This window comes from Buchnera aphidicola (Cinara curtihirsuta) (assembly GCF_900698895.1).
GTDB lineage: Bacteria > Pseudomonadota > Gammaproteobacteria > Enterobacterales > Enterobacteriaceae > Buchnera_F > Buchnera_F aphidicola_AX.
Genome location: NZ_LR217700.1, coordinates 288,357 through 403,699, shown reverse-complemented (window position 1 = coordinate 403,699; position 115,343 = coordinate 288,357). Strand labels below are relative to the sequence as shown.

General features: G+C 21.4%; 115 protein-coding genes, 9 tRNA genes, 2 rRNA genes, 1 other RNA gene and 1 pseudogene (2 of these 128 cut by a window edge). 72 read left to right on the top strand and 56 right to left on the bottom strand.

All coding sequences use genetic code 11. The features are described 5' to 3' along the window. Nucleotides 1-391, bottom strand: partial view of an A/G-specific adenine glycosylase gene (gene mutY, locus BUCICURT3053_RS01870; protein WP_154061314.1) — the beginning only. The gene continues 899 nt to the left of window position 1, outside the view; only the first 391 of its 1,290 coding nucleotides appear in the window; the start codon lies at nucleotides 389-391; its stop codon lies off the left edge, out of view. 128 nt (nucleotides 392-519) lie between these two features. Between mutY and trmB the strand changes: the two genes are divergently transcribed. Beyond that, a complete protein-coding gene (gene trmB / locus BUCICURT3053_RS01865; protein ID WP_154061313.1) occupies nucleotides 520-1,239 on the top strand; it encodes a tRNA (guanosine(46)-N7)-methyltransferase TrmB in 720 nt (239 codons plus the stop codon). A gap of 21 nt (nucleotides 1,240-1,260) precedes the next feature. Here trmB and hemW read toward each other — a convergent pair whose 3' ends face one another. From hemW to dusA, 4 genes are all read right to left on the bottom strand, one after another. Further along, nucleotides 1,261-2,397, bottom strand: coding sequence for a radical SAM family heme chaperone HemW (gene hemW, locus BUCICURT3053_RS01860; protein ID WP_172598444.1), 1,137 nt, complete (start codon nucleotides 2,395-2,397; stop codon nucleotides 1,261-1,263). Nucleotides 2,398-2,510: 113 nt separating this feature from the next. Further along, on the bottom strand, nucleotides 2,511-2,915 hold the full coding sequence (gene ruvX / locus BUCICURT3053_RS01855) for a Holliday junction resolvase RuvX (protein ID WP_154061311.1): 405 nt from the start codon (nucleotides 2,913-2,915) through the stop codon (nucleotides 2,511-2,513). Nucleotides 2,916-3,179: 264 nt separating this feature from the next. Further along, entirely contained in the window at nucleotides 3,180-4,553 is a 1,374-nt protein-coding gene (gene dnaB, locus BUCICURT3053_RS01850) for a replicative DNA helicase (protein WP_154061310.1), read from the bottom strand. A 78-nt stretch (nucleotides 4,554-4,631) separates the two neighbouring features. Further along, nucleotides 4,632-5,633 carry a tRNA dihydrouridine(20/20a) synthase DusA gene (gene dusA, locus BUCICURT3053_RS01845; RefSeq protein WP_154061309.1) on the bottom strand — a complete coding sequence of 334 codons (1,002 nt, stop codon included), beginning with the start codon at nucleotides 5,631-5,633 and terminating at the stop codon, nucleotides 4,632-4,634. Nucleotides 5,634-5,905: 272 nt separating this feature from the next. Between dusA and ssb the strand changes: the two genes are divergently transcribed. Beyond that, nucleotides 5,906-6,436 carry a single-stranded DNA-binding protein gene (gene ssb / locus BUCICURT3053_RS01840; RefSeq protein ID WP_154061308.1) on the top strand — a complete coding sequence of 177 codons (531 nt, stop codon included), beginning with the start codon at nucleotides 5,906-5,908 and terminating at the stop codon, nucleotides 6,434-6,436. 56 nt (nucleotides 6,437-6,492) lie between these two features. Here ssb and BUCICURT3053_RS01835 read toward each other — a convergent pair whose 3' ends face one another. Then, on the bottom strand, nucleotides 6,493-7,272 hold the full coding sequence (locus tag BUCICURT3053_RS01835; RefSeq protein WP_154061307.1) for an alpha/beta fold hydrolase: 780 nt from the start codon (nucleotides 7,270-7,272) through the stop codon (nucleotides 6,493-6,495). 141 nt (nucleotides 7,273-7,413) lie between these two features. On the opposite strand from BUCICURT3053_RS01835, the gene BUCICURT3053_RS01830 reads away from it, so the two are divergent. Continuing rightward, the gene (locus BUCICURT3053_RS01830) at nucleotides 7,414-7,995 is read left to right on the top strand and encodes an NfuA family Fe-S biogenesis protein (protein ID WP_154061306.1); all 582 of its coding nucleotides are present in this window, start codon (nucleotides 7,414-7,416) and stop codon (nucleotides 7,993-7,995) included. 71 nt (nucleotides 7,996-8,066) lie between these two features. On the opposite strand, the gene BUCICURT3053_RS01825 is transcribed toward BUCICURT3053_RS01830, so the two are convergent. After that, nucleotides 8,067-8,153, bottom strand: a tRNA-Ser gene (locus BUCICURT3053_RS01825). 195 nt (nucleotides 8,154-8,348) lie between these two features. Between BUCICURT3053_RS01825 and aroK the strand changes: the two genes are divergently transcribed. The 39 genes and pseudogenes from aroK (at nucleotide 8,349) to rplQ (ending at nucleotide 31,628) form a co-directional block, all read left to right on the top strand. Further along, nucleotides 8,349-8,891 (top strand): shikimate kinase AroK, encoded by a 543-nt coding sequence (aroK, locus tag BUCICURT3053_RS01820; RefSeq protein ID WP_154061305.1) that lies wholly within the window; start codon nucleotides 8,349-8,351, stop codon nucleotides 8,889-8,891. A gap of 43 nt (nucleotides 8,892-8,934) precedes the next feature. Continuing rightward, nucleotides 8,935-10,038 carry a 3-dehydroquinate synthase gene (aroB, locus tag BUCICURT3053_RS01815; RefSeq protein ID WP_154061304.1) on the top strand — a complete coding sequence of 368 codons (1,104 nt, stop codon included), beginning with the start codon at nucleotides 8,935-8,937 and terminating at the stop codon, nucleotides 10,036-10,038. 107 nt (nucleotides 10,039-10,145) lie between these two features. Then, nucleotides 10,146-10,808 (top strand): ribulose-phosphate 3-epimerase, encoded by a 663-nt coding sequence (gene rpe, locus BUCICURT3053_RS01810; protein ID WP_154061303.1) that lies wholly within the window; start codon nucleotides 10,146-10,148, stop codon nucleotides 10,806-10,808. A gap of 68 nt (nucleotides 10,809-10,876) precedes the next feature. After that, entirely contained in the window at nucleotides 10,877-11,893 is a 1,017-nt protein-coding gene (trpS, locus tag BUCICURT3053_RS01805) for a tryptophan--tRNA ligase (RefSeq protein ID WP_154061302.1), read from the top strand. Between the two features lie 200 nt (nucleotides 11,894-12,093). After that, entirely contained in the window at nucleotides 12,094-12,480 is a 387-nt protein-coding gene (gene tusD / locus BUCICURT3053_RS01800; protein WP_154061301.1) for a sulfurtransferase complex subunit TusD, read from the top strand. A gap of 22 nt (nucleotides 12,481-12,502) precedes the next feature. After that, nucleotides 12,503-12,861: pseudogene (gene tusC / locus BUCICURT3053_RS01795) on the top strand (sulfurtransferase complex subunit TusC). A gap of 13 nt (nucleotides 12,862-12,874) precedes the next feature. After that, nucleotides 12,875-13,165: a sulfurtransferase complex subunit TusB gene (tusB, locus tag BUCICURT3053_RS01790; protein WP_154061300.1), complete on the top strand. Its 291-nt coding sequence runs from the start codon at nucleotides 12,875-12,877 to the stop codon at nucleotides 13,163-13,165. 118 nt (nucleotides 13,166-13,283) lie between these two features. Then, on the top strand, nucleotides 13,284-13,658 hold the full coding sequence (gene rpsL / locus BUCICURT3053_RS01785; RefSeq protein WP_154029388.1) for a 30S ribosomal protein S12: 375 nt from the start codon (nucleotides 13,284-13,286) through the stop codon (nucleotides 13,656-13,658). A gap of 21 nt (nucleotides 13,659-13,679) precedes the next feature. Then, on the top strand, nucleotides 13,680-14,150 hold the full coding sequence (rpsG, locus tag BUCICURT3053_RS01780; RefSeq protein WP_154061299.1) for a 30S ribosomal protein S7: 471 nt from the start codon (nucleotides 13,680-13,682) through the stop codon (nucleotides 14,148-14,150). Nucleotides 14,151-14,231: 81 nt separating this feature from the next. Further along, a complete protein-coding gene (gene fusA, locus BUCICURT3053_RS01775) occupies nucleotides 14,232-16,343 on the top strand; it encodes an elongation factor G (RefSeq protein WP_154061298.1) in 2,112 nt (703 codons plus the stop codon). Between the two features lie 61 nt (nucleotides 16,344-16,404). After that, a complete protein-coding gene (gene tuf / locus BUCICURT3053_RS01770; RefSeq protein ID WP_154061297.1) occupies nucleotides 16,405-17,589 on the top strand; it encodes an elongation factor Tu in 1,185 nt (394 codons plus the stop codon). 254 nt (nucleotides 17,590-17,843) lie between these two features. Beyond that, nucleotides 17,844-18,155, top strand: coding sequence for a 30S ribosomal protein S10 (gene rpsJ / locus BUCICURT3053_RS01765; protein WP_154061296.1), 312 nt, complete (start codon nucleotides 17,844-17,846; stop codon nucleotides 18,153-18,155). 50 nt (nucleotides 18,156-18,205) lie between these two features. Further along, nucleotides 18,206-18,838 carry a 50S ribosomal protein L3 gene (gene rplC / locus BUCICURT3053_RS01760; RefSeq protein ID WP_154061295.1) on the top strand — a complete coding sequence of 211 codons (633 nt, stop codon included), beginning with the start codon at nucleotides 18,206-18,208 and terminating at the stop codon, nucleotides 18,836-18,838. Nucleotides 18,839-18,859: 21 nt separating this feature from the next. After that, nucleotides 18,860-19,465 carry a 50S ribosomal protein L4 gene (rplD, locus tag BUCICURT3053_RS01755; protein ID WP_154061294.1) on the top strand — a complete coding sequence of 202 codons (606 nt, stop codon included), beginning with the start codon at nucleotides 18,860-18,862 and terminating at the stop codon, nucleotides 19,463-19,465. Beyond that, on the top strand, nucleotides 19,462-19,764 hold the full coding sequence (rplW, locus tag BUCICURT3053_RS01750) for a 50S ribosomal protein L23 (protein WP_154061293.1): 303 nt from the start codon (nucleotides 19,462-19,464) through the stop codon (nucleotides 19,762-19,764). The genes rplD and rplW overlap by 4 nt, the downstream gene beginning before the upstream one ends. 21 nt (nucleotides 19,765-19,785) lie before the next feature. Then, the gene (gene rplB / locus BUCICURT3053_RS01745; RefSeq protein ID WP_154061292.1) at nucleotides 19,786-20,607 is read left to right on the top strand and encodes a 50S ribosomal protein L2; all 822 of its coding nucleotides are present in this window, start codon (nucleotides 19,786-19,788) and stop codon (nucleotides 20,605-20,607) included. A gap of 19 nt (nucleotides 20,608-20,626) precedes the next feature. Beyond that, entirely contained in the window at nucleotides 20,627-20,908 is a 282-nt protein-coding gene (gene rpsS / locus BUCICURT3053_RS01740; RefSeq protein ID WP_154061291.1) for a 30S ribosomal protein S19, read from the top strand. 22 nt (nucleotides 20,909-20,930) lie between these two features. Continuing rightward, nucleotides 20,931-21,281 (top strand): 50S ribosomal protein L22, encoded by a 351-nt coding sequence (gene rplV, locus BUCICURT3053_RS01735; RefSeq protein ID WP_154061290.1) that lies wholly within the window; start codon nucleotides 20,931-20,933, stop codon nucleotides 21,279-21,281. Continuing rightward, nucleotides 21,281-21,985: a 30S ribosomal protein S3 gene (gene rpsC / locus BUCICURT3053_RS01730; RefSeq protein WP_154061289.1), complete on the top strand. Its 705-nt coding sequence runs from the start codon at nucleotides 21,281-21,283 to the stop codon at nucleotides 21,983-21,985. Before rplV ends, rpsC begins: the two co-directional genes overlap by 1 nt. Before the next feature lie 19 nt (nucleotides 21,986-22,004). After that, nucleotides 22,005-22,415: a 50S ribosomal protein L16 gene (gene rplP, locus BUCICURT3053_RS01725; protein ID WP_154061288.1), complete on the top strand. Its 411-nt coding sequence runs from the start codon at nucleotides 22,005-22,007 to the stop codon at nucleotides 22,413-22,415. Between the two features lie 8 nt (nucleotides 22,416-22,423). Next, complete coding sequence (gene rpmC, locus BUCICURT3053_RS01720; RefSeq protein ID WP_420021835.1) at nucleotides 22,424-22,615, top strand: 50S ribosomal protein L29; 192 nt, start codon at nucleotides 22,424-22,426, stop codon at nucleotides 22,613-22,615. Next, a complete protein-coding gene (gene rpsQ, locus BUCICURT3053_RS01715) occupies nucleotides 22,612-22,866 on the top strand; it encodes a 30S ribosomal protein S17 (protein WP_154061286.1) in 255 nt (84 codons plus the stop codon). The genes rpmC and rpsQ overlap by 4 nt, the downstream gene beginning before the upstream one ends. Nucleotides 22,867-23,012: 146 nt before the next feature. Then, nucleotides 23,013-23,384: a 50S ribosomal protein L14 gene (gene rplN / locus BUCICURT3053_RS01710; protein ID WP_154061285.1), complete on the top strand. Its 372-nt coding sequence runs from the start codon at nucleotides 23,013-23,015 to the stop codon at nucleotides 23,382-23,384. A 13-nt stretch (nucleotides 23,385-23,397) separates the two neighbouring features. Then, nucleotides 23,398-23,712, top strand: coding sequence for a 50S ribosomal protein L24 (gene rplX, locus BUCICURT3053_RS01705; RefSeq protein WP_154061284.1), 315 nt, complete (start codon nucleotides 23,398-23,400; stop codon nucleotides 23,710-23,712). Between the two features lie 24 nt (nucleotides 23,713-23,736). Further along, nucleotides 23,737-24,276 carry a 50S ribosomal protein L5 gene (gene rplE, locus BUCICURT3053_RS01700; protein WP_154061283.1) on the top strand — a complete coding sequence of 180 codons (540 nt, stop codon included), beginning with the start codon at nucleotides 23,737-23,739 and terminating at the stop codon, nucleotides 24,274-24,276. A 20-nt stretch (nucleotides 24,277-24,296) separates the two neighbouring features. Beyond that, on the top strand, nucleotides 24,297-24,602 hold the full coding sequence (rpsN, locus tag BUCICURT3053_RS01695; protein WP_154061282.1) for a 30S ribosomal protein S14: 306 nt from the start codon (nucleotides 24,297-24,299) through the stop codon (nucleotides 24,600-24,602). 45 nt (nucleotides 24,603-24,647) lie between these two features. After that, complete coding sequence (gene rpsH / locus BUCICURT3053_RS01690) at nucleotides 24,648-25,040, top strand: 30S ribosomal protein S8 (protein WP_154061281.1); 393 nt, start codon at nucleotides 24,648-24,650, stop codon at nucleotides 25,038-25,040. Between the two features lie 35 nt (nucleotides 25,041-25,075). Beyond that, complete coding sequence (rplF, locus tag BUCICURT3053_RS01685) at nucleotides 25,076-25,615, top strand: 50S ribosomal protein L6 (protein WP_154061280.1); 540 nt, start codon at nucleotides 25,076-25,078, stop codon at nucleotides 25,613-25,615. Nucleotide 25,616: 1 nt separating this feature from the next. Next, nucleotides 25,617-25,985: a 50S ribosomal protein L18 gene (rplR, locus tag BUCICURT3053_RS01680; RefSeq protein ID WP_154061279.1), complete on the top strand. Its 369-nt coding sequence runs from the start codon at nucleotides 25,617-25,619 to the stop codon at nucleotides 25,983-25,985. 18 nt (nucleotides 25,986-26,003) lie between these two features. Then, entirely contained in the window at nucleotides 26,004-26,498 is a 495-nt protein-coding gene (gene rpsE, locus BUCICURT3053_RS01675) for a 30S ribosomal protein S5 (protein ID WP_154061278.1), read from the top strand. Nucleotides 26,499-26,520: 22 nt separating this feature from the next. Next, complete coding sequence (rpmD, locus tag BUCICURT3053_RS01670; RefSeq protein WP_154061277.1) at nucleotides 26,521-26,715, top strand: 50S ribosomal protein L30; 195 nt, start codon at nucleotides 26,521-26,523, stop codon at nucleotides 26,713-26,715. Beyond that, nucleotides 26,706-27,143, top strand: coding sequence for a 50S ribosomal protein L15 (gene rplO / locus BUCICURT3053_RS01665; protein WP_154061276.1), 438 nt, complete (start codon nucleotides 26,706-26,708; stop codon nucleotides 27,141-27,143). The genes rpmD and rplO overlap by 10 nt, the downstream gene beginning before the upstream one ends. A gap of 49 nt (nucleotides 27,144-27,192) precedes the next feature. Continuing rightward, on the top strand, nucleotides 27,193-28,488 hold the full coding sequence (secY, locus tag BUCICURT3053_RS01660) for a preprotein translocase subunit SecY (protein ID WP_154061275.1): 1,296 nt from the start codon (nucleotides 27,193-27,195) through the stop codon (nucleotides 28,486-28,488). Nucleotides 28,489-28,523: 35 nt separating this feature from the next. Beyond that, nucleotides 28,524-28,640 carry a 50S ribosomal protein L36 gene (gene rpmJ, locus BUCICURT3053_RS01655; RefSeq protein ID WP_154029362.1) on the top strand — a complete coding sequence of 39 codons (117 nt, stop codon included), beginning with the start codon at nucleotides 28,524-28,526 and terminating at the stop codon, nucleotides 28,638-28,640. Between the two features lie 111 nt (nucleotides 28,641-28,751). Beyond that, nucleotides 28,752-29,111: a 30S ribosomal protein S13 gene (gene rpsM / locus BUCICURT3053_RS01650; RefSeq protein ID WP_154061274.1), complete on the top strand. Its 360-nt coding sequence runs from the start codon at nucleotides 28,752-28,754 to the stop codon at nucleotides 29,109-29,111. A gap of 29 nt (nucleotides 29,112-29,140) precedes the next feature. Continuing rightward, the gene (gene rpsK, locus BUCICURT3053_RS01645) at nucleotides 29,141-29,521 is read left to right on the top strand and encodes a 30S ribosomal protein S11 (RefSeq protein ID WP_420021834.1); all 381 of its coding nucleotides are present in this window, start codon (nucleotides 29,141-29,143) and stop codon (nucleotides 29,519-29,521) included. Nucleotides 29,522-29,553: 32 nt separating this feature from the next. Next, complete coding sequence (gene rpsD / locus BUCICURT3053_RS01640; protein ID WP_154061272.1) at nucleotides 29,554-30,174, top strand: 30S ribosomal protein S4; 621 nt, start codon at nucleotides 29,554-29,556, stop codon at nucleotides 30,172-30,174. A 31-nt stretch (nucleotides 30,175-30,205) separates the two neighbouring features. Further along, the gene (locus BUCICURT3053_RS01635) at nucleotides 30,206-31,195 is read left to right on the top strand and encodes a DNA-directed RNA polymerase subunit alpha (protein WP_154061271.1); all 990 of its coding nucleotides are present in this window, start codon (nucleotides 30,206-30,208) and stop codon (nucleotides 31,193-31,195) included. Between the two features lie 70 nt (nucleotides 31,196-31,265). Next, a complete protein-coding gene (rplQ, locus tag BUCICURT3053_RS01630; protein WP_154061270.1) occupies nucleotides 31,266-31,628 on the top strand; it encodes a 50S ribosomal protein L17 in 363 nt (120 codons plus the stop codon). 106 nt (nucleotides 31,629-31,734) lie between these two features. On the opposite strand, the gene fmt is transcribed toward rplQ, so the two are convergent. Both fmt and def read right to left on the bottom strand, forming a co-directional pair. Continuing rightward, entirely contained in the window at nucleotides 31,735-32,691 is a 957-nt protein-coding gene (fmt, locus tag BUCICURT3053_RS01625) for a methionyl-tRNA formyltransferase (protein WP_154061269.1), read from the bottom strand. 39 nt (nucleotides 32,692-32,730) lie between these two features. Next, entirely contained in the window at nucleotides 32,731-33,180 is a 450-nt protein-coding gene (gene def, locus BUCICURT3053_RS01620) for a peptide deformylase (protein ID WP_154061268.1), read from the bottom strand. Nucleotides 33,181-33,334: 154 nt separating this feature from the next. On the opposite strand from def, the gene aroE reads away from it, so the two are divergent. The 5 genes from aroE to cspE all read left to right on the top strand — a co-directional run bounded on the left by aroE (nucleotide 33,335) and on the right by cspE (nucleotide 38,081). Further along, nucleotides 33,335-34,180, top strand: coding sequence for a shikimate dehydrogenase (gene aroE, locus BUCICURT3053_RS01615; RefSeq protein WP_172598440.1), 846 nt, complete (start codon nucleotides 33,335-33,337; stop codon nucleotides 34,178-34,180). Nucleotides 34,181-34,356: 176 nt separating this feature from the next. Then, nucleotides 34,357-34,428 (top strand) — tRNA-Glu (locus BUCICURT3053_RS01610). 133 nt (nucleotides 34,429-34,561) lie between these two features. Then, a 23S ribosomal RNA gene (locus tag BUCICURT3053_RS01605) occupies nucleotides 34,562-37,491 on the top strand. A 35-nt stretch (nucleotides 37,492-37,526) separates the two neighbouring features. Next, nucleotides 37,527-37,642: ribosomal RNA gene (gene rrf, locus BUCICURT3053_RS01600) — 5S ribosomal RNA — on the top strand. Nucleotides 37,643-37,871: 229 nt separating this feature from the next. Continuing rightward, nucleotides 37,872-38,081: a transcription antiterminator/RNA stability regulator CspE gene (gene cspE / locus BUCICURT3053_RS01595; protein ID WP_025369112.1), complete on the top strand. Its 210-nt coding sequence runs from the start codon at nucleotides 37,872-37,874 to the stop codon at nucleotides 38,079-38,081. A gap of 89 nt (nucleotides 38,082-38,170) precedes the next feature. On the opposite strand, the gene ybeD is transcribed toward cspE, so the two are convergent. Then, entirely contained in the window at nucleotides 38,171-38,434 is a 264-nt protein-coding gene (gene ybeD / locus BUCICURT3053_RS01590; protein WP_154061266.1) for a DUF493 family protein YbeD, read from the bottom strand. 255 nt (nucleotides 38,435-38,689) lie between these two features. Between ybeD and cysS the strand changes: the two genes are divergently transcribed. Then, the gene (gene cysS / locus BUCICURT3053_RS01585; RefSeq protein WP_154061265.1) at nucleotides 38,690-40,099 is read left to right on the top strand and encodes a cysteine--tRNA ligase; all 1,410 of its coding nucleotides are present in this window, start codon (nucleotides 38,690-38,692) and stop codon (nucleotides 40,097-40,099) included. A gap of 314 nt (nucleotides 40,100-40,413) precedes the next feature. Further along, a tRNA-Arg gene (locus BUCICURT3053_RS01580) sits at nucleotides 40,414-40,488 on the top strand. 10 nt (nucleotides 40,489-40,498) lie between these two features. On the opposite strand, the gene BUCICURT3053_RS01575 is transcribed toward BUCICURT3053_RS01580, so the two are convergent. The 4 genes from BUCICURT3053_RS01575 to dnaX all read right to left on the bottom strand — a co-directional run bounded on the left by BUCICURT3053_RS01575 (nucleotide 40,499) and on the right by dnaX (nucleotide 44,741). Continuing rightward, nucleotides 40,499-41,155: an adenylate kinase family protein gene (locus BUCICURT3053_RS01575; protein ID WP_232037254.1), complete on the bottom strand. Its 657-nt coding sequence runs from the start codon at nucleotides 41,153-41,155 to the stop codon at nucleotides 40,499-40,501. Between the two features lie 76 nt (nucleotides 41,156-41,231). Further along, on the bottom strand, nucleotides 41,232-43,106 hold the full coding sequence (gene htpG, locus BUCICURT3053_RS01570; RefSeq protein WP_154061264.1) for a molecular chaperone HtpG: 1,875 nt from the start codon (nucleotides 43,104-43,106) through the stop codon (nucleotides 41,232-41,234). A gap of 91 nt (nucleotides 43,107-43,197) precedes the next feature. Further along, nucleotides 43,198-43,503 (bottom strand): YbaB/EbfC family nucleoid-associated protein, encoded by a 306-nt coding sequence (locus tag BUCICURT3053_RS01565; RefSeq protein ID WP_154061263.1) that lies wholly within the window; start codon nucleotides 43,501-43,503, stop codon nucleotides 43,198-43,200. Between the two features lie 110 nt (nucleotides 43,504-43,613). Next, nucleotides 43,614-44,741 carry a DNA polymerase III subunit gamma/tau gene (gene dnaX / locus BUCICURT3053_RS01560; RefSeq protein ID WP_154061262.1) on the bottom strand — a complete coding sequence of 376 codons (1,128 nt, stop codon included), beginning with the start codon at nucleotides 44,739-44,741 and terminating at the stop codon, nucleotides 43,614-43,616. Nucleotides 44,742-44,896: 155 nt separating this feature from the next. On the opposite strand from dnaX, the gene ffs reads away from it, so the two are divergent. Beyond that, an RNA gene (ffs, locus tag BUCICURT3053_RS01555) (signal recognition particle sRNA small type) lies at nucleotides 44,897-44,982 on the top strand. A 47-nt stretch (nucleotides 44,983-45,029) separates the two neighbouring features. Here ffs and BUCICURT3053_RS01550 read toward each other — a convergent pair. The 6 genes from BUCICURT3053_RS01550 to clpP all read right to left on the bottom strand — a co-directional run bounded on the left by BUCICURT3053_RS01550 (nucleotide 45,030) and on the right by clpP (nucleotide 55,057). Beyond that, nucleotides 45,030-46,781, bottom strand: a complete 1,752-nt coding sequence (locus BUCICURT3053_RS01550) for an ABC transporter transmembrane domain-containing protein (RefSeq protein ID WP_154061261.1) — start codon at nucleotides 46,779-46,781, stop codon at nucleotides 45,030-45,032. Nucleotides 46,782-46,822: 41 nt separating this feature from the next. Next, the gene (locus BUCICURT3053_RS01545) at nucleotides 46,823-48,562 is read right to left on the bottom strand and encodes an ABC transporter transmembrane domain-containing protein (RefSeq protein ID WP_154061260.1); all 1,740 of its coding nucleotides are present in this window, start codon (nucleotides 48,560-48,562) and stop codon (nucleotides 46,823-46,825) included. A gap of 133 nt (nucleotides 48,563-48,695) precedes the next feature. Further along, nucleotides 48,696-50,522 carry a SurA N-terminal domain-containing protein gene (locus BUCICURT3053_RS01540; protein WP_154061259.1) on the bottom strand — a complete coding sequence of 609 codons (1,827 nt, stop codon included), beginning with the start codon at nucleotides 50,520-50,522 and terminating at the stop codon, nucleotides 48,696-48,698. A 141-nt stretch (nucleotides 50,523-50,663) separates the two neighbouring features. Continuing rightward, entirely contained in the window at nucleotides 50,664-53,012 is a 2,349-nt protein-coding gene (gene lon, locus BUCICURT3053_RS01535) for an endopeptidase La (protein ID WP_154061258.1), read from the bottom strand. A gap of 126 nt (nucleotides 53,013-53,138) precedes the next feature. Beyond that, complete coding sequence (gene clpX / locus BUCICURT3053_RS01530; protein WP_154061257.1) at nucleotides 53,139-54,389, bottom strand: ATP-dependent Clp protease ATP-binding subunit ClpX; 1,251 nt, start codon at nucleotides 54,387-54,389, stop codon at nucleotides 53,139-53,141. Between the two features lie 47 nt (nucleotides 54,390-54,436). Beyond that, nucleotides 54,437-55,057 carry an ATP-dependent Clp endopeptidase proteolytic subunit ClpP gene (gene clpP, locus BUCICURT3053_RS01525; protein WP_154061256.1) on the bottom strand — a complete coding sequence of 207 codons (621 nt, stop codon included), beginning with the start codon at nucleotides 55,055-55,057 and terminating at the stop codon, nucleotides 54,437-54,439. An 853-nt stretch (nucleotides 55,058-55,910) separates the two neighbouring features. On the opposite strand from clpP, the gene cyoA reads away from it, so the two are divergent. The 4 genes from cyoA to BUCICURT3053_RS01505 all read left to right on the top strand — a co-directional run bounded on the left by cyoA (nucleotide 55,911) and on the right by BUCICURT3053_RS01505 (nucleotide 60,761). Next, nucleotides 55,911-56,789, top strand: a complete 879-nt coding sequence (gene cyoA, locus BUCICURT3053_RS01520; protein ID WP_154061255.1) for a ubiquinol oxidase subunit II — start codon at nucleotides 55,911-55,913, stop codon at nucleotides 56,787-56,789. A gap of 67 nt (nucleotides 56,790-56,856) precedes the next feature. Next, nucleotides 56,857-58,854, top strand: coding sequence for a cytochrome o ubiquinol oxidase subunit I (cyoB, locus tag BUCICURT3053_RS01515; RefSeq protein ID WP_154061254.1), 1,998 nt, complete (start codon nucleotides 56,857-56,859; stop codon nucleotides 58,852-58,854). 26 nt (nucleotides 58,855-58,880) lie between these two features. Continuing rightward, a complete protein-coding gene (locus BUCICURT3053_RS01510; protein ID WP_154061253.1) occupies nucleotides 58,881-59,465 on the top strand; it encodes a cytochrome c oxidase subunit 3 in 585 nt (194 codons plus the stop codon). A gap of 333 nt (nucleotides 59,466-59,798) precedes the next feature. Then, nucleotides 59,799-60,761 (top strand): protoheme IX farnesyltransferase, encoded by a 963-nt coding sequence (locus tag BUCICURT3053_RS01505; RefSeq protein WP_154061252.1) that lies wholly within the window; start codon nucleotides 59,799-59,801, stop codon nucleotides 60,759-60,761. On the opposite strand, the gene BUCICURT3053_RS01500 is transcribed toward BUCICURT3053_RS01505, so the two are convergent. Continuing rightward, nucleotides 60,735-61,001 carry a TusE/DsrC/DsvC family sulfur relay protein gene (locus BUCICURT3053_RS01500; protein ID WP_154061251.1) on the bottom strand — a complete coding sequence of 89 codons (267 nt, stop codon included), beginning with the start codon at nucleotides 60,999-61,001 and terminating at the stop codon, nucleotides 60,735-60,737. The genes BUCICURT3053_RS01505 and BUCICURT3053_RS01500 overlap by 27 nt on opposite strands. 102 nt (nucleotides 61,002-61,103) lie before the next feature. Then, entirely contained in the window at nucleotides 61,104-61,529 is a 426-nt protein-coding gene (gene nusB / locus BUCICURT3053_RS01495; protein ID WP_154061250.1) for a transcription antitermination factor NusB, read from the bottom strand. Nucleotides 61,530-61,744: 215 nt separating this feature from the next. Between nusB and BUCICURT3053_RS01490 the strand changes: the two genes are divergently transcribed. Beyond that, nucleotides 61,745-61,821 (top strand) — tRNA-Met (locus tag BUCICURT3053_RS01490). A 17-nt stretch (nucleotides 61,822-61,838) separates the two neighbouring features. Here the strand turns inward: BUCICURT3053_RS01490 and recD are convergent. From recD to BUCICURT3053_RS01460, 6 genes are all read right to left on the bottom strand, one after another. After that, complete coding sequence (recD, locus tag BUCICURT3053_RS01485; RefSeq protein WP_154061249.1) at nucleotides 61,839-63,641, bottom strand: exodeoxyribonuclease V subunit alpha; 1,803 nt, start codon at nucleotides 63,639-63,641, stop codon at nucleotides 61,839-61,841. Continuing rightward, entirely contained in the window at nucleotides 63,631-67,191 is a 3,561-nt protein-coding gene (gene recB, locus BUCICURT3053_RS01480; RefSeq protein WP_172598439.1) for an exodeoxyribonuclease V subunit beta, read from the bottom strand. Before recB ends, recD begins: the two co-directional genes overlap by 11 nt. 43 nt (nucleotides 67,192-67,234) lie before the next feature. Next, entirely contained in the window at nucleotides 67,235-70,360 is a 3,126-nt protein-coding gene (locus tag BUCICURT3053_RS01475; protein ID WP_154061247.1) for an exodeoxyribonuclease V subunit gamma, read from the bottom strand. Nucleotides 70,361-70,457: 97 nt separating this feature from the next. Beyond that, a complete protein-coding gene (mscS, locus tag BUCICURT3053_RS01470) occupies nucleotides 70,458-71,333 on the bottom strand; it encodes a small-conductance mechanosensitive channel MscS (protein ID WP_172598442.1) in 876 nt (291 codons plus the stop codon). A 251-nt stretch (nucleotides 71,334-71,584) separates the two neighbouring features. After that, nucleotides 71,585-72,661 (bottom strand): class II fructose-bisphosphate aldolase, encoded by a 1,077-nt coding sequence (gene fbaA, locus BUCICURT3053_RS01465; protein ID WP_154061245.1) that lies wholly within the window; start codon nucleotides 72,659-72,661, stop codon nucleotides 71,585-71,587. Between the two features lie 59 nt (nucleotides 72,662-72,720). After that, on the bottom strand, nucleotides 72,721-73,881 hold the full coding sequence (locus tag BUCICURT3053_RS01460) for a phosphoglycerate kinase (protein ID WP_154061244.1): 1,161 nt from the start codon (nucleotides 73,879-73,881) through the stop codon (nucleotides 72,721-72,723). A 524-nt stretch (nucleotides 73,882-74,405) separates the two neighbouring features. Between BUCICURT3053_RS01460 and asd the strand changes: the two genes are divergently transcribed. Next, complete coding sequence (gene asd, locus BUCICURT3053_RS01455) at nucleotides 74,406-75,521, top strand: aspartate-semialdehyde dehydrogenase (protein WP_154061243.1); 1,116 nt, start codon at nucleotides 74,406-74,408, stop codon at nucleotides 75,519-75,521. 26 nt (nucleotides 75,522-75,547) lie between these two features. On the opposite strand, the gene BUCICURT3053_RS01450 is transcribed toward asd, so the two are convergent. The 8 genes from BUCICURT3053_RS01450 to prfB form a co-directional block, all read right to left on the bottom strand. Beyond that, nucleotides 75,548-75,781: a sulfurtransferase TusA family protein gene (locus tag BUCICURT3053_RS01450; protein ID WP_154061242.1), complete on the bottom strand. Its 234-nt coding sequence runs from the start codon at nucleotides 75,779-75,781 to the stop codon at nucleotides 75,548-75,550. A 43-nt stretch (nucleotides 75,782-75,824) separates the two neighbouring features. Next, a complete protein-coding gene (locus tag BUCICURT3053_RS01445) occupies nucleotides 75,825-76,808 on the bottom strand; it encodes a hypothetical protein (protein WP_154061241.1) in 984 nt (327 codons plus the stop codon). A gap of 30 nt (nucleotides 76,809-76,838) precedes the next feature. Next, nucleotides 76,839-79,409 (bottom strand): leucine--tRNA ligase, encoded by a 2,571-nt coding sequence (gene leuS / locus BUCICURT3053_RS01440; protein WP_154061240.1) that lies wholly within the window; start codon nucleotides 79,407-79,409, stop codon nucleotides 76,839-76,841. Nucleotides 79,410-79,508: 99 nt separating this feature from the next. Next, the gene (ybeY, locus tag BUCICURT3053_RS01435) at nucleotides 79,509-79,934 is read right to left on the bottom strand and encodes an rRNA maturation RNase YbeY (RefSeq protein ID WP_154061239.1); all 426 of its coding nucleotides are present in this window, start codon (nucleotides 79,932-79,934) and stop codon (nucleotides 79,509-79,511) included. 105 nt (nucleotides 79,935-80,039) lie between these two features. Next, nucleotides 80,040-81,386, bottom strand: a complete 1,347-nt coding sequence (gene miaB, locus BUCICURT3053_RS01430; protein ID WP_154061238.1) for a tRNA (N6-isopentenyl adenosine(37)-C2)-methylthiotransferase MiaB — start codon at nucleotides 81,384-81,386, stop codon at nucleotides 80,040-80,042. A 141-nt stretch (nucleotides 81,387-81,527) separates the two neighbouring features. Continuing rightward, entirely contained in the window at nucleotides 81,528-82,793 is a 1,266-nt protein-coding gene (gene lysA, locus BUCICURT3053_RS01425; RefSeq protein ID WP_154061237.1) for a diaminopimelate decarboxylase, read from the bottom strand. Nucleotides 82,794-82,946: 153 nt separating this feature from the next. Next, nucleotides 82,947-84,458 (bottom strand): lysine--tRNA ligase, encoded by a 1,512-nt coding sequence (lysS, locus tag BUCICURT3053_RS01420; protein WP_154061236.1) that lies wholly within the window; start codon nucleotides 84,456-84,458, stop codon nucleotides 82,947-82,949. A 9-nt stretch (nucleotides 84,459-84,467) separates the two neighbouring features. Continuing rightward, a protein-coding gene (prfB, locus tag BUCICURT3053_RS01415) for a peptide chain release factor 2 (RefSeq protein WP_154061235.1) occupies nucleotides 84,468-85,566 on the bottom strand; the annotation gives its coding sequence in 2 pieces (ribosomal slippage) (nucleotides 84,468-85,490 and nucleotides 85,492-85,566; 1,098 coding nt in all). Nucleotides 85,567-85,763: 197 nt separating this feature from the next. Here prfB and ygfZ point away from each other — a divergent pair. Continuing rightward, the gene (gene ygfZ / locus BUCICURT3053_RS01410; protein ID WP_154061234.1) at nucleotides 85,764-86,741 is read left to right on the top strand and encodes a tRNA-modifying protein YgfZ; all 978 of its coding nucleotides are present in this window, start codon (nucleotides 85,764-85,766) and stop codon (nucleotides 86,739-86,741) included. Nucleotides 86,742-86,920: 179 nt separating this feature from the next. Here ygfZ and typA read toward each other — a convergent pair whose 3' ends face one another. Continuing rightward, a complete protein-coding gene (gene typA, locus BUCICURT3053_RS01405) occupies nucleotides 86,921-88,732 on the bottom strand; it encodes a translational GTPase TypA (RefSeq protein ID WP_154061233.1) in 1,812 nt (603 codons plus the stop codon). A gap of 342 nt (nucleotides 88,733-89,074) precedes the next feature. On the opposite strand from typA, the gene yihA reads away from it, so the two are divergent. Beyond that, complete coding sequence (gene yihA / locus BUCICURT3053_RS01400) at nucleotides 89,075-89,686, top strand: ribosome biogenesis GTP-binding protein YihA/YsxC (protein WP_269471955.1); 612 nt, start codon at nucleotides 89,075-89,077, stop codon at nucleotides 89,684-89,686. 5 nt (nucleotides 89,687-89,691) lie between these two features. On the opposite strand, the gene polA is transcribed toward yihA, so the two are convergent. The 3 genes from polA to BUCICURT3053_RS01385 all read right to left on the bottom strand — a co-directional run bounded on the left by polA (nucleotide 89,692) and on the right by BUCICURT3053_RS01385 (nucleotide 95,783). Further along, a complete protein-coding gene (gene polA, locus BUCICURT3053_RS01395) occupies nucleotides 89,692-92,373 on the bottom strand; it encodes a DNA polymerase I (RefSeq protein WP_154061231.1) in 2,682 nt (893 codons plus the stop codon). A gap of 205 nt (nucleotides 92,374-92,578) precedes the next feature. Then, entirely contained in the window at nucleotides 92,579-93,886 is a 1,308-nt protein-coding gene (gene eno, locus BUCICURT3053_RS01390; protein WP_154061230.1) for a phosphopyruvate hydratase, read from the bottom strand. Nucleotides 93,887-94,154: 268 nt separating this feature from the next. Continuing rightward, complete coding sequence (locus BUCICURT3053_RS01385) at nucleotides 94,155-95,783, bottom strand: glutamine--tRNA ligase/YqeY domain fusion protein (protein WP_154061229.1); 1,629 nt, start codon at nucleotides 95,781-95,783, stop codon at nucleotides 94,155-94,157. Nucleotides 95,784-96,038: 255 nt separating this feature from the next. Between BUCICURT3053_RS01385 and BUCICURT3053_RS01380 the strand changes: the two genes are divergently transcribed. The 5 genes from BUCICURT3053_RS01380 (at nucleotide 96,039) to zapA (ending at nucleotide 97,492) form a co-directional block, all read left to right on the top strand. Then, nucleotides 96,039-96,112 (top strand) — tRNA-Met (locus BUCICURT3053_RS01380). A 30-nt stretch (nucleotides 96,113-96,142) separates the two neighbouring features. After that, nucleotides 96,143-96,224, top strand: a tRNA-Leu gene (locus BUCICURT3053_RS01375). 48 nt (nucleotides 96,225-96,272) lie between these two features. Then, nucleotides 96,273-96,344 (top strand) — tRNA-Gln (locus BUCICURT3053_RS01370). A 114-nt stretch (nucleotides 96,345-96,458) separates the two neighbouring features. Then, entirely contained in the window at nucleotides 96,459-97,112 is a 654-nt protein-coding gene (gene rpiA / locus BUCICURT3053_RS01365; RefSeq protein WP_154061228.1) for a ribose-5-phosphate isomerase RpiA, read from the top strand. 86 nt (nucleotides 97,113-97,198) lie between these two features. Beyond that, complete coding sequence (zapA, locus tag BUCICURT3053_RS01360; RefSeq protein WP_154061227.1) at nucleotides 97,199-97,492, top strand: cell division protein ZapA; 294 nt, start codon at nucleotides 97,199-97,201, stop codon at nucleotides 97,490-97,492. A gap of 51 nt (nucleotides 97,493-97,543) precedes the next feature. Here the strand turns inward: zapA and BUCICURT3053_RS01355 are convergent, their stop codons facing one another. The 5 genes from BUCICURT3053_RS01355 to alaS all read right to left on the bottom strand — a co-directional run bounded on the left by BUCICURT3053_RS01355 (nucleotide 97,544) and on the right by alaS (nucleotide 101,726). Then, a complete protein-coding gene (locus BUCICURT3053_RS01355; RefSeq protein ID WP_232037251.1) occupies nucleotides 97,544-98,272 on the bottom strand; it encodes a 16S rRNA (uracil(1498)-N(3))-methyltransferase in 729 nt (242 codons plus the stop codon). Nucleotides 98,273-98,364: 92 nt separating this feature from the next. After that, a tRNA-Arg gene (locus tag BUCICURT3053_RS01350) sits at nucleotides 98,365-98,438 on the bottom strand. Between the two features lie 19 nt (nucleotides 98,439-98,457). Continuing rightward, nucleotides 98,458-98,544 (bottom strand) — tRNA-Ser (locus BUCICURT3053_RS01345). 219 nt (nucleotides 98,545-98,763) lie between these two features. Continuing rightward, nucleotides 98,764-98,949 carry a carbon storage regulator CsrA gene (gene csrA / locus BUCICURT3053_RS01340; RefSeq protein ID WP_154061225.1) on the bottom strand — a complete coding sequence of 62 codons (186 nt, stop codon included), beginning with the start codon at nucleotides 98,947-98,949 and terminating at the stop codon, nucleotides 98,764-98,766. A gap of 128 nt (nucleotides 98,950-99,077) precedes the next feature. Next, nucleotides 99,078-101,726, bottom strand: a complete 2,649-nt coding sequence (alaS, locus tag BUCICURT3053_RS01335) for an alanine--tRNA ligase (protein ID WP_154061224.1) — start codon at nucleotides 101,724-101,726, stop codon at nucleotides 99,078-99,080. A gap of 279 nt (nucleotides 101,727-102,005) precedes the next feature. Here alaS and BUCICURT3053_RS02100 point away from each other — a divergent pair, with 279 nt between their 5' ends. The 3 genes from BUCICURT3053_RS02100 to BUCICURT3053_RS01325 all read left to right on the top strand — a co-directional run bounded on the left by BUCICURT3053_RS02100 (nucleotide 102,006) and on the right by BUCICURT3053_RS01325 (nucleotide 103,444). Then, nucleotides 102,006-102,215 (top strand): S4 domain-containing protein, encoded by a 210-nt coding sequence (locus BUCICURT3053_RS02100; protein WP_232037249.1) that lies wholly within the window; start codon nucleotides 102,006-102,008, stop codon nucleotides 102,213-102,215. Continuing rightward, nucleotides 102,182-102,970, top strand: a complete 789-nt coding sequence (locus BUCICURT3053_RS01330; protein ID WP_331865594.1) for an RluA family pseudouridine synthase — start codon at nucleotides 102,182-102,184, stop codon at nucleotides 102,968-102,970. The genes BUCICURT3053_RS02100 and BUCICURT3053_RS01330 overlap by 34 nt, the downstream gene beginning before the upstream one ends. A gap of 162 nt (nucleotides 102,971-103,132) precedes the next feature. Beyond that, nucleotides 103,133-103,444 (top strand): helix-turn-helix domain-containing protein, encoded by a 312-nt coding sequence (locus BUCICURT3053_RS01325; RefSeq protein WP_154061223.1) that lies wholly within the window; start codon nucleotides 103,133-103,135, stop codon nucleotides 103,442-103,444. 4 nt (nucleotides 103,445-103,448) lie between these two features. Here BUCICURT3053_RS01325 and aroQ read toward each other — a convergent pair whose 3' ends face one another. Then, a complete protein-coding gene (gene aroQ, locus BUCICURT3053_RS01320) occupies nucleotides 103,449-103,901 on the bottom strand; it encodes a type II 3-dehydroquinate dehydratase (RefSeq protein ID WP_154061222.1) in 453 nt (150 codons plus the stop codon). 250 nt (nucleotides 103,902-104,151) lie between these two features. Here aroQ and tldD point away from each other — a divergent pair, with 250 nt between their 5' ends. Next, a complete protein-coding gene (gene tldD, locus BUCICURT3053_RS01315) occupies nucleotides 104,152-105,588 on the top strand; it encodes a metalloprotease TldD (protein WP_154061221.1) in 1,437 nt (478 codons plus the stop codon). Nucleotides 105,589-105,719: 131 nt separating this feature from the next. On the opposite strand, the gene rplS is transcribed toward tldD, so the two are convergent. From rplS to BUCICURT3053_RS01285, 6 genes are all read right to left on the bottom strand, one after another. Then, complete coding sequence (gene rplS / locus BUCICURT3053_RS01310) at nucleotides 105,720-106,067, bottom strand: 50S ribosomal protein L19 (RefSeq protein WP_154061220.1); 348 nt, start codon at nucleotides 106,065-106,067, stop codon at nucleotides 105,720-105,722. A gap of 85 nt (nucleotides 106,068-106,152) precedes the next feature. Further along, nucleotides 106,153-106,839 carry a tRNA (guanosine(37)-N1)-methyltransferase TrmD gene (trmD, locus tag BUCICURT3053_RS01305; RefSeq protein WP_154061219.1) on the bottom strand — a complete coding sequence of 229 codons (687 nt, stop codon included), beginning with the start codon at nucleotides 106,837-106,839 and terminating at the stop codon, nucleotides 106,153-106,155. Nucleotides 106,840-106,869: 30 nt separating this feature from the next. Further along, nucleotides 106,870-107,373, bottom strand: a complete 504-nt coding sequence (gene rimM / locus BUCICURT3053_RS01300; RefSeq protein ID WP_154061218.1) for a ribosome maturation factor RimM — start codon at nucleotides 107,371-107,373, stop codon at nucleotides 106,870-106,872. A gap of 30 nt (nucleotides 107,374-107,403) precedes the next feature. Further along, nucleotides 107,404-107,661: a 30S ribosomal protein S16 gene (gene rpsP / locus BUCICURT3053_RS01295; protein ID WP_154061217.1), complete on the bottom strand. Its 258-nt coding sequence runs from the start codon at nucleotides 107,659-107,661 to the stop codon at nucleotides 107,404-107,406. Between the two features lie 63 nt (nucleotides 107,662-107,724). After that, nucleotides 107,725-109,071: a signal recognition particle protein gene (gene ffh / locus BUCICURT3053_RS01290; protein ID WP_154061216.1), complete on the bottom strand. Its 1,347-nt coding sequence runs from the start codon at nucleotides 109,069-109,071 to the stop codon at nucleotides 107,725-107,727. Between the two features lie 90 nt (nucleotides 109,072-109,161). Next, nucleotides 109,162-110,304 (bottom strand): prephenate dehydratase domain-containing protein, encoded by a 1,143-nt coding sequence (locus tag BUCICURT3053_RS01285; RefSeq protein WP_154061215.1) that lies wholly within the window; start codon nucleotides 110,302-110,304, stop codon nucleotides 109,162-109,164. A 145-nt stretch (nucleotides 110,305-110,449) separates the two neighbouring features. Between BUCICURT3053_RS01285 and rplM the strand changes: the two genes are divergently transcribed. Together rplM and rpsI are read left to right on the top strand one after the other, a co-directional pair. Continuing rightward, nucleotides 110,450-110,878, top strand: coding sequence for a 50S ribosomal protein L13 (gene rplM / locus BUCICURT3053_RS01280; RefSeq protein WP_154061214.1), 429 nt, complete (start codon nucleotides 110,450-110,452; stop codon nucleotides 110,876-110,878). A 30-nt stretch (nucleotides 110,879-110,908) separates the two neighbouring features. After that, nucleotides 110,909-111,301 (top strand): 30S ribosomal protein S9, encoded by a 393-nt coding sequence (gene rpsI, locus BUCICURT3053_RS01275; RefSeq protein WP_154061213.1) that lies wholly within the window; start codon nucleotides 110,909-110,911, stop codon nucleotides 111,299-111,301. 210 nt (nucleotides 111,302-111,511) lie between these two features. Here rpsI and cgtA read toward each other — a convergent pair whose 3' ends face one another. The 4 genes from cgtA to BUCICURT3053_RS01255 all read right to left on the bottom strand — a co-directional run bounded on the left by cgtA (nucleotide 111,512) and on the right by BUCICURT3053_RS01255 (nucleotide 113,671). After that, nucleotides 111,512-112,513, bottom strand: coding sequence for an Obg family GTPase CgtA (cgtA, locus tag BUCICURT3053_RS01270; RefSeq protein ID WP_154061212.1), 1,002 nt, complete (start codon nucleotides 112,511-112,513; stop codon nucleotides 111,512-111,514). Between the two features lie 72 nt (nucleotides 112,514-112,585). Next, entirely contained in the window at nucleotides 112,586-112,846 is a 261-nt protein-coding gene (rpmA, locus tag BUCICURT3053_RS01265) for a 50S ribosomal protein L27 (RefSeq protein ID WP_154061211.1), read from the bottom strand. A gap of 20 nt (nucleotides 112,847-112,866) precedes the next feature. After that, nucleotides 112,867-113,181 carry a 50S ribosomal protein L21 gene (gene rplU / locus BUCICURT3053_RS01260; protein ID WP_154061210.1) on the bottom strand — a complete coding sequence of 105 codons (315 nt, stop codon included), beginning with the start codon at nucleotides 113,179-113,181 and terminating at the stop codon, nucleotides 112,867-112,869. A gap of 241 nt (nucleotides 113,182-113,422) precedes the next feature. Next, on the bottom strand, nucleotides 113,423-113,671 hold the full coding sequence (locus tag BUCICURT3053_RS01255) for a BolA/IbaG family iron-sulfur metabolism protein (RefSeq protein ID WP_154061209.1): 249 nt from the start codon (nucleotides 113,669-113,671) through the stop codon (nucleotides 113,423-113,425). A 332-nt stretch (nucleotides 113,672-114,003) separates the two neighbouring features. Between BUCICURT3053_RS01255 and greA the strand changes: the two genes are divergently transcribed. The 3 genes from greA to ftsH all read left to right on the top strand — a co-directional run. Next, on the top strand, nucleotides 114,004-114,483 hold the full coding sequence (gene greA / locus BUCICURT3053_RS01250; RefSeq protein WP_154061208.1) for a transcription elongation factor GreA: 480 nt from the start codon (nucleotides 114,004-114,006) through the stop codon (nucleotides 114,481-114,483). A 173-nt stretch (nucleotides 114,484-114,656) separates the two neighbouring features. Continuing rightward, nucleotides 114,657-115,286, top strand: coding sequence for an RlmE family RNA methyltransferase (locus BUCICURT3053_RS01245; RefSeq protein WP_154061207.1), 630 nt, complete (start codon nucleotides 114,657-114,659; stop codon nucleotides 115,284-115,286). Between the two features lie 43 nt (nucleotides 115,287-115,329). Then, nucleotides 115,330-115,343, top strand: partial view of an ATP-dependent zinc metalloprotease FtsH gene (gene ftsH, locus BUCICURT3053_RS01240; RefSeq protein ID WP_154061206.1) — the 5' portion only. The gene runs 1,822 nt beyond the window's last position; 14 of the gene's 1,836 nt are visible here — the first part of the coding sequence; the start codon lies at nucleotides 115,330-115,332; its stop codon lies off the right edge, out of view.

Genomic DNA, 115,343 nt, shown 5'->3' with positions numbered 1-115,343 from the left:
CATATCCAAAATTATATGCAAAAGATAGAATTGCTCCGGCTGTTGATTGTCCAATACCTGGTAATTTTTTTATTTCATTGATATTTTTTGGAAAAAGTCCATTATATTTTTTTTTTATAATTATAGCCGTTTTATATATATTGTGTGCTCTTTGATAATATCCTAAACCACTCCATAAATATAGTATTTCATTTATTTTTGCTTTTATTAGTGATTTCATAGTAGGAAATTTTTTTTTAAATTTATTAAAATATGGAATGACTGTATTAACTTGTGTTTGTTGTAACATAATTTCAGATATCCAAATAAGATAAATATTTTTTTTTTGCCATGGTAGATTTTTTCTTCCGTGATAATGAAACCAATTAAGTATTTTTTGTGCAAATAACATATTTATCCTAATATTATTAATGAATTTAAATGTATAATTTATTTTATTTGTTAAAAATTAATATTTTTTATTATTAATAAAAAATTTTTTTAAACTTAAATAAATATTTTTTATATTGGTGAATACTAATGTTTTCTATTAATTATTGTATTTATAAAAAAAATAATAAGTCTTTATATCCAGTTAAAAGTTATGTGATTAGAAAAAGACATATGAATGAAAAAAAAAAACAATTTATAATATCAAATTGGAAAAATTACGGAATTGATTTTTGTTATACTCAGTTAAATTTTTCATTATTATTTTTTTTAAATCAAAAAATTATTGTGGAAATTGGTTTCGGTGATGGATATTTATTTGTACAAAAAGTTTTAAATAATCCCCATATAAATTTTATTGGAATTGAAGTATATCCGTTAAGTATTTATTCAGTTATTAAGTACGCTTGTTTATATAAAGTAAATAATTTAAAAATAATATTTCATGATGCTGTTGAAGTTTTAATGTATATGATTCCAAATTATTCGGTATTTATTTTTCAAATTTTTTTTCCTGATCCTTGGTTTAAATTAAAACATCATAAAAGACGATTAATAAATAATAATTTTATTCACTTAATAAAAAAAAAAATAGTTTATAAAGGTTATATACATATCGTAACTGATTGTCGTTTATACTCAAATAGTATATCTTTTTTAATATCACAACATTCTATTTTTAAACGTATTTTTTTGAAAAGATTTTTCTTTCCATTACATAATATATTTATGAAAACTAAATTTGAAAAAAAAGCTATATTATTAAATCGTGATATTTTTGATTATAAATATCAATTATATTTTAAGTAATTTATAAATATTTTTTTAATTTTATTTTAAAAATATTGATAAGAGAGAATTTAAATGTTTTTTTCCGCGTTTCGTTATAATCCAATGATAATTTTTATCTATTAAATATCCTTTTTTTTTAGCTATAAAAATTTTCTTTTGAATTATTTTTATATTCAAATTAGTACCTTTTTCGAAGCTTGAATAAGAAATAGGTTTTAATAACCTGAATTTATTTAAAAAAAATTCAAATGGAATATCTTTTTTAGATACAATATATTTTTTTTCTGTATACTTTTTTTTTATATATATTTCATCACTTTTAGTTTTTACAGTACGAATAATTTTTTTATTTAATTGTGTAATTTTACCATGTGCACCACATCCTATTCCTATATAATCACCAAAATTCCAATAATTAAGATTATGTACGCATTGATATTTTTTTTTTTTTGCAAAGGCAGATATTTCATATTGTTTATATCCTGATTTTATCAGTATTTTTTTTCCTTCTGAACTGATTTTTTTTATATTTAATAGAGAAGGTAACACAATATCTTGTGTATAAAATTTAGTATTTGGTTCAATATCTAGTTGATACCATGAAATATGTTCTGGTTTTAATTTTATTGTTTGTGTTAAGTCATTAAGAGCTTCTTTAACAGATTGATGAGGTAGTCCATAGATAATATCTATATTTAAATTTCTATTTACTATATTTTTAGTGGATTTAATAAGATTAATTACTGATTTTTTTTTATATGTTCTTTCAATTTTTTTAAGTAAGTTATTTTTAAATGTTTGCACTCCAATAGAGAATCTATTAATTCCAGCTTTATAATATTCTATTATTTTTTTTTTTTGATATTTATCTGGGTTAATTTCTATAGAAATTTCTATTTTTTTAGAAATAGACATAGTTTTTTTTATTTTTTGAATTAACAATTTAATTGTTTTGCTTTTTAATAAACTTGGCGTCCCTCCTCCAATAAAAATTGACTTAATTGATCTATTTGAAATTATTTTTTTGTCTTTTTTTAGATCTTTTATTATGTGGTTTATATATTTTTCTTCTGAAATTTTTTTAGAATTTTTATATGAATGGAAATCACAATATGGGCATTTTTTTATACACCAAGGTATATGAATATATAAACTAATTGGTGGTAAAATATATATTTTTTTTTTATACATAATTTTTTAATTATAAATTAAATTATTTAATAAAAACAGTAATATTTTTTTGTATAAAAAATTATATTTTTATAAATAAAAATATAATTTTATTATTTTCAATAAGTTAGTTTATTAGTTTCTAGCCAACTATCAAGAATTATTTTTGCTGAAATAGAATGTATGCAATATAATTTTTTTTTTTTAAAATTTTTTTTTAATAATAATTTAGCTTCTGTTGTTGAATAATTTTCATCATGTAAATAAATATTTTTTTTAAATCGTATTTTTATTTGTTTACTAAAATTTTTTATTTTTTTATTAATATTTTTTTTAATTCTGTATGGATAACCTATAATAATGTATTTAGGATTCCAATATTTTATTATATTATTAATTTTTTCCCAAAGAATATTTTTTTTATTATTTATAATAGACTTTATAGGAACAGAATAATTTAATTTAGTTTCAGATACAGCTACACCAATAATTTTTATACCATAATCAAAAGATAATATAATCATATTAATAATTAGATATTTTGTAAGTATTTATTATATTTTTATTTATTCAAATATATAAAATTATTTTTTTATATAATATATATATCATAAATATAAAAAATTTTCTATATTTATAAAAATATAATCTAATTTAATCTGATAATATAATTATTTTTATAAAATAAATTATTTATTTATATCAGATAAATAATTTTTTATATAAATTTTTTTTTAATATATTTTTATATATGAAATTTAAATATATTTTTTTGTTTTATTTAAGATTTAGAATCTATGTTCTTGATTATAATAGTTATCAAATCTTGACCATTGTCCATTAAATGTTAATCGGATTGTTCCTGTGGGACCATTTCTTTGTTTGCCTATGATAATTTCTGCTATTCCTTTTAATTCACTGTTTTCATGATATAATTCGTCTCTATAAATAAATAAAATTAAGTCAGCATCTTGTTCTAAAGAACCAGATTCTCTTAAATCTGAATTTACCGGTCTTTTATCAGATCTTTGTTCTAGTGATCGATTTAATTGTGATAAAGCTATAATAGGAATATTGAGTTCTTTTGCTAGTGATTTTAATGTTCTTGAAATTTCAGCTATTTCTAATGTTCTATTTCCCGATAATGATGGTATTTTTATTAATTGTAAATAATCAATCATAATTAAGCTTAATCCGTTATTTTCTCTATATATTTTTCTTGAGCGTGAGCGTACTTCATTAGGTGTTAGACCTGATGAATCATCAATATATATATTTTTTTTTTTTAATAAAATATTAATAGTACTAGATATTCTACTCCATTCTTCATCATTTAATTTTCCAGTTCTAATATTTGATTGATTTACTCTTGATAATGAAGCTAACATACGAATCATAATTTGTTCTCCAGGCATTTCTAAGCTAAAAATTAAAATTGGTTTTTCATATAACATTGCTGTGTTTTCACATAAATTCATAGCAAATGTTGTTTTACCCATTGATGGTCGAGCGGCAATAATAATTAAGTCTGATTGTTGTAAACCAAATGTTTTTTTATTTAAATCATGATATCCGGTATTTAATCCAGTAATACCATTATTAGGTTGTTTTAAAAGTTTTTCAATTGATTGTATTGTTTTATCTAAAATTTTTTCTATATTTTTTGGACCTGTGTTATTTTTTTTACGCGTTTCAGATATTTTAAATATACTAGATTCAGCGTAATCTAATAATTCTGTGCTTTTTCTTCCTTTTGGGTGATATCCAGAATATGCAATATTGTGTGCTGTTAAAATAATTTCACGTATAATTGCTCTTTCTCTGATTATTTCAGCATATGCAATAATGTTAGTAATACTAGGTGTATTTTTAGAGATTTCTGCTAAGTAAGAAAATCTTCCTACATTATTTAGTTCTCCTTTTTGTTCTAAGGATTCTGATAATGTAATTAAATCTATTGGAGAACCTTTTTCAATTAGACTTTTCATTTCATAGAAAATTAATTGATGTTGTCTATTATAAAAATCTTCAGCAACAATATTTTCTGAAATTATATCCCATTGTTGATTATCTAGCATTAAACCACCTAGAACTGATTGTTCTGCTTCTAATGAATGAGGTGGAATTTTTAGTTTATTTATTTTTTTTTTTAAATCTATCATAAACAACCGTTTCTCTTATATAAATGTTTAAATATAAATTTTACATTATTGTATAAATAATATTTTTAATATTTAATATTAGTATTTATGAAAAAAATTTTTATTTTTTTTATCAAAAATTTTATTTATTTTTTTAAATAAATTAAATATATTTTTTTTATTATGTATACAATATAAAATATATAATTTCCATTTTTTTGCTTGTGGATGATTATAAAAAATATTTAACATATGTTTCATTATATGAATAATTTTATTTCCATTTTTTTCTTCCTGATTAATATAAATTAACATTTTTTTAAAACATTTTTTTAAATTAATATTTTTTTTATAAGAAAAAATTTCTGTTTCAATTTTATAAAGTAATAATGGATTTTTATATATTTCTCTTCCCATCATAACTCCATCTACATTTTGTAAATGTTGTTTTATTTCTAAAATAGATTTTATTCCTCCATTAATAATAATTATCAAATGTGGCAGATCTTTTTTAATTTTATATACATAATTATAATTTAATAAAGGTATTCTGCGATTTTTTTTAGGGCTTTGTATTTTTAAATCAGCAATCCTAGCATGAATAATAAATTTAATACAATATTTATTTTTTGATACCTTTTTAATAAAATTTTTAAGAGATTGATAATCATTTTTTTTATTAGTTCCTATTCTAATTTTAACACTTATTGGAATAGGTACTGTAAAATATATGGATTTAATTAATTCATATACTAAAATAGGTTTATGCATTAAACATACACCAAAATTACCTAGTTGAGCATGTTTAGAAGGACATCCAATATTTAAATTTATTTCATTAAAACCCATTTTGTATGCTATTTTTGCACATTTTGCAATATGTTTTGGGTTATTTCCGGCTAGTTGTATTGCTATAGGGTAATTATTTTTTATTTGTTTTTTTTTAAATAAATTTTTTGAATGTAACATTTTTTGTGTAGTAATCATTTCAGTGTATAAAAGAGTATTTTTTGTTAATTGTCGATAAAAAAATAGACAATGTGGATCTGTATATTTTAACATAGGAGCAACAGAAAATTTATTTGAGTAATTATTTTTCATATTTTATATTGATTTTTTTATATAGTAATATTAAATAATATATTTTTTTAATATAAAAGTTGTATTTTTTTTCTTTTATTTTAAAATATAATAGTGAGTTAAATAATTTTTATATATATCTATTTTTATAATATATTTTTATATAAATAGATAATTAAATCTATATATATTTGATTTAATTAAAATAGTTAGAAGTATAAAATATTTTTATATTTTATGATATAATTTTTTATATTTATATATTTATATTCATTACATTCAGGTTAAATTTTATGGCTAGTAGAGGTGTGAATAAAGTTATTTTAATTGGTTATTTAGGACAGGACCCGGATGTACGTTATATGCCTAATGGTGGAGCAGTAGTCAATATTACTATTGCTACTTCTGATATATGGAAAGATAAGAATACAGGCGAAACAAAAGAAAAAACTGAATGGCATAGAGTAGTTTTATTTGGAAAAATTGCTGAAATTTCAGGTCAATATTTAAAAAAAGGATCTCAAGTTTATATTGAAGGATCTTTGCAAACACGTAAATGGAAAGATCAAAATGGATTAGATCGATATACAACAGAAGTTATTGTTAGTGTTACAGGATCCATGCAAATGTTAGGTTCACGTAATACAAATAATGTATCGAATACATCTATTGATAAAATTCAGAATATATCAAATAATAAAAATAAATCTATTAGAACAAATAAATTATCGAATGATGATATTTCTTCAGAATATAAAAACAAATCTCATTTAGTAGATACAACATCTAAGATTGATTTTGATGATGAAGATATTCCTTTTTAATTATTTATTAATTTTTTTTTATTAATATTACTGTTGTTATTAAATATATTTTAATTTTAATTATCAATTTTTTTATTTTTAATAAATTTTTTTAAAATATTACAAAAAATATTAGGATGTGATAAAAAAGGAGCATGTTTAGCTCCTTTAATGATAACAGAATTGCTATTTTTATGTATATAATTTATTTTATAACATATTTCTCGAGGTACAATTTTATCCAATTCACCATATATTTTAAGTATTGGAATGCTATTTGAGAGCACTTCATTTCTTTGATCAATTTCTGTTAACCACTGATATCCTATTTCAATAGCTTTTTTTTTTGGATTAGGATATTTTTTCAAAAACAAATTATTTATTGATAAATTTTTAATTTTTTTATCAAAAACATGTAATATAATGAATTGTTTTAAAAATTTATTGTAATTAGTAAATATATTTTTTTTTATTGTTTTTAATGTATTTTTTGATACACCTAACCATTCTTTTTGTTTTATAAAATAAGGTGATGAAGTTACATGAACCATAGCAATAGTATAATTGGGATAATTTAAACTCATATAATGAGCAATCAGTCCCCCCATAGACCATCCTAACCATATTACTTTATTTTTTATTTTTTTTAATAAATAATTAGATATTTCTTTAAAATTCATAACTGAACAATTAACGCTTTTTCCAAATCCCGGTAAATCAATTACATGTAATGTAAAAGATAGTTTTAATATTGGAATAATTTTACTCCAAGCAATAGAGTGTATACCCCATCCATGAAAAAAAACTATATTTATTTCCCCTTTTCCTATAATAGACCAATGTATTTTTTTTTTCATTTGATTTATAAATTTTTTATTATTAATTAATTTTTTAACAATAATTTAATTAATAAAAATTTTGTATATTATTATGATTGTATTAATATAAATATGTTTATTTATATTATTATACAATAACATATTATAAAGGATAATTCTGTGATTACAATTTCTGATTTAGCTGAAAAATATATTGTTAAATTATTATCTAAAAAAAAAAGTAATACAAATATTAGAATTTTTGTTAACTCTCCAGGTACTATGTACGCCGAATGTGGCATGTCTTATTGCGATCATCAAGATATTGATGATATAAATGATGAAGTAATATCTTTTAGTAAATTTAATATTTATATTTCTAAATTTATGCTTCCATTTTTAAAAAATACTATCATAGATATAATAGAAAATGATTTAGGTACACAAATTACTTTAAAAGCTCCTTATGCAAAAATATTAAAAAAATCAAAAAAATTTTCTCAGTTAGAATTTAATGTAAAAAGATTTTTATCTACTAAAATTAATCCAAAGCTTTTATTACATGGTGGTTCAGTTATTTTAATTGGAATTAGTAATACTGGTATAGCAATTATAAAATTTTCTGGAGGATGTAATGGATGTTCTATGATAGATCAAACTTTAAAAATAGGAATAGAAAAAAGATTAATTAAACATTTTCCTGAAATATCTGGTGTAAGTGATATTACTAATCATGTTTCTGGTAAACATTCATATTATTAATTATTAATAAAAATAAATAAATTTAATGAATGAAATAATAATTACATTGATATTATTATATTGATTTTTTTTGGTGAGAAAGGGATTCGAACCCTTGATACTTTTTAAAATATACACGCTTTCCAGGCATGCTCCTTAAACCTCTCAGACATCTCACCTGTATAATATAATATTAATTATTTATCATATTAAAAAGTGTTTTTAAAATCAAGTTTTTTATTATATTATATAATTTTATATTGATAATTTTTATATTTTATTTTTTTAAATTTTTATTTTAGTTATTAAAATTTTACTTTTTTAGTAAAAATATAATTATATTTAATAGTTATTAATAATTTTAGAAGGTATGTATGAATAAAGATAAAAAAAAAAATATTTTTTTAGTTGGTCCAATGGGAGCTGGAAAAAGTACTATCGGTCGTGGTTTATCTAAATTGTTAAATATGCAATTTTATGATTCTGATATTGAAATCGAAAAAAGAACTGGTGCAGATATAGATTGGGTTTTTGAGGTAGAAGGTGAATCAGAATTTCGTATACGTGAAGAAAAAATTATTAATGAATTAACTAATAAAAAAGGTATAATATTAGCTACAGGAGGGGGGTCAATATTATCATCTAAATCAAGGGATTTTTTATTTTCTAGAGGTACTGTTGTATATTTACGAGCAACTGTTAATGAACAATTCAATAGAACTAAAATTGATAAAAAAAGACCTTTGTTGTCTAACAATAATAATAAAAATAAAAAAATATTACATGATTTGTTTCAAATACGTGATCCTTTATACAAAAATATTTCTCATATTATTATTGATACTTATAATAAAAAAGTAAAATCAATTATATCTGATATTATATATTATATACGCACGAGTAATTTGTTAAATTAATTTAATGATTTTAATTTTTTTAAATTAAATAAGAGTTTATATTATGATAGATAAAGTACATGTAAATTTAAATTTTAATAGTTATGATATATATATTGGTAGTCAATTGTTAAAAGATGAATCTATATCATCTTTTTTTTTAAGTAATAAAAATAGTGTCATAATTATAAATGAAAATGTATATAATATTATTTTAAAAAATAAATTAAAAACTAATTTTTATAATTATATTAAAGATATAAAATTTTTTTTAATTAAAGATGGGGAGAATTTTAAAAATTTTAAAACTGTTGAAAAAATAATATCCTTTTTATTAAAAAAATCATATGGTCGTAATTTATCATTAATAGCTTTAGGTGGTGGAGTTGTTGGTGATATTACAGGTTTTGTTGCATCAATATATCAAAGAGGAGTTAATTTTTTTCAGATTCCCACTACTTTATTAGCTCAAGTTGATGCTTCTATAGGAGGAAAAACTGGTATTAATCATTCTTTAGGAAAGAATATGATTGGTTCATTTTGGCAACCTAAAGGTGTATTAATTGATATTGATTTTCTTTTAACTTTACCTAAAAAACATATTATTTCAGGTATAGCTGAAATTATTAAATATGCAATTATTTTTGATTATAATTTTTTTATATGGTTAGAAAAAAATTTATTAAAAATATTAAATTTATATGAAAATGAACTTTTATTTTGTATAAAAAAATGTTGTGAATTAAAAGTACGAATTGTTGAAAATGATGAAAAAGAAAATAGTTCACGAGCTTTTTTGAATTTAGGACATAGTTTTGCTCACGCTATTGAAACTTATACAGGTTATGGAAAATGGTTACATGGTGATGCTGTTTCAGTTGGTATTATAATGGCATCATACTTATCTTTTCAGTTAAATATTTTAAAAGAAGATGATTTATTTAGAATAATAAAAATTTTTCATAACATTGGTTTACCAATAATAGGACCTAAAAATATGAAACCAAATGACTATCTTTTTTTAATGTTGCGAGATAAAAAAGTATTAAATGGAATTATTCGTTTAATTTTACCTGTTACTATAGGTAAAGTAAAAATTTTTTCTTCTATAGATCAAAACTTTCTTTTAAAGTCTATTAAAAAATTTCAAAAAAAATATATTTTTTAAAAATTTAATTAAGTTATTTATTGTATATTTATAATTATTTATAATTTTATTTTTATAAATATTTTTCATTAAAAATTATATATTAACTGTTATAATATAGGAAATGTATGAAAAATTTTTTAATTGTTCCGTCAATTTTATCTGCAAATTTTTGTAATTTAGAAAATGATATACGAAAAGTTTTACATGCTGGTTGTAATCTTATTCATTTTGATGTTATGGATAATCATTATGTTCCTAATCTTACTATGGGTCCTATAATATTACAGTCTATAAAAAATAATAAAATTCCAGTTCAAATTGACGTGCATTTAATGGCTTCTCCGGTAGATTCTTTAATTTCCTTATTCTATAATTTAAATGTAAAATTTATTACTATTCACCCTGAAACTACTAATCATTTAGATAAAACTATACGAATCATTAAAAATATTGGTTGTGGAGTTGGAATTGCTTTAAATCCTGCGACTTCTTTAAATTTTTTAGATTATGTAATTGATGAATTAGATTTAATATTAGTAATGGCGGTTAATCCTGGTTTTGGAGGACAGTGTTTTTTAAAACATATTTTAAAAAAAATTAAATATATACGTTATTTAATTAATAAAAAAAAAAGAAATATTTTATTATCGGTAGATGGAGGGATTAATTTATCAAATTTTTCAAGCGTTATACATTCAGGTGCTGATATTTTAGTAATTGGATCAGCTATTTTTCATTCTAATGATTGTGTACAAGCTATAGAAGATTTTAAAAATATTTTAATTTGATTTTATAGTTTATATAAATATGTATGCTATACATTTTTAAAAAATATTTTTTAAGGATTTTTTTATATATGTTAGATTTTAAAAAAAAAGACATTATGTTTACAGGTATTCAACCAACTGGTTTACCTACTTTAGGTAATTATTGCGGAACTATGTATAGATGGAAAAATATTCAGAAAGATTATCAATGCTTTTTTTGTATTGCTGATTTACATTCATTAACTACTCTTAAACAAGATAATACAAAAGATTTTTTTTCTAGTAATATTTTGGATATGGTAGCTTTATATTTATCATGTGGTGTAGATCCTAATAATAGTGTAATTTTTTTACAATCTCATGTATATACACATAGTCAATTATATTGGATTTTGAGTAATTTTGTTTATTTTGGTGAATTATCTCGTATGACACAATTTAAGAAAAGATTATTATATAATAATACACAAATTAATTTGTCTTTATTTTCTTATCCTGTTTTAATGGCTGCTGATATTTTATTATATAATACTAATTTTGTTTCTGTTGGTTTGGATCAAAAACAACATATAGAACTAGTAAGAAAAATTGCTCTTCGTTTTAATTCTATATATGATAATATTTTTATTATACCAGATATTTTAATAGAATCAATAGGATCTAAAATTATGGCTTTACAAAATCCTAAAAAAAAAATGTCTAAATCAGATATAAATGTAAATAATACAATTTTTTTATTAGATAAAATAGATGTTATATATTTAAAAATAAAACAATCATTAACGGATTCTGATAACCCATCTCAAATTATATTTGATCCTGAAAAAAAACCAGGTATTTCTAATTTGTTATCAATTTTTTCATCTTTAACAGATACTAATATTTCTATTCTAGAAAAGAGATTTAAATTTTATCAATATTCTAGCTTTAAAAAAATATTATCAGATGTTATTTGTGATACAATTTTTAAGATACAGAAATCATATTTTTATTTTAGAAAAAATGAAGATTATTTAATTGATATTTTAAAGTTTGGAAAAAAGACTGCATTGAATTATAGTAAAAATAATTTAAAGAAAATTTTTAGTGTATTAAATTTAATATAATTAATAAAATAATACTTTAAAAAAAATAGTAATTTTTTTTAAATAAAAAAAATTTATATTTTTTAAATATAATTTCATTGTTTTTATAAATGTATATTTATATCATTAATTTTAATTAATTATTAAAAATTAAATGTTTATAGTTATATGTATAATATGTTTTATTTTTTTATATAAATCCGATTAATAATGGTATTAATATGAACTTTATTCTTTTTGTAACTGGCCCACCTTATGGAACTCAGAACTCTATAACTGCTTTTTTATTTGTTAAATCTATTCTTTTTTTAAATCACCATATAAAAAAAATTTTTTTTTATTCTTCAGGTGTGTATAACGCTAACATTATGATTTCTCCTCCTATAAATGAGTTTAATATATTAAAAGGATGGATAAATCTAAAAGAAAAATATAATTTAAAATTATGTATTTGTCCTAGTTCTGCATATAGACGAGGAATATTATTAAACAAGTCTATTATTAAGTCTAAATATATTCAAGAAATTTATTCATCTTCATTTAACTTAACTAGTTTAAGTGAATTATCTTATTCTATAAATAATTGTGATCGTATTATACAATTTTAATTTTAAATAAAAGTTTAATCTAATGAAATCTATTGCTTTTGTTTTTTCTAAAGCCCCGCATGGAAATAGTATTAGTAGAGAAGGATTAGATTTTATTTTATCCTTTTCCTTATTTAGTAACAAAATTTCTTTATTTTTTATTGATGATGGTGTATTTCAATTAATGTTACATCAAAAACCAAGTTTAATTAAATTACATAATTATTCTCTTTCTTTTAAAATTTTATCATTATATGATATAAAAGATTTTTTTTTTGTAAAAATTCTGCTTATCAGAGAGGTTTAAAAGATAATGATAAATTTTTATTACCAGTAAAATTTTTAAATAGTTTTTATATTCAAAAAAAAATTAATAAATTTGATTTTATTTTTAAGTGGTGATAATAAAAAATTTATGTTACATATTTTATTAAATTCTCCGTATGATATATCTATGTCATCTTTGTTTTCATTTAGTTCTGCGTGTGATGATTTAATTTGTCTTCAGGATGGCGTAATATTAGGAGTTATAGATAATATTTTTTTAGAAAAATTTTATAAAAATTTTAATTTAATTTATTTTTTAGAAAATGATTTATCCGCTAGAGGTTTTTTAAAATTAGCTAAAAAAAATCAATTAATTATGATTAACTATTGTAGTTTTGTATTATTAACATTAAGTCATAATAGAAACATGACTTGGTAATTATTTTAAAAGGTAAAATTAATACAATATATATTGAATGATTTTTATTATACTACTTTATTCGGTATAATATTTTTAATAATTTTAATATATAAAAATAGAGTATTAAGGAGAATATATGTCTACTATTAATCAACTAGTACGTACTCCAAGAGTACGAAAATTAGTAAAAAGTAATGTTCCTGCTTTATCTGGTTGTCCTCAAAAAAGAGGAGTATGTACCAGAGTATATACTACAACACCTAAAAAACCAAATTCTGCATTGAGAAAAGTTTGTCGTGTTCGATTAACTAATGGTTATGAAGTAACAGCTTATATTGGAGGAGAAGGTCATAATTTACAGGAACATTCAGTTATTTTAATACGTGGAGGACGAGTAAAAGATTTACCTGGTGTACGATATCATGTAGTTAGAGGTTCGTTAGATTGTTCGGGTGTTAAGGATCGAAAAAAAGGTAGATCTAAATATGGTGTTAAAAAATTAAAAACATAGATATTTTAAAGGAGTGTATATATGCCACGTCGTCACATAATAGGACAGCGTAAAATTTTACCAGATCCTAAATTTTCTTCAGATTTATTAGCTAAATTTATTAATATATTAATGGTTAATGGTAAAAAGTCTATTGCTGAAGAAATTGTTTATTCAGCACTATCAACTTTATCTAAAAAAATGAATAAAAAAGAATTAGATATTTTTATATCAGCATTAGATAATGTAAAGCCACTTGTAGAAGTAAAATCACGTCGTGTTGGAGGGTCTACTTATCAGGTTCCAGTAGAAGTTCGTCCAGTAAGAAGGAATGCTTTAGCAATGAGATGGATTGTAGAAGCTGCTCGTAAACGTACAGATAAGTCTATGTCAATACGATTAACTAATGAATTAGCAGATGCTATAGAAAATAAAGGTTCAGCTGTACGTAAACGTGAAGAGGTTCATAAAATGGCTGATGCAAATAAAGCATTTGCACATTATCGTTGGTAATTTTATTTATAAAAATATTTTTATATATATAAATATGTAAAATTATTTTATTATAGATCTTATATTAATAAGAGGATTTTTATGGTACGTATAACACCTGTTACTCAATATCGAAATATTGGTATTAGTGCACATATTGATGCAGGTAAAACAACTACGACTGAACGTATATTGTTTTATACTGGCATTAATCATAAAATTGGAGAAGTTCATGATGGCGCAGCTACTATGGACTGGATGGTTCAAGAGCAAGAAAGAGGGATTACAATAACTTCCGCAGCAACGACTACTTTTTGGTCAGGAATGGCTAATCAATTTTTACCACATCGAATTAATATTATTGATACCCCAGGTCATGTTGATTTTACAATTGAAGTAGAAAGATCAATGAGAATATTAGATGGAGTAGTAATGATTTACTGCGCTGTTGGAGGGGTTCAACCCCAATCAGAGACGGTATGGAGACAGGCAAATAAATATAAAGTACCAAGAATTGCTTTTATAAATAAAATGGATAGAATGGGAGCGGATTTTTTTAAAGTTGTTAATCAAATTCATACACGTTTACATACTATAGCTGTCCCAATCCAGTTATCTATTGGTTCTGAAGAAAATTTTTTAGGTATTGTTGATTTAGTAAAAATGAAAGCAATAAAATGGTCTCAAAAAGATCAGGGTATAACATTTAAATATTATGAGATTCCAAAAGAGTTATTACCTATTTCTAAAAAATGGCATATAAATTTAGTAGAAATTGCAGCTGAAGCAGATGATGATTTAATGGAAAAATATTTGCAAGATGAAGATTTAAAAGAACAAGATATTAAAATAGGATTGAGAAAAAGAGCATTAAACAATGAAATTACTTTGATAACTTGTGGATCTGCATTTAAAAATAAGGGTGTACAAGCTTTATTAGATGCTATCATTGAATATTTACCTTCTCCTAAAGATATTGATGAAACTAAAAATTTTATAAAAGATAAAAAAAATACTACTTTATTTAGAAGTTCTGATGATAAACAACCTTTTTCTGCTCTTGCATTTAAAATTGCATCTGATGCTTTTGTTGGAAACTTAACTTTTTTTCGTGTTTATTCAGGTGTTGTTCGGTCGGGGGATGTAGTACTAAATTCTGTAAAATCACATACTGAAAGATTTGGTAGAATTGTGCAAATGCATGCGAATAAACGTGAAGAAATAAAAGAAGTTAGAGCTGGAGATATTGCTGCTGCAATTGGTTTAAAAAATGTTACTACTGGTGATACATTATGTGATGTAAATCACCCAATTGTTCTAGAAAAAATGGATTTTCCCGAACCAGTTATTTCTATTGCTGTTGAACCTAAAACCAAAGCTGATCAGGAAAAAATGGGTTTAGCTTTAAATAGATTAGCTAAAGAAGATCCTTCATTTAAAGTATGGACGGATAATGAATCTAATCAAACAATTATAGCTGGTATGGGAGAGTTACATTTGGAAATTATTGTTGACCGAATGAAGCGTGAATTTAATGTTGATGCTAATATAGGTAAACCACAAGTTGCTTATCGTGAGACGATTTTAAATAAGGTAATAGATATTGAAGGTAAACATATTAAACAATCTGGAGGTAGAGGACAATATGGGCATGTTGTAATTGATATTTTTCCTTTGAAACCAGATGAATCAGGTTATTCTTTTATTAATGACATTAAAGGTGGAGTTATACCAGGGGAATATATTTCTTCTATTGATAAAGGTATTCAGGAGCAATTAAAATCAGGTCCTTTAGCTGGATATCCTGTTGTTGATATTGGAATACGACTACATGATGGGTCATATCATGATGTTGATTCTTCAGAACTTGCTTTTAAATTAGCTGCTTCATATGCATTTAAATCGGCATTTAAACAAGCAAATCCAATTTTATTAGAACCTATTATGCAAGTTGAAGTAGAGACACCTGAAGAATATATGGGTGATGTAATTGGTGATATTAATCGTCGCCGAGGAATTATTGAAGGTATGGTTGATGATTTAATAGGCGGAAAAAATATTAAAGCATATGTTCCTTTATCAGAAATGTTTGGGTACGCTACTGATTTAAGGTCTCAAACTCAAGGAAGAGCCTCTTATTCTATGGAATTTATCAAGTATACAGAAGCTCCTAGTTCAATTTGTGATACTATTATCTCTAAGAGAAAATGTTAATAATATTTTTTTATATATTTTTATTTTTTAAAGAATAAGTTTATTAATAAAGGAAAAAATAATGTCTAAAGAAAAATTTAATCGTTCCAAACCTCATATTAATGTTGGAACTATTGGTCACGTAGATCATGGAAAAACTACTTTAACAGCAGCTATAACTACTGTTTTATCAAAAAGATTTGGTGGTAAGGCCTGCGCTTTTGAACAAATTGATAATGCTCCAGAAGAAAAAGCTAGAGGTATTACAATTAATACTTCACATGTTGAATACGATACAGAAGTTCGTCACTATGCTCATGTTGATTGTCCTGGACATGCTGATTATATAAAAAATATGATTACTGGTGCAGCTCAAATGGATGGAGCAATTTTAGTAGTAGCAGCTACTGATGGTCCTATGCCTCAAACTAGAGAACATATTTTATTAGGAAGACAAGTAGGAGTTCCGCATATTGTTGTTTTTTTAAATAAATGTGACATGGTTAATGATGAAGAATTATTAGAATTAGTTGAAATGGAGGTTCGTGATTTATTAACGCAATATGATTTTCCAGGAGATGATATTCCTATCATACGCGGTTCAGCTTTAAAAGCATTAGAAGGAGATAAAGTTTGGGAAGATAAAATTATTGAGTTAGCAAATTACTTAGATCAATATATTCCTATACCAGTTAGAGCTATTGATGAACCGTTTTTATTACCAATCGAAGATGTTTTTTCTATTTCTGGTCGTGGTACTGTTGTAACAGGTCGTATTGAACGTGGAATTATTAAAGTTGGTGAAGAAATTGAAATTGTTGGAATTAAACCTACCACTAAAACGATATGTACTGGTGTAGAAATGTTTCGTAAATTGCTAGATGAAGGTCGCGCAGGAGAAAATGTTGGTATTTTATTACGGGGAACAAAAAGGGATGATATTGAACGCGGTCAGGTTTTATCTAAACCAGGAACTATTCATCCTCATTTAAAATTTGAATCTGAAGTTTATGTTTTATCGAAAGATGAAGGTGGAAGACACACTCCTTTCTTTAAAGGTTATCGCCCTCAGTTCTATTTTAGAACAACCGATGTTACTGGTTCTATTGAACTTCCTGATAATGTTGAAATGGTCATGCCTGGAGATAATATAAAAATGGTAGTAACATTAATACATCCTATTGCTATGGCTGAAGGATTACGTTTTGCGATTCGAGAAGGTGGTAGAACAGTTGGAGCTGGTGTAGTTGCAAAAGTAATTGCATAATATTAATATAAATTTTATTATATATCAATATTTTGACATTTTTGTCAAGAATAGAGTATTTCTCTTTTCTTGACACTTAATATAAATATTACACAGTATTTTTTTAAATAAGCAATAATAATTATTTATAAAATTATTATATAAAAATATTTAATTTATTATTTTTTTTGAAAAATAAATTATTATTTATATAATTTTGTTAATTAAATTAAATTGATAAAATAGAATTTACTTAAATAAGGAGTTCTGTATTTATGCCCGGTCAGAGAATTCGTATTCGTTTAAAAGCTTTTGATTATCGTTTAATTGATCAATCTACAGCAGAAATTGTAGATACAGCAAAACGTACTGGAGCTAAAGTATTAGGACCTATTCCGTTACCTACTCGAAAAGAGAGATTTACTATTTTAGTTTCACCTCATGTAAATAAAGACGCTCGTGATCAATATGAAATTAGAACTCATAAAAGATTAATTGATATTATACAACTTACAGAAAAAACTGTTGATGCATTGATGCGTTTAGATCTTGCTGCGGGAGTTGATGTACAAATTAGCTTGGATTAACATAAAAATATTATATAAAATTGATTTTCAATTAATAAAGGCAAACAGCAATGATAGGTCTAGTTGGTAAAAAATTAGGAATAACACGAATTTTTATGAATGATAGTTCGTCTATTCCTGTAACATTAATTGAGGTACTTGATAATACTATTGTACAAATTAAATCATTGAATAATGATAAATATGAATCTATTCAATTAACTACAGGTATTAAAAAAAAAAATAGTGTTTTAAAACCTGAATTAGGTCATTATATGAAATATAAAATACCTATTGGTAGAGGATTATGGGAATTTAGGTGTAATAATTTATCAAAATTTAAATGTGGTCAAAAAATAACTATAAATTTATTTAATAATATCAAAAAAGTAGATGTAACAGGTATTTCTAAAGGTAAAGGTTTTTCTGGTACAGTAAAACGCTGGAATTTTAGTATGCAAGATGCTACTCACGGGAATTCTTTATCTCATCGTGTTCCTGGTTCTATTGGTCAAAATCAAACACCTGGTCATGTATTTAAAGGTAAAAAAATGCCGGGTCATTTGGGTAACAAACGTATTACAATACAAAATTTATGTATTATAAAAATAGATGATCTTAAAAAAATAATATTTATTAAAGGATCTGTTCCTGGTTGTATTGGAAGTAATATATTAATTAAACCGGCAATTAAGAATAAATAAAGGAAGAGGGGGTAAAAAAAGATGGATTTAATATGTCAAGGTACAGATGAATCATATTGTTTATCTGAACGTATTTTTAATGCTTCTTTTAACGAGTCTCTCGTTCATCAAATTGTAGTTGCATATTTAGCTCGTAAAAGACAAGGAAGTAAAGCTCAGAAAAGTAGATCAGAAGTATCGGGTTCAGGTAAAAAACCTTGGAGACAAAAAGGTACAGGTAGAGCTCGTTCAGGATCTTTAAGAAGTCCTATCTGGAGATCAGGAGGAGTTACCTTTGCAGCAAAACCTAAAAAATATTTTTTAAAAATAAATAAAAAAATGTATAAAGGCGCTATAAAAAGTATTTTTTCAGAATTAATTCGACAAAATCGTTTATTTTTATTTAAAAATTTTTCAATTGAATCTCCTAAAACAAAAATATTATTGAAAAAATTAAAGTTAATGAATTTTATTCGTGCTTTAATTATTACTGATGATATAAATAAAAACTTATTATTTGCATCTAGAAATTTATATTCTATATGTGTTTTGGATGTAAAATCAATTAATCCTGTTAGTTTAATATCATATGAAAATGTATTAATTACTGTTTCAGCAATTAAAAAAATTGAGGTTATGTTTCAATGATTTATACAGAAAAATTATTAAAAGTACTTTTATCACCTCATGTTTCTGAAAAAACATCGGATAATATGAAAAAAAATAATACAGTAGTATTAAAAGTATTAAAAAATTCTACTAAATTTGAGATTAAATCAGCTATTGAAAAATTTTTTCAAGTTCGAGTATATAAAATTAATACTTTGATAGTAAAAGGAAAAAGAAAACGTAAGAAAAGTAAACTATGTAAATCTAATGATTGGAAAAAAGCATATGTGATTTTACAACCTGGTCAAAATTTAGAATTTTTAGGTCATTCAGCATAATAATGATTAAAAGGGGGTTATATGGCAATTATAAAATGTAAACCAACATCTCCTGGTAGACGGCATGTAATAAAGGTAGTGCATTCTAATTTACATAAAGGTCGACCATACGAACCTTTATTACAGAAAAAGATCAAAACCGGCGGAAGAAATAATTATGGTCGTATTACAACACGTCATATTGGTGGTGGGCATAAACAATTATATCGTTGTATTGATTTTAAAAGATATAAAGACAATATTAAAGGTGTAGTTAAAAGAATTGAATATGATCCTAATAGATCCTCAAACATTATTTTAGTATTATATAAAGATGGTAGTAGAAGTTATATTTTAGAACCTAAGGGTATTCAAGTTGGTGATATTATTGAATCTGGAAATTTAGCACCGATCAAAATAGGAAATACTTTACCGTTAAAAAATGTTCCTGTTGGTACTATTATACATAATATTGAAATGAAATCTGGTAAAGGAGGTCAAATTGCTCGATCTGCTGGAAATTATGCTCAATTAATTTCTAAAGAAAATAAATATGTGGTTATACGATTACGTTCTGGAGAATTAAGAAAGATTCACATAGAATGTCGCGCAACTATAGGAGAAGTAGGTAATGCAGAGCATATGTTACGTGTTTTAGGAAAAGCAGGTGCTTCTCGTCGATATGGAATTAGACCTACTGTACGTGGTACTGCAATGAACCCAGTAGATCACCCTCATGGAGGTGGTGAAGGTAGAAATTTCGGTAAACATCCTGTTAGTCCTTGGGGAATGAAAACAAAAGGTAAAAAAACTAGAAAAAATAAAAGAACGGAAAAGTTCATTGTACGTCACAGAAATAAATAATTATATAGGAGAAAAGTATATGCCTCGATCTCTTAAAAAGGGTCCTTTCATTGATGTACATTTGTTAAAAAAGATTCAGAATTCATTAAAAGAAGAAAAGAAAAAAGCAGTTCGTACATGGTCTAGACGTTCTACAATTTTTCCTAATATGATTGGTTTGACAATATTAGTACATAATGGTCGTAAACATATTCCAGTATTTATTACTGAAGAAATGGTTGGTCATAAATTAGGAGAATTTTCTATTACAAGAACTTATAAAGGACATACTGCAGATAAAAAAATTAAAAATACTATTTAAATAACACTATAAAGAAAATAATATGAATATATTAGCTAAATATAATCAAATTCGTTCTTCGGCTCAAAAAATACGTTTAATTGCAAATATTATTCGCGGTAAAAATGCATTATTATCATTACATGTTTTATCAAATTTAAATAAAAAATCAGCTATTTTAGTTAAAAAATTATTAAAGTCAGCTTTATCTAATGCTGAACATAATTATGGTTGTGATGCAAAAATATTAATTATTTCAAAAATTTTTGTTAATAGCGGTAGTAGTATGAAACGTATGATGCCTAGAGCAAAAGGTAGGGCTGATAGAATTTTAAAGAGAACAAGTCATCTTACGATCATTTTATCTGATTCTATTTATTCAAGGGGAAACTAATGGGTCAAAAAGTACATCCTAATGGAATGCGATTAGGTGTTATTAAATCATGGAATTCTTTTTGGTTTGCTGGTAAAAAAGAATTTTCAAATTATATAGATAGTGATTTTAAAGTTCGTAGTTTTATAATGAAAAAACTAACAAAAGCTTCAATATCTAAAGTTGTTATTGAGCGTCTTTCTAAAAGTATTAAATTAACTATATATACAGCAAGACCGGGTATTGTAATTGGAAAAAAAGGAGAAGATGTTGAAAAATTACGTATAGAAATTTCTAAATTAACTAATGTTCCAGCACAAATAAATATTTCTGAAATTCGTAAACCAGAATTGGATGCTAAATTAGTAGCAGATAATATTGCATCTCAGTTAGAAAGAAGAATTATGTTTAGACGAGCTATGAAACGCTCAGTTCAAAATGCTATTCGTCAAGGAGCAAAGGGTATTAAAGTAGAAGTAAGTGGACGTTTAGGGGGGGTAGAAATTGCTCGTAGAGAATGGTATAGAGAAGGAAGGGTTCCTTTACATACATTAAGAGCAGATATTGAATATAATACTTCAGAAGCTCATACTACGTATGGAATAATTGGAGTAAAAGTATGGATTTTTAAAGGTGAAATATTAGATGGAATGGTTTTTGCTCAAAAAAAAGATAAAAAGAAATTTGGTTTAGTGAAAAAAAATTCTCGAAGAAATCGAAAATAAGTTATGGAGGTTTATATATATGTTGCAACCAAAACGTACAAAATTTCGAAAAATGCATAAAGGAAAAAATAGAGGTTTATCTATTGATAATAAAATAAGTTTTGGAATTTATGGTTTAAAAGCTCTTACTAGAGGAAGGTTAACTTCTAGACAAATTGAATCTGCTCGTAGAACTATTACACGTTCTGTAAAACGTCAAGGAAAAATGTGGATTCGTATTTTTCCAGATAAACCTATTACACAAAAACCTTTAGAAGTTCGTATGGGAAAAGGTAAGGGTAATGTAGAATATTGGGTTGCTTTAGTACAACCGGGTAAAATATTATATGAAGTTAATGGTATTTCAGAAAAAGAATCTCGTTTTGCATTTAAACTTGCTTCATCAAAATTACCTATTAAAACTGTTTTTGTATCTAAAACGGTAATGTAACTATGAATATGATAATACAAAAAAATATCTTACAAAAAGATTTAGAAGAAAAATTATTTGAGTTATTAAAAGAACAATTTAATATGCGATTACAATTATCTTCAGGAAAGTTAAAAAAGACACATTTGATACGAAAAGTTAGAAAAGATATTGCGCGTATTAAAACTTTATTAACAGATCGGATAAATAATACATTATGAGCCAGAAAAAAAATGTTTTACAAGGTCGTGTAATTAGTAATAAAATGCAAAAATCTATTATTGTTGTTGTTATTCGTAGAATTAAACATTCTATTTATAGAAAATTTATAAAAAAAAGAACAAAATTATGTGTACATGATGAGAAAAATATTTGTAATATTGGTGATTTGGTTGAGATTTGTGAATATCGACCAATATCTAAAACAAAATCTTGGATTTTATTAAAAATATTAGAAAAATCTATAATTTAAAAATTTTTTATTTTTATAACCGGAAGGCATGATAATTGCATTTATGGTTAAGTTTCATGTCTTCTATTAATTTATTGATAATTAATATTATTATATTTTTTTTTAATATATTATTAAATAAATTTAAAATTTAAGGATTATATAATATGATACAAGTACAAACAATTTTACATGTTGCGGATAATTCTGGCGCTCGTTTAGTTATGTGTATAAAAGTTTTAGGTGGTTCACGACGACGTTATGCTCGTATTGGTGACATAATAAAAGTGGCTGTTAAAGAAGCAATCCCTCGTAGTAAAGTAAAGAAAGGTGATGTTATGAAGGCAGTAATTGTACGTACTAAAAAGGGAATTCGTCGAGTAGACGGGTCTATGATTTGTTTTGATAGCAATGCATGTGTTATTTTAAATGATACTACAGGACAACCTATTGGTACACGTATATTTGGTCCAGTAACACGAGAATTAAGAACAGAATCATTTATGAAAATTATTTCTTTAGCACCAGAGGTTTTATAAAAGGAAATTAATAATGTCTTCTAAAATTCGCTCTAATGATTTAGTTATAGTTTTAACCGGTAAAGATAAAGGGAAAACAGGTTTAGTTAAAAAAATTTATCGTAATAATAATATGGTTATTGTTAGTGGAATTAATATAGTTAAAAAGCATCAAAAATCTGTACCAGAAAAAAAACAGACTGGTGGAATTATTTTGCAAGAAGCGCCTATTCACATTTCTAATTTATCTATTTTTAATAAAAAACTTAATAAAGCAGATAAAGTAGAATTTTTTTGGACTTCAGGAAAAAAAATACGTCGATATAAATCCAATCACGAGTTATTTTAACTTGATATAAAAGGTATATGTATTATGTGTAGATTACGAAGTTTTTATATTACTGATGTTATTCCAAAATTAATGAATAAATTTAATTATTCTACAATAATGGCAGTTCCTAAAATTAAAAAGATTACTTTAAACATGGGTGTAGGAAAGTCTATTACAAATAAAAAAATATTAGATTATGCAATAAATGATTTAACTCAAATTTCTGGTCAAAAACCAGTAATTACAGTTGCTAAAAAATCTATTGCAACCTTTAAAATTCGTAAAGGATACCCGGTAGGATGTAAAGTTACTTTACGAGGAAAGAGGCAATGGGATTTTTTTGATAAATTAATTACTATTGCAATACCACGAATACGTGATTTTAGAGGAATGTCTCGTAAATCATTTGATGGTAGAGGTAATTATAGTTTAGGTATTCGAGAACAAATTATTTTTCCTGAAATTAATTATGAAAAAATTGATTCTATTAGAGGTATGAATATTACTATTACCACTAATGCTCAATCTAATCTAGAAGGTGAATTTTTACTTTCTGCTTTTAACTTTCCTTTTCAAAAATAATATTATAAAGGTAGAATTATATGGCTAAACAATCTATGAAAGCAAGAGAAATTAAAAGAATTAAATTAGCATTAAAATATTATACTATACGATCTCAACTAAAGAATATTATTAAATCTAAATATTCTTCAGATAAAGAACGTTGGGATGCTATGTTAAAATTACAAACATTACCTAGGGATTCTAGTCCTTCCCGACAACGTAATCGTTGTCGACAAACTGGACGTCCTCATGCTTTTTTGCGAAAATTTGGATTAAGTCGTATGAAATTACGTGAATCTGCTATGAGAGGGGAAATACCGGGTTTAACTAAAGCTAGTTGGTAAAAAATTATATTAATTATTTTTTATCTTTAAATAAGGAGCATTATAATGAGCATGCAAGATCCAATATCTGATATGTTAACTTGTATTCGTAATGGCCAAAATTCAAACAAAATTTTTGTTACTGTGCCTTTTTCTAAAATAAAAGAAAATATTATAAGAGTATTAAAATATGAGGGATATATTTATAATTATAAAATAAAGAAAGTTAATAATTTAGAATTAAAGATTTTTTTAAAATATTATAATGGAAAATCTGTTATTGAGCATATTTCTAGAATAAGTCGTCCAAGTTTACGTAAATATTGTAATAAACATAATTTACCTGTAGTAATGAATAATTTAGGCATTGCAATTCTTTCTACTTCGAGAGGAGTTATGACTAATCGTATTGCAAGAGAAAAAGGTTTAGGTGGAGAAATTATATGTTACGTAAATTAATATCATTAATTTATATAAATAGAGGAATTTAAATAATGTCTCGTGTAGCAAAATCACCTATAGTTATTCCAAAAAATGTAACTATTAAATTAGACAATTTAGAAGTTATAATTAGCGGTCCGTTAGGTTTATTAAAACGTGTAATTCACATTTGTGTAAAAATTACAAAAAAAGATAACTATTTATTTTTTTCACATAATCACTTTTCTGAATCATATGGTTGGATGCAGGCGGGCACTTGTCGTTCTTTAATATATATGATGATTATTGGTGTTACCATTGGTTTTAAAAAACAATTAAATTTATTTGGTATTGGTTATCGTGTTATAATAAAAGAAAATAATATTTTAAAATTATATCTAGGCTTTTCACATCCTGTTTTTTATAAACTTCCAAATTCAATAAAAGCAGTTTTATTACCTCAAAACGAAATTATTTTATCTGGAATAGATAAACAACTTGTAGGACAAGTAGCAGCTAATATACGATCTTATCGTATCCCTGAGCCTTATAAAGGAAAAGGTATTCGTTATTTTAATGAAGTAATTCGTATTAAAGAGGCAAAAAAGAAGTAAAATGAAAGGCAAAATAAATAAAAAATATTCTCGTATAAGACGATATACTAAAATAAGAAAAAAAATACAAATTAATTGTTCTTTTCGTTTAGTAGTACATCGCACTTCAAGACATATTTATGCACAAATTATTTCATATAATACATCTGTTATTTCTGTATGTGCATCTACATTAGAATTTAAAAAATTAAAAATACAAAATATATATACAGGTAATAAAGTATCCGCTAAATTAATAGGACAGTTGATTGCTAAAAGAGCTTTGAAGAAAGGTATAAAAATAGTTTCATTTGATCGTTCTGGTTTTAAATATCATGGTAGAGTAAAAGAATTAGCTGAATCTGCACGTATATCCGGTTTAGTTTTTTAATAAAAAAGGATAGTATATATGAATTTTGATAAAAAATTATCTATAGATTTAAAAGAAAAATTAATTTCTGTAAATAGAGTTTCAAAGACAGTAAAAGGAGGTAGAATTTTTTCTTTTACTGCTTTAACTGTAGTAGGTAATGGTAATGGAAAAGTCGGCTTTGGATATGGGAAAGCAAAGGAAGTGCCGGCAGCTATTCAAAAAGCTATGGAAAAAGCACGAAAAAATATGATTATTATTCCACTATTTCAGAAAACTATACAACACTCTGTATATGGTTCACATACAGGTTCTAAGATATTTATGAAACCAGCATCGGAAGGTACTGGTATTATTGCTGGAGGTGCAATGAGATCGATATTAGAAGTAGTTGGTATTCATAATATTTTAGCTAAAATATATGGGTCTACTAATCCGATTAATGTAGTTCGAGCAACTATAGATGGTTTGAAAAAAATTAGATCACCGAAAATGATTGCTAAAAAATTAGGTAAATCTATTACTAACTTTTAAATATATGGTGTATTAATATTTTATGAAAAAAATTTTTATAACACAAATAAAAAGCCAAATTGGTCGTTTACCTAAACATATAGCAACTATGAAAGGATTAGGTTTACGTTATATTGGTGATACTGTAGAAAGAGAAGACACCGCCTCTATTAGAGGTATGATAAAACAGGTTTTTTATATGATAGATATAAAAAAAGGAGATAAATTATGTATTTAAATACAATATCAAATTCTGTATATAAGAATAAAAAAAGAAAACGTATATGTAGAGGAATAGGTTCAGGTTTTGGAAAAACTGGAGGAAGAGGACATAAAGGTCAAAAATCTAGATCTGGAAGAAAAATTCGCAAGGGATTTGAAGGAGGTCAAACACCTTTATATAGAAGACTTCCAAAATTTGGTTTTGTTTCTAAAAAAAAAGTATTTGTTGATGAAATTAGATTATTTGAATTAAATAACTTATCTAGTATATCTACTATAAATTTATCTATTTTAAAAAAAATAAATTTAATTAAAAAAAATATTAAATATGTTAAAATTATTAAAGTAGGAAATATTAAAAGACCGATAATTGTTTCTGGTTTATCTGTTACTAAAGGAGCTCGTTTATGTATTGAATTAGCAGGAGGAACAATTAATAATTAAATATAATAATGATATTATTAAACTATTTTTTATTAATATAAAATCAATTATGTCTACATTATACAATTTAAAAAAAAGAATTCTACTTGTTTTTATAGCAATTATAATATTTCGTATTGGTTCTTTTATTCCTATTCCTGGTATAGATATAAAGATTTTAGAACAATTTTTTTTTCATAAAAATAGTTCTTTATTAACAATATTTAATATGTTTTCTGGGGGATCTTTAAATAGAGCGTCGATATTTGCATTAGGCGTTATGCCTTATATTTCTTCTTCTATAATAATTCAGTTATTAACTTTTATTATTCCTTATCTAATTAATTTAAAAAAAGAAGGAGAAATAGGGAAAAAAAAAATTAATCAATATACTAAATATTTAACTTTATTATTATCAATTATTCAATCTATTAGTGTAGTATCTGGATTACCTTTTCTCCCAGGTATGAATAATCTTGTAATTTGTACAGATCGTTATTTTTATTTTATTTCTATTGTAAGTTTAGTTACAGGAACAATGTTTTTAATGTGGCTTGGAGAGTTTATTACTGAAAAAGGTTTAGGTAACGGTGTTTCTTTAATTATTTTTTCAGGAATAGTTTCTAGTTTACCTGTTTCTGCTATACAGACATTAAAAGTTATGAAAATTAATCATTTTAATTTTTTATATATATTATTAATTGCCGTTATAATTATTTCTGTAATTTTTACAGTAGTATTTATTGAGAAAAGTCAACGTAAAATTACTGTATGCTATGCTCGTCGTCAACAAGGTCAGCGTATGTATTCTGCACATAATAGTTATTTACCTATAAAATTAAATATGGCTGGTGTAGTACCTGTAATTTTTTCTTCTAGTCTAATTGTATTTCCATCTATTATTATTACTTATTTTCGTTATATGTTTCATGATTATTTTTATTTAATACAATTTTTTAATTATTTTAAATTTAATCATAGTATTTATTTATTAATAAATACTGTATTAATAGTTTTTTTTTGTTTTTTTTATACTAGTATAATCTTTGATGTTCGAGATACAGCAATGAATTTAAAAAAATCAGGTGCTTTTATTCCTGGGATTCGTCCGGGTATACGTACATCACAATTTATTAAAAAAATTGTTTTTAAATTAACAACAATAGGTTCTATTTATACAATATTTATATGTTTAATTCCAGATATTATGCAAATATATTTGAAAGTTCCTTTTTATTTTGGTGGTACTTCATTATTAATTGTAGTTGTTGTATTAATGGAATTTATTATACAAATACAAACATTAATGATGTCTACTAAATATAAAAGAATACTTAAGAAAGCAAATTTATATTTAAAAAATTAAAATATTATCAATTAATATTTATTTTTGGAGAAATAATGAAAGTACGTGCATCTGTTAAAAAAATTTGTCGAAGTTGTAAAATTATACGTAGAAAAAATATAATTCGTGTTATTTGTAGTAATGATCCTAAACATAAACAAAGACAAGGTTAATTAAAATAATTCTACATATTTTTAAAAAATAAATTATTGATTTATTTAGTTGGTATATTTAATAGTAAAAAATATTTTATTATTAATTTATATTTATAAGGAAAAATATTTATGGCAAGAATTGCAGGAATAAATATTCCGGATTACAAACATATATTAATAGCATTAACTGGAATTTATGGAATCGGTATATCATTATCTAAAAAAATTTGTTGTGAATCTGGTATTCCGTATAATATAAAAGTTAGCGAATTAAAAGAAAATCAAATTGAAATATTACGTTCAATAATATCTAAATTTCTTATTGAAGGTGATTTACGAAGAGAAAAAACTATTAATATAAAAAGATTAATGGATATTGGTTGTTATAGAGGATTTCGTCATCGTAAACATCTTCCTGTTAGAGGGCAAAGAACAAAAACAAATGCTCGTACATGTAAAGGTCCTAGAAAATTAATAAAAAGTAGATAATAGGAAAATAATTTATTATGTCAAAAAAAATGGTAAGTAATTCTAAAAAAAATATAAAAAAACAAATTTTAGATGGTATTGCATATATTCATGCTTCTTTTAATAATACAATTATTACTATTACTGACCGTAAAGGTAATACATTAGGTTGGGCAACTTCTGGAGGTTCTGGATTTAGAGGTTCAAGAAAATCAACTCCATTTGCAGCACAAATAGCAGCAGAAAAATGTGCAGATCGTGTAAAAGATTATGGAATAAAAAATTTAGAAATAATGGTTAAAGGTCCAGGACCTGGTCGAGAGTCAACAATTCGAGCTTTAAATGCTTCAGGTTTTCGTATTACTAACATTAAGGATGTTACTCCTATTCCTCATAATGGATGTCGACCACCTAAAAAACGTAGAGTGTAGTTTTATTTAAAATAAAAAAGAGAAATATAAATATGGCAAGATATTTAGGTCCTAAATTAAAATTAAGTCGACGAGAAAGTTCAGATTTATTTTTAAAATCTGGTGTTCGATCTATTGAATCTAAATGTAATATCGATCAATTTCCCGGTCAACATGGATCTCGAAAATTACGATTATCTGAATATGCAAAACAATTAAGAGAAAAACAAAAATTACGTCGTTTATATGGAATATTAGAACGACAATTTCATAATTATTATAAAAAAGCTTCTAAATTAAAAGGAAATACTGGACAGAATTTATTGTTTTTATTAGAAAAACGTCTTGATAATATTGTATATCGTATGGGTTTTGGTGCTACTCGCGCTGAATCACGTCAATTAATTAGTCATAAATCTATTTGCGTTAATGATAAAATTGTAAATATTCCTTCTTTTCAAGTTTCTATAAATGATAGAATATCTATTTTTAAAAAATCTCAAAATCAATTAAGAATTAAAGCTTCTTTAGAAATTATGAATCAGCGTGAAAAATCTTCTTGGTTAGATATAAATTATAAAAAAATGGAAGGAATTTTATTACGCGCTATAGAACGTGATGATTTATCCTCTGATATTAATGAACATTTAATTGTAGAATTATATTCTAAGTAATATAAATAACTTATATTTAGAGAGCAGAATAATGCAGGATTTTGTAGAAGACTTTTTAAAACCACGATTAGTAGATATTAAACAGATAAGCACTACACGATCAAAAATTACTTTAGAACCATTAGAGCGTGGTTTTGGACATACATTAGGAAATGCTTTAAGGAGAATTTTATTATCTTCTATGTCTGGATGTGCTGTTACAGAAGTTGAAATAAATGGTATATTACATGAGTATATGCATAAAGAAGGAGTACAAGAAGATATATTAGATATATTATTAAATCTAAAAGGTTTATCAATAAAATTATTTGGAAAAGATGAAGTTATATTACATTTAAAAAAAAGTGGTGTGGGTCCAGTTATTGCTTCAGACATTGACTATGATTCTTCTATAGAAATTGTAAATTTAAAACATATTATTTGTAATCTAACTTGTCCTAATGTTTCTATTGATATTAGAATGAAAGTAGCGCGTGGAAGGGGGTATATGACAGCTAAATCTAGTAAAGATTTAAATAAAAATAATCGAATTATTGGTAAATTATTTCTAGATGTATCATATAGTCCTATAGAACGCATTATTTATAATGTTGAATCTGCTCGAATAAAACAGAGAACTGATTTGGATAAATTAATTATAGATATGGAAACTAATGGAACTATTGATCCGGAAGAAGCTATTAAAAAAGCAGCTACTATTTTAGCTGATCAATTAGAATCTTTTATAGATTTAAGAGGTATTCGTGAGCCAGAAATTAAAGAAGAAAAACCTGAATTTGAACCTATTTTATTACGTCCTGTAGATGATTTAGAGCTAACTGTACGATCTGCTAATTGTTTAAAAGCTGAAAGTATTCATTATATTGGTGATTTAGTACAAAGAACTGAAGTAGAATTATTAAAAACTCCTAATTTAGGAAAGAAATCATTAACTGAAATTAAAGATATATTAGCATCTCGAGGTTTGTCATTAGGAATGAAATTAGATAATTGGCCACCTAAAATTCTAATAGAAGATTAAGTTTTTTTTAAATAAAATATTTTTAAAAATATATTAAAAATTTTTCAATTTTTGATGGGATAGTAATATTATGAGACATAGAAAAACAGGACGATTATTAAATAGAAAGCGTAGTCATTTAAAATCTATGTTAAAAAATATGACATGTTCATTGATTAAACATGAATATATTAAAACTACTTTACCTAAAGCAAAGGAACTGCGTCGTTTTGTTGAACCAATTATTACATTATCTAAATATGATACGATAGTTAATCGTAGATTAGTATTTTCTCGAATTCGTAATATTTTTACAGTAAAAAAATTATTTCATGAATTAGGACCTTATTTTTATTCTCGACCAGGTGGTTATTTACGTATATTAAAATGTGGTTTTAGGAAAGGTGATAATGCTACTATAGCATATATAGAATTAGTAGGTCGAAATTTTTAAAAATTATTAAACAAATTTTAATTAATTTTTCAATTTATAAGTTTAATAAAAACGGCATATTTATGCCGTTCTTTTTGATAATCTTGATATTTTAAAATATTAAATATTATTTAAGTATTGTATTTTTAATAAATATTTTTTTTTTTGTATGTATAATTTGACTAATATGTGTAGTTTTTTTTCCTGGTATTTGTATTTTTTCTATATTTAATATTCCCTTTTTAGTATTTATTTGTACCCCTTTTTTATTTATTTTTATAATTTCTCCACAATTAAAATTATTTTTATTAAATGATATAATTGAATGTTTTTTTATTTTTATAAAATAATCATTTATTAAAAATTGACAACCAGGCCAAGGGGTAAACGCTCTAATTAATCGATCTATTTTTCTTACAGAAAGTGACCAATAGATTCTAGAATCTTTTTTTTGTATTTTTGGAGCAATAGTTTTAATCTTGTTATCTTGTTTGAGATATTGTTTTCTATTTGGATTATTTATAATATTTAGAGATTGATACATACATTGTAATGAAATTGGAATTAGTTTTGCGCATAATGTTATAGTAGTATCGGTTGAATTAATAGGACAGGACAAAGTATAAATTATTTTCCCTGAATCAATATTAGAATTCATTTTTATTACGCTAATACCTGTTTTCTTGTCTCCTGATAATATTGCCCATTGTACTGGGGCAGCTCCTTGCCATCTTGGTAATAAAGATGCATGTATATTAATCCCCCCTAAGGGAAATAATTTTAGAATTTTTTTTGGTATAATAGATCCATAAGATGATACTATTAATATATTTGCTTTTATATCTAAAATAGATTGATAAAAATTTTTTTTTAGTAGATTAGTTGGTTGTAATATTTTAATATTATTTTTAATTGCAAATTTTTTAATGGAGGAAAAAATATTATCTTTTTTTTTACAATATAAATTATCTGGTTTGGTTATTACAGCTGATATAACATATTTTGAATAAAATAATGAGTATAGATGTGCTAATGAAAAATCATTGCTACCCGCGAAAATAATTTTTAATATTTTTTTTGACATTTTATGATATAAATAGATTAATGTATAAAAAATAAATTATTAATTAATATAATCTATAAATAGTTTCCCGATTAAATGATCCATTTCATGTTGAATACAGATAGATAATAATGATCTCGCTTCTAATATAAACAGTTGTCCGAGATGATCAATTGCTTTTATTTTTATATAACTTGATCGATTAATTACAGCTGTTTTTTTAGGAATTGATAAACAACCTTCTTCTGTACGAATATATTTTTTGTTTTTTTTTAAAATAATAGGATTAATTAAAATTAATTCTGACTGATTAGGTTCTAATGAACTAATCACAATAATTTTTTTTAATATATTTATTTGTGGTGCAGCTAATCCAATTCCATTATTAGCATGCATTGTATCAAACATATCACGTATTATTTTTATTATTTTGTAGTTAATTATTTTGATTGGTTTCGATTTTAACCGTAAACGATAATCTGGAAATTTTAAAATTTTGCGTATTGACATAAATATTATTTATATATATCAGTTAAATGTATTTGTTAATTTTTATAATGAAATTTTTTAAATATAAGTAAAACTATATAATTATAAAAATTTATTTTTTTTTATATAATTTATATTTTTATTAAAAATAATTATGAAAATCTTAGGAAACAACATGGAAAAAGAAAAATTAAAAAAAAAAATAAAATATATTGGATTATTTGGTAATCCAGTAAAACATTCTTTATCACCAGTTATTCATAGAAATTTTTCTAGAGATATAAAAATAAACTATAATTATAGCTCTTTTTTATGTACAAAATCAAATTTTTTTAAAAATGTAGTAGAATTTTTTAATTCTGGTGGTTATGGATGTAATATTACTGTGCCGTTTAAAAGAGATTCATTTAGAATTCCTAATCAATATAGTAAAAAAGCATATATTTCTGGTTCTTTAAATACTTTAGTAAAAGTTGAGGATAATAATTTTTTAGGTGATAACACAGATGGAATTGGTTTAATATATGATTTAAAGCGTTTAAAATATTTAAAAAAAAATAATACAATAGTATTATTATTAGGATCCGGAGGTGTAGCTTATTCTATTGTATATCATTTATTAAAGGAAAAATGTTGTATTTTTGTGTTAAATAGAACAATTATTAATTCTATTAAATTAGTGAAAAGATTTAAATGTTTTGGAAAAATTTTTATTTTTTCAGATTATTCATATAAAAATAAATTTGACATTATTATTAATGCTACTTCTTGCGGGTTAGATGATAAATATCCAATTTTTCCTAAAAAATTAATTTTTCCTGATACAAGATGTTATGATATTTCTTATTCTAAGAAAAGATTGTTAACTCCTTTTTTATCATTATGTAAATATTTGGGTAGTAAATATTACTCTGACGGTTTGGGCATGCTAGTAGCTCAAGCAGCTTATTCATGTTTTTTATGGTTTAAAATATTACCGAATATTAAAAAAAATATTGATCTTTTAAAGTTAATTATATAAATTTTTAATTTATATTAAAAATAAATTTTAAAAAAAATATTTTTTATTGAAATAGTTAAATAAATTATTAAAAAAAATTTGTTTTTATATTTATTTTTATAAAAAATATAAAAAACACTTGACACTTTTAATTCATTCTGTAACATTAAAAATTAATGATTATTTTATTTTTTTTAGTCCTCTTCGTCTAGTGGTTAGGACATCGCCCTTTCACGGCGGCAACAGGGGTTCAAATCCCCTAGAGGACAAAAATTAAAATATTTTTGTATACTAAAAAAAAATATATGATATAATTATTTTGTAATAAAAAAAAGATTGACTTTAATGTTCTTTAAAAATTTGGATATGATTGAAATTTAGAAAAACACCTGTGGGTTGTAAGGTTAAGCAGAATAAGCGTGTTTGGTGGATGCCTTGGCATTCAGAGGCGATGAAGGACGTGCTAATCTGCGATAAGCATCGGTTAGCTGATATGAAGCGTTATTATCCGATGATTTCCGAATGGGGAAACCCGGCGTTAAAAACGTCATTATTAGTTGAATTAATAGACTAATAAAGCAAACCAAGGGAACTGAAACATCTAAGTACCTTGAGGAAAAGAAATCAATTGAGATTCCCTTAGTAGTGGCGAGCGAAATGGGAAAAGCCTAGAATTATAAAAGAATAAAAATATAGTAGAATAATTTGGAAAAATTAACGATACAAGGTGATAGTCCTGTATATGAAGTATTTTTTTTCTGGAATTCAAAAAGTAGAACGGGACACGAGAAATCTTGTTTGAAGATAGGGGGACCATCCTCTAAGGCTAAATACTCCTGAATGACCGATAGTGAACTAGTACCGTAAGGGAAAGGCGAAAAGAACCCCGGTTAGGGGAGTGAAATAGATCCTGAAACCAAATACGTACAATCAGTAGGAGCTTTTAATTATTTGAAAAGTGACTGCGTACCTTTTGTATAATGGGTCAGCGACTTGTATTTTGTAGCAAGGTTAACTTATTTTAGGGAGCCGTAGGGAAACCGAGTCTTAAATGGGCGATTTTTTTATAGTTGCAAGATACAGACCCGAAACCCGGTGATCTATCCATGAGCAGGTTGAAGGTTGGGTAAAACTAACTGGAGGACCGAACCGACTGATGTTGAAAAATCAGCGGATGACTTGTGGTTAGGGGTGAAAGGCCAATCAAACCGGGAGATAGCTGGTTCTCCCCGAAAGCTATTTAGGTAGCGCCTCGTGAACTCATCTTCGGGGGTAGAGCACTGTTTTGACTAGGGGGCCATCCCGGCCTACCAAATCAACGCAAACTCCGAATACCGAAGAATGTTATCACGGGAGACACACAGCGGGTGCTAACGTTCGTTGTGGAGAGGGAAACAACCCAGACCGTCAGCTAAGGTCCCTAAATCATAATTAAGTGGGAAACGATGTGAGAAGGCATAAACAGCCAGGATGTTGGCTTAGAAGCAGCCATCATTTAAAGAAAGCGTAATAGCTCACTGGTCTAGTCGGCTTGCGCGGAAGATATAACGGGGCTAAATTATGTACCGAAGCTACGGCAGTAAAGATTTTTTTTATTGGGTAGGGGAGCGTTCTGTAAGCCTGTGAAGATATTTTGAAAAAAATATTGGAGGTATCAGAAGTGCGAATGCTGACATGAGTAACGATAAAACAGGTGAAAAACCTGTTCGCCGAAAAACCAAGGGTTCCTGTCCAACGTTAATCGGGGCAGGGTAAGTCGACCCCTAAGGCGAGGCCGATAGGCGTAGTCGATGGGAAACTAGTTAATATTCTAGTACTTATTTTTACTGCGAAGGGGGGACGGAGAAGGTTAGGTTATCCGGGTGTTGGTAGTCTCGGTTTAAGTATGTAGGATGGAAAATTAGGAAAATCCGATTTTCTATATAAATCTAAGATACGAATACGAATTATGTAAATAATGAAGTAACTGATACCAAGCTTCCAAGAAAATCCTCTAAGCAATAGGTAAAATTTAAATCGTACCCGAAACCGACACAGGTGGTTAGGTAGAGTATACTAAGGCGCTTGAGAGAACTTGGATGAAGGAACTAGGCAAAATAGTGCCGTAACTTCGGGAGAAGGCACGCTAACATATAAGTGTAAAAATTTACTTTTGAAGCTTAAGTTAGTCGCAGATACCAGCTGGCTGCAACTGTTTATTAAAAACACAGCACTGTGCAAACACGAAAGTGGACGTATACGGTGTGACGCCTGCCCGGTGCCGGAAGGTTAATTGATGAAGTTAAGGGAAACCTAAAGCTTTTGAGTGAAGCCCCGGTAAACGGCGGCCGTAACTATAACGGTCCTAAGGTAGCGAAATTCCTTGTCGGGTAAGTTCCGACCTGCACGAATGGCGTAATGATGGCCAGGCTGTCTCCATCCAGGACTCAGTGAAATTGAATTTGCTGTGAAGATGCAGTGTACCCGCGGCAAGACGGAAAGACCCCGTGAACCTTTACTATAGCTTGACATTGAGAATTGGTTTTTATTGTGTAGGATAGGTGGGAGACAGAGAAGTTAGTACGCTAGTATTAATGGAGTCAACCTTGAAATACCACCCTATAAACATTGGTTTTCTAACCTTATATCGTTATCCGATATAGAGACAGTGTCTGGTGGGTAGTTTGACTGGGGCGGTCTCCTCCCAAAGAGTAACGGAGGAGTACAAAGATTGGCTAATTACGGTTGGACATCGTAAGGTTAGTGCAAAGGCATAAGCCAGTTTAACTGCGAGCGTGATAATGCGAGCAGGTGCGAAAGCAGGTCTTAGTGATCCGGTGGTTTCTGTATGGAAAGGCCATCGCTCAACAAATAAAAGGTACTCCGGGGATAACAGGCTTATACCGCCCAAGAGTTCATATCGACGGCGGTGTTTGGCACCTCGATGTCGGCTCATCACATCCTGGGGCTGAAGCAGGTCCCAAGGGTATGGCTGTTCGCCATTTAAAGTGGTACGCGAGCTGGGTTTAGAACGTCGTGAGACAGTTCGGTCCCTATCTGCCGTGGGCGTAGGAAAATTGAGAGGGGCTGCTTCTAGTACGAGAGGACCGAAGTGGACGTATCTCTGGTGTTCGGGTTGTCATGCCAATGGCATTGCCCGGTAGCTAAATACGGAAGAGATAAGTGCTGAAAGCATCTAAACACGAAACTCGCCTCAAGATTAGTTTTCCCTGTGATATATGTAAATATATTTACTGAAGGGACGTTGGAGACTACGACGTAGATAGGCTAGGTGTGTAAGCATAGTAATATGTTGAGCTAACTAGTACTAATGACCCGAGAGGCTTGACCTTACAACACCAGAGGTGTTTTTCTAAAAAAAATAAGACCTGGCAATAATAGTGTTATGGTACCACCTGAATCCATTCCGAACTCAGAAGTGAAACGTATCAACGCCAATGGTAGTGCAAGGTCTCCTTGTGTGAGAGTAGGACATTGCCAGGTATTGTTTTTTTTATTTAATTTTCTATCATATTTTTTAAAATTTTTATATTCTTATTTATATCTATTTTTTTTAAATTTTTTAATTTAATTTAAATATTTCTTTAGTAAAGTTTTTGTATTTTATTTAATATATTACTAATCTATACTAGATTTATTTATTATAATAAATAATGTATTAACTGTAGGTATAAGTTTTAGTTTAAATTTTTCACTCTAAGGTAATATATAGATGTCCAAGATTAAAGGTAATGTAAAATGGTTTAATGAATCAAAAGGTTTTGGTTTCATTACTCCGGAAGATGGAAGCAAAGATGTTTTTGTTCACTTTTCTGCTATCCAAAGCAACGGATTTAAAACTTTGGCGGAAGGTCAAAGTGTTGAGTTCGAAATTACCGAAGGCGCAAAAGGGCCGTCAGCTGCTAATGTTGTTAGTTTATAATAAATTTTTGAAATAAAAAAATTTTATTTATTTAATGTTAGTAGTACTTTTGCGGTGCGAAAATTATTAAACTCGCATCGCAAAATTGTTTATAGAACCATTCTTACTAAGTGTATTTTACTTAACTCTGTATATAGATTTTTTATTTGTGTAAAATTTTTTGCACAAATAGTTATAGAAATAGATAAGTATGTTCCTTTGTTACTAGATTTTATTTGAGGAGCATAATCTCCAGGTATATGTTGTTGTATTATTTTAATAATGTTATTTGTTAGTTCTGGTTGAGCTAAACCTATTACCTTATAAGTAAAAGTACATGGAAATTTTAAAATTTTTTCTAGTTTATTTTTCATTTTTATCTCTTATTGATTATATTTTATATAATTTTGCTATTTTTTTTATCTCTTCTTTTGAAATTTCTTCTATAAAATATTAATTTATTTTTTAATAATAAAATTATTTTAATTAAATTTTTATTTATATATTATATTGTATTTTACTATTAAATAAAATCATTAATATAAATAAAATATTTTTATATATTTGTATAATTAATTAATTAATTTTTTTACAATATAAATTGTATTTTAAGTGTTAAGAGCATTAATATGTTAAAAATTTTTAATACTTTAACAAAGAAAAAGGAAAAATTTGATTTTTTATTTACAGAACAAATAAATATTTATGTATGTGGTGTAACAGTATATGATATGTGTCATATTGGTCACGCACGTACATTTATTATATTTGATATAATAGTACGTTATTTAAAAAATTTAGGATATAAAACTTATTATATTAGGAATATTACTGATATTGATGATAAAATAATTTATAGAGCAAAAAAAAAAAAAGAATCAATAAGTTTTTTTGTAAAACGTATGATTAAATTAATGCATGAAGATTTTTTATGTTTAAATTTATTACATCCAAATAAAGAGCCTAGAGTTACAGAATGTATATCAGATATTATATCTATAATAAAAATTTTATTAAAAAAAAATTATGCTTATATATCTGATAATGGTGATATACTATTTTCTATTTTTAGATATAAAAATTATGGATTATTATCTCGTAGAATTAATAATTGTTGTTTTTATGAAAATAAAAATATTAATAATTCGAATTCAATTTATTCTAAAGATTTTGTTTTATGGAAACGTAATATAGGTTCAAATGAACCGTTTTGGACATCTCCATGGGGTCCCGGTCGTCCTGGTTGGCACATTGAATGTTCAGCTATTATTAACAAATTCTTTAAAAGAAAAGTCAATATTCATGGAGGAGGGGTTGATTTATTATTTCCACATCATGAAAATGAATTAGCTCAATTAAAAAGTTTTAAAAATGATTTTTTTGTTCATTTTTGGATGCATTCTGGGATGGTAATTATTGATAATAATAAAATGTCAAAATCTTTATCAAATACTGTTTCTATACGTTATTTATTGAATAAATATAATCCCGAAGTAATTAGGTATTATTTTTTATCTACTCACTATCGACATCCGTTATATTTCTTAGAAAAAAATTTATATTTATCTAAAAATATTTTAGAAAAAATATATATGTCTTTATTAAATTGTATAACTAATTTTCATGTTAAAGCTAATTATGAAATTAAATTACGAAATGTATTTATAAATAAATTTTATGATGCTATGAATGATGATTTTAATACACCTAAAGCATGTTTAATACTTCAAAAATTATCTCATTATGTAAATAAAATTAAAAAAAGTAATATTTATTTAGCTAATGTATTAGCTGCTGATCTTGTTAAATTAGGTAATATTTTAGGTTTATTAAATTATAATCCAAAGGATTTTTTGTTTACAAATAAAAATCAGTCTTCCAGTCAAATTAATATAATTGAAATTTTAGTTAAATTAAGAAATTCTTATCGTATTAATAAAGAATGGAATTTAGCAGATATTGTTAGAAAAAAATTATTAACTTTAGGAGTAGTTGTTGAAGATCATGTTAATAGTTCAACATATAGATTTATAAATTAATAATTTATTTAATTTTTTATTTATTAAATATAATTAAATTATATTAAAATAATTTTATATATTTATATATTAATTTTTTTAAATATATTTTAAAAAATTAATTTTTAATTTTTTGATTATCTTAAATTAAGTTTTTTAATTTTATTTAGACATTTTAATACATTTATTAAAATATATTATGTTTTATAAAAATTATAAAAATAATACTTTTATATTAAGTTTTTATTAAAATAATTAATAGTTTTTTATAAGTTAAATTATTGATATTTATTTTATATTATTTCTATAATAATAGATATTAAATTTTATTTTTCGCGCTCTTAGCTCAATTTGGATAGAGCAACAGCCTTCTAAGCTGTAGGTTACAGGTTCGAATCCTGTAGAGCGCAAAAAAAATAGTTATTTTTTTTTACTATTATTTATATAATTAATTATTTTTTTATTTATATATTTAATAGATGCATTAGAATTAACTTCTAAATATCCAATATTATTTTTTATTTCTTTTTTGAACCATTTTATTAATGGTTTAGTATATATTTCATATTCTTTTAATCGGTTTATAATAATTTTTTCATTATCATCTTTTCTTTTATTTAATAATTCACCTGTTACATCATCTTTATTTTTTTTTTTTGGCGGATTAAATATTTCATGGTATGTTCTACCTGAAGGTTCGTGTATTAACCTTCCTTTAATTCTATTTATTACAGAATAATATTTAATTTTTAAGTGTATTATATATTGTATTTTAATATTTTTTTTTAATGATTTCGCTTGTTCAATAGTTCTTGGAAATCCATCAAGTATAAATCCATTGTAGTATTTTTTTTCTTGAATTTTTTTTTTAATTAATTCTATAATAAAAGAGTTTTTTACTAATTTTCCTTGATTAATAGTATCTTCTATATAGTTACGTATTTTTTTATTTTTTTTTATTTCTTGACGTAATATTTCTCCAGTAGAAATGAAAGGTATATCAAAGTATTTTGATAATAATTGTGTCTGTGTACCCTTTCCACTTCCAGGAGCTCCCAGCATAATAATACGTATCATAATGAAATTTCCCTTTAAAAAAATGATTTCACTATATAAATAATTTTAATTTTGTAATTCAATAAAGATAAATTTTTTATAATAAAAATAATTTATTAATTCTATTAATAAATAAATGAGGGTTATCTAAATTACCTTTTTCTGCTAAAATAGATTGCTCAAATAATACTTCAATCCAATTAGAAAATATTTCTTGATCTTCTATTTTTTTGATTTTTTTAATTAAAGGATGTATAGGATTAATTTCTAATATATATTTTATTTTAGGAACTGGTTGTCCTGCAGCACTAAATATCTTTGCCATTTGAGTGCTCATATCATTTGAATCTGTTAATACCATTGCGGGTGTGTTTTTTAAACGATAAGTAATACGTACATTTTTAACTTTATTATTTAATACTTTTTTTATTTTTTCAATAAAATTGTCAAATTTATTTTTATTGGTATCAATTTTTTTATTTGATACAAGATCATCAAGCGATTGATCTGCTTTACTTACAGATTGAAATTGAATTTTATTAAATTCAATAAGATAATTCATCATCCATTCATCTATTCTGTCTGATAATAATAAAACATCAATATTTTTCTCTTTAAATATTTCTAAGTGTGGGCTATTTAAAGCTGATTTATAACTATCTGCAGTAATAAAATAAATTTTTTTTTGTCCTTCTATCATATTATCAGTATACTCTTTTAGAGATAATATTTGTTCTTTTGTTTTTGTCTGAATAGAAGAAAATCTTAATAAATTTGAAATTGTTTTTTGATTTTCTGAATCTTCTGCTAATCCTTCTTTTATTACTAATCCAAATACATTCCAAAATTCTTGATATTGTTTTTTTTCTTGTTCTGATAATGTATTTAACATGTTTAAAACACGTTTTGTTAATGATTTACGTAAAATATGAGTAATAGAACTATCTTGTAGTATTTCTCTAGAAATATTAAGAGGAAGATCTTGAGAATCTATTATACCTTTTACAAAACGTAAATAATTTGGAAGAAATTGTGTAGCTTCATCCATTATGAATATATGTTTTACATATAATTTTAAACCATGTTTATTTTCTCTATGCCACATATCCCATGTTGCTTTTTTAGGAATGTATAATAAATTAATATATTCTTGGTTTCCTTCAACTCTATTATGACTCCATATTAGTGGTTTTTCGGAATCATGAGTAATATATGTATAAAATTTTTGGTAGGACTCTTTAGTAATGTTATTTTTATTTTGTGTCCATAGAGCTTGTGCTTCATTAATTTTTTCCCAAGAAATAGTTTTAGTTTTTTTATCATAGTTTTCTATTTCAATAGGTATAGAAATGTGATCAGAATATTTTTTTATAATTTGTTTAATTTTCCAGCTTTCTAAAAATTCTTTTTCTGAATCTTTTAATAATAGTATAATTTTTGTTCCATATTCCTCCATAGGAATAGTTTCTACTGAATACTCTCCTTTTCCATTAGATATCCATAGTGTTCCATTTTTTTCTTTATTTGATGCATGTTTTGTATACACTGAAACAGTTTCAGAAACTATAAAAGATGAATAGAATCCTACTCCAAATTGGCCAATAAATTCATTTTTTTCTTTTTTTTCTATATTATTAATTTTTTCTAAAAAAGATTTTGTTCCAGATTTAGCTATTGTACCTAAATTTTTTATAACTTCTTTGTAGGTCATTCCAATACCATTATCTGAAATAATAATTTGTTTTTCTGTTTTTTTGATTGAAATTTGTATTTTAGGTATATAGTTATTTTTTGAGTATTTTTCTGGATTATATAATTTTTCAAATCTTATTTTTTCTATTGCGTCAGATGCATTAGATATTAATTCTCTTAAAAATATTTCTTTATTTGAATATAAAGAATGAATCATAAGATGTAGTAATTCTTTTACTTCTGATTGAAAAATATGAGTTGTTTTTTTTTTATCTTTCATTTTAAATCCTATTTCTTTATTTATTAAATTAATATCTCTATTTTATAGAGATAATTTTATTAAAAATATATTATAACTGATTTTTTGTACTTTATTTTATAAAACTAGATTTTAGTGATAATTTTTTTTTCTGCATTTTTGTAATTTGTTTAATAGCGTCATTAATTGCTGATGTAATTAAATCTTGTAATAATATTTTATTATTTTCATTCCAGAGTTCATCATTAATTTTGATAGACTTACAGTTATAATTTCCGTTCATAATTACTGTTACTAAATCAGCTCCTGATTTTCCGGTAATACTTGTATTACTAATATCTTTTTGTATTTCTGCTATTTTGTTTTTCATTTTCTGAGCTTGTTTAAATATTTCATTAATTTTTTCGTTTGTAGACATTTTTTTTCTTTTTTTAAGTAGAATTTTTGTTATAAATAAATATTTTATTATTTTATTTATAATATTAAGTTTTAAATTAAAAATATTTATATTATAAAATATTATTTATTTTATAAACAAATTTTATTAGATATATTTTTTTCTTTTATATATTGATATATCTGAAATAATATTATTTCTATACCAATTCTAGGATTAGGTGCGTATTTCATATATTTTTCTCCCTGAATAAGGATTTTACAATAAATTTGTATATCTTTAAAGGAAATTTTTTTAGATAAAAAATAAATATTTTTATTATATTCTGATAAATTATTTATTATATAATTTTTTTTTGATGTAGTGATCTTTACTATAGATAAATTATGAAAAAAAATAATTAATGATGATACAATATTATTATATTGTATACCTATTTTTTCTATATTATCTAGTATATTTAATATTTTATGAATATTATTAACAATAATATTTTCAGCTAATATAAATATTTTTTTTTTATCAAAAATACCTAATAATTTATTAATTTTTTTTGTATTTATTATTTTATTTTTAGTTGAACAAATAGCAAGTTCAAGAGTATTAAGTGCATTTCTAATACTTCCATTTGCAGAATTTGATATTATTTTTAAAGTTTTTTTATTAATTTTTATATTTTCTTTTTTGAGTTTTTTTTTTAAATAATTAAATATATTATTAGATGTAATATATGGAAGATGTATATGAAGACATCGTGAAATAATTGTTTCAGGTATTTTATTTAAATCTGTAGTAGCTAAAATAAATTTAATATATTTTGGTGGTTCTTCTAATATTTTTAACAAAGCATTAAAACTATGTTTAGATAACATCTGTATTTCATCAATTAAATAAATTTTAAATCTTCCCTCCATAGGTGGGTATTTCGTTGTATCTAACACGACCCTGATATCTTCTATTTTAGTCTTAGAAGCTGCATCTAATTCTATGAAATCTAAAAAATTTCCTTTTTCTATTGAAATGCAATTTGAACATTTTCGACATGGTTTAGATGTAATTCCGGTTTTACAATTTAAACTTTTAGCTAATATTCGTGCTATTGTTGTTTTCCCAGTTCCGTGTATTCCTGAAAATAACCAGGCTTGATGGATTCTATTTAAATCAAGACTATTTTTAATGATGCGTATAACATATTTATGTCCTACAATATGATTAAAAATCTGAGGTCTCCATTGATTAGATAATATTTTATATTTCATTTTTCTCCAGATTAAAGATTTTTTAATTTTAAATTTTTATATTAAAAATATATATTTTTAAAAATTTATATGGTATATTAATAAAAAATATTATTTAAATAAATTTTATTTTTATTAATAATTTTTTTTAATTATTAAAATTTCCTGTTAGGGTTTAATTTTAATTCTATTTACTTTTAATTAACTGGTCAGGTTCGGAAGGAAGCAGCCAAATTAAAAGATATAGGTTTTATAATTTACCCTAACAGGTTATATTAAAATTATTTTTTTATTTATTTTTTTATATAATTAAATACTTTTGTAATGATGTTGGTATGTAAACATTCTATAATACAATCCCTTTTTATTTAATAATTCTTTATGATTTCCTGTTTCTATTATTCTTCCTTTATCTAGTACTATGATTATATCAGAATTTATTATTGTAGATAATCTATGAGCTATAATTATTACTGTAGATTTTTTTTGAATAGAAGATAATATTTTCTGTATTTTTTGTTCAGATTCAGAATCTATACTAGCAGTTGCTTCATCAAAAATTAGTATTTTAGGATTAGAAACTAATATTCTAGCAATACCTATTAGTTGTTTTTGTCCTTGTGAAAGAGAATCATTATTTTGTCCAATTATTGACATGTATCCATTCGGTAATATATCGACTAGTTGTTTTAATTGGCTTTTATATAGCGCATTAATAACTTTTTTTTCTTTTACTTCTCTATTAAGAGATATATTATTAATTAAACTATCATATAAAATTGTTGGTTCTTGTTGAACAATAGAAATATTTTTACGTAATATTGTATTTGATAAAGAATTTATTGGTTTTTTATCTATATATATTTCCCCTCTTGTAACAGTATAATGTCCTAAAATTAAATTAGATAAAGTAGTTTTCCCGCTTCCGGTTTTTCCTACTAATGCTATACAACTTCTATTTGGAATATTTATATTAATATTTTTTAAAATTCTTTTTTTTGTTCCTGGATAAGTAAAATATACATTTTTAAAATTTATTTCTCCAGTTTTTAATGATGAAATATTATTTCCGTATGTTTTTATTGGAGAATCAATAAATTTAAAAATTCTTTCTGAAGAGACAATAGCTTGTTGTAATAGTGATTGTTGACCTGTAATGGCAATTATAGGTTCATTTAAATGTCTTAAATAATTTATAAAAGTATGTATGATACTGATTTTTATAATTGCCATTGGAAATAACTTTAATGTCATGATTATACAGGATAAAACAATAGAAGATATTAAATTTAATAATGGTCTTAATAACAAACTATCTATTTTTAATGTTTTTATTCTATTTAAATAACTTTCATTATTAATGAAGTTAATTTTTTCGATGAATTTTTTTTCTTGATTAAATTGTTGAATTATAGTAATTCCATTAATAATTTCGTTAATTGTATTATTTAAATCAGATAGAGATGATTTTATTTTTTTAATTATTGGTTTACTATAGTATTGATGAATTATAACTATAATAGAAACTATAGGTATCATAAGAGAACTGATTAAAGCCATTCTCCATTCTAAGATAAACATAGATGTTAAAATTATTAAAAATAATATAAAATTTTTTAAAAAAGAAGATAAAATTGTTTCATAAAATTCTTTTACTGATTCTGTGTCATTTGTTATTTTTGTTATTATTGAATTTATTGGTTTTTGATTAAATACTTTCATAGGTTGTTGTAATGCAATATTCATTATATTTATTCTTAATTCCTGAATAATTTCAGTAGATATTTTACCAAAATATACCGTATAAAAATAATTAAAATATGATGACAATATTTGTAACATTATGAAAAAACTAACTAAATATAAATTTTTTTTTGTTTTTAATATATGATATTTTAAAATGTTATTAATAAAATTACTAAGAATAATAGGACTAGAAATTTCTGTTATTGTTGCTAATAAAATTAATATACATGATAATAATAATAAATATTTTTTTTTTTTGTAATAAGATAATAATCGTTTTATTATCTTCCATGAAGAGTATTGTTGACCTTCCATTTTTTTTCCTATTTTTATTAAAGTATATGAAAGTGTATATTTTATTTTTTAAATTTTTGATAATTATACATTTCATAATACCAATTTTTTTCAGATAATAATTTTTTATGTGAACCTACTTGTAAAATTTCTCCTTTTTTTAAAACAAGTATATTATTAAATTGTTCTAAAATGGATAATCTATGAGTAACTATAATAGTAGTTATTTTATTTTCTTGTGTATATTTTTTTATATTTCTAATAATTTTGTGTTCTGTATCATGATCTACAGATGATAAAGGATCATCTAAAATAAAAATTTTAGATTTAATTAAAAATGCTCTAGCAATTGTAATACGTTGTTTTTGTCCTCCGGATAATTTAATTCCTTTTTCTCCTACTTGAGTATTATATCCTTGGGGTAATTTTTTTATATCATCATGTATACATGCTAATTTAGCTGCATTTTTAATTTCTTTTATTGAAGAATTTGTTTTTCCAAATTTAATATTATTAAAAATACTATCAGAAAATAAAAATGGTGTTTGATTAACTACTGATATTATTTTACGCCATTCTTTTATATATATATCTTTTATATCATATTGATTATATTTTATATATCCTAATGGTATTTTAAAATGTTTTTGAATTAAGCGAATTAAAGTAGTTTTACCTGATCCAGTTGGGCCGCAAATACCTAAGGTAGTATTACTTGGTATTTCTAATTTTATATTTTTTAATGATTTTTTTTTCCTTTCAGGGTAAGAAAATTTTTTTATATTTATATATAAATTATTTTTTATATTAATTTTATTAATATTATTATTTTTTTTTGGTTTTTTTTTATTTGTTGTTATTATTTCTTGTATTCTTTTCCAAGATACATTACCTCTTTCTAAAATGTTAAACATCCATGCAAATGCTAGAATTGGCCAAATCATAGATCCTAAATATAAAATAAAACTTGTTAATTGACCAAAAGTTATTTGTTCTTTTGTAATTAAAAAACTGCCTCCTAAAATTGCAAATAAATTAGACATAGCAATTGAAATATGAATAATAGGATTAAATTGAGCGTCTATTTTAGATACTTGAAAATCCTTTTTCTTAACATTACTTGCTGCTTTAGAGAATTTTTTCATTTCTGTTTTTTCTAACTGAAAATTTCGTATCATATGTATATTATTTAAACTATTTTGAGCTTGATTATTTAAAATAGAAAAATATTTTTGTGATTTTTGAAATTTTGAATATAATCTATTTCCACATTTTTTAATAATTATAGCCATAATAGGCATTGGAAGTAATGAAAAAAAAGATAATTTCCAGTTTATTTGTATACACATTACTATAAAAATTGAAATTCCTGTAATAAAAGAATCAGCTATTGTTAATATGCCTTCTCCAATAGAAAAAACTACTCTTTCAATATCATTTGTAGCTCTAGATATTAGGTCTCCATTATTATATTTTGAATAAAATATTGAATTTTTTTTTAATAAAGCAGAACAAAATTTTATTCGTAATTGAGAAATTAGATGATATGATGAACTAAATAATAAAATTTTCCAAAAATATTTTAGTATATAAATTATTGTAGATATTAAAATTATTTGTATAATTTTTATTATTACATCTTGATTAGAAGCTTTATTAGTTAATATTAAATCAATAATAGATCCAATAATTTTAGCTGGTAGTAATTGTAAAAACGTAATTATCATTAAAAGAATACATGTTCCTGTATATCGTTTCCATTCTTGTATAAAATACCATTTTAATTCTTTAAATAATTTCACAAAATTACCTTATTTTTATCATGAATAGGATAGTTTTTTAAGAAAATAAAATAATATTTAATTTTATATAAAAATATATGTATAAATAATTATTTTATTAATTTTTATTAAATTTATATTTTTTTAAAATATATTATTCTATATTAGAATTATACGTTATTTTAGATTTTTTATATAAATTTTGTAAAATTGCTGTAATTACTTTTATTTTTAGATATTGTTTAATTTGCTGATTGATTAAATATTTTTCTGTTTTATTTATTTTTTTAAAAAATTCTTTTTTAAAAATTATTAAATAATTTTTTTGTTTAGATTTTTTAAAAAAAATATATATATAATGATCCTTTTTTATAACCGGTAATTGTTTAATAATTTTTTTTATTTCATCATTATTATTAAAAAATAATGTTTGAGGGTTATAAACATATATAGGATTTTTATTAAAAAAGAATTTTTTTTTGTTGTATTTTTTTAGTAAGAAATTTTTTATAGATGTATAATTTTTTGTATATATTTTTTTTAATAAAAAATCACTTAATATTTTTTTATAAACTATTTTTTTATCTAATAAATGTTTTTTAATATATGATTTTATTTTTAATAAATAAATATGTTTTTTTTTATTGATATATGTTTGTATATTTGGATTAAAATATGGTTTTTTTTTATAAAAAAAGTTTTTTTTTATATATTTATTAAAATTGTTTAAATAATAATTTTTAATTTGTTTTGGAAATTTTATTATTTTTTTTTTATATATCTTAATAGAATTTTTTGGTAATAAATTTTTTAATTTTATATTATTATTATTTAACAAAATATATAACGTATTATTTAAAATTATTTTTTTAAAAATATTTTTTTGATATTTAATTTTTTTAATAACATAATTTTTAATTTTATGTATATTTTTATTATTTGTTTTTTGTATAGAATTTAATTTAAAAATAAAAAAATTATTTTTATAAAATATTATTTTAGAATAATCTCCTTTTTTTTTTAATTGAAATTTTTTTATAATTTTAGGTATACTTTTTAATTTTATTTCTTCTAATTTTATATAATTTATTTCTTTGTTTTTTTTTTCTTTATTGGTTTTCTTTATTTGAGGTATTTTTAAAAAAAAATTTTTTATTGTAGTAGGATCAATTTTAATAAGATTAAAATTATATTTTTTTTTTATTAATTTTTTTTTTATATTTTTTATTAATGATTGAATATTATTATTTTTTATTCGTGTTTTTTTTTTAAAATTAGCTACATGAATAATAGTAGATGAAGGTACATAGAATTTTTCTTTATTTAAATAAAAATATTTTTTGATGTCATTAATATTATTTTTTTTTTCTAACTTTGTTAAATCAATTTTAAAATTAGAAATTTGTATATTTTTTTTATTTATTATTTTTTTTAATTTATTAAATATATCTTGTTTTAAAATTATAATTGATTTTAATAATATTTTTATTAAGTATTGTACTGCTATTTTTTTTTTTAGTACATTAATATATTGATTATGTGAATACATAATAAAATTAATAAATTTAAAATATTTAATATAATTAAAAGAATTATTAACATGAAAATATTTTGAAGAATAAATTAATTCTTTTACGTATTTTCCTAACATTTTTAGATCTATGATGTCTACATATTGTTTTAAAAGAGATTCATTAATTATTTTTATAATAATTTGTTGAAGAATATATTGTTTATATTCTTGTTTACTTATTTTATTTTCTAAGATATTTTTAATATTAGTGTTTTTTTTTCTTTTAATAATATTATAGCTTAATTGTAATATTTTGGGATAAATTTTTTCTTTATTGATATTTATAATAGGTAATTCTTTTTGATTTATAAAAAGTCCGGAAATATTACTGAGTATTATAGATGATATGATAATAGTAGTAATAATTATTAAAATCATTTTTTTATAAAAGTTTTTTGATAAAGACATGGTAACATTAACCTTTTAATTAAATCATTTTGATTACTACATAAATTTTCTATTTTTAAAATTTTTTAGCTAGTAAGAATATACTATTCTTCTAGCTATATTGTATAAAGTATAACTTTATTCAATTTTTTTTCACATTTTTTATTTATTTAAATTGTTAATGTAGGGATTCTTTTCTAGAGACAGCGTTATTACTTCTTCTATTTTTTGTATTGGTTTTATTTTTAAATTAGAAAGAATATTTTTAGGTATTTCTGATAAATCTCTTTTATTTCCATATGGAATTAAAACTTTTTTAACTCCTCCTCTATGTGCTGCTATTAATTTTTCTTTTAATCCTCCAATATTTAACACTTGACCTCGAAGAGTAATTTCACCAGTCATAGCAATATCAGATTTAACTGGATTATTTGTTAAACATGATACTATAGCAGTACATATAGTTATTCCTGCGCTCGGCCCATCTTTCGGTGTAGCACCTTCAGGAACATGTACATGAATATCACTTTTATTATAAAAATCTTTTTTAATACCTAATTTTTTAGCTTGTGATCGAACAACTGTTAAGGCGGTTTGAATAGACTCTCGCATAACCTTTCCGAGAGATCCAGTATATAGTAGTTTACCTTTACCGGGGATGCATGTACATTCAATAGTTAATAAATCACCCCCCATTTCTGTCCAAGCTAATCCTATTACTTGTCCAATTTCATTATTCTGATTGATTTTTCCATACGTATATTTTTTAACACCTAAATAATTTTTTAAATTTTTTTTATTAATATTTATATTATTAATATCTTTTTCTAGTAAAATTTTTTTAACTGACTTTCTGCAAATTTTTGATATAGATCGTTCAAGGTTTCTAACTCCTGATTCTCTTGTATAATATCGAATTATATTTATTAATGCGTTATCTTGAATACATAATTCTGCTTTTTTTAAAGCATTTTCTTTCATTTGTTTTGGCTGTAGATATTTTTTTGCAATATTTATTTTTTCTTCTTCAGTGTATCCCGATAATTGAATGATTTCCATTCGATCTAATAATGGCGCTGGTATATTCATAGAATTAGAAGTTGCAATAAACATTACTTCTGATAAATCATAATCTATTTCTAAATAATGATCATTAAAAGAATTATTTTGTTCGGGATCTAACGCTTCTAATAAAGCAGCAGCTGGATCTATACGTATATCGAATGCCATTTTATCAATTTCATCTAGTAAAAATAAAGGATTTTTTACACCTGATTTAGTTATTTTTTGCATTAATTTTCCAGGCATAGAACCAATGTATGTTCTTCTATGTCCTCTAATTTCAGCTTCATCTCTTATTCCTCCTAATGCCATACGAATGTATTTTCTACCAGTTGCTCTAGCAATTGATTTTCCTAATGAAGTTTTTCCAATTCCTGGAGGGCCTACTAGACATAGAATAGGACCTTTGATTTTTCTTATTCGATTCTGAACTGCTAAGTACTCTAAAATATGTTCTTTTACATCATGTAATCCAAAATGATCAATATTTAAAATTTTGTGAGCTGTTTGAATATTTTTTTTTATTTTACTTTTTTTATTCCAAGGGACTTGTATCATCCATTCAACATAATTTCTGACAACTGTTGCTTCAGCTGACATAGGAGACATCATTTGTAATTTTCTTAATTCTGCTTGTGTTTTTTTTTTAGCTTCTTTGGGCATTTTTGCTAATTTTATTTTGTTTTTTAATTTTTCATTTTCATCAATAGAATTTTCTGAATCACCTAATTCTTTTTGAATTGCTTTCATTTGTTCTGTTAAAAAATATTCTCTTTGATTTTTTTCTGTTTGTTGTTTAATTCTATTTCTTATGTTTTTTTCTATTTTTAATAGATCAATTTCAGATTCCATTATTCCAATAATAAATTCTAAACGTTTTTTTGTATATGACATTTCTAATAATTTTTGTTTTTCATTTATTTTTAAAGGCATATGATATGCTAAAACATCACTTAATTTTTCTATATTACTAATTTTTTTCAATGAATCTAAAATTTCCATTGATATTTTTTTATTTAATTCAATATATCTTTTAAATTGATTAATAGTAGTTTTAATTAATACTTTTTTTTCTTTTTCTTGTATTTTTTTAGATTTTATATATTTAATGTTAGCTAAATAGTAATTATCATTTTTTTTTATATTTCTTATTTTTGCTCTTTTTTTTCCTTCTATTACTATTTTTATAGTACCGTCAGGTAAATTTAATATTTGTAAAATTTTTGCAACTGTTCCAATCTTAAATAAATCATTTTTTTTTGGTTTTTCTATTTTTGCTTCTTTTTGTGTAATTAAGAGTATTTTTCTATCATTTTGCATAGCAAATTCTATACATTTAATTGAATTTTTACGACCGATAAATAAAGGAGTAACCATATACGGATATACTACAATATCTCGTAAAGGCAATATTGGAATATTAACATTTTCTGAATACTCAGAATTCATATGTATCTCTCTTTTCAATGTTTTAATATACAAAAATTTTTTATAATTGTATATTTTTATTCATGGTATTTATATATAGTAAATATTTTTTTATTTTATATTTATTTATAATAATAGATTATCATATTATATTTTTTTATCTGTTTTTTTTTCTGAAAAAAATAATTTTGGTGAACTTTTTTGTTGTATAACAGATTTATTGATATAAACACTAGTTATATTTTTTAAAGTAGGCACTTTATACATTGTTTTTAATAAGACGGATTCTAAAATTGATCGTAATCCTCTAGCTCCAGTTTTTTTCTTGATTGTTTGTTTTGCTATTTCTATTAAAGCTAATTTATCAAATTTTAATTTTATATTTTCTAAAGAAAATAACTTTTTATATTGCTTAATTAAAGCGTTTTTGGGTTTATAAAGTATTTTGATTAGATCTTCTTGTCTTAGATTGTTAAGCATAATATTTATTGGTAATCTACCAACAAACTCTGGTATTAAACCATACTTAATAAGATCTATAGGTTGCATATACTGTTTATAACTAAATTTCTTTTTTTTATGTATATTTTTGATATTAAAACCAATTTTAGATTTATTATTTATACGTTTAGAAATAATTTTTTTTAAACCAAAAAATGCTCCACCACAGATAAATAAAATTTTTGAGGTATCAATTTTCCATGTTTCTTGTTCAGGATGTTTTCTTCCTCCTTTTATAGGTACAGAGGCTATTTTTCCTTCTATTATTTTTAATAAAGATTGTTGGACTCCTTCTCCTGATACATCTCTAGTGATGGAAACATTTTCTGATTTTTTTGTAATTTTATCTATTTCATCAATATATATAATTCCCTTCTCAGCCTGTTTAATATCATAATTACTATTTTCTATTAATCTTCTTAAAATATTTTCAACATCTTCTCCAACATAACCTGCTTCTGTTAACGTTGTAGCATCTGCAATAGAAAATGGTACTTTTAAATATTTTGCTAATGTTTCAGCAATTAATGTTTTTCCTGTTCCAGTCGGTCCGATTAATAAAATATTACTTTTTTCTAATTTAATGTTATGATTATCTTGTAATAAATAATTTAATTTTTTATAATGATTATATACTGCAACAGAAATAATTTTTTTTGCTTTTTTTTGACCTATTATAAATTTATCTAAATATTTTTTTATAACTTTTGGTGTTTGTAATGGAATTATTTTATTATCTTTTTTAAAATTATATTTATTTAAAATATTATTACATAATAAAATACATTTATCACAAATATGTCCTGAAAATCCACTAATCATTTTTTTTGTTTCTTTTTGATTTTTTTTACAAAAAGAACAGATTATAATTTTTTTATTATTAATATTATTATTCATATTTTTCTCTATTATAAAGTATTCTACTAATTTTATAGTAAACATTATTATTTATTTTTTAAAATTGAATCTATAAGTCCATATTTTATAGCTTCTTTAGGAGAAAAGAAAAAATCTCTTTCTGTGTCTTTATTTATTTTTTTTATAGATACATTAGTATGAAAAGATAATAAATTATTTATTATTTTTTTTACTTTTTTTATTTCTTTAGCGTGTATTATAATATCTGAAGCTTGCCCTTGAAACCCACCTAATGGTTGATGTAGCATAACTCTTGCATTAGGTAAACAAAATCTTTTTCCTTTTTTCCCCGCGCATAATAGTATGGCAGCCATTGAACAAGCTTGTCCTAGACATATTGTATTAATATCAGGTTGAACAAATTGCATGGTATCATAAATAGACAAACCGGAAGTAATTACCCCTCCAGGTGAATTAATATATAAAAAAATATCTTTTTTTTTATTTTCTGATTCTAAAAATAGAATTTGAGATATAACGATACTAGCAAGATGATCATTAATCTTTCCTGTTAGAAAAATAATTCTATCTTTTAATAAACGTGAAAAAATATCATAAGATCTTTCTCCTTGGGAGTTTTTGTCAATGACAAAAGGTATTAGAGACATTTTTTCTTTTTTTTTATTTATTTTTTTGATCAAATTCATTTAATTGTCCTTTTTTTTAAAAATTTATTCTGTATTAATAAAAATATTATTGATTTTATTTTTTTTGCATTTTTTTATATAGTAATATTTAAATTTAAATTTAAAATAAATAAAATTTATAAAAATAAATTTTTATGAAAATAAAATCATTTTGAATCATAGTATATAATAATTAATATAATATAAAGACAGAAAATAATAATTATTACTAATTATGTTTAATATTTATTTAATAAATATTTATTTTTTTATATTATTATTTATTTATCTTTAAATAATACTTAATACCAATGAGATATATTTAGATATGATTATTTTAATAAAAATGTATACTTTTTATTCGTGTATATAAATATAAAAATATTTTTTTATATTGTATTTATTATATAATATTGAATAATTTTTTTAGAAATATATTTAAAGGATATTTAACAGATAATATTTTATTATTTTAATAAATATAAATTATTAAACTTATAAATTTAGTATTATAATAGTATTAATAATATTTGAAATATTTATTTTTTAATATAAATTTTTATATTTTTTATTATTAAAAATAACATTTTAGTGAATATTATTAATTCACTTGTTCTATAATTTTTTATAGTTAAAAACAATTTTATTTTAATATACAATATAATTATTGTTTCTGTCAATTTAGAATTATTAAATGTATTAGCTATAATAATTTCATTTAATAAAATATATTTACATATTTTTATTTTTTAATAAAAACATGATTTTTATAATGAAAATATAATTTTCATTATTATTTTTAATATATTTTTATTACATTTTTTAAAATGAAAAATATAAAATAAATATATTTTTTTATATAGGTTTAAGTATAATGAAAATATTTAATAAAAATAACATATTTAAATTTTTGATTTTTTCTTTTTTTTCTTTAGTGACACTATTAATATTTTATATAAGTAAAAAAATATATATAAGTTCTCATGGATATATATTTAAAAATGAACTTAGGTTAGCTTTAACGACTTTTAAACTTATGTTTGTTATTATTATTCCTGTATTTTTTTTAACTATGTTTATTATTTATTATTATCGTCGATCTAATATTTCTTCCAGTTATAAACCTAATTGGAATCATTCATATTTTTTAGAAATAGTATGCTGGTTAATTCCATTTATTATAATATTTTTTTTGGCAAATTTATCATATAAAACTACACATAATTTAGATCCTAGTAAATCATTAAAGTTAAATACTAATAAACCAATTACTATTGAAGTTATATCTTTAAATTGGCGTTGGTTGTTTATTTATCCTGATTATAAAATTGCTACTATTAATGAAATAGCTTTTCCTAAACATGTTCCTATACATTTTAATATTACTTCCCATTCTGTTATGAATTCCTTTTTTATTCCCAGTTTAGGTAGTCAAATTTATACTATGGCTGGAATGAAAACTAATTTAAATTTAATTGCAATGAATAGTGGTATTTATAAAGGTATTTCATCAAATTATAGTGGTCATGGTTTTTCTGATATGAAATTTAGAGTATGTGTACATAATAATATTTTTGATTTTAGTAAATGGATAAAAAAAATAAAATTAAAAAAAAATGTTTTATTTTCTAAAAAACAATTTTTAAAACTATCATACAATAGTAAACAGAATCATATACAATATTTTTCATATGTTGATCCTTTATTATTTTATAAAATAATTGATATGTTTAACATATTACATAATGTTTAATTTTTATATTTATGTAAATAAAAATTAGTAATTTTTTATATATTCAATATTTTGAGGATAAACAATAGTGTTTGGAAAATTGACTTTTAATTCAATACCATATCATGAACCAGTTATTGTAATAACATATATTTTGATTTTTTTGTTTTCTTTTTTAGGTTTTATATATATTACATATTCTAAAAAATGGTTATATTTATGGAATCAATGGTTTACTTCAGTTGATCATAAAAAAATTGCTATTATGTATTTTATATTAGCTTTTTTAATGTTTATTCGTGGTTTTTCAGATGCAGTAATGATGAGATTTCAACAATTTTTTTCTTCTTTGCCTGAACATACAAGTATTTTTTCAGCTAGTCATTATGATCAAATATTTACTGCCCACGGCGTCATTATGATTTTTTTTGTAGCTATGCCTTTAGTTATTGGATTAATGAATTTTGTTATTCCTCTACAAATAGGTTCAAGAGATTTAGCATTTCCTGTATTAAATAATTTGAGTTTTTGGTTAACTGCAAGTTCAGTTATTTTAATGATGTTATCTTTAGGAATTGGTGAATTTGCTCAAACCGGTTGGTTGGGATATCCACCATTATCAGGAATAAAATATAGCCCGGGAGTAGGTGTAGATTATTGGATTTGGATTTTGCAAATTTCAGGATTGGGTGCTATTTTAACTTCTATTAATTTTATAGTAACTATTATTAATTTTCGTGCTCCAGGTATGACTATGTTTAAATTACCTGTTTTTACTTGGACAGCATTATGTACTAATATTCTTATTTTAATTTCTTTTCCTGTTTTATTTACTACTTTATTACTCTTATCTTTAGATAGATATTTTGGATGTCATTTTTTCACCAATGATATGGGTGGGAATATGATGCTATATGTTAATTTAATTTGGATATGGGGTCATCCTGAAGTTTATATATTAATATTGCCAATATTTGGTGTTTTTTCTGAAATAGTATCTACTTTTTCAAGAAAATCATTATTTGGATATATATCTTTGATATGGGCTACTATTGTTATCACAATATTATCTTTTCTTGTATGGTTACATCATTTTTTTACTATGGGCGCAGGTCCAAATGTAAATTCTTTTTTTAGTATCACGACAATGATAATAGCTATTCCAACTGGTGTAAAAATATTTAATTGGCTGTTTACGATGTATCGAGGTAGTATTTCTTTTCATTCTTCCATGTTATGGACTATTGGTTTTTTAATTAGTTTTACAATAGGTGGAATGGCCGGGGTATTATTATCTATACCTCCAGTGGATTTTATATTGCATAATAGTCTATTTTTAGTTGCTCATTTTCATAATGTTATTATTGGAGGCGTGGTTTTTGGTTGTTTTGCTGGAATAACTTATTGGTTTCCAAAAATTTTTGGTTTTAAATTAAATGAATATTGGGGTAAATGCGCATTTATATTTTGGATAATTGGTTTTTTTATAGCTTTTATTCCTTTATATATATTGGGTTTTATGGGTATGACTCGTAGATTAAGTCAAAATATTGATTGTGAATATCATTTTTTATTAACAGTAGCTACTATTGGTATTTTTTTTATTTTTTTAGGTATTATTTCACAATTGATTCAATTTTTTATTTCTATTAATCACCGTCATACTAATGAATATAGAGATTATAATGGTGATCCTTGGGATGGAAGGACATTAGAATGGTCTATTTCTTCTCCACCTCCTGTATATAATTTTTCTGTTATACCTACTGTAAAAAAAATAGATGATTTTTGGTATAAAAAAATAAATAAAAAAAATGATATAAAAAAAGATATTCCTAAATATATTCATATGCCTAATAATTCTTCCTCGGGTATATTAATTGGTATATTTACTACTATTTTTGGTTTTTCTATGATATGGCATATTTGGTGGTTGGTTTATTTTTCATTAATTGGGATATTTTTTAATATTTTATATATATCTTTGGTAATAGATAAAGGATATTTTATTTCTCGAAAAATAATAAAAAAAATAGAAAATGAATATATATCTATTAATAAAAAAGTTTTAAATAATATTAAATAACATATTTTTTTATATAAGGACTAGTGATGAACGATAAAAAAAATTATATTTCATATTCTTCATTAGAAAATAAAAATGTTTTTGGTATGTGGATTTATTTAATGAGTGATTGTATTATTTTCTCTATATTGCTTATTGTACATATAATTATGTTACGACATGGGTATAATAATTTTTTGAAAGAAAATAATTTATTTTCTCCCTCTATTGTCTTAACTGAAACATTATTTTTATTATTTAGTTCATTATCATGTAGTTTTGTTAAATATTTTTCTAAATACTCTTATAGGTTTTGTATTTTAATTTTTTTATTTATTACATTTTTTTTAGGAAGTTGTTTTGTCGGATTAGAGTTTTTTGAATTTTTAAATCTTTTTAATAAAGGATTTTATCCTTTTTCTAATGGATATCTTTCTTCTTTTTTTGTTTTATTAGGAATGCATGGATTGCATGTTTTTTGTGGTTTATTATGGATATTAATTTTATTTTTTCAGATTTTTATTTTTGATTTAATTGATGTAGTTCGTTCTTCTTTAGTTTGTTTTTGTTTGTTTTGGCATTTTTTAGATATTATTTGGATAGTATTAATTATGTGTGTTTATTTTCGATAATTAAAAGTATAATATTGTATATTTGGAGTTTTTAATAATGTTATCAAGAAAAAAAAATATATTAATTAATAATTTTATATTTTTTATAAAAAAAAATTTTTTTATTGGTTTTATTATTTCTTTATTTTTTATTATTTTTTATTTTTTTATTTTAAATGATCATTTATTAACTATAAGTAATTATAAATATTATTTTTTATTTTTGATAATTTTACAAATTTTTCTTTATTTCAAATATTTTATAGGTATTAATTTTTCTCAAAAAAACTTTTTTATTATATTATCATTAATTTTTACTAGTGTTATTATTGCTATAATTAGTATAGGATCTTTATGGATTTTCGATCATTTAAATCATTAAAATTAAATTTACTTTATTTTTTGAAAAATTTTAAGATAATAAATAAATTAGAATTAGTTAAACCGGGTATTATTCTAGGTAATTTAATTAGTTTATCAGGAGGTTTTTTTTTAGCTTCTCGCGGAAATTTATTGAAAATTTTATTTTTTAAAATAATACTTGGAATTATAAGTATAATTTCTTCATCTTGTATATTAAATAATATTATTGATAGAGATTTAGATAAAATAATGAATCGCACAAAAAACAGGATATTATGTATTAATACTAGTAAGAAATTACTAGTTATAATATTTTTAATAGCCTGTTTTTTGTTTTTTTTTGGTATATATATTTTTTATATTTATGTAAGTTTATCATGTACTATAATTGCTTTTGTAGGTGTTTTTTTTTATGTTATTTTTTATTCATTTCTTTTGAAAAGAAGATCATTATATTCAATTTTAATTGGCGGTATTTCTGGATCTTTACCGCCTATAATTGGTTATTTATCTGTAAATAAAGAATTAAATGGATGTTGTTTAATTTTATTTTTGATTTTTATTTTTTGGCAAATTGCACATTTTTACTCTATAACAATATTTAGATATAGAGATTATAAATCTGCAGAAATTCCAACTATTTCAATATTATATGGTTTTTTATATACTAAAAATTGTATTTCTTTTTGTATTATAAATGTATTTTTTTTAAATTTTTTACTATATTATTTTAGTTATGTAAATTTTTTTTATTGTTTTTATACAAATTTTTTTATTTTTTTATGGTTTATTTTTTCTATTATTGGAAATATTTTTTTATTTTCCCTTAAAAAATGGTCACGTATTATGTTTTTTTTTTCTATTTTTATTGTTTTTTTGATTAGTTTGTTATTATCTATTAATATTAGAAATAATGAATATTTTTTTTTAAAAACAATTTTGATTTTTTGGTAATCCCGATATTTGACTAGCATTTTTCATGAATCCTTTTGGAAAAAGGATAAATAAATCTTGACTAGTCAAGAATATTTTTTTTTTTTTCATGTATTTTAGTAACATTCTTATTGTTGGTGTTAAATTATATTTTTTATAAAATTTTCTCATACAAAAAATAATTTTCCAATGTTTTTGACTCATATTTATATTTAATTTTTTTGCAGTAGATTTTGCAAATTTTATGTTCCATTTTTTCATTTTTTTTAAATATAGTAAATTGTAATAAAAAATAAAAATCAATAATAAATTTATTATATATTTTATTTTTATATAAAAAGAATAGTTTTTTATATTAATTTTTTATTTAAGTAAATTTAAATTTTTTTTTGACATTAATGCATCTAATACACCATTAATAAATTTATGACTAGTTTTTGATCCAAATTTTTTAGCTAATTCTATTCCTTCATTTATAACTACTTTATCTGGAACATCTAAACGTTGCATAATTTCATAAGAAGATAATCTAAGTATTGCTTTTTCTATTTGATCTATTTTTTTATTTTTTTTTGATAAAACTGGATTAATTATACTATCTAAGTAATTAACATTTTGAATTACTCCTGTAACAATTTCATTAAAATATTGTTTGTCTGATAAAAAATCTTTATTTTCTTTTATTACATAATTTTTAATTTCTGATATAATTATTTGTTTTGATATTTGCCAAGAGTATATTGCTTGTATAGCCATTTCTCTTGATTTTCTTCTTTTTAAGGGATTCATAATTTTATTCCTGTTTTGAAAAACATCTTAATAAATTTCATTAATATAAATTTTAATTATAAATTTTATTACAATTATAATTTTTATTATATAATAAAATATATATTTTTTAAAAAATATTTATGTATTTTTATATGTATAAAATATATATAAATATTTATTTATAAAAAAGATTTGTTTATATTTATATTTATGTTATAATATTTAAAATTGATAGCGGGGTGGAGCAGTCAGGTAGCTCGTCGGGCTCATAACCCGAAGGTCGTTGGTTCAAATCCAACCCCCGCAACCATAATTTTAATAATAATTTTAATTCAATGAAATAATTTTTTTATTTAAACCAGAAAATCTTTTTTGTTTATTTTTAATAATATTATATATTATTTTAACAGATCCATATATTGTTATTTTTTTTTTAGCTCTTGTAATAGCAGTATAAAATAATTCTCTACATAATATTTTTAAAAAATAGTTTGGAATAATTATTTGAACTGATGAAAATTCTGATCCTTGTGATTTATGTATGGTCATAGACCAAGCTGATTCATAATTAAACAATATTCTAGGATCAATTATTTTTAGTTTATTATTTGGTAATAAAAAATATATTTTTATTTTTTTATCAATATACAAACAAATTCCAATATCTCCATTCATTATTTTTAATGATTTATTATTTTTTTTAATTAAAATTGGTTTACCATGATAAAATGGTTGTTTTATTTTATTATTATTATTTTTATTTATTTTTTTTATAAACCATGAATCTAAATATTTATTTATTTTATTTGTTCCAAATAAACCTTTATTTACTGTACATAAAATTCTATATTTATTAAATTTTTTTATTATTTTTTTAGGTTTATTTGTTTTAATAATATATTCTAAATATTTAGTATAATATTTTTTTATATTTTGTAACATATTAAAATAATTTTCTTTTGTTTTTAATTTTTTCCAGATAATGTCAGAAAAATTTTTCCTATAAATTTTATATATATTATTATATTGATTATTTTCTATTGTTTTTACAAGTAAATTAATACCAGATTTTTTTTTAAATCTATATTTTTTTTTTAAAACAGATATATAATTTTTTTTTATGATTTTATTATAAATATTTTTTTTTTTGTTATAACATAATTCTTGTAACACTGACCCAACTTCTATTGAAGGTAATTGATTAATATCTCCTATAAAAATTATTTTTGTTTTTCTGCTTGTATTAGTAACAATAATATCCATTATATTTAAATCAATCATAGATGATTCATCTATTATTAGTATGTCTATTGTTTTTTTTTTTTTATTATTTTTTTTATTACATTGATTTGTTTCTTTTTGAATATTAAATAAATTATGAAGAGTAATTCCAATTTCAGGAAAAGATATTTTATTTTTTTTATTAATATTTTCTTTATTTAAAATATTAAATATAGATTGAGTTAATTTTGTTGCTGCTTTTCCTGTTGTAGCTGATAATTGAATATTAATTTTTTTCTTTGTAGAGTTTATTAAAATTAATATAAAATATGCTAATATGTATGTTTTTCCTGTTCCAGGCCCGCCCGTGATAAAAAATATATAATTTGATAAAGCTTTTTGTATAGTTATTTTTTGAATATAATCAATTTTTTTTGGATAATATTTATTAATTAATTTTTTGTATTTTTTAAAATAATTTTTACTAAATTTTAAATTTTGATTATAAATAAATTCAATTATTTTATTTTCAGAATACCAATATTTATATATATAAATATATTCTCCATCTAAAACTAATGGAGTTTTTTGTGTTCCATTACTACATGACCTGCTATTAATTACTTTTTCAAACCATTTTTTATTTTTTTTACTAACCAATATTAGTAATTTAAAAAAAAATTTATTTTTTTTTTTAAAATATTTTTTATTTTTAAATATTTTTATTGGCAAACAACTATGACCATAGTATATGGAATAACTTAAAAATAAGATTACCAGTATTATTTCTTCAGAGTAGTTGAAAAAATTTTTATTATAACAAGAATAAAAATTTACACAATGAATAATATTTTTCTCTTTTGCATTAAGTATTATATTAAAAAATTTTTTTTTATTTTTATGTATCATAAAATTTTCCAGAAAAAAGTTTATCTAAATTATTAATTAATGAAAAAGAAGGTTTAATAAAATATATACCAGAATTTTTTTGATCATCAAACGCTCTAAGAAATAAATAAAATACCCCTCCAAAATGTATTTTGTAATTATATTTTTTTATTTTCACTTTGAGAAAACGGTGAATAGCTAAACTATATAATTGATATTGAATATCATAACGATATTTAATCATTTCTTTCTTAATTTTATTCTGAGTATAATCATGATTATTTGGTCCCAAATAATTAGATTTATAATCTATAATATAATATTTTTTTTTCCATAAAAATACTATGTCTATAGTTCCCGTGAGTATTCCAGAAATATTTTTAAATTTAATATTATTACATTTTTTAGATAAAGGATCAAAATTTTTTATAATTTTATTTAATGTATCTATATTAATGTTTTTTTTTATTGGAATTATAAAACTTATTTCTTTTTTATATTCTTTTTCTTTTAATTGATTTAATTGTAATTTATCATTATTTAATGATGAAGATATAAATATACATATCCAGTTATATAATTTTTTTATCCATATTTTAGATAATGATATGAAGTTTAGTTTACTAATAATTTTTTTTATATTTTTTGTATTTGAAAATTTTATTTTTTTTAGAATATTATGTAAATATATCCCATATTCTTTTCCTGATGGTAATTTATAAATATTTATTTTAGAAGATATATTTTTACTTGTATTAAATATAATTTTATTTTTTTCAATATCTATTAAAGTATTATTTTTTTTTTTACATAAATTATACTTAACAATTTTAGAAAAATTTATTTTAGTCCAGGGATTTTTTATTTTTTTTAATAATTTAGGGATAAATATTTTATTTTTTTTTAAAGATTTTTTTTTACATATTATTATATTTTTTTTTATTAATTTTTTTGTTGGTTTTTTTATTGAAAAAATTTCTATATTTTTTTTTTTATTATCAAGTTCTTTTTTTAGACCATCAAAACTTAGTTTTTTACCCTTCTGTATTAAAAAACCAAGACTATTTGTATGAAAATTAGTATAAATTTTTTTATTTTTTTTTTCTTTAATTACCGCCATTCCTATACTACAATGTAGTATACTTCTTGTTAATGCAACGTAAAGTAAACGAATTTCTTCTGATAACTTTTCTTGAAAAGATAGTTGATAACTTTTTTTTTTATCTTTTAAGTTGATTATATTCGTCATTTTTTTTTTACAAAAAAACATATTATTATTTTTTATTTGAGAAGCACTAAAGAAGGGAATCCATATTATTGGATATTCTAATCCTTTTGATTTATATACAGTAATTATTTTTACATATTTTTTATCTGAAATATTATTATATTTTTTTTTATATAGTTTATTATTCTCTTCTAGACTATCTTGTAAAAATTTTTTTTTTAACCATACTATTAATAAAAATTTGTTTTTTATTTCTTGGTTTTTTTTTTCTAATACTTCAGCTAATATAATAATATTTTGTACATTAATACTATTTTCTTTTAAAGAAACAGAAGAATCTTGTATGTCGAAATCAATTATTATTTTCATTATCATTTTTGAAATACCTAATGTATTCCAAATTATATAGTATTTTTTTAATTTGTTTAATAAAGAAAAATACAATTCTTTTTTTTGGTTTATTAAATAGATATCATAAATATTTTTTTTGAATATTTCTGTGATTAATAATCTCTGAAATTTTAATTCATTTGATAAATCAATTATAGAATCAAGGATGCATATTACTTCTTTTGTCTCTGCTGTTTGAAAAATATTGTTTTTGTGAGATGTATAAATTGCTTTAATTTTTTTTTTTTTTAATTCTGTTTGAATAATTAATGCTTCATACTTATTTTTTACTAAAATTGCTATATCATTAGGTTGAATTAAACGTTTTTTTTTATTTTTTAATGTAATAAAAGATTTTTTTTTAGATTTATTAGATAACCATTTAAATATTGAATATGCACATTCTTTGGAAATCCATGAATAATATTCTTTTTTAGTTATTGTTTTTTTATTTTCAAAAATAAATTGAAATGCTGGTTGTTGAATATTATTAATAGTAAATTGAATATTTTTGTTTTTTGTATATGTAATTGATGATTGAAAATTAATTTCTTTAAAAATAAACGGTTTTTTAATTTGAGAAAATAATATATTAGTTCCTTCAACGATATTCTTAGATGAACGAAAATTTTTTTTTAAAAAAAAATATTTTTTTATTTTCTTTTTAAATTTTAAATATAGAAATATATTAGCTCCTCTAAAACTATATATAGATTGTTTAGGATCTCCAATTAAAATAAGTGATTTATTTTTTTTATTATTATACAATGAATAAAATATATTAAATTGAGTATCATCAATATCTTGACACTCATCGATTATAGTGACAGTATATTTTTTTAGAATATTTTTTTTTATAATAGAATCTTTTAATTTTATTTGTTTCCACATTATTTTATTTAAATCATTAAATTCTAATCCATTTTTTTCATTTTTTTTTCTTTTGATTATTTTTGGAATAGTTTTTAAAGCAAAATAAATAAAATATTCAAAAAATAAATTATATTTAATAAACATTTTTTCTGTATATCTAAAAAAAATATATTTAGTAGAATTTTTTAATAGTTTGTTTGTTTGTATTTTTTTATATTGAAAATATTGTAAGATTCTAGGAATCGAACAATCTTCTTTTTTACTTTGAGACCATTTGTTTATTTTTTCATACCATACTTTTAAATTTTTTTTATTATATATTCTTTTGTTAAGATTAATATTTTTCACTAAATTTTTTATTTTTCTTTTTTTTTTTTTCCATATTTTTTTTGTTTTTTTTATAATTAAAATAATATTATTAAACTGTTTAATTAAATTAGTATTTTTTGGAAAATTATATTTAAATTGTATATTTTTTTGATTTAACCATATATTTATATATTTAAAAAATTGTTGTGGTGTTTTCCATTTTTTTATGATTATTTTAACTATTTGTTTATTAGTAATATATACATATTTTCTCCAAAAATCTTTTGTAGATTCAATTTGTATTTTTATTATATTGGATAATATTTTTTTATGTATTATTTGTTGACAAAAAAATTTTTGTTCTAATAATATATGTCTAAAAAATCCATGCAGTGTATATATCATAATTAAATCAATATTTTTTTTTATTTTTTCTAATGATTTAATTGTTTTTTTAAAATTTTTAATATCTTTTATTATATCTAATAATTCATTATTTTTTTCTTTTTTTTTAGTGCATATGTCATATAATTGACAAATTTTTTTATATAATCTTTTTTTTAATTCATTTTTTGATGATTCAGTAAATGTAACTATTAGTATTTTATTTATTGATAAAGGATGTGAATATTTTTTTTTTATTCCTAAATTTAAAATTAATCGTAAATATAAACAAATAATAGAAGATGTTTTTCCAGTCCCCGCTGATGCTTCTATTAAAGTAATACCATTATTTGGTATTTTTTTTATATTAAAAGGTATATATTTCATATTATTTCTCATTAATCATATAAATTAATAATTTAATTAATGATTAAATTATATGATATTTCTTTATAGTAGTATTTTTAAAGATAGGTAATAACCAATATTTGCAAGTATGGCATATTTTGTTCATAATTATAGGATTTATTTTTGAAATTAACTTTTTTATATAGATATTATTTTTTTCACCTTCACGGAATAAATTTCCATTCCATTCTTGTAGAAAATTTTTTTTTGCAATATTTAGAGTATATTTATCATTTTTAATGATATTAAATTTTTTGAAATATATTGATTGTAACCAAATAATTCCAGATTTTAATATTAATAATGGTTTTTTTAATCCATCTATATATCCTTGAATATATTTTTCTAAATATTTTTCAGCTTTTTTTTTTTTTAAAAAAGAAAATTTTAAATTAGAATTATTAGTTCCTAACAAAATACTTGTATTTTTTTTTTTTAAAATACAACAGATTATGTGCTCTATCCATAAGGAGATTATTTCTTTGTAATTAATTTTATTCGTACACCATCGAACTAAAATTATTTTATTAATTTTTTTGATTTTTCCTGATAATTTATATTTTTTTATTTTTAAATTAAAATTAATTTCTTTAGGAGAATTTGTAATTTTATTAATTTGATCAGATAAAATATGCATTTTTTTTTCTTCTTTTTTCCATAATATTTTTCCTATATTACCGGGTGGTAGTTGATTTTTTAATTGAAATTTTTTAAATAAATTTTTAGTTTGTTTTTTTAACAAAAAATATTTTAGTATTTTATTTTTTATTTTATGTTTATCTAATGGTTGTATAGAGAATAATTCATCTTTTGATAACTTATTTTTTATATCGTTTAAAATATGTATGTTTAAATTTTTTTTAAAAAAATACTGAATTGGATTTTTCCAAAAATTTATTAATTCTTTTATTTTGATATTTTTTTTAATAGTAAAATTAATTTTTTTATATTTTTTTATGTTATTTTTTTTTTTGGAAAATTTTTCTAATTTTGTATCTATTAAATAAAAATTATTTAATTTATTTTTGTTATTTATATATACTTTATTAATAATGTTAATTGTATGTTTTTTATATTTTTCTTTTTTTTTAATATAAAAATTTTTTTTTATATAATAAATAATATCAGTAATATAATTTGATGGATAATTCTTATTTTCTATCATTGTATTTTTTGTATAACTTAAAAGTAAATATTTTTGAGCTGATATAATTGTTTCAAAAAAAATATTTTTATTTTTTTGATAGATTTTACTATTAATTAGATTTAATATATCTGTCTTGTTAAATATAGAGATATTTTCTTGATTACAACCTATTATACAGATCATTTTAAAAGGTATCATTCTTATTTTATTTAAGTTCATAACATTAATATATCCAGACATAAATTTATCTTTTTCATATAATGAAAAATTATATTTAAAGAATTGTTGTAACAAAATATCAATTGATATTTTATTTAAATAATTCATAGTAATTCCAGTTGATATAATTTTTTTCCATATATTTTCTAGTTTAAAAAAAAATACTTTATATTTTATAGGTATATAAAAAAATTCTTTTATTATCTGTGGAATAATATTTAACCAATTTTTTAATAATTTTTTATTTAATATTTTTTTTCTTAATTTTTGTAATTTAGTAATTAAATCAATAAAATTTCCTAATAGTATATTATTTTTATTAGAAGAAATATTATATATAGATATATTATTCCATATAGAATATTTTCCTTGTAATAGAAATCCAACTGTAATTCTTTTTATTGCATAGCTCCATGAATACGTGTTCATATCAGTAATGGACATTTTTTTAAAATGATCTTTATTAAAACCAAATCGAACATTTAAATCTGATATATATTTATAAATAATTTTAATATCATCAGATTTTATGAAAAATTTTTTTCTTAATAATTTTTCATCTAATAAAGATAATACCCAAGAATAGTTAAAACGATTTCTTTTAATTTGTAATATTTTTTGTATTATTAGTAAAATATTTTTTTTTAAGATATTAATATTAGAATTGTAAATAGAAGAATTATTAGGTAAAAAGGAAGAAAATATTTGATTTATATAATATAAATATGGATTTATATTATTTGTTGTAATAAGAATATTATGCGGTTTAATTTTTTTATCGGAGTTTAATATATTAATTATATGCGTGTATAATATTTGAATTTCTTGTAAGTGTGAGTAACATTTATGTATAAATATAGATTTATCACTTATATAAAATTTTTTTTTTATATTTTTTTTATAAAGTGATTTATTAAATAAATTATATTGTAGGACAGATAAAATTTTTTTTGTATGAGGTTTATTAAAAAAAAATTTTTTTTTACACAATAATGATTGTTTATCGTTTTTTTTTTTAAGTAAAATATTTATTTTTTTTAAAAAAACAAGATTAGAATTTACATTTTTTTTTTCTTTGTCATATATTTTGTATTGAAATAAATATATTGAAGTAATATTCTTAATTATATGTATAATAAAATTTATAAATGGATCTATTGGAGAAAAAGATAGTATAAATATTTTTTTGGGTATTATTTTAGAAAGATACTCTTTGTTTTTTAAAAAATTATTAATTATTTCAGTAAAGTTATTTTCTTTTAAATCTTTTATTTTTTTTATTATTAATTTCCATAATTTTTTTTGCCATGTGTATAATATTTTAGAAGAATTATTTTTTTTTTCTGTTTCCCATATATATATTAATTCAGGTTTAAAAAAAATATATTTAATAAAAATATTTGCCATATATGAACAAAATTCAAAATTATTATAAAATATACCATGTTTTTTTAAAAATAAACATTTTTTTTTATTTCTTATAATGGACATTAAAATCCATTGTAAACTTTTTTTTTTAAATAAAATAGGAATTTGATATTTTTTTTTATTATTTATATTTCTCATTAAACTTATAAAAAATTTTGAAATAATTAAATATTTTATGTTTATACTAATATTTTTATTTTTAGAAATATATATTTCTATCCATTTTTTTGTATTTAAATTATCAATTAAAAATATTTCTTCAATAAAAATATTTTTATTTTTATTTGTCATAATTTTTGTACAAATTTTTTTTAAAAGAAAATTTATTTGATTTGATTGATATATTTTTAACATATAGTTTTAAGATATAATGAATATTATTTTTTTTGGCGTAGAAAAATTTAATTCTACGCCTAACTTTTTTTGATTATATATTATTTTTTCTTTCTTTCTATTTTTTTTTGTTTTTTTTTAATATTTTATATATTTTTTTATATAAATAAATATCCATTTTTGGATAAGGTACAGTAATATTGTGTTTATCTAATGCCTTTTTAAATTTTAACATTAATTCTGAGTATACTAAATTTAGTTCTTTAGTATGACACCAGCATTTTACAACAAATTTTAATGATGAAGGTGAAAATTCATTTAATCCAATAAAATTACCTGGATGTTTTAAAACTCGTTCTTCATTGTCAAGAACATTTTGTAGTACTGAAATTACTAAATCTACATCAGAATCATATGCAACATTAATAATAAATTGATTTCTACGTATTGGTTCACGCGAATAATTTACAATATTACCAGCAACAATTTTTCCGTTAGGAATAACAATAATTTTTCCATCTAGTGTTTTTAATGTTGTATAAAATATATGTATATTTAATACAGTTCCGGCAGCATTACCTAAATTAACATATTCATTTGTTCTTAAGGGTCTTAATAAGACTAATAGTACGCCAGCTGCAAAATTAGACAATGATCCTTGTAATGCTAATCCTACTGCCATTCCAGCAGTTCCTATAATAGTAATTATTGAATTTGTTTGTACTCCTATTTGCCCTAAAGCTATAATAAATGCAAATGTAATTACGATATATCGAGCTAAAGTAGATAAAAACCCAGAAATTGTATTATCTATATGACGTAAAGATAATAATTTTTTAGCTATAGTTGCAAATAACTGGCTAATAAAAAAACCAATAGTTATTACAATAACAGCAAAAAATAAATTAATTAGATAAGATAAAATTGTTTGTTTACCCCATAAAAAACAAAAACCTATATTATTAACATAATCTATTATATGTAATTTTTCTATTATTTTTTTTATGACAAAATTTTTTTGCACATTTTCTACTTTTTATAGATTATCTAAAATAAATATTTTTATTTAATGATAGTAATAAAAAATAATTTATTAATTTAATTAATTTTAAAATTATTTATATAGTTAAATATTTATATATTTAATTGATATAAGTAATATTAATATTTATTATTTTAAATTATAAAAATGATACATAATATATCATGATTTTTTTTTATAATAAAAATATATATTTATAATATTTATAATTTATTATGTGAATTTAATATAGTAAAAATTTTTTTTAAATATTTTATAGAATATTTTTGCGCATTTCGTAACCATACTCTAGGATCATAATATTTTTTATTTGGTTCATTTTCACTAATTTTATTTCCTAATTGACTTTTTAAGTGTTCTTTGTTATCTAAGTAAAAATCTAATACACCTTTCCAATAATTCCATTGTATATCTGTATCAATATTAAATTTAATAACTCCATAATTAATAGATTTTTTAATATCTAATATGTCTGTTCCTGATCCACCATGAAAAACAAAATTTAAAGGATTTTTTGGTAATTTATTAACTAAACTTATATACTTTTGTGCTTTTTTTAATATTGAAGGTTTTAGTTGTATTTTTCCTGGTTTATATACTCCGTGAATATTTCCAAATGATGCAGCAATAATAAAATTATCACTAATTTTGTTTAATTTATTAAAAGCAAAATGAATATCTCTTGTATCAGTATATAATAATTTTTTATTAATATTTGTATTATCTATTCCGTCTTCTTCTCCTCCAGTACAACCTAATTCCATTTCTAGAATCATATTTAAATGAGTTAATTTTTTTAAGTATTCAGATGAAATGTTTATATTTTTTTGAATTTCTTCTTTTGATAAATCTATCATATGAGATGAGAATAAAGGACGACCATATCGTTTAAAAAATTTCTCCCCTTCTTTTAATAATCCGTTAATCCATGGTAAATGATTAAAATCACAATGATCAGTATGTAATATAACTGGAACATTATAATATTTTGATATTAAATGAACATGTTTTGCTCCTGATATTGATCCTATCACTGCATTTTTATGTCCTTTTTTTTGTAAACCTAAACCACTTATAAATTCAGATCCTCCATAAGAAAATTGTATAATTATCGGAGATCTTTCTTTTGAAGCCGCTTCTAAAGCGCTATTTATTGAATCTGTACTAATACAATTTATAGCAGGTATAGCAAATTTATTTTGTTTAGCTAAAGAAAATATAATTTTAGCTTCATCAGAATTTAATACACCGGGTTTAATAAGATCTAAAATCTTATACATGATATTTTTTCCTATTTTATGAATATAAAAATATTTTATTAAATATTTGTAAATTATTTTTATGTAGTAGTTTTAAAATTTTTTAATTTATCAAGAATTGGTAATGTTTTATTTTCTATAAATTTTAGAAAAGACCCCCCTCCTGTAGAAATATAAGAAATTTTATTTTTTAAATTAAATAATTCAATTACAGCTATAGTATCACCTCCTCCAGCAATAGAAAAAGAGGAACTATTTGCAATAGATTTAGCAATTTTTTCTGTTCCTTTTCTGAAATTTGGAAATTCAAAAACACCCATAGGTCCATTCCAAATTATTGTTTTTGCTTTTTTTATTACTTTTTTATAATTTTCTATTGTTTTATCTCCTATATCTAATATTTCTTCATTTGGTAATATATTTGATATTGATTTTGTTTTTGATTCTGATTTTATAGAATATGATTTACCAACACGAGAATCAACGGGTAATAATATTTTATTAGTTTCACATAATTCTTTTGCTTTTTCTTGAAAACTTTTTTCATAGAGAGATTTACCTATGGAGTAATGTATAGAGATAAATGTATTTGCGATTCCTCCTCCTACTAACATAGTATCTGTAATTTTTAGTAATGTATTTAATAATTTAAATTTTGTTGATACTTTTGCTCCACCTACTATTGTAACTATAGGATGTAATGGTTTATTAAATATACTTTTTAATATTTTTATTTCTGAATATAATAATGGACCGATACATGCTTTTTTTACAAAATCACAAATACCATATGTTGAAGATTCTATTCTATGCGCTGTTGCAAAAGCATCCATAACAAAAATATCACATAAATTAGAATATTTTTTAGATAGATCTATATTATTTTTTATTTCTCCATAATTAAATCTTACATTCTCTAATACAACAATTTCATTAGATTTTATTTTAATACCTTTTAAATAGTTTTTAGAAAATGTTATTTTTATTCCTGATAATTTTTTTTTTAAATATTCAAATACTGGAAATAGAGAAAACTTTTTTTCGTATTGACCTTCTTTAGGTCTCCCTAAATGGGAAGCTAGTATAATTTTTGCATTTTTTTTTAATGCTAATTTAATAGTTGGAATAGAACGATCAATACGTTCACTAGATATTATTTTTTTATTTTTTATTGGAACATTTAAATCTAATCTAATAAACACTCTTTTATTTTCTAAATCAATATCTTTCATATGTATCATTTTTTTTCCTTAAATAAGCATGTAAAAACATATTTAATATTATACTAGTATTTTAATACTAATAGTTAATTTTATAATTTATATAAAAATACATTTTATTTATAATAAAATTTTTTTAATTATAATAATAATTATAATATATATTCAATATTTTACTACAATATAAATTTTAAATATAATATTTTATATTAATTATATTAACAATATTATTGATATATATTAATAAATGAATTTAAATATGTAAATTAATATATAGTATTAAAATTATATAAAATATAACTTTATTTTTATATATTAATTTTTAATAAAAAATATTAGTTTTTTTTAATTTTATAACAAATAAATTACTTATATAGTATAATAATTATTATTTTAATGATTTTAAACAAATATTTATAATAAATATTTTTTATAGATAATTAATAATTTTATTAACTTTTATTAAAAATATAAAAATTATATTTTTATATAAAAATTATATTTTTAATAAATAAAGTATAATTTTTAACATATAAAGAGGATTTATGAAAAAATTGGTTGGTTTTATTGGATGGAGAGGTATGGTTGGATCAGTTTTATTAGATCGTTTACAGAAAAAAAATGATTTTTTTAATTTTCGATCAGTTTTTTTTACTACATCTCAGTTTAATGGCAAGTCTCCAAAAGTATTAAATTGTGTTTCCTCTAATTTAGAAGATGCATATAATATTGATTATTTAGTTACATTAGATATTATTGTTTCATGTCAAGGAGAAAAATATACACGATATATTTATTCAAAATTAAAGAATTTTGGTTGGAAGGGTTATTGGATTGATGCATCTTCTTTTTTGAGAATGAATAAAAAATCAATTATTGTATTAGATCCAGTTAATTTTAGTTCTATACAATCAGGTATTAATAAAGGGATTAAGACTTTTGTAGGTGGAAATTGTACTGTTAGTCTTATGTTAATGGCTTTAGGAGGTTTATTTTCTCATAATCTTATTGACTGGATTTCTGTTGCTACGTATCAATCTGTTTCAGGTAGTGGATCTAAATCAATGTTAGAATTATTAGAACAGATAGGATTTGTTTATAAAAATATATCCAGTTATTTAGTTTCTTCAAAAAAATCTATTCTAGAAATAGAAAAAATATTTACTTGTTCTTTAAATAGAATAAATTTTTCTGAAAAAAAAATAAAATCTCCATTACTAGGGAATTTAATTCCGTGGATTGATAAATTAATGGATAATGGACAAACAAAAGAAGAATGGAAAGGTTCAGTAGAAGCAAATAAAATTTTAGATTCTAAAAAAAATATTCCTATTGATGGAGTATGTGTTAGAGTTCCTTCTTTAAGATGTCATAGTCAAGCCTTTACTATTAAATTAAACTGTGATATTTCGATAAAAGAAATTAAATCATTAATTATTTCTCATAATAAATGGGTCAAAGTTATTAAAAATGATTTTGATTCTACAATAAATCAATTAAACCCTTTAAAAGTTTCAAGTACATTAGACATTCCAATAGGAAGAATAAAAAAAATGAATATAGGGAAAAAATATTTATCTGCTTTTTCTATAGGAGATCAATTATTATGGGGTGCTGCAGAACCATTACGTCGGATTTTAAATATATTAATAAATATTTAATTAAATTTATTTTTATTAAATAATTTTTAATATTTTTTTTTTTTTATTTTTATAAGATGTTGATATGGAATATATTTTAGTGAACTAGATAATAATTTATGTTTCATAAATCGACAAAAGAAGATAATATCTTTATTACTAAATTTGTCATTAGTTATAACTAGAATTTTCCCTCTTTTTTTTGTTTTTCTGACTTTTTTTCTTAATGTTAATATTACATCAGGACATTTTAATCCTGATAAATTTAAGATATATATCATTATACTTTTCTCTTATATAAGTATTTTTATTAAATATTTAATTTTAATTAAAAATAATTGATAGTGTTTTTAAATGCATCCAGATATTTTTTTTTTGATTTTTTTGAATACATAATTCTATTTTCTTAAGTATTTTTAATGTTAATTGAATTATATCGGTAGAATTATTTTTTATTAAATGATTTAATAAAATTGGATTTATTTTATTTGTTTTATTAACATTAATAAATTTATTTCCTAAATCTTGTTTATATAAAATCATGTATATTAATTCTTTATATGCGCGTATTAATGTTACAAAATCATATTTTTGTTTTTTTAGAATTTTTAATATTTGAATTGATTTTTCTTTTTCATTATAAATAATTGATTTAATCCAGTCATTATAATTTAATATTTGAGTTTTTTTATAATATTTATATATCATTTTTTTTGTAATAAGAGTATTAGGATATAATAAAATTATATTTTTTAATAAATTTATAAAATATTGTTTGTTGATATATATATTTTTTAAAAAAAAATTTTTTGCTTCTAAAGTCATAGAGTTTTTTCTTTTTTTTATAGTATCATTAATCCAATATTTTATATTATTTACATAGGATAAAGAGTTATTTATTACTACACTAGTATTTTTAAAATAACTATAAAAAAATTTTTTACATAGAAAGTTATAATATAAATTTGGAAAACAAAAAATTTTTATAATATTATTTTGAGAGTAAAATTCTATTTGCTTCATTTTATTTTGTAGATTTATAGACATAATTGAATCATAAATAGTTATGCTAAAAATTTTTTTTTTTTTAAATAAATCTTGTTTTTTAAATTTTTCAAAAATACGATTCCAATCATTATTATTATTTATAATTAACTCTTTTTTTATAATATTATATTTTTTTTTTATATTATTTAAAATAATATTTTTGTTTTTTTTTATAAAAATATATTCAGATTCTAAAATAATATATGTAAATATTTTTTTATTATTAATATAACTTTTTAAATTTATAGTATCTGTAAACATAGATTATCTTTTTAGTAGAAAACAATTAAATTATAATGAATTTTTTTTTAATAAAACAAAATTAATAATTTTATATGGTATAAAAATTATTTTTTTAATAATCATATTATAAAAATATTTTTTTATCTCTTTTTTAATTAAAATTAATTTAATAATTTCTTTTTTTGATAGATTATTTTTTATTTTTATAAAATTTCTTTTTTTTCCATTAATTTGAATTATTAGAGTATAAGTATCTTGTATAATTAATTTATTAATAGGTTTTGGCCAGCTTTCTGTATCAATATTATTTTTTTTATTTTTTATTTTTCTCCATAATATAAAACAAATATGTGGTGTAAAAGGATATAACATCTTTATAATGGTTTCTAAAGATATTTTTAGGTTTTTTTCATCTATTCTTTTTTTATTATATAGTTTTATAATATAGTTAAGGAATTTTATTATATGAGCTATAGCAGTATTATATGAAGTTTTTTTGTCAATATCATTAGTAACATTAATAATTGTTTTATTTAAATTGTATTTTATTTTTTCTTGATCATAACTGTGTTTTTTGGATATATTTTTTCTTTTTTTTAAATTAACTGTATGGGTGAAATTCCATATTTTTTTTAAAAATCTATACATTCCAATAATACTAGTAGAATTCCATTCTAGTGATGTATTTATTGGAGCGGCAAACATCAAAAATAAACGTAATGTATCAGCGCCATATTTTTTTATAATTTTATCTGGATCTATACCATTATTTTTTGATTTTGACATTTTTATTTTTCCGGCATAGATGATTTTATTTAAACAGTTTTTTTTTGAAACTTTAATAATTTTTCCATAAATATTACGAGTAATGCTTAATTTAGATTGTGATAACCATTCTTTACTTCCGTCATTATTATAGGTATAAAACGAATCAATTATTACCATTCCCTGACAAATTAATTTTTTTACCGGTTCTTTAGAGTTTACATACCCAAAATCATATAATAATTTATGAAAAAAACGAAAATATATTAAATGCATAACAGCATGTTCAATTCCGCCAATATATTGATCTACTGGTAACCAGTATTTTGTTGATTTTGAATCTAAAATATCTTTTTTAAATTTGGGATTAGTGTATCTTGCATAATACCATGAAGATTCCATAAATGTATCAAATGTATCAGTTTCTCTGGTTGCATTTTTTCCAGATATTTTAATTTTTAACCAATTTTTATATGATAGTAATGATTTTGGTTTATTGTCTTGATATATATAATTAGGTAAAATTACTGGCAATTTTTTTTCTTCTACTGGAATTATTTTATTTTTGTGATTAGTTATCATAGGTATTGGGGCTCCCCAATATCTTTGTCTAGAAATACACCAATCTTTTATTTTATAATATGTACATGATTTTGCTATTTTTCTAGATATTAAAACATTGAAAATAGTTTTACGCGCTTCTAATATAGTCAATCCATTAAATTCTAAACTATTAATTAAATATTTTTCTTGATTATTTTTAGTAGAATCAGAAAATATTAATTTGATAGGTATATTATTTAATTTAGCAAATAAATAATCTATTTTGCTATTACAAGGAACAGCCATAATTGCTCCAGAAGCATAATCATGTTTTACATAATTAGTTATCCATAAGGGTATTTTTTCTTGAGTTAAAGGATGTAATATAAATAAATTTGTATTAACTCCAATTAAACTATTGTTATTTTGAAAATTAGTATTTATTATATCTGGATTATTTTTTAAAAATTGATTGATTTGAATATTATTTTTAAGAAATTCATTAATTAATGGATGATGTATTGATATTGCAAAAAATGTTATACCCATTATAGTTTCAGGTTTTGTAGTATATATTTTTAAAAAATAATTTATATTATATACCTTACATTTTATTTGAATACCTTTTGATTTTCCTATCCAATTTTTTTGCATTGAAATTACTTCTTTAGGCCATTTGTCTAATAGTTTTAAATCTTTTAATAAAGTATTTGCATATTTTTTAATTTTAATAAACCATTGTGATATTTTTTTTAATTTAATTTTTGATCCACATCTCCAACATACTCCATTTTGAGATTGTTCATTTGCTAGTACTGTTTTATCAAATTCACACCAATTAACTAAAGTTTTTTTCTTATATACTAAATTTTTTTTAAATAATTTTATAAAAAAAGATTGTTCCCATTTGTAGTATTCTGGTTTACATGTTGTAATTTCTCTATCCCAATCATAACTAAATCCTAATGACTGTAATTGTTTTTTCATTATAGAAATATTATGAAATGTCCATTTTTTAGGTGAAATTTTATTTTTTATTGCAGTTTCTTCAGCAGGTAATCCAAAAGCATCCCATCCAATAGGATGTAATACATTTTTTCCTAACATTCTTTGATAACGAGCAATAACATCACTAATTGTATAGTTTCTTACATGTCCCATGTGTAATTTCCCTGAAGGGTAGGGAATCATAGGTAAACAATAGAATTTTTCTTTTTCTTTGTTTTCTTTAACAGAAAATATTTTTTTTTTATACCAATAATTTTGAACAAATAATTCGATTTTTTTAGGATTGTATTCATTATTTTTCATAATTTTTCCTATTAATAAATCTCTTTATATAAATTTTTTAAAAATAAAAAAAATTTTATAGAGATATTATATATAAAGTATTTTTTATTTTAATTTTTATTAATCATGAATATAATATGGGTTACGAAAACCTAATTTCATCATTATTTTTTTTTCAACTTTTTCCATTTTTTTTCTATCCTTTTGAGTATCATGTTTATAATTTATTAAATGTAATGCTGAATGAATAGACATATGTGCCCAATGTTCTAGTACATTTTTTTTTAAATTTCTAGCTTCTTTATTAATATATGGAGCACATAAAATTATATCTCCTATATAAAATAAAAAATTTTTTTTTATACTTAAATGTATAGTTGATTTAAAAGATAAAACATTAGTGGGTATACTTTTATTTCTATATTTTTTATTAAGAAATTTTATTTCTTCTATATTTACTAATCGAATAGTAATTTCTATATTTTTTTTTTTAAAAACTTCTTTTAACCATAATAAAAAATTTTTTTTTTTTGGAAAAAAAAATATTTTTTTTACATGCTTTTTGGATGTATATTTTCATATAATTATTTTTTTTATTACTTATTATTTTTTTATAAATAAGGAAAGTTTATTAATAATAAATATTATTTTTTATTTAATTATTCCTTTTAAATATGAATTATAGTTAATATCTATTACTTTTAATTGTATAAAGGTTCCAATATGTTTAGGATTTCCTTCAAAATGAATAATTCTATTATTTTCTGTTCTACCATATAATTCTTGGATATTATTTTTTGCAATTCCTTCTACTAATACTTCCTGAGTAGTACCTAACATTCTTCTTCTCCATTGAAATGATTGTTGATTGATTTTTTTTTGCAATATATAAAGTCGATTTTTTTTTTCTTCAATTGAAGTATTATCTTCTAATTTAGAAGCTCTAGTACCTGGTCGTTTAGAATAAATAAAACTATAACTAGTATCAAAGTTAATTTTTGAAACAAAATTTAGTGTTTTTTCAAAATCTTCTTGAGTTTCTCCTGGAAATCCAATGATAAAATCAGAACTAATACTTATTTTAGGTCGTATATGTTTTAATTTATTTATTATATTTTCATATACTTCTATAGTATAACCTCTTTTCATTAATCGTAAAATTTTATTTGAGCCACTTTGTACGGGTAAGTGTAGAAAATTTGTTAATTGAGGTATATATTTATATGATTCAATAATATCATCACTAAAATCCATTGGATGACTTGTAATATATCTAATTCTATTAATTTCAGGAATTTCTGATATAGAATATAATAAATCTGAAAAATTATATTTTTTTTTATTAAATTTATTATTTATATGATATGAATTAACATTTTGCCCTAATAAGATTATTTCTTTTACACCAATTTCAGTAAGTTTTTTTATTTCTAAAATAATTTCTTTATTATTCCTACTAATTTCTTTTCCTCTAGTGTACGGAACAATACAAAAAGAGCAATATTTATTACATCCTTCCATTATGGTAACAAATGAGGTAAATTTTTTTTTTGTTTGTTTTAAAGGTGAATAATCAAATTTTTTTAATGATTTTTCTTTTATATCAATAATTAAATTCTTATTTATATAAGCTTGATATATTAATTGAGGTAATTTATGTAAACTTTGAGTTCCAAATATAATATTAATAAATTTTGCTCGTTTATATATATTCTCGCCTTCTTGAGTAGCTACGCATCCACCTATAGCTATTATAATATTAGAATTTTTTTTTTTAAACTTTTTCCATCTTCCTAATTGATGAAATAATTTTTCTTGTGCTTTTTCTCTAATTGAACATGTGTTTAGAATTAAAATATCAGATATTTCTGGTTGATTTACAAAAGTAAATTTTTTTTCTTTGTATAATATATTTTTTATGATGGAAGAATCATGTTCATTCATTTGACACCCCCATGTTTTAATATATATTTTTTTTTTATCTTTTTTTTTATTCATAAGTAATATTTTTGTTTTTTAAAATACATTCGTTTAGAATATATATTTTTGATTTAAATGAAAATAAATAATTTATTTTATAATACATATTGTATAAATAATATATATACAATATATATTTATTTTCTATCAATATATTAATTATACTGATGTTTCTAACTCTAACATTTCTTTTATTTTTTGTCTTCTTCTAATTAATTTAAATTTATTTTTTTTGTATAATATTTCAGGAATTAATGGTCTACTATTATAATTAGATGACATAGATGAACCATATGCCCCGGTATCATGTATAATAATGTAATCTCCGGGAGAGACTTTAGGAATTTTTCTATGAAATATTACTCCTGTTTTTTTTAAAGTAAATACATCTCCTGATTCACATAAAGGACCCGCAATAATACTTTTAATTATAGTATTATTTTTTATTTTTTTTTTATTTTTATGTAATACTGAAATTTTATGGTAACTACCATATAAAATAGGTCGTATTAAATCATTAAATCCTGAATTTAAGATTACAAAAATATTTTGTCCCATCTTTTTTACTGAGTATACTTTAGCAACTAAAATACCAGATTGTCCAACAAGAAAACGACCTGGTTCAATTTCTAATTGAATCGAACAATTCAATATAGAGGAAATTATTTTTTTAGTTTCATTCCATTTTTTAAAATAATTGTCAATATTAATTTTTTTATCTCGGGATCTATAAGGTATATTTAGACCTCCTCCGGCAGATATAAATTTTATTTTTTTATTTATTTTGATTGCATATTTTTTCATAGAATTACAAATATTGTATAAATTTTTTTCATTTATTCCTGATCCAATATGTATGTGTAAACCAATTAGATTAAGATCATATTTTTTAATAACTGACAATGCTTCATCAGTATTCCAAATTCCATGTTTACTATTTTCTCCTCCTGTATTTGTTTTAATATGATGTCCATCTCCAAATTTAGGATTAATTCTAATCCAAATAGGATGTTTCGGAGATATTTTTCCTATTTTTTTTAACATATCAATTGATCCTGCATTAACAGGAATATTATTTTTTATAACTACTTTTAAAACTTTATTTTCTATAATATCAGATGTAAAAACAATATCATTATTATTTGATTTAAATCCAGCAATAAATGCTCTTTTTATTTCTCCTAATGAAACTGCATCAACTTTTATATTATAACTTTTCATTAATTTTAAAATATGTATATTAGAACAAGATTTTTGTGCAAAACGAATAATATCAAACTTTTTTAGTTTTTTTATTTGTTTTATAATAATATCTGCATTATATATCCACATTGGAGTTTTATATTTTTTTATTAAATACAGTATTTTGCTTCTTGGTAATACTTTTTTTTTTACTTTAGTTGTAAAACATATATTTTTTTTCATATTATTTTTTTTAATGAATTATTTGAATATATTTTATTTTTTAAATAAAAATATTATGTTTAATATATATAATTTGATTATATATTTATTTTATGATTTTTTATATTTTATTTTTTTTAAATTATTTAATAAAGAATAAATTATGTTTATTATTTATATAATATTTTTTTTTAAAATAGGAAAAAGTATAACATCTCTAATATTTTTTTGATTGGTCATAATCATAATTAATCTATCAATTCCTATACCTAAACCAGCAGTAGGCGGTAATCCATGTTCTAATGCTGTGATATAATCTTTATCATAATAAAAATTTTTTGATATATTTATATTTTCTTTTTGTAATTCTTGTATTTTAAATCTTTTTTTTTGTTCTTCTGGATCATTTAATTCAGAAAAACCATTGGCAATTTCATATCCTGATATAAAAAACTCAAATCTTTCTGCAAATTTATCATTTTTTTTAGCTAATGGAGAAATTTCTATTGGATATTCAGTAATAAATGTAGGAGAAATAATTTTTTTTTCTGTAGTTTTTTCAAAAATTAAGTGAATTAATTCTCCGAGAGAGTTACATAATTTTGTATTTAAATTAAGTTTTTTTGCTATTTTTTTTGTTTTTTTTATATTTTTAAAATCAGATATATGGATATTTTTATTAAATTTTAATATTGATTCAATCATTGTCATTTTTCTAATAGGTTTTTCAAAATTTAATTCATGTTTATCATATTTAATAATTAAAGAATTAAATATATTTTTTACTAAAAATCTACATAGTTTTTCTAAAAGAATCATCATATCAGTATAATGACTATAGGACATATAAATTTCCATCATAGTAAATTCAGGGTTATGTCGAGTTGATAATCCTTCATTTCGAAAATTTCTATTTATTTCAAAAATTTTGTCAAAACCGCCGACAATTAGTCTTTTTAAATATAATTCTGGTGCAACTCGTAAGTACATTCTTTCATTTAATGCATTATGGTAAGTAACAAAGGGTTTTGCATTAGCTCCCCCTGGAATTGGATGCATCATTGGAGTTTCAACTTCTAGAAAATCTTTTTTTTTCATAAAAGAACGAATATTAGAAATAATATACGATCTTTTTTTAAATATTTTTGTTACATTAGAATTAGATAATAAATCTAAATATCTTTTTCTATATTTTATTTCTTTATTTTGTAACCCGGAATATTTATCTGGTAAAGGTCTTAATGATTTAGTTAATAAATATATTTTTTTACAATAAATAGATAATTCTAATGTATTTGTTTTAAATAATATTCCTTTAACTCCAATTATATCTCCTAAATCTAATTCAATAATATAATTTTTATAGTAATTACTTGTAAATAAATTACTTTTTATATATATTTGAATTTTATAATTATCATGTTGTATGACAAAAAAAGAAGCTTTACCTAAAATTCTTTTTTTAATTATACGTCCCGCAATACTAATTTGGTAATTTATTTTTTTTAAATCGCTTTTTGTATGATCTTTATATAAACAATATATTGTTTTAATTGTTTTTGTGTATTTGAATGTATTAGGAAAATTAAAACCTTTTTGACGTAATTGAATTAATTTATTTTTTCTTATAAAAATTTCTTTATTTGATAAAATTTTTTCTTTTTTGAATGTAATTTTTTTAAGCATTTTTTATTTTTAAAATCCCATTTTTAAATTTGTTTCAATAAATTGATTTAAATCACCATTTAAAATATTATGTATATCATTTCTTTCAATATTTGTTCGAAGATCTTTAATTCTAGAATCATCTAATATGTATGAACGAATTTGGTTCCCCCATTTTATATCTAGTTTATTTTTATTAATATTTTCTTTTTCTATGTTTTTTTTTTTAATTTCTAGATTATATAATTTTGCTTTTAATTGGTTTATTGCGGTATTTTTATTTTTATGTTGTGATCGATCATTTTGACATTGTGTAACAATTCCTGTAGGAATATGAGTAATTCTTACAGCTGATTCCGTTCGATTTACATGTTGCCCGCCGGCTCCTGATGCCCTATATACGTCAATTCTTAAATTTTCTGTTTTAATATTTATTTGAATATCTTTTTTTACTTCAGGATATACAAATATTGAACTAAAGGAAGTATGTCTTTTATTTCCTGAATCAAAAGGACTTTTTCGAACTAATCTATGAATACCAGTTTCTGTGCGAAACCACCCGAACGCGAAATTACCTTTAATTTTTAATGTAACAGATTTTATTCCCTTGTTTTCTCCTATTGATTCTGTGATAATTTTTGTTTTAAAATTTTTACTAAATGAATATTTTAAATACATTCTTAATAACATTTTTGTCCAGTCTTGTGATTCTATTCCTCCTGATCCTGACTGTATATCCATATAACAATTATTTTTATCATTTTTATTTTTAAACATAGCATATATTTCTAATTTATTTATTTTTTTTTTTAATTTTAAATATTGTACATTTATTTCTTCCATTATAGAAAAATCTTTTTCTTTATTAAATATTTTTATCCAGCATTCTATTTCTTTTAATATTTTAATTAATTTTTTAATTTTATATATTTTTTTAAATAATATATTTTTTTTTTTATATAATTTTGATATTATTTCATAATTTTTATTTAATATTAATTTTTTTATTTTTTTATTAATTTTTTTTATTTTTTTATTTATATAACAATAGTCAAAGATTCCTCTTTAATAAATTAATTTTGTTTTTTATTTTTTTTATCTTTTTTTGCAAAGTAGTTTGATCAAACATTTTTTTCTCTTTTTAAAAATATTTTTAAATATATTTTTTTATAAATTGTATTTTTTTTAAAAAAATATATTATAAATAATAGGTTATATAAGTTTCTCTATAATATAGTTATTTTTTTTATAAACATCAATAATTTTTATTACATTATATAATAATGTTATATTTACATTTTTTAAATATTTGAAAAAAGGTTTTTTATGAAAAATTATATTTTTAATAATAAAATTATTTATTTAAGTAAAGATTTACCCATAACATATATGAATTTAGATGGATGGTCTATAATATGTGTAACTGGTTTAGATAAAAAAAAATATTTAAACGGTCAATTTACTATTGATATAAATATGATTAGTCATGATAACTACAAATTTGGAGCTCATTGTAATATTAATGGAAAAGTATGGACTTCTTTTTTAATATTTCAATATAAACATTTTTTTATATATATTGTTAGATCGTCAGTATGTAAAAGACATATACATGAATTAAAAAAATATTCTTTATTTTCTAAAGTTAATATTTTTGAAGAAAAAAAATTTTGTTTATTTGGATTATGTGGTTTAAATTCATCTAAACTGTTAGAAAATTTTTTTTCTATAAAATTAAATAAAAAAAAATCCGTTTTAGTTATTCAAAATATAATTATTTTAAAAATTAATAAACCAATTGAAAGATTTTTAATTATTGCATATAAAAAATATTTAGTTGATCTATTAAGATTTATAAATTGTAAGGCAAAATATAGTAATGGAATGCAGTGGCTAGAGTTAGATATTGAATCTTGTTTTCCTATTATGAATAAAGAAATAATGGGTCATTTTATATTACAGTCTTTAGATTTAAAAAAATGGGATGCTATTAATTTTAATAAAGGTTGTTACTATGGACAGGAAATACTATGTAAATATGAAAATAAAAAAATAAATAAATTTATTATTTGCTCTGTAATAGGTAAAAGTAATAACTATAATGCTACGTACATATTTGAACCTATTGAATATAAGGACATTTCTGGTAATAGATGTAATGCAGGTATGGTATTATCATGGGTTCATATTTATAAAAAAAAAATATTATTACAAGTTCGTATGAAAAAAAATTTTTTTAAAAAAGAAAATGTTTTTTTTTTATCATCTCACCAAGATATTAATTTTAAAATATATAATATTTAATTTTTTTTAAAAAAATATTTTATTTGTAACAATAAATATTGTTTATTTTAATAAAAATTTTTAATATTTATATTTTTTATATTATAAAAAGAATCTTTTAATAAAAGAAAGATTCTCTTTATTAATTATAAAAAAATATTATTTTTATATAAATAAAAATAAATATTTTTATAAAAATATTATTTTTTTTTGGCTTTTTTTCTATCACTTTCTTTTAAATGTATTTTTCTAAATCTTATTGATTTTGGTGTAATTTCTACTAATTCATCATCATTTACAAAGTTAAGAGCGTATTCTAATGTAATTTTTATAGGGGTAATTAAATTTATAGCTTCATCTGTTCCGGATGCTCGCATATTTGTTAATTTTTTTCCTGTTAAACAATTAACAGTTAGATCATTTGATCTATTATGTATTCCTACGATCTGTCCTTCATACACTTTTTCTCCATGCTTAATAAACATTTTTCCTCTATTTTGTAGATTAGAAATTGAAAATGAAACAGCTGTTCCTGTATTCTTAGAAATAAGAACTCCATTTTTTCTTTGTCCAAATTGATGTTTTTGTATAGGTCCATAATGACTAATAGAAGAAAAGAAAGTTCCTTCTCCAGAGGTTAGATTCATAAATTCAGATCTAAATCCAATTAATGATCTACTAGATAGTATACATTCAATTTGTATTCTATCCTGTTCGCTATTTGTAAGATTTTGTATATCTCCTCTTAATTCACCCAATTTTTTTATTAATTGTCCTTGATTTTTTTTATTAATATTTAATAATACAAGTTCGAAGGGTTCAGTTAAAATGTTATTTTTCTTTTTTAAAATTACCTTAGGTCTTGAAACCTCTAATTCAAAATTTTCTCTACGTAATTGTTCTAATAAAATTGATAAATGTAACTCTCCTCTCCCAGAAACAGAGAAAATATTTGAATCTTTTGTTTCGTTAACTTTTAAAGATATATTACGAATTGTTTCCTTTTTTAAACGTTCAAGAATTTGCCTAGAAGTTACATATTTACCTTCCTGACCACAAAATGGTGATTGATTTACACAAAACAACATATTTACTGTAGGATTATCTATTTTTAAATTAGGTAATGGATTTAAAGATTCTGGGTTGCAAATAGTATCTGATATTTCAAGATTATTTAAACCAGTAATTGAAATTATATCTCCAGCAACTGCTTTTTTTATTTTTTTTTGTTTTAAACCGTAAAATTTTAATATATTGTTAATTTTTCCTGTATAAATTTTTTTTTTATTTCTTAAAACTGAAACTATTTGATTAACTTGTAATTGTCCTTGTTGTATTTTCCCAATTCCAATTATTCCGAAATAATTATTAAAGTCTAGTTGTGAAATTTGCATTTGAAGAAAATTTTTTTTTGTTATTTTAGGTTTTGGTGTATATTCTATAATAGCATTTAATAATGGAATCATATTGTTTTTCATTTTATTAGGATTACTTCCTGATTTTCCTAATAAAGCTGATGTATATATTATTGGAAAATCTAATTGTTCATCATTTGCTGATAGATTAACAAATAAATCAAATATCTGATTAATAACCCAATCAGGTCTAATAGTAGATCTATCCATTTTATTAATTATAATAATCGGTTTGATATTATATAAAAATGATTTCTTTGTGACATATCTTGTTTGAGGCATGGGTCCTTCAAAAGCATCTACTACTAATAAAACAGAATCTACCATAGATAATATTCTTTCTACTTCTCCACCAAAATCTGCATGTCCAGGTGTATCAATAATATTTATATGATATTTATTCCATTTTATAGATGTATGTTTAGATAAAATAGTAATTCCTCTTTCTTTTTCTAATTCATTTGAGTCCATAATTCTATCAATTTTTTCTTCATGTTTCTCAAATGTACCAGATTGTCTTAATAATTGATCAAGTAGAGTTGTTTTCCCATGATCAACGTGTGCAATAATAGCAATATTTCTGATTTTTGTATTCATATAAATGCCAATTTTTTTCAATAGTGAGATGATATATAATTTTATAAGTTTATTTTTATATAAAATAATCTTTTTATTTAAATTTTTTATTTTTATATAAAAATTTATATATATTTTACATGTTTTTTCTATATATAAATAAAATCATATTAATTTTAATTAACTTATTATTATTTAATTTTAATATTTTAAATAAATTCTATTTTATCAGTTATAATTTAATATATTTAGTGTATAATTATATTTTTATTTTACAATATTTTTTTATAAAGATGAATATTTTAAAAATTAATTATATTTTTATAAAAAATTAATTTAATTAATTAAAAAGGAAAATATTTATTGAAATATATAAATTTTAATAAAACATTTTTTTTAAAAAGTATTATGAATTATTATGAATTAAAATATTTTTCAGGAATAGAGATAGCTTTTTTAGGTTATTCTAATTCTGGTAAATCTAGTATAATTAATTGTTTATCTAATAATAATAAACTTGCTAGAGTTAGTAAATCACCTGGTTGTACTAATACTATAAATTTTTTTAATGTTTTATTAGATTTTAGATTAGTAGATTTTCCAGGATACGGGTATTCAAAAATAGATAATTTTACTAAAAAATTACTTGAAAAAAATATTTTTTTTTACTTAAAAAACAGAAAATGTTTAAAAGCTATTGTTATTTTATCTGACATTCGATTTTCTATAAAATCATTAGATAAAATTACTTTGAATATTTTAAAACATAGTTTATTACCCGTTTTAATTGTTTTAACAAAAAGTGACAAAGTATCTAAATATAATAAAAAAAAAAAATTATTACATTTACGAAATGAAATATCTAGTTTAAATATGAATATTACTATATGTAGTTTTTCTAAGTTTAATAAATCAGATATTTTTTTTATAAAAAATCAATTGTCTATATGGTATTTTTTATATAAAAATAAATAATTTATTTATTTACTTATTTCTTTCCAATTTTTACCGGTTTTTATAGAAACATATAATGGTATTTTTAATGATACATTATTTTCCATACAATTTTTTATTATATTTGTTAGTATGTTTTTTTTATTTTCTTTAATTTCAAATATTAATTCATCATGAATTTGCATAATTATTTTTGCTTCATTTTTAAATTTTTTTTGAAATATTGAATTTAACTTAATCATGGATTTTTTTATTATATCTGAAGCAGTATTTTGTATCATTGTATTAATGCAGAAACGTTTTGCTTTTTTTTTTAAAATATTATTGCTTGAATTAATATTAGAGATATATAATTTTCTTCCAAATAGTGTTTTTATATATTCATTTTTTTTCGCAATATGATATATATTTTTTATATATTTTTTTGTTTCTTTATATCTTGCAAAATAATTATTTATATATTCACTAGCTTTTTTTACAGGAATATTTAATTTTTGAGATAAACCAAAAGGGCTAATTCCATATAATATGGAAAAAATAACGATTTTTGCAATATTTCTTTGATAAGATTTAACTTTTTTATCTTTTATCATAAAAATATGAGCAGCTATTTTAATATATATATCATTATTATATGATAAATCTTGTATTAATTTTTTATCTTGTGAATAATGAGCTATAATTCTTAATTCAATATGTGAATAATCAGCTGCTAGTAAAATCCATTTTTTTTTTGCTATAAATGCAATTCTTATTTTTCTTCCTAATTTATTTTTAATTGGTATATTTTGTAAGTTTGGATTACTAGATGATAATCTTCCTGTTAATGTAGACGTCTGATGATATGTTGTATGAATTCTATTTGTTTTTCTATTTATTGAATTAATTAAATTATTTAAGTATGTATTTTTTATTTTTTTAAGAAATCTATATTGTAAAATAATTTTCGGCAATTTATGATTTTTAGATAGTTCATGAAGAATTTTTTCATTAATTGAAACATTCCCTTTTTTTGTTTTTTTTATATATAAAAAATTATACTTTTTAAATAAGATACTTATTAATTGTTTTGGAGAATTAATATTGAATTTTTCTTTTGTTGAATGATATATTTTTTTTTTTAATTTGTTTATTGTATTGGTAATTTGTACTTTTTGTTTTTTTAATATTTTTTTTTTTATTAATACACCATTATTTTCTATAATAGATAGAACTTTTAATAAAGGCATGTCAATTGATTGGAATATTTCTTTTATAGAATATATTTTAAAATATATTTTGGTTTTATTATATATCTTTAAAGATATTAGTGATTCTTGAATAATTTCATTTATTTTTTTTTCTTCTGTTATATTAATTTTTTTTTTTGAATACTTTTTAATAAGATATTTATAATAATTATTATTATAATTACTTAATTTACAATTATAATATATAATTGATATATCAAAATACATGCCGTTTAATGTTATATTATATTTTTTAAAGATATGAAAAATGTTTTTTAAGTTTTTTCCTATTTTTTTATATTTTTTATTTTCTAATATTGGTTTTATATTTTTTAATATAAATTCTATAGTAATTTTTGTATTTTTTTTATTATTTTGATTAGAATTAAACCACCATGTTGTATTTTTTTCTATAGTAATAGAAATAGAAAAAATATTTTTTTTTTTTTTATTATAAAGATTAACTGCTATAGAAAATATTTTTTTTTTATTAATTTTATTTATAAGTTTTGTTAATAACATATTATCTATGATTTCAATATATTTTTTTTTTTTTTTAATATCTTCTTTTTTGTGATATATATCAATTACTGGAAACATATTATTATATATTTGTTTAATGTATTCATTAAATTGATAATATTGAAATTTTTTTAATAAAAAAGGTATATTTGGTTTATTTTTTTTTAAAAGATCATTCGTACTATAATTTAGTAATACACTTTTATTAATTTTAGTTAAACTCAATGATAGAAAAGCTAAATCTTTATTCTTTTTCAAGTTATCTGTGATTTTTTTAATGTTTTTTATAGGTAATAAAGAAATATTTTCTATATTTTTATATATGTTATCTATAGATAAAAAATTTTTTAAAAGAATTGAAGCAGTTTTTTTTCCTATTCCAGGTATTCCGGGTATATTATCTGAAGTATCGCCTGTTAATCCTAAAAAATCTGCTATAGAATATGGTTGTATTCCGTATTTTTTATATACTTCTTTTTCATTTAAGGTATTTTCTATATTTTTTCCTGGAATAACTTTAATTTTTTTATTTATTAATTGTAACATATCTTTATCAGCACTATATATAAAAATATAATATTTTTTTTTTATAAATTTTTTAGACAAAGTTCCTATAATATCATCAGCTTCTATATTATTTATACTAATAATAGGTATTCCTAAGTTTTGGATAATTTCTTTTAAAGGATTAATTTGTTTTTTTAAATTTTCAGGCATAGAAGATCTATTTTTTTTGTATTTTGAATATAATTGATGTCGAAAAGTTTTTGTAGGAGTATCAAAAACAACTACTATATTGTCAGGATAGAATTTTTTTACTATTTTATTAAATATTTTTATATATCCATATAAAATACCTGTAAAATGTCCATAATGATTTTTAAGTTTTAAAAAAGAAAAATATGTTTGATATAAACAATAATTTCCATCTATTAATACAATAGTTTTTTTTTTCATAAAAATTCCTATTTAGTAATTTAGTTATTAAATTTATTGAAATTTTAAAAAAAATAAATACTTTTTATTATTTATAATTTTATATATTTAATATATATTATTTATATATATACTATTTAATAGTTCTATTACCCCTATTATATAGGGGTTTCTTTGTTTTTTATATTATCTTCTAATTATCTATATAATTGGAGTATACATAATTTTATTTTTTAAATTCAAATATATTTAATTTTTCTTTAAATGTTTTTTTTTGTTTTTTTAGTGATTCTTCTATTTTAATTAATCTATTGTATTTAGCTGTTCTATCTGATCTACACATTGAACCAGTTTTTATTTGTCCTGCAGATGTTCCAACAGAAAGATCTGCTATACTTGTGTCTTCTGTTTCTCCAGATCTATGTGATATTATAACGGAATAATTATTTTTTTTAGCTAAATAAATGGTTTCTAATGTTTCTGTTAAAGTTCCTATTTGATTAAATTTAATTAAAATAGCATTAACAACTTTATTTTTTATTCCCTTTTTTAGTATTTTCTTATTTGTAACAAATAGATCATCTCCAACTAATTGAATTTTATTTCCTAAAATTTTTGTTTGATATATAAAACCTTCCCAATCATCTTCATTTTGTCCATCTTCTATAGATATAATTGGATATTTATTTATTAATTTTTCTAAGTAATGTGTAAATTCTTGTGAAGTAAATTCTTTTTTTTCATTTTTTAATCTATATTTTTGGGTATTTTTATCAAATAATTCTGACGCAGCGCAATCTATTGCAAAAGTAATATCTTCTCCCAGTCTATAATTAGTTTTTTCTACTGCTAAACTAATTATGGATAATGCTTCTTCATTAGATTTTAAATTAGGAGCATATCCTCCTTCATCTCCAATACAGGTTGAATATCCTTTTTCTTTAAGAATTATACCTAATGTATGAAAAACTTCTGAACCCATTTGAATAGCTTGTCTTATATTTTTTGCTCCTATAGGTTGGATCATAAATTCTTGAATATCAATATTGTTATTAGCATGCATTCCTCCGTTAATAATATTAATCATTGGAAGAGGGATGGAGAATTTGTTTTTTGTATTGTTAATTTGAGATATATAAGAATAAAATGGTATTTGTTTTTCGGAAGCGGTTGCTTTTGCTAAAGATAGTGATACAGATAAAATTGCATTAGCACCAAATTTTGATTTATTATTTGTACCATCTAACTCAATCATTAAATAATCGATTTCTTTTTGATTTTCTGATTGTTTATTTATTAATGCTTTATTTATATCTGTATTAACATAGTTTATTGCTTTTTGTACTCCTTTTCCTAGGAATCGATTTTTATCAAAATCTCTTAATTCTAAAGCTTCTTTAGATCCTGTTGATGCTCCAGAAGGAGCAGCTGAACAACCAAAATGACCATTTTCTAAATGAACTTCTGTTTCAATCGTAGGAAATCCACGTGAATCTAATATTTCTCTAGCAAATATTTTTTTTATTTTTGACATTTTTAACTTATCCTTTTTTTATTTAAAAATATTTTATAAATTAATATAGTAATTTATTTTTATAAAATGAAATATTTTTAATAAAATATTTTTATATAATAAAACCATAACTATTTTTAATATATATTAATAACAAAATTTATTACTAATATTTATATAAATTTAATTTTTTTATATATTATGAATATAATATTCATTATACTATTAAAATAGTAAAGTATATTTGTGTTTTTTTAAAAATATTATTTTTTAAAAATAAACAATTTTATTAAATAAAACTTCTATGTTTATTTTTTAATGATACTATCCTATTAAAGGATATAATTTTTTTTTTATTTTTCTTTGTTTTTTTTAAAAAATATCCAATTCTTTCAAATTGGTAAGTTTGATTAACTTTTTCTTGATATACAATGTACTCTATATATCCTTTTTTAAGAATATATGAGTTAGGATTATATGATTGCATAAAATCATCTTGTTTTTCAGGATTTTTAGAAATAAATAAAATATCAAATAATTGAAATTGCGCTGGAATAGAATTTTTTATAGATATCCAGTGAATTATTCCTATATTTTTTTTTATTTTTTTAGGATAATATTTACATAAAATACAATTTATTTTATTTTTTTTATCTTTTAAAATTTTCTTTGCTTTTATTATATAGGCATATTTTAGTCGAACTTTTTTTCCTAATACTAATCCTCTATAACTTTCTTTATCTTTTTGAGAAAAATCTTCTTTTTCAATATATATCTCTTTAGTGAATAAAATCTTTCTAGTACCCATTTCTTTTACTTGAGGATGATTAAAAACATTAAAATATTCTATATGATTTTCAGGTAGATTAGTAATTATAATTTTAATCGGGTTAATTACAGCCATTCTTCTAGGAGAAGACATATTAAGGTCTTTTCTTATACATGCTTCTAGTAAGGATAATTCTACTATACTTTGTTGTTTTGTAATTCCTATTTTTTGACAAAACATTTGAATAGAGTTTTTTGTGTATCCTTTGTTTCTTAAACCAGATATTGTATGTAATCTTGGATCCCCCCATCCATTGACAAGTTTAGAATTTATTAATTTTTTTAATTTTCTTTTAGATAAAATTGTATGTTCTAAATTTAATTTAGAGAATTCATATTGTTTAGGGGGTTTGTTTATAAAGTGTAATTTTTTTAATATCCATTTGTATAATTGTCTATTATCTTGAAATTCAAGTGTACATAAAGAATGTGTAATTCCTTCTAAAGCATCAGCAATACAATGAGCAAAATCATACATAGGATATATACACCATTTATTTTTTGTTTGATGGTGTTCGGAGAATATTATCCTATATAAAACAGGATCACGTAAAATAATATATGGAGATTTCATGTTTATTTTTGCTCTTAAACACATAGATCCTTCTGGAAACATTCCGAGTTTCATATTTTTGAATAAAATTAAATTTTCTTCAATCGTTCGATTTCTAAACGGGCTATCTTTTCCTGTTTTTGTTAACGTTCCTCTATATTCTTTTATTTCGTTTTTATTTAATTCTTCTACATATGCTAAATTATTTTTAATTAATTGAACTGCATATTTATATAATTTGTTAAAATAATTTGAAGTATATTTAGGTTTTTTATGCCATTTAAAACCTAACCATTGTATATCTTTTTTTATTGAATCAATATATTTAATTTTTTCTTTTTTTGGGTTAGTGTCATCAAATCTAAGATTACAAATACCATTGTATTTATTTGCAATATCAAAATTTAAACAGATAGATTTTGCATGTCCAATATGTAAATAACCATTAGGTTCTGGTGGAAAGCGTGTTTTTATTTTATCATGAGGATTTTTTAATATTGATTTTTTTATTATTTTATTAATGAAGTTATTATTCATATTATAACCGTTTTAAATTTTTTTGATAAAGTTTATACTATAAGATATAAATTATATTTATTAAATATAGAAATTTTATTACTTTATAAAGTATATAGAAATAATGAAAATTTTTCTTACTAAATTATATTTTAATATAAAAAATTTAAATTATTTTTTAAAATAAAAAAAAATATTTTATTTGAAAATTTTGATTGTAAAAATGATTTTATTTGTGTAAAATTATCATTTAAATATTATTTTTAATAAAAATACGGCTATGTAGCTCAGACGGTTAGAGCGCAGCACTCATAACGCTGAGGTCACGAGTTCGATTCTCGTTATAGCCATTAAATTATATAATTTTTAAGTTTAATTGGACGGGAGTGGCGAAAATGGTAGACGCACCAGATTTAGGTTCTGGCACTGCAAAGTTTGCGAGTTCAAATCTCGCCTTCCGTATAATAATTTTATATTTTTCAATAATATTTTTATAAAAATATTATTTTTTGGGGTATAGCCAAGAGGTTACGGCACCGGTTTTTGATACCGGCATCCCTGGTTCGAATCCAGGTACCCCAGATAATATTTTTTTATATATTTATTTTAATTATTTTTTTATTATTTCTTTATTTATAGAAATAATCTTATTTTATATTATTAACAATATTGTTTTTAATGTATTTTGGAGAATATATGTTTAATACGTTAAAAAAATCTGTAGCAAAATTTGCTTTAAAGTATGTTCCTAAAAATTCCATTATTGGAATTGGATCTGGTTCAACAGTAAATTATTTCATTGAAGAATTATCAAATATTTCATCTTCTATTCGTGGTGTAGTGCCGGGCTCTATAGCTTCAGAAAAAAAGATAAGAAAATATAATATACCTATAGTAGATCTGAATTCTTTAGAAAATTTAGATATTTATATTGATAGCGCTGATAAAGTAAATAAATCCATGGAGATGATAAAGGGTCGTGGAGGAGCTCTAACTCGTGAAAAAATTATATCTTCTGTTGCAAAAAAATTTATATGCATAATAGATAAATCAAAATATATAAAACATTTTGACTGTTGTGTTATCCCCGTTGAAGTTATTCCTATGGCTTTAAGGAAAGTTTCTGAAGAAATAATTAAATTAGGAGGAATGCCTAAATATAGAGAAAATTTTATTACAGATAATAGAAATTGTATTATTGATATACATAATTTATATATAGAAAATTCTGTTAATTTAGAAAAAACTATTAATAATATATCAGGTGTAGTTTCAGTGGGTTTATTTTGTATAAGAAAAGCTGATTTATTATTAGTTAGTTATGCAGATAAAATAAAAGAAATATATTGATAACAAAAATATAAAAATATATTTTAAAAATTTTATAATATAATTATTAATATTTTTTTTAATTTATTTTTATAGAGAAATCATTTATGTCATTAAAATCTATTGATATAGAAGTTTGTGGACGATTTATACGAGTTAATTGCCCGGATGGTAATTCTTCTGATCTGTATTATATAGCAGATATTTTAAGTAAACGATTAGAAGATTTAAAAGAAAAAACAGGTGTTTCAAATATAGAACAACTGATTTTTATTACTGCTTTAAATATTTGTTATGAACTAGAATTAGAAAAAGAAAAATCAGTTCACTGTGTAAAACATTTAAAGTCTAGAATGTTGACATTAAATAAAATGATGGATACAGCTTTAATGAAAGAATAATATTTTTAATATTATTTTTTCTTAATTTTTAAAATAAATTAATGCTTTTATTTATATATCTCCAAAATATATTTGCAATGCTGTTATTGCAACAATACTAGCTGTTTCTGTTCTTAAAACTCTAGGTCCTAAAGAAATATTTAAAAAATCTTTTTTTTTTGCATATTTTTTTTCTTTTTCACTGAACCCTTTTTCTGATCCTATTAATATATAAATATCTTTGTATTTGTAAGGAATATTATTAATTTTATCAACAGAATTTAAAGAAAAAATAATCTTAGTAGATGTATGAGGTATTAAATTACACCATTCACATATTGAATGTGGTTTTTTTAAAATAGGTATTATATTTCTTTTTGATTGAGAACATGCAGAAATTATTATTTTATTCCAATGATAGTTTTTTTTTGAAATAATATTTTTTATTTTTTTATTATAATTTTTTTGTTTGGGTATAATAGGAGTAATCGTTTTTACACCTAATTCTACTGATTTTTCAATAGTAATATTCATTTTTTTAGAAAAAATTTGACCTAAATGAATATTTATTGGTGATTCTCTATTATCTTTTTTTTTTTCTATTACTTTAGCAAAAATTTTATTTTTTTTTATATTTATTATTTCAGATATAAAAATATAATTTGTATTATTAAATATATGAATAGTGTTTTTTATTTTTAATCTTATTACATTTAAACAATAATGTGCATTATTTTTTTTTAATTCTATTATAGTATTAAGTTTTATAGTTTTATCAAAATAGATTCTAGGAATATACAAAATATTATATCCAATTTTATTTAAAAAAATTTTATTTATATATAAAATATACGATTTATTAAATATTTATGTTATAACAATAATATTGTTTTTGCATCCGGGAGGATTTGAACCTCCAACCTCTCGGTTCGTAGCCGAGTGCTCTATCCAACTAAGCTACGGATGCATAAATAATATTATTATTTCGGTGAGAGAGGGATTTGAACCCTCGATGCATTTTAATGCATACTCCTTTAGCAGGGGAGCGCCTTAAACCGCTCGGCCATCTCACCAATATTTATAACAAATAATAAGAATTATATTACTTTTTTTTATAAAATAAGTCAAATAAAATTTTATTTTTATATTTGATTTTAAATAAATATTATATAATATATTATTAATTTAATTTTAATAATTTTTTTATAGAATATTTTTTTTAGTAAACATTTTTAATAAAGTTATTTTACTGTATTTTGAATGTTAACAAAATACAGTATAGTATTATTTTTTTATATTTTATGTAATAATTTTTTTTCTAACTGAATTCTTTTATATATTTCTTCCCTGTGTACTGGTATTTCTTTAGGAGCATTAATACCAACTCGAATTTGATTTCCTTTTATTCCTAAAATTGTTATCATTATTTCATCGCCGATTATTAATGTTTCGCCAATTCGACGAGTTAAAATAAGCATTCCTTTATTCCTTTTGAAAAAATGAGATATATATTTATGATTTTTTAAAAAATTTATATTATTTATAATTATATATTTATACAAATTATTTATAAATTTTATTTGAAATTATTAATAAATTTTATTTTTTAATTCATTATTTTTTTTATATATTCTATAACTTTTGTTTTTATTTTTTTTATTTTTTTAGAATTTATTTTTTTATCTGTTAGTCTTCCTTCCACGATGTTTTTTTTCCCTCCTCCTTTACCTGGAGATATAGAAAATATAATATTTTTTATTTTTAAAGCATTGATATTTTTTATTATATTTTGTGTTATATTAATTAAAAATGTTGTTATGAGATTATTTTCATTGATTAATATAATAATTGCTTTTTCTAATTTTTCTTTAATAATATCAGATATTTTTCTAATAATTTGATGTTTTTTATAAGATATAGTTTTTATGATAAAAAATATTTTATTAATAAAATATGCTTTTGATATTAATTTTTTAGAAACTTGTAAAATATTTTGGTTTATTAATTTTTGATTTTCTTTTTTTATATCATTAATATTATTAATAATTTTTTTTATTGATTGATAAATATTATTTTTTTTATTTATAAATAGATTTTTTATTTTTTTTTCTTCTTTTATTTTTTTATGAAAATATTTAATTACTTTTATTCCTGTTATTGCTGTAATACGTTTTATTTGGTTTCCGATTTTTTTATATGAAATAATTTTAAAAAATCCAATTTTACCAGTATTTTGATGGTGTGTTCCATTACATAATTCACTAGAAAAATTTTCAATATCGATTATACGTACTATTTTTTTATATTTTTTTGATTGTAAATATATAACTTTATTTTTTTTTGCTTTTTTAAATGAAGTAATAATAGTATTTATTGGTATGTTTTTTTGAATTTTTTTATTTACTATAATTTCTAATTGATTAATATTTTTTTCTTTAATATCTTCATTATATTGAAAATCAAATCTTAGATATTTATTATTAACAAGTGACCCTTTTTGATTTATTTTTGATTTAAATATTTTATTTAATGCAGAATGTAATAAATGTGTAGCGGTATGATTAGATTGTATTATTTTTCTTTTTTTAATGTTAATTTTAGCATATACAATATCATTTATATTTATGAATCCATTTTTTATAAATCCTATATGGGCTATAAAATCACCATTTTTTTTTGTATTTTCTACTATAAATATTCCATTTTTACTAATGATTTCACCAGAATCTCCTATTTGTCCGCTGGATTCACCATAAAATGGTGTTACTTCTAATACTAGAATTCCTATACATTTGTTTTTTAAACAAGATACAATATTATTGTTATAAATAATTTGTATTACTTTAGTTATCTTTATATGTTCATTATAACCATCAAAAATAGATTTTTTTGAAATTAACATTAAATATGAATTTTCTTTTGTTTTTTTATTTTTATTTTTCTTTTGTTTGTTTTTATTTAAATAAATAATTTTATTTAATTTATTTATATTAATTATTATTTTTTTTTCTTTGCAAATATCTTGTGTTATTTCAATAGGCAGACCAAAAGTATCATATAAATAAAATATTTTTTTTTCACATAATGTATTATTTTTTTGTATTTTGATTTCTTTTTTTAACTTATTCATTGCGCTTTTTAGTACGAAATGGAATTGTTTTTCTTCAGTAAATAAAATATTTCTTATTATGTTAATTTTGTTATAAATACTAAAATTAGAATTAATATTTTTAAAGCTATATATAATTAATTTAGATAATTTATAAAAAAATGGTTTTTTTAAACCTATAAAATATCCATGACTTAACGCGCGTCTAATAATTCTTCTCAATACATAACTTCTTCCTTCATTGCCCGGCACAATATTTTCAGCAATTAAACAAGTAGATGTTCGGATATGATCCGCAATAATTCTTAAAGAAATATTACTTTTTTTTTTGTTTTTTATTTTTTTTTTTATAGATTGAATTAATTTAATAAAATTATCTGTTTTATAACTTGAAGATACATTTTGCAAAATTGAAGAAATTCTTTCTAAACCCATCCCTGTATCTACTGATGGAATTGGTAATTTAATCATTTTGTTTGGATTAATTTGATTAAATTGCATAAATACTAAATTCCAAATTTCTAAGCAATTTTTTTTTAGATCATTACTGTTTTTTATATTTTTAATATTGATATTTTTTTTTCTTTGATCATAAAAAATTTCAGTACATGGTCCGCATGGACCTGAATCTCCCATTTTCCAGAAATTATCAGAATTATATTTTATATTATTTTTATCGTTTATTGCAATTAAATGATCAGATGGTAATTTAATAACATTTAGCCAAATATCTTTTGTTTCGTAGTCTTGATAATAATATGTAATCCATATTTTTTTTTTTGATAATTGTAACCATTTTTTATGTGTTAAAAATTCCCAAGCATATATAATAGCTTTTTCTTTAAAATATTCCCCAAAGCTAAAATTTCCTAACATTTCAAACAGTGTATGATGATAAGGTTTATAACCAACTTTTTTAAAATCATCATGTTTTCCGCCTGTTCGAATACAATATTGAGAACTAGCAAAAGATGATGGATTTATTTTTTTATATCCTAAGTAAATATCTTTAAATTGATTCATTCCGGCATTTGTAAATAATAAACTATCATCATTTTTGGGAATTAATGAACTACTTTGAACAATAGTATGTTTTTTTTCTTTAAAAAATTGTAAAAATAAAGAGCGAATTTTTTCTGTTTTCATAAAAATGATATCCATAAATATTATTAAAATAAGATAAAAAAATTATTATATAAATATAAAAAATATGTATTTTAAAAAAAATATTTTTTTATTTTATATATAAAAATTTTATATATAAATATATTATTTTTTTTATTTTGATTAATTAAAATAATATTTTTTATATATAAAATTTTTTATATCTGTTAAAATGTTTAAAATATAGACAAAATTATTTAACATATAATTTATATTATATATGTGAATTTTTTTAAAAAAATATAATTCTAATGAGTATTTATGAATAAAAAAGAAAAATTCAATTTTGTAATCTCAAATTTAAAATTACAATCTTATAGACTGGATAAAATTTTAGTAGAATTAATTTCTTCTGTTTCTCGTTCTTGTATAAAAAAATGGATTTTATTAGGATATGTTGCAGTAAATAATAATATTATTACTAAACCAAAAAAAAAATTTTTTTTCAAGACAAAATTTCTATTAATATAAAAAAAGAATTTAATTTTATTAAAATAAAAAAAGAAAATATATTTTTAAATATTATTTTTGAAGATTCCGAATTATTAATTATTAATAAACCATTTAATTTTGTTATACATTTAGGTTATGGAAATACTTCAGGTACATTATTTAATGCTTTAATTTATCATTATAAAAATAATTTAACTTTACCTAGAGCTGGTATTGTGCATCGATTAGATCGAAATACTTCTGGTTTATTAGTTGTAGCAAAAACAATATTTTCATATAATTATCTAATTTCTTTATTTAAAAAAAGAGAAGTAATAAAAGAATATGATGTTATTGTTATCGGTAGAATTGAACAAGATGGCTTTATTGACTATCCTATTAAAAGAAATATTTATCGTAGAACTATGATGACTGTAGGTATTGGCGGAAAGTCAGCTTTAACTTATTATAAGGTTATGACAATTTTTAGGAATTATACATATCTTCGTATACAATTAAAAACAGGTAGAATGCATCAAATTAGAGTACATTTATCTTCTATTTTACATCCTGTATTCGGCGATAAAATATATTATAGGGGTATAAAATTAAATTTTTTAGGTATTTCTAAAGAAATGCATAAATTTTTTTTAAAATTTTCTAGACCTGCACTGCACTCTAGAATGTTAAGTTTTATTCATCCTATTTTTAATAAAAAAAAAATCTGGTTAGTTGCTCCTCCAATAGATATGATACAATTAATTAATTTTTTATATTTGGAAGACATGAAATAGTTTTTATAAAATATTATTTTTATGTAATTTAATTATACAAAATATATTTTTTATATACCATATAATTAATAATTATTAAATTAATTTTTTTTGTTAAAAATATTAAAATTCTATATATTTTTATATTAAGAACTGATAATGTAAAATCAATTAAGTAAATATATGTTAAATAATAAAAAAAATTCTAGTAAATTTATAGTATCTAATACTGTTAATAAAAAAGTTTTTTATGCTCCTTTAATTCATTATATTAAAATTGCTTTAAAAAATTACTTTTTAATAGTAGTTGAAAAAAAAGAAAATAATTTATATTCAATGTTTTTATCTGAAATTGAAAAACCTCTATTTGATATAGTAATGCAATATACTAGAGGTAATCAAACAAAAGCAGCTTTAATTTTGGGTATTAATAGAGGAACATTAAGAAGAAAATTAAATATTTATTATCAAAATAGTAAACGATTTAATAAGTAGTATATTATTTTTCTAATAAAAGATTTACGGCTGTATGAAGAGCCCAAATATATCCATCAGAACCAAATCCAGATATAATACCATTTGATATATCAGATATCCAGGAGTGTGAACGAAAATTTTCTCTAGAAAATATATTAGAAATATGAATTTCGAAAAATGGAATTTCTATAGCTAGAAGAGCATCTCTTATTGATATACTAGTATGAGCAAACGCTCCTGGGTTAATTAAAATAAATTTTATTTTTATGCTTTTGCATTCATGTATTTTTTCTACTATTTCATGTTCTGCATTAGATTGAAAATCATATAATTTTACTTTTAGTTTATTTGCTATTTTTTTTGTTTTATTAATTATTTCAGATAATGTTTTTTTTCCATATATTTTTGTTTCTCTAGTACCTAATAAATTTAAATTTGGTCCATTAATTATCATTATTTTAAATTTATTTTTCATAATATTTCCTATTTTTATATATATTCTAATTAAGAATAATATTTATTATTTATTGTACATATTAACATTTTATAAAATAATTATATAGTTTTTATAGTAATTATTTAATTAAAATTAATTTTATAGTAATGTATATTATTTTTAAAAATATTTTTAAAAATTTTTATTTTTAATTTTTTATTATAAGATAAATATTTTTTATTTTAAATAATATATTTAAATTTATGGTTATTTTAAGAGATACTGAATTATGATAGATATTTTTTTAAAAAAATATAATATTACTAAAAATAATATTTATTTATTATTAAATGATATGTTAGATAAAAAAGTTGATTTTGGTGATATTTATTTTCAATTAAAGGAAAAAGAAGTATGGGTTTTAGAAAACAAAATTATTAAAAAAGGTACTTATTTTTTTGATGAAGGAGTAGGAATTAGAGTGGTAAAAAATATTTCTTCTAGTTTTTCTTACACTAATTCAATTACATTAAATAACTTAGTTAATGCTACTAATAAAGTTTGTTCATTTTTGTCTACAATGGATAGAAATATTTTTAAAAAAGAATCATATTTAAATATGAATTACTTATATACTCAATGTAATTCAATAAAAAATTTTTCCATTAAAAAAAAGATTTATTTATTAAGATCTATTGATTCATTGGCAAGAAAACAAGATTTTCGTGTTATTGACGTTTATTCAATATTAACGTGTGAATATGAAGAAATTGTGATTGGTTCAACAGACAATAATTTTATATCTCATGATATTCGTCCTTTAGTTAATATTTCCATCCGAGTTACTGTTGAACAAAATAATAATCGTGAGAAAGGTTATAGTGGAGGAGGAGGTAGACTAAAATTTAGTGATTTTTTTAAAAAAAAAAATAATAATGAAACATTAATAGATTTTTGGACAAAAGAAGCTGTCCGTATTGCTCTTGTTACTTTGTCTGCAAAATCTTCTCCTTCTGGATATTTTCCTGTTGTATTAGGTCCTGGTTGGCCTGGAATTTTATTTCATGAAGCGGTTGGTCATGGATTAGAAGGAGATTTTATTCGAAAGAAAACATCTATTTTTTATAAAAAAATCGGAAAACAAGTTGCTTCTTCTTTGTGTACCATTGTTGATGATTCTACCCTAATAGGCTGTAGAGGTTCAATAAATATTGATGATGAAGGAGTACCTGGTCAATATAATATATTAGTTGAAAAAGGAATTTTAAAATCTTTTTTACAAGACAAATTGAATGCACATATTATGGATAGTAAAAGTACCGGTAATGGAAGAAGAGAATCATATGCATATCTTCCTTTACCTCGTATGACAAATACATATTTATTATCTGGTACAGATAAACATATAAATATTATTGAAAGTGTAGAATATGGTATATATGCAGTAAATTTCAGTGGAGGGGAAGTAGATATTACTTCAGGAAATTTTGTTTTTTCTACTTCAGAAGCATATATTATTAAAAATGGTAAAATTCTTTATCCTATAAAAGAAGCTACTTTAATTGGATCAGGTATACAAGTAATGCAATCAATATCTATGATAGGAGATAATTTAAGTATAGATAGTGGTTTAGGTACTTGCAGTAAAAGTGGTCAAAATATATCAGTTGGTGTTGGTCAGCCTACTATTAAAATAAATAAATTAACAATAGGTGGTGTTTCTTAAAAATATTAATATATTTTGTGCAGTCAATTTAATAGTATTATGACTGCATAATTAATATAAATCAATTAAATTATTAATTATTTAAATTTTTTATGATTTATATAATATAAGTATATATATTTTTGTATTATTTATTTTGAATTTTCTTTTATGCGTGCAGATTTTCCTTTACATTTACGCAAATAATATAGTTTAGCTTTTCTAACCAATCCATTTTTTATAATTTCTATTTCATTTATATTCGGTGAATGAGTTAGAAAAGTTCTCTCTACCCCTTCTCCGTTTGATATTTTACGTATAGTAAATGATGAATTAAGATTTCTGTTTCTTTTGGAAATTACTATTCCTTCAAAAGATTGTATACGTTTTTTATTTCCTTCTAATATCCATATTTTTACTATAAGAGAATCTCCTGTTTTAAAATTAGGAATATTTTTTTTTTTATATTCATTTTCAATTATTTGGATAATATTACTCATATTTTTATTTCTCATATAGTTAATTCTAAAATATATATTATTATTTTATAATTTTTATGTTTTTTATTATTTTAATAATTATTTTTTATTTTTTATTTAATAAATCAGGTCTTTTCAATAAAGTATTTTTTAATGCATATTTTAATCTCCATTTTTTTATTTTTTTATGATTTCCCGATAATAAAACAGAAGGTACTATATTATTATTTATATTTTTTGGTCTGGTATAATTTGGACAATCTAATAAATTATTATTAAATGACTCTTCTCTTAAAGAATTTTGGTTATTTAACACCCCTGGTATAGATCGTGTAATAGCATCTATAAATATCATAGCTGGTAATTCTCCTCCAGTTAATATATAGTCACCAATTGACCATTCTTCATCTACTTGTGTTTTTATAAATCTTTCATCAATTCCTTTGTAACGTCCACAAATAAATATTAAATTTTTTTTTTTAATAAAATATTTTATATTATTATGATTTAATATTTTTCCTTGTGGTGATAAATATATCACTATACTTTTCTTTTTTTGTTTTTTTTTTGCTTCTATAACAGCTCTAAATAGGGGTAAAAACATAATTAACATACCTGAACCTCCTCCGTATATTTTATCATCCACTTTTTTTCTTTTATTTATACTGAAATTTCGTAGATTTAATATTTTGATATTAATTATTTTTTTTTGAATTGCTTTTTTTATTACCCCATATTTAAAGATATTATTAAACATATTTGGAAAAATTGTTATAATACTAAATTGTATCATTTTGTTTATCTTTTTTTATAAAAAATATATTTATTTATAATTAAACCATTCAACAATAATAATTTTTTTTTTAATATTTATTTTTTTAATAATTTTTTTTTTTATAAACGGAATATATATAGTTTTATTTTTTTTTTTACATAAAACTAATAATATATTATAGATTTTATTATCTAGTATACTAATTACTAGTCCTATTTTTTTTCCTTTTGTATTAAAAACATTACAAAATAAAATATCATGCCAATAATATTCTTTATTTTTTAATTTAGGTAATTGTGTATTTTTAATTAAAATTTTTTGTTGAGATATGTTAAAAGCTTGATTTCTATTATCAATTTTTTTTAACTTTATAATGAAATTATTTATATATTTTTTATATATAATTATATCATTTTTATTAATAATTAAATTATTTTTACTTAATCTCCAAGGAAAATAATAAAAAATATTTTTTTTGATTTCTGTAAATGAAATTAAATGTATCCATCCTAAAATTCCATATGGTTTTCCTATTTTTCCAATAATAATCATAATTAATTAAGAATAATAATATTAGTAATATTAATAAGAATGGTTTTTTTTGTTGTATTGATTTAATAATTTTTTTATTCTATCTGATTTTTTTGCTCCTTTTTGTAACCAATATTGAACTTTTTTAGTATAAAAAAATACTTTTTCTTCATTTTTTCCAGCAAAAGGATTAAAATATCCAATATTTTCAATAAATTTTCCATTACGAGCAGATCTAATATCTGCAACTATTATTTTATAAAATGGTTTTTTTTTTACTCCATATCGAGCAAGTCTTATTTTAATCATTTGAAATCCTTTTTATTTTTTTTATTTATTTTATTTTTTTATATAAAATATTGATCATATATATTATTTTATCAGATAATTTTTAATTTTTTCAAATATTTTATTTTTTTTGCTATTTTTAATTTTTTTCATAATACGTTTAATATTATCGAATTTTTTTAAATAAATATTTATTTCTTGTATTGTGTTTCCAGATCCTTGTGATATTCTTTTTTTTCTTGAATATTTTATAATAGATGGAAATTTTCTTTCTTTTTCTGTCATTGAATTAATCATTGCTTTAATTTTTATAAGAGATTTTTCATCAATTTTTTCTAAAATTGAATTTGAAGAAAATATATTAATTGGTAATTTATTTATTAATGAATTAATTCCTCCTATTTTATTTATTTGTTTAATTTGTATTAAGAAATCATTTAAATTAAATGTATCTCCTTTTTTAGTGGTTTTTTTAAGTAATTTTAATTCTTTGTGTTTTATTTTATTTTGAATTTCATCTATTAAAGATAATATATCACCCATTCCTAAAATTCTTTTAGCAATTCTTTCGGGATGAAAAATTTGTAGATCATAAATTTTTTCTCCGATACCAATATATTTTATTGGTTTTTTTGTTAATATTCGAATAGATAAAGCAATTCCTCCTCTTGTATCACTATCTAGTTTCGTTAAAATAATTCCAGATAATTTAAAATGTTTATTAAATTTATTAATTGAATAAATAGAATCTTGACCAGTCATTGAATCAACAACAAATAATGTTTCATGAGGTTTAATATAATTTTGTATTTTTTTTAGTTCATTAATTTTTTTTTGATCCGTATGCATTCTTCCTGCTGTATCAATTAATAATACATCATATTGTTCTTTTTTTGCTGCTTTTATTGCCAATTTTATAATTTCATTTATTTTCTGATCAAGATTAGATGGAAAAAAATTAGCTTTTGTTTGTTTTATTAATCTCTTTAATTGTAAAATTGCAGCTGGTCTATATATATCAATAGACACTACAAGTACTTTTTTTTTATATTGCTTAGATAATAAATAAGCTAGTTTAGCTATACTAGTTGTTTTACCAGAACCTGGTTGACCTATAACAGTACAAATAGTTAAACTATTTAATAAAAAATTAAATAGATAACAATTATTTCCCATTATTTTAATTAATTCTTTTAATACAATTTGTATTAAATTCTGACTAGGACTAAAATTTTTATTTATATAAATTTCTGATATTTTTTTTTTTATATTTTTTAAAAATATTTTTATCACTTCTAATGATACATCAGCATCTATTAATGCTATTTTTATTTTCTTAAGCGTTTTTTTTATTTTTTTTTCTTTTAGTTGACTTTTATATGAAATTTTGTCAAAAATATCTGTTATTTTTTTTGTTAAGTTATTAAACATAACGTTGGATAAATATCCTTATATTAGTAATATAAATTATTATTATTATAATAATAATTTTATTTATATTAAATAAATTTTTTAAATTAATTAATATATTTTTATTATTTTATTTGAGATAGGATAACAACCTAGTATTTTTATATATTTAGTATATTTTTTTATATGGTATAATACATCTTTTGTAATGTCTGAGTTTATATTAGATTTTATTTCTAGTAGATATGTTTTTTCTTCTTTACTTGCTAAAATTATTTTTATAATTAAAATATTTTTTTCTTTTAATATTTTTAATATTTTATGTTTATTAATTTTATTATTTTTTAATGTTATTAATATAGTTATTTTAGATGGAATTATATTAGATATTTTTTTTGATTTGTTTGAAATTAGTATAAATCGAGTTATATTGTTTTTTATATTAGATATATTTGTAGCTATTTTTTGTAAATTATAATAAGAACCTCCTATTGAATTTCCTAATACAGCAGATGTTTTTTTGTTTTCTATAGAAATTTGATTCATAGCTGCAGATGTACTATTAAAATAGTATTTTTTCCATTCTGGAAATCTTTTTAAAAAAAGACTACATTGTATAAAGGGTTGTATATGACTATATACACGTTTTATATCATAGAAAAAACAATTCTTTAAAGTAAATAAATGATGATGAATAGATATATTTATTTCTTTAACTATATTTACTTCTTCTTGTTTTCTCAATATATCATATACTTCAGGAATAATTCCTGATATTCTATTTTCAATAGGAAACAATGCTAATTGACATTTTTTTTTATTAAAAGAATCTATTATAGATTGAAAATTAATATGTTCATCTTCTAGTAAAATATTTTTATTTTTTTTAGCTATAATATTAAAAACGGTAGATGAATATGAACCTGTGGGTCCTAAATATGCACAACGAAATTCTTTTTTAGAATTTAATATTTTATTTTTCCATTTTTTTTGAATTAAAATAGAATTTTCTACAATCATTTTGAACATTTTTTCTATAAATATAGGATTAATTTCATTTTCTTTACTTATTTTATTTAAGTTTTTAAATAATTCTATTTCTCTATTTTTATCATGAATATTAAATTTATTATATATTTTATTTTTTAAAATATCTATTGATAAAGATTCTCTACATTTTAATAGTTTTATTATTTTGTTATCAATAAAATTTATTTTATTTCTTAATAAATATAATTTTGTTTTTTTATTCATTTTTATTTTCCAATTTAATTATTTTTATATTTTTATTATGTATAAATTTTTATAAATATGTTTTATATATATAAATAAAATTATTTTTTTTTAGAAAAAATAAATAAATATATTTTAATTTTAATAACTATATAGGTAATTTATTATGAAAAGTTTTTCAGCTAATTCAAATAAAATTATACAATCTTGGTATTATGTTGATGGAACTAATAAAATATTAGGTCGTCTTGCAAGTAAAATATCTATATATTTACGAGGAAAACATAAACCAGAATACACCCCCCACATAGATACTGGTGATTATATCATAGTTATAAATGCATCAAAAATAATTGTTACAGGAAAAAAAGAAATTAATAAGATTTATTATCATCATACAGGATATGTTGGAGGTATAAAAAAATATACTTTGCAATATATGTTGTTACATCATCCTAAACGTATAATTGAAAAAGCAATAAAAGGAATGTTACCTAAAGGTTCTTTAGGTAGAGATGTTTTTAAAAAATTAAAAGTATTTTCATTTAATGAACATAATTTAATTTCTCAAAAACCCATTTTTTTGGATATTTAATTATTTAAGTAATAGGAGAGAGATATATTTATGTCAAAATATATAAATTATGGTACAGGTCGTCGTAAAAGTTCTTCAGCTCGTGTTTTTTTATGTAAAGGAGAAGGTAAAATTGTTATTAACAAACGTTCTTTAAAAAAATATTTTGGAAGAGAAACATCATGCATGGTTGTTCAGCAACCTTTAGACATAGTTAATATGTTAAATAAATTTAATTTTTATATTACTGTTAAAGGTGGTGGAGTTTCAGGTCAAGCTGGAGCAATCCGTCAAGGAATTACTCGTGCATTGATAAAATATGATAGTACATTAAGAGATATTTTAAGAAAAGAAGGATTTGTTACTCGTGATTCAAGACAAGTAGAACGTAAAAAATGTGGTTTTCGTAAATCCAGAAAAAAACCGCAGTTTTCAAAAAGATAATTTTTTTATAAAAACCCGGTATATTTTAATCCGGGTTTTTAATAAAAATAAATTTTATTTTTGAAATAAAAATAGAAACATATTTTTATTTTATATAAATAAATAAAATTATTTTTTAAATTTAATTAAATGTAAAATATTTTTTATTTTTTATATTTGGTTAATTAAATATAGTATTTTATTTTTTGTTAAAAATATTTTTTAAATATTTCATTTATATAAATATTCAATTATATCTTTAGACAATTTTTTTATTCCAATTTTTTTTTTAGCTGAAATTAAGTAATATCTTTGATTTTTTTTTATTTTTTTTTTTATATATATTATTAATTTAATGATTTTTTTTTTTTTTAAACTATCAATTTTATTAAAAACTAACCATCTAGGTATATTAAATACTGATTCATTAAAATTTTTTAATTCTTTTAAAATAATTAATCTAATTTTATTAATATTTTTTTTTTTAATTGTTGTTATATCAATAATGTGTAATAATAATCGACAACGCGATAAATGTTTTAGAAATTGTATTCCTAATCCTATTCCAGATGATGCTCCTTTTATAATACCCGGTATATCAGCAATAATAAAAGTTTTTTTTTTTATTTTTACTGTTCCTAATACAGGTTTTAATGTAGTAAAAGGATAATTATTTATTTTTGTTTTTGCATTAGAAAGAGCTTGAGTTAAAGTAGATTTTCCTGAATTTGGCAAACCTAATGTACCAACATCAGCAATTAATATTAACTCTAATTTTATGATCTTTCTCTCACCTAGAGTACCATTTGTTTTTTTTCTAGGTGTTCTATTTGTAGATGATTTAAATCTAGAATTTCCTAATCCGTGCCAACCACCTTTAGCTATAAGGATTTTTTGTTTTTTATATATTATATCAGATATTATTGATTTATTTTCGGTGTTTAGTACTCTTGTTCCTAGTGGTACACGAATAAATGTATCTTTTCCTTTTTTTCCTGATCTATTTGAATTAAATCCATTTTTTCCGTTTTCAGCATAAAATATTTTTTTAATTCTATAGTCAGTTAATGAATTCATATTTAAATCAGAAATTATCCAAATATTACCTCCATCACCTCCATCGCCTCCATCTGGTCCCCCTTTTGGTATAAATTTTTCTCTTCTAAAACTAATACATCCATTCCCTCCATTTCCAGCAGATACATGAATTATAACTGAATCGACAAATTTCATGTTGTATCTCTCTTATTGAAAATATTTTTATAAAATTAAATAATTTTTATTTATTTATATAATTTAATATTTTTATATTGTACAAATAACACTGATATATGTTTTTTTTAATAAACCTCTTTTTTTAAATTTTACTTTCCCTGTAGTAATAGAAAATAACGTATGATCTTTTCCACATTTAACATTTTTACCTGGATGAAATTTTGTTCCTCTTTGTCGAACTAAAATATTCCCGGGATAAACATATTCTCCCCCGTATTTTTTAATACCTAATCTTTTTGAACGTGAATCTCTTCCATTTCGAGAAGAACCACCTGCTTTTTTTTGTGCCATTTTTTTTTCCTTAATTTATTTTATAAATACATTATATTTTTTATTTTAATATCTGTATAATATTGTCTATGTCCTTGATTTTTTTTATAATGTTTTCTACGATTAAATTTTATAATTTTTATTTTCTTATTTCTTCCGTGTTTATATATAGAACCCTCTATATAAATATTTTTTAATATTGGTTTTCCAATTAATATTTTTTCTTGATTGGATAATAGTATTATTTTTTTAAAAAGTATTTTTTCTCCTATTTTTGCATTTAATTTATCTAATCTAATAATTTGCCCGCATTTTGCTTTGTATTGTTTATTACGATCTAAAAATATCGCATACATAATTTTTTCTCTATATATTAATCAGTTAAAGATAAAAATTTTTAATATAATATTTATTTTATTTAAAAATACTTTTTATAAATTAAATTTTTGATTTAATTTTAAGATAAAACATTTTTACAAAAAATAAAATTATTATATTAAATATTATATCATATGTTTTTTTTATAATTATGATATATTTATATTATTAGTTTTATACATTTTGAAAAATATTTTTTTATGTAATTATTTATTTTTGTTATTTAATAAAATTTTTTTTATTCCATTCAGATATAGTATATGTATTTATAGTAACAGCATGAATTTTTTTTTTTAAAAAATAAGGCATTAATATTTTATATATATTTTTTTGTTTTTCTAAAGAATTCATACCTATAAAAAAATCTCCTATAGCTGTAATAATAATATTATTATATTGTTTATTTATTATTACTTTTTTTAATTTTAATTTTTCTTTAATTAAAACACTAATTTTATTAGATTTCATATTAATTTCTCTACATCTGATGTATTAATTAATTATTAAATTTAATTAATATAAATATTTTTATTTTGTATGATATATAAGAAATACTTTTATATGTAAATATATATATTTTATATTATTTTTAGTAATTTTAATATTTTTTGATAATTTTATTAATTATATATTTTTAATATATACATATATATTATTATATACTTATAATATATTTTAACATAATATTAAAATATTCAATATTATTTATGTAATATTCTTTTTTTTATAGAGATATAAAATTAATAATTTTAATAAATTAAATTTTATTTTTTATATTTTAACGTAAAGGAGTTAAGAGCTTGTTTAATAAAGTTCCAATGACATTACGGGGTTTTAATAAATTAAAATCTGAATTAAAAAAATTAAAATATACTATAAGACCTTGTATTGTAAAGGCAATTGCAGATGCTCGACAATTAGGTGATTTAAAAGAAAATGCGGAATATCATTCAGCAAGAGAAGAACAAAGTTTTTGTGAAAATAGAATATGTGAAATTGAAAATAAATTGTTTTGTGCTCAAATTATTGACATAACCAAAATACCTTATAAAGGTATTGTTATTTTTGGATGTACTGTAACAGTATTACAAATATATACAAATGATATCTTTGTATATACGATTGTAGGTGATGATGAAGCTAATTATAAAGAATATTCAATTTCTATTTATTCACCTATGTCTAGAGCTTTAATTGGAAGAAAAAAAAATGATATTATTTTAGTAAAAACCCCTTCTGGATCAGTAAAATATTTAATTAAAAAAATTGAATATATTTAAAATATATAATATACAGATTATATCTATTAATTTTTAATTAAATAGTTTTTTATAATATATTAATTGTTTTTATACATAAAAATCTAAGTAATTTAAAAAAAATAAATATTTCTATGTATAATAGATTTTTATTAAATTTCTGTGTCTTTTATATTTATCGGTATTAATATACTATGATTTTTAGAAAAAATTCAAGAAGTTCTAAAGATTGGTTTAAAAAACATTACAGTGATCCTTATGTTAAAGAAAGAAATAGAAGAAGTTTGAGATCTAGATCATGGTTTAAATTAAAAGAAATTAATGAGTCTGAAAAAATTTTTAAAAAAGGTATGAATATTATAGATTTAGGATCAAATCCAGGGGGTTGGTCAGAATATGCTAGTCAGAAGATTGGTTGTTCAGGAGTTATTTTTGCATATGATATTTTACCAATGCGCCCTTTAAAAAATGTTACTTTTTTTCATAGAGATGTCACAAATATAGATGTACAAAAAAAAATGTTGTTTTTTTTAAAAAAATATTCCTGGAATGTTGTTATGTCTGATATGTCTCCTAATATTAGTGGTTGTTCTATTGTTGATAATGTTAATACATTTAAATTAAGTAATATTGCATTAAGAATTGCTATACATGTATTATCGAAATCGGGGTATTTAATAATAAAATTATTTCAAGGTTATGGTTTTAATGAATATATACAAAAAATTTTTAGTAAATTTATAATGGTAAAAGTTTATAAACCACGTTCTTCACGTTTTAATTCTCGTGAAGTTTTTATTATAGCTCGTGGACTTAAAATATAATTTTTTATTTTATTTTAATATAAACATAAAGTGGGGTTATCTTTTGACTAATACAGT

What these genes read in the sequence shown, in the direction of transcription:
- trmB (WP_154061313.1), top strand. Translation starts at nt 520, where the DNA reads ATGTTTTCTATTAATTATTGTATTTATAAAAAAAATAATAAGTCTTTA.
- ruvX (WP_154061311.1), bottom strand. Translation starts at nt 2,915, where the DNA reads ATGATTATATTATCTTTTGATTATGGTATAAAAATTATTGGTGTAGCT.
- dnaB (WP_154061310.1), bottom strand. Translation starts at nt 4,553, where the DNA reads ATGATAGATTTAAAAAAAAAAATAAATAAACTAAAAATTCCACCTCAT.
- dusA (WP_154061309.1), bottom strand. Translation starts at nt 5,633, where the DNA reads ATGAAAAATAATTACTCAAATAAATTTTCTGTTGCTCCTATGTTAAAA.
- ssb (WP_154061308.1), top strand. Translation starts at nt 5,906, where the DNA reads ATGGCTAGTAGAGGTGTGAATAAAGTTATTTTAATTGGTTATTTAGGA.
- BUCICURT3053_RS01835 (WP_154061307.1), bottom strand. Translation starts at nt 7,272, where the DNA reads ATGAAAAAAAAAATACATTGGTCTATTATAGGAAAAGGGGAAATAAAT.
- aroK (WP_154061305.1), top strand. Translation starts at nt 8,349, where the DNA reads ATGAATAAAGATAAAAAAAAAAATATTTTTTTAGTTGGTCCAATGGGA.
- aroB (WP_154061304.1), top strand. Translation starts at nt 8,935, where the DNA reads ATGATAGATAAAGTACATGTAAATTTAAATTTTAATAGTTATGATATA.
- rpe (WP_154061303.1), top strand. Translation starts at nt 10,146, where the DNA reads ATGAAAAATTTTTTAATTGTTCCGTCAATTTTATCTGCAAATTTTTGT.
- trpS (WP_154061302.1), top strand. Translation starts at nt 10,877, where the DNA reads ATGTTAGATTTTAAAAAAAAAGACATTATGTTTACAGGTATTCAACCA.
- tusD (WP_154061301.1), top strand. Translation starts at nt 12,094, where the DNA reads ATGAACTTTATTCTTTTTGTAACTGGCCCACCTTATGGAACTCAGAAC.
- tusB (WP_154061300.1), top strand. Translation starts at nt 12,875, where the DNA reads ATGTTACATATTTTATTAAATTCTCCGTATGATATATCTATGTCATCT.
- rpsL (WP_154029388.1), top strand. Translation starts at nt 13,284, where the DNA reads ATGTCTACTATTAATCAACTAGTACGTACTCCAAGAGTACGAAAATTA.
- rpsG (WP_154061299.1), top strand. Translation starts at nt 13,680, where the DNA reads ATGCCACGTCGTCACATAATAGGACAGCGTAAAATTTTACCAGATCCT.
- fusA (WP_154061298.1), top strand. Translation starts at nt 14,232, where the DNA reads ATGGTACGTATAACACCTGTTACTCAATATCGAAATATTGGTATTAGT.
- tuf (WP_154061297.1), top strand. Translation starts at nt 16,405, where the DNA reads ATGTCTAAAGAAAAATTTAATCGTTCCAAACCTCATATTAATGTTGGA.
- rpsJ (WP_154061296.1), top strand. Translation starts at nt 17,844, where the DNA reads ATGCCCGGTCAGAGAATTCGTATTCGTTTAAAAGCTTTTGATTATCGT.
- rplC (WP_154061295.1), top strand. Translation starts at nt 18,206, where the DNA reads ATGATAGGTCTAGTTGGTAAAAAATTAGGAATAACACGAATTTTTATG.
- rplD (WP_154061294.1), top strand. Translation starts at nt 18,860, where the DNA reads ATGGATTTAATATGTCAAGGTACAGATGAATCATATTGTTTATCTGAA.
- rplW (WP_154061293.1), top strand. Translation starts at nt 19,462, where the DNA reads ATGATTTATACAGAAAAATTATTAAAAGTACTTTTATCACCTCATGTT.
- rplB (WP_154061292.1), top strand. Translation starts at nt 19,786, where the DNA reads ATGGCAATTATAAAATGTAAACCAACATCTCCTGGTAGACGGCATGTA.
- rpsS (WP_154061291.1), top strand. Translation starts at nt 20,627, where the DNA reads ATGCCTCGATCTCTTAAAAAGGGTCCTTTCATTGATGTACATTTGTTA.
- rplV (WP_154061290.1), top strand. Translation starts at nt 20,931, where the DNA reads ATGAATATATTAGCTAAATATAATCAAATTCGTTCTTCGGCTCAAAAA.
- rpsC (WP_154061289.1), top strand. Translation starts at nt 21,281, where the DNA reads ATGGGTCAAAAAGTACATCCTAATGGAATGCGATTAGGTGTTATTAAA.
- rplP (WP_154061288.1), top strand. Translation starts at nt 22,005, where the DNA reads ATGTTGCAACCAAAACGTACAAAATTTCGAAAAATGCATAAAGGAAAA.
- rpmC (WP_420021835.1), top strand. Translation starts at nt 22,424, where the DNA reads ATGATAATACAAAAAAATATCTTACAAAAAGATTTAGAAGAAAAATTA.
- rpsQ (WP_154061286.1), top strand. Translation starts at nt 22,612, where the DNA reads ATGAGCCAGAAAAAAAATGTTTTACAAGGTCGTGTAATTAGTAATAAA.
- rplN (WP_154061285.1), top strand. Translation starts at nt 23,013, where the DNA reads ATGATACAAGTACAAACAATTTTACATGTTGCGGATAATTCTGGCGCT.
- rplX (WP_154061284.1), top strand. Translation starts at nt 23,398, where the DNA reads ATGTCTTCTAAAATTCGCTCTAATGATTTAGTTATAGTTTTAACCGGT.
- rplE (WP_154061283.1), top strand. Translation starts at nt 23,737, where the DNA reads ATGTGTAGATTACGAAGTTTTTATATTACTGATGTTATTCCAAAATTA.
- rpsN (WP_154061282.1), top strand. Translation starts at nt 24,297, where the DNA reads ATGGCTAAACAATCTATGAAAGCAAGAGAAATTAAAAGAATTAAATTA.
- rpsH (WP_154061281.1), top strand. Translation starts at nt 24,648, where the DNA reads ATGAGCATGCAAGATCCAATATCTGATATGTTAACTTGTATTCGTAAT.
- rplF (WP_154061280.1), top strand. Translation starts at nt 25,076, where the DNA reads ATGTCTCGTGTAGCAAAATCACCTATAGTTATTCCAAAAAATGTAACT.
- rplR (WP_154061279.1), top strand. Translation starts at nt 25,617, where the DNA reads ATGAAAGGCAAAATAAATAAAAAATATTCTCGTATAAGACGATATACT.
- rpsE (WP_154061278.1), top strand. Translation starts at nt 26,004, where the DNA reads ATGAATTTTGATAAAAAATTATCTATAGATTTAAAAGAAAAATTAATT.
- rpmD (WP_154061277.1), top strand. Translation starts at nt 26,521, where the DNA reads ATGAAAAAAATTTTTATAACACAAATAAAAAGCCAAATTGGTCGTTTA.
- rplO (WP_154061276.1), top strand. Translation starts at nt 26,706, where the DNA reads ATGTATTTAAATACAATATCAAATTCTGTATATAAGAATAAAAAAAGA.
- secY (WP_154061275.1), top strand. Translation starts at nt 27,193, where the DNA reads ATGTCTACATTATACAATTTAAAAAAAAGAATTCTACTTGTTTTTATA.
- rpmJ (WP_154029362.1), top strand. Translation starts at nt 28,524, where the DNA reads ATGAAAGTACGTGCATCTGTTAAAAAAATTTGTCGAAGTTGTAAAATT.
- rpsM (WP_154061274.1), top strand. Translation starts at nt 28,752, where the DNA reads ATGGCAAGAATTGCAGGAATAAATATTCCGGATTACAAACATATATTA.
- rpsK (WP_420021834.1), top strand. Translation starts at nt 29,141, where the DNA reads ATGGTAAGTAATTCTAAAAAAAATATAAAAAAACAAATTTTAGATGGT.
- rpsD (WP_154061272.1), top strand. Translation starts at nt 29,554, where the DNA reads ATGGCAAGATATTTAGGTCCTAAATTAAAATTAAGTCGACGAGAAAGT.
- BUCICURT3053_RS01635 (WP_154061271.1), top strand. Translation starts at nt 30,206, where the DNA reads ATGCAGGATTTTGTAGAAGACTTTTTAAAACCACGATTAGTAGATATT.
- rplQ (WP_154061270.1), top strand. Translation starts at nt 31,266, where the DNA reads ATGAGACATAGAAAAACAGGACGATTATTAAATAGAAAGCGTAGTCAT.
- fmt (WP_154061269.1), bottom strand. Translation starts at nt 32,691, where the DNA reads ATGTCAAAAAAAATATTAAAAATTATTTTCGCGGGTAGCAATGATTTT.
- def (WP_154061268.1), bottom strand. Translation starts at nt 33,180, where the DNA reads ATGTCAATACGCAAAATTTTAAAATTTCCAGATTATCGTTTACGGTTA.
- aroE (WP_172598440.1), top strand. Translation starts at nt 33,335, where the DNA reads ATGGAAAAAGAAAAATTAAAAAAAAAAATAAAATATATTGGATTATTT.
- cspE (WP_025369112.1), top strand. Translation starts at nt 37,872, where the DNA reads ATGTCCAAGATTAAAGGTAATGTAAAATGGTTTAATGAATCAAAAGGT.
- ybeD (WP_154061266.1), bottom strand. Translation starts at nt 38,434, where the DNA reads ATGAAAAATAAACTAGAAAAAATTTTAAAATTTCCATGTACTTTTACT.
- cysS (WP_154061265.1), top strand. Translation starts at nt 38,690, where the DNA reads ATGTTAAAAATTTTTAATACTTTAACAAAGAAAAAGGAAAAATTTGAT.
- BUCICURT3053_RS01575 (WP_232037254.1), bottom strand. Translation starts at nt 41,155, where the DNA reads ATGATACGTATTATTATGCTGGGAGCTCCTGGAAGTGGAAAGGGTACA.
- htpG (WP_154061264.1), bottom strand. Translation starts at nt 43,106, where the DNA reads ATGAAAGATAAAAAAAAAACAACTCATATTTTTCAATCAGAAGTAAAA.
- BUCICURT3053_RS01565 (WP_154061263.1), bottom strand. Translation starts at nt 43,503, where the DNA reads ATGTCTACAAACGAAAAAATTAATGAAATATTTAAACAAGCTCAGAAA.
- dnaX (WP_154061262.1), bottom strand. Translation starts at nt 44,741, where the DNA reads ATGAAATATAAAATATTATCTAATCAATGGAGACCTCAGATTTTTAAT.
- BUCICURT3053_RS01550 (WP_154061261.1), bottom strand. Translation starts at nt 46,781, where the DNA reads ATGGAAGGTCAACAATACTCTTCATGGAAGATAATAAAACGATTATTA.
- BUCICURT3053_RS01540 (WP_154061259.1), bottom strand. Translation starts at nt 50,522, where the DNA reads ATGTCTTTATCAAAAAACTTTTATAAAAAAATGATTTTAATAATTATT.
- lon (WP_154061258.1), bottom strand. Translation starts at nt 53,012, where the DNA reads ATGAATTCTGAGTATTCAGAAAATGTTAATATTCCAATATTGCCTTTA.
- clpX (WP_154061257.1), bottom strand. Translation starts at nt 54,389, where the DNA reads ATGAATAATAATATTAATAATAAAAAAATTATAATCTGTTCTTTTTGT.
- clpP (WP_154061256.1), bottom strand. Translation starts at nt 55,057, where the DNA reads ATGAATTTGATCAAAAAAATAAATAAAAAAAAAGAAAAAATGTCTCTA.
- cyoA (WP_154061255.1), top strand. Translation starts at nt 55,911, where the DNA reads ATGAAAATATTTAATAAAAATAACATATTTAAATTTTTGATTTTTTCT.
- BUCICURT3053_RS01510 (WP_154061253.1), top strand. Translation starts at nt 58,881, where the DNA reads ATGAACGATAAAAAAAATTATATTTCATATTCTTCATTAGAAAATAAA.
- BUCICURT3053_RS01505 (WP_154061252.1), top strand. Translation starts at nt 59,799, where the DNA reads ATGGATTTTCGATCATTTAAATCATTAAAATTAAATTTACTTTATTTT.
- BUCICURT3053_RS01500 (WP_154061251.1), bottom strand. Translation starts at nt 61,001, where the DNA reads ATGAAAAAATGGAACATAAAATTTGCAAAATCTACTGCAAAAAAATTA.
- nusB (WP_154061250.1), bottom strand. Translation starts at nt 61,529, where the DNA reads ATGAATCCCTTAAAAAGAAGAAAATCAAGAGAAATGGCTATACAAGCA.
- recD (WP_154061249.1), bottom strand. Translation starts at nt 63,641, where the DNA reads ATGATACATAAAAATAAAAAAAAATTTTTTAATATAATACTTAATGCA.
- recB (WP_172598439.1), bottom strand. Translation starts at nt 67,191, where the DNA reads ATGAAATATATACCTTTTAATATAAAAAAAATACCAAATAATGGTATT.
- BUCICURT3053_RS01475 (WP_154061247.1), bottom strand. Translation starts at nt 70,360, where the DNA reads ATGTTAAAAATATATCAATCAAATCAAATAAATTTTCTTTTAAAAAAA.
- fbaA (WP_154061245.1), bottom strand. Translation starts at nt 72,661, where the DNA reads ATGTATAAGATTTTAGATCTTATTAAACCCGGTGTATTAAATTCTGAT.
- BUCICURT3053_RS01460 (WP_154061244.1), bottom strand. Translation starts at nt 73,881, where the DNA reads ATGATACATATGAAAGATATTGATTTAGAAAATAAAAGAGTGTTTATT.
- asd (WP_154061243.1), top strand. Translation starts at nt 74,406, where the DNA reads ATGAAAAAATTGGTTGGTTTTATTGGATGGAGAGGTATGGTTGGATCA.
- BUCICURT3053_RS01450 (WP_154061242.1), bottom strand. Translation starts at nt 75,781, where the DNA reads ATGATATATATCTTAAATTTATCAGGATTAAAATGTCCTGATGTAATA.
- BUCICURT3053_RS01445 (WP_154061241.1), bottom strand. Translation starts at nt 76,808, where the DNA reads ATGTTTACAGATACTATAAATTTAAAAAGTTATATTAATAATAAAAAA.
- leuS (WP_154061240.1), bottom strand. Translation starts at nt 79,409, where the DNA reads ATGAAAAATAATGAATACAATCCTAAAAAAATCGAATTATTTGTTCAA.
- miaB (WP_154061238.1), bottom strand. Translation starts at nt 81,386, where the DNA reads ATGAATAAAAAAAAAGATAAAAAAAAAATATATATTAAAACATGGGGG.
- lysA (WP_154061237.1), bottom strand. Translation starts at nt 82,793, where the DNA reads ATGAAAAAAAATATATGTTTTACAACTAAAGTAAAAAAAAAAGTATTA.
- lysS (WP_154061236.1), bottom strand. Translation starts at nt 84,458, where the DNA reads ATGCTTAAAAAAATTACATTCAAAAAAGAAAAAATTTTATCAAATAAA.
- ygfZ (WP_154061234.1), top strand. Translation starts at nt 85,764, where the DNA reads ATGAAAAATTATATTTTTAATAATAAAATTATTTATTTAAGTAAAGAT.
- typA (WP_154061233.1), bottom strand. Translation starts at nt 88,732, where the DNA reads ATGAATACAAAAATCAGAAATATTGCTATTATTGCACACGTTGATCAT.
- polA (WP_154061231.1), bottom strand. Translation starts at nt 92,373, where the DNA reads ATGAAAAAAAAAACTATTGTATTAATAGATGGAAATTATTGTTTATAT.
- eno (WP_154061230.1), bottom strand. Translation starts at nt 93,886, where the DNA reads ATGTCAAAAATAAAAAAAATATTTGCTAGAGAAATATTAGATTCACGT.
- BUCICURT3053_RS01385 (WP_154061229.1), bottom strand. Translation starts at nt 95,783, where the DNA reads ATGAATAATAACTTCATTAATAAAATAATAAAAAAATCAATATTAAAA.
- rpiA (WP_154061228.1), top strand. Translation starts at nt 96,459, where the DNA reads ATGTTTAATACGTTAAAAAAATCTGTAGCAAAATTTGCTTTAAAGTAT.
- zapA (WP_154061227.1), top strand. Translation starts at nt 97,199, where the DNA reads ATGTCATTAAAATCTATTGATATAGAAGTTTGTGGACGATTTATACGA.
- csrA (WP_154061225.1), bottom strand. Translation starts at nt 98,949, where the DNA reads ATGCTTATTTTAACTCGTCGAATTGGCGAAACATTAATAATCGGCGAT.
- alaS (WP_154061224.1), bottom strand. Translation starts at nt 101,726, where the DNA reads ATGAAAACAGAAAAAATTCGCTCTTTATTTTTACAATTTTTTAAAGAA.
- BUCICURT3053_RS02100 (WP_232037249.1), top strand. Translation starts at nt 102,006, where the DNA reads ATGAATAAAAAAGAAAAATTCAATTTTGTAATCTCAAATTTAAAATTA.
- BUCICURT3053_RS01325 (WP_154061223.1), top strand. Translation starts at nt 103,133, where the DNA reads ATGTTAAATAATAAAAAAAATTCTAGTAAATTTATAGTATCTAATACT.
- aroQ (WP_154061222.1), bottom strand. Translation starts at nt 103,901, where the DNA reads ATGAAAAATAAATTTAAAATAATGATAATTAATGGACCAAATTTAAAT.
- tldD (WP_154061221.1), top strand. Translation starts at nt 104,152, where the DNA reads ATGATAGATATTTTTTTAAAAAAATATAATATTACTAAAAATAATATT.
- rplS (WP_154061220.1), bottom strand. Translation starts at nt 106,067, where the DNA reads ATGAGTAATATTATCCAAATAATTGAAAATGAATATAAAAAAAAAAAT.
- trmD (WP_154061219.1), bottom strand. Translation starts at nt 106,839, where the DNA reads ATGATACAATTTAGTATTATAACAATTTTTCCAAATATGTTTAATAAT.
- rimM (WP_154061218.1), bottom strand. Translation starts at nt 107,373, where the DNA reads ATGATTATTATTGGAAAAATAGGAAAACCATATGGAATTTTAGGATGG.
- rpsP (WP_154061217.1), bottom strand. Translation starts at nt 107,661, where the DNA reads ATGATTAAAATAAGACTTGCTCGATATGGAGTAAAAAAAAAACCATTT.
- ffh (WP_154061216.1), bottom strand. Translation starts at nt 109,071, where the DNA reads ATGTTTAATAACTTAACAAAAAAAATAACAGATATTTTTGACAAAATT.
- BUCICURT3053_RS01285 (WP_154061215.1), bottom strand. Translation starts at nt 110,304, where the DNA reads ATGAATAAAAAAACAAAATTATATTTATTAAGAAATAAAATAAATTTT.
- rplM (WP_154061214.1), top strand. Translation starts at nt 110,450, where the DNA reads ATGAAAAGTTTTTCAGCTAATTCAAATAAAATTATACAATCTTGGTAT.
- rpsI (WP_154061213.1), top strand. Translation starts at nt 110,909, where the DNA reads ATGTCAAAATATATAAATTATGGTACAGGTCGTCGTAAAAGTTCTTCA.
- cgtA (WP_154061212.1), bottom strand. Translation starts at nt 112,513, where the DNA reads ATGAAATTTGTCGATTCAGTTATAATTCATGTATCTGCTGGAAATGGA.
- rpmA (WP_154061211.1), bottom strand. Translation starts at nt 112,846, where the DNA reads ATGGCACAAAAAAAAGCAGGTGGTTCTTCTCGAAATGGAAGAGATTCA.
- rplU (WP_154061210.1), bottom strand. Translation starts at nt 113,181, where the DNA reads ATGTATGCGATATTTTTAGATCGTAATAAACAATACAAAGCAAAATGC.
- BUCICURT3053_RS01255 (WP_154061209.1), bottom strand. Translation starts at nt 113,671, where the DNA reads ATGAAATCTAATAAAATTAGTGTTTTAATTAAAGAAAAATTAAAATTA.
- BUCICURT3053_RS01245 (WP_154061207.1), top strand. Translation starts at nt 114,657, where the DNA reads ATGATTTTTAGAAAAAATTCAAGAAGTTCTAAAGATTGGTTTAAAAAA.